General features: G+C 67.2%; 100 protein-coding genes (2 of these 100 cut by a window edge). 56 read left to right on the top strand and 44 right to left on the bottom strand.

Going from position 1 to position 113,954, the window contains the following annotated elements:
• The 3 genes in view from G6032_RS13125 to G6032_RS13115 are tightly spaced (at most 12 nt apart) and all read left to right on the top strand, a layout consistent with a single transcriptional unit that may run on beyond the window.
• Positions 1 to 221, top strand: the 3' end of a protein-coding gene (locus G6032_RS13125; protein WP_165282606.1) for an ABC transporter ATP-binding protein. It extends 709 nt beyond the left edge of the window; the window shows 221 of its 930 coding nt (coding positions 710-930); the start codon falls outside the window, past its left edge; the stop codon is at positions 219 to 221.
• Between the two features lie 12 nt (positions 222 to 233).
• Complete coding sequence (locus tag G6032_RS13120) at positions 234 to 1,007, top strand: ABC transporter permease (RefSeq protein WP_165282605.1); 774 nt, start codon at positions 234 to 236, stop codon at positions 1,005 to 1,007.
• Between the two features lies 1 nt (position 1,008).
• The gene (locus tag G6032_RS13115; RefSeq protein WP_165282604.1) at positions 1,009 to 1,710 is read left to right on the top strand and encodes an SOS response-associated peptidase; all 702 of its coding nucleotides are present in this window, start codon (positions 1,009 to 1,011) and stop codon (positions 1,708 to 1,710) included.
• A 4-nt stretch (positions 1,711 to 1,714) separates the two neighbouring features.
• Here G6032_RS13115 and G6032_RS13110 read toward each other — a convergent pair whose 3' ends face one another.
• The 5 genes from G6032_RS13110 to G6032_RS13090 form a co-directional block, all read right to left on the bottom strand.
• The gene (locus tag G6032_RS13110) at positions 1,715 to 2,518 is read right to left on the bottom strand and encodes a general secretion pathway protein GspB (RefSeq protein ID WP_165282603.1); all 804 of its coding nucleotides are present in this window, start codon (positions 2,516 to 2,518) and stop codon (positions 1,715 to 1,717) included.
• Between the two features lies 1 nt (position 2,519).
• Positions 2,520 to 4,319, bottom strand: a complete 1,800-nt coding sequence (locus G6032_RS13105; protein ID WP_165282602.1) for an ExeA family protein — start codon at positions 4,317 to 4,319, stop codon at positions 2,520 to 2,522.
• Positions 4,320 to 4,393: 74 nt separating this feature from the next.
• Positions 4,394 to 5,710 (bottom strand): DUF4286 family protein, encoded by a 1,317-nt coding sequence (locus G6032_RS13100; RefSeq protein WP_165282601.1) that lies wholly within the window; start codon positions 5,708 to 5,710, stop codon positions 4,394 to 4,396.
• A gap of 24 nt (positions 5,711 to 5,734) precedes the next feature.
• Complete coding sequence (locus G6032_RS13095; RefSeq protein WP_346763820.1) at positions 5,735 to 8,248, bottom strand: acyl-CoA dehydrogenase; 2,514 nt, start codon at positions 8,246 to 8,248, stop codon at positions 5,735 to 5,737.
• A 183-nt stretch (positions 8,249 to 8,431) separates the two neighbouring features.
• Entirely contained in the window at positions 8,432 to 9,409 is a 978-nt protein-coding gene (locus tag G6032_RS13090; protein WP_165282600.1) for a malate dehydrogenase, read from the bottom strand.
• 316 nt (positions 9,410 to 9,725) lie between these two features.
• Between G6032_RS13090 and G6032_RS13085 the strand changes: the two genes are divergently transcribed.
• The 5 genes from G6032_RS13085 (at position 9,726) to G6032_RS13065 (ending at position 13,502) form a co-directional block, all read left to right on the top strand.
• A complete protein-coding gene (locus tag G6032_RS13085; RefSeq protein WP_165282599.1) occupies positions 9,726 to 10,109 on the top strand; it encodes a GntR family transcriptional regulator in 384 nt (127 codons plus the stop codon).
• Positions 10,106 to 10,963, top strand: a complete 858-nt coding sequence (locus G6032_RS13080) for an ABC transporter ATP-binding protein (protein ID WP_165282598.1) — start codon at positions 10,106 to 10,108, stop codon at positions 10,961 to 10,963. Before G6032_RS13085 ends, G6032_RS13080 begins: the two co-directional genes overlap by 4 nt.
• Complete coding sequence (locus G6032_RS13075; RefSeq protein ID WP_165282597.1) at positions 10,960 to 11,883, top strand: ABC-2 transporter permease; 924 nt, start codon at positions 10,960 to 10,962, stop codon at positions 11,881 to 11,883. Before G6032_RS13080 ends, G6032_RS13075 begins: the two co-directional genes overlap by 4 nt.
• 88 nt (positions 11,884 to 11,971) lie before the next feature.
• The gene (locus G6032_RS13070) at positions 11,972 to 12,358 is read left to right on the top strand and encodes a BON domain-containing protein (protein ID WP_165282596.1); all 387 of its coding nucleotides are present in this window, start codon (positions 11,972 to 11,974) and stop codon (positions 12,356 to 12,358) included.
• A gap of 1 nt (position 12,359) precedes the next feature.
• Positions 12,360 to 13,502, top strand: a complete 1,143-nt coding sequence (locus G6032_RS13065; RefSeq protein ID WP_165282595.1) for a DUF4097 family beta strand repeat-containing protein — start codon at positions 12,360 to 12,362, stop codon at positions 13,500 to 13,502.
• 60 nt (positions 13,503 to 13,562) lie between these two features.
• Here the strand turns inward: G6032_RS13065 and purT are convergent, their stop codons facing one another.
• Complete coding sequence (gene purT, locus G6032_RS13060; RefSeq protein WP_165282594.1) at positions 13,563 to 14,744, bottom strand: formate-dependent phosphoribosylglycinamide formyltransferase; 1,182 nt, start codon at positions 14,742 to 14,744, stop codon at positions 13,563 to 13,565.
• Between the two features lie 166 nt (positions 14,745 to 14,910).
• Between purT and G6032_RS13055 the strand changes: the two genes are divergently transcribed.
• The 3 genes from G6032_RS13055 to G6032_RS13045 are packed head-to-tail and all read left to right on the top strand — an operon-like array spanning position 14,911 to position 18,175.
• A complete protein-coding gene (locus G6032_RS13055) occupies positions 14,911 to 15,384 on the top strand; it encodes a type IV pilin protein (RefSeq protein ID WP_165282593.1) in 474 nt (157 codons plus the stop codon).
• 1 nt (position 15,385) lies between these two features.
• Positions 15,386 to 17,482, top strand: coding sequence for a diguanylate cyclase (locus G6032_RS13050; RefSeq protein ID WP_165282592.1), 2,097 nt, complete (start codon positions 15,386 to 15,388; stop codon positions 17,480 to 17,482).
• The gene (locus G6032_RS13045; protein ID WP_346763828.1) at positions 17,483 to 18,175 is read left to right on the top strand and encodes an EAL domain-containing protein; all 693 of its coding nucleotides are present in this window, start codon (positions 17,483 to 17,485) and stop codon (positions 18,173 to 18,175) included.
• Positions 18,176 to 18,184: 9 nt separating this feature from the next.
• Here the strand turns inward: G6032_RS13045 and G6032_RS13040 are convergent, their stop codons facing one another.
• Positions 18,185 to 19,186: a sigma 54-interacting transcriptional regulator gene (locus G6032_RS13040; RefSeq protein ID WP_165282590.1), complete on the bottom strand. Its 1,002-nt coding sequence runs from the start codon at positions 19,184 to 19,186 to the stop codon at positions 18,185 to 18,187.
• A 172-nt stretch (positions 19,187 to 19,358) separates the two neighbouring features.
• Here G6032_RS13040 and pspA point away from each other — a divergent pair, with 172 nt between their 5' ends.
• The 7 genes from pspA to G6032_RS13005 all read left to right on the top strand — a co-directional run bounded on the left by pspA (position 19,359) and on the right by G6032_RS13005 (position 24,602).
• Complete coding sequence (gene pspA, locus G6032_RS13035) at positions 19,359 to 20,036, top strand: phage shock protein PspA (protein WP_165282589.1); 678 nt, start codon at positions 19,359 to 19,361, stop codon at positions 20,034 to 20,036.
• A 48-nt stretch (positions 20,037 to 20,084) separates the two neighbouring features.
• Positions 20,085 to 20,312 carry an envelope stress response membrane protein PspB gene (gene pspB / locus G6032_RS13030; RefSeq protein ID WP_165282588.1) on the top strand — a complete coding sequence of 76 codons (228 nt, stop codon included), beginning with the start codon at positions 20,085 to 20,087 and terminating at the stop codon, positions 20,310 to 20,312.
• Positions 20,309 to 20,596, top strand: coding sequence for a PspC domain-containing protein (locus tag G6032_RS13025; RefSeq protein ID WP_165282587.1), 288 nt, complete (start codon positions 20,309 to 20,311; stop codon positions 20,594 to 20,596). Before pspB ends, G6032_RS13025 begins: the two co-directional genes overlap by 4 nt.
• Positions 20,593 to 20,988 carry an envelope stress response membrane protein PspC gene (pspC, locus tag G6032_RS13020; RefSeq protein ID WP_165282586.1) on the top strand — a complete coding sequence of 132 codons (396 nt, stop codon included), beginning with the start codon at positions 20,593 to 20,595 and terminating at the stop codon, positions 20,986 to 20,988. The genes G6032_RS13025 and pspC overlap by 4 nt, the downstream gene beginning before the upstream one ends.
• A gap of 82 nt (positions 20,989 to 21,070) precedes the next feature.
• Positions 21,071 to 21,286, top strand: coding sequence for a hypothetical protein (locus G6032_RS13015; RefSeq protein ID WP_165282585.1), 216 nt, complete (start codon positions 21,071 to 21,073; stop codon positions 21,284 to 21,286).
• 74 nt (positions 21,287 to 21,360) lie between these two features.
• Complete coding sequence (locus G6032_RS13010; RefSeq protein ID WP_165282584.1) at positions 21,361 to 22,077, top strand: ABC transporter ATP-binding protein; 717 nt, start codon at positions 21,361 to 21,363, stop codon at positions 22,075 to 22,077.
• On the top strand, positions 22,074 to 24,602 hold the full coding sequence (locus G6032_RS13005; protein ID WP_165282583.1) for an FtsX-like permease family protein: 2,529 nt from the start codon (positions 22,074 to 22,076) through the stop codon (positions 24,600 to 24,602). The genes G6032_RS13010 and G6032_RS13005 overlap by 4 nt, the downstream gene beginning before the upstream one ends.
• A gap of 6 nt (positions 24,603 to 24,608) precedes the next feature.
• Here the strand turns inward: G6032_RS13005 and G6032_RS13000 are convergent, their stop codons facing one another.
• Together G6032_RS13000 and G6032_RS12995 are read right to left on the bottom strand one after the other, a co-directional pair.
• Positions 24,609 to 26,492 carry an EAL domain-containing protein gene (locus tag G6032_RS13000; protein ID WP_165282582.1) on the bottom strand — a complete coding sequence of 628 codons (1,884 nt, stop codon included), beginning with the start codon at positions 26,490 to 26,492 and terminating at the stop codon, positions 24,609 to 24,611.
• Positions 26,492 to 26,878, bottom strand: a complete 387-nt coding sequence (locus G6032_RS12995; RefSeq protein ID WP_165282581.1) for a polymer-forming cytoskeletal protein — start codon at positions 26,876 to 26,878, stop codon at positions 26,492 to 26,494. The genes G6032_RS13000 and G6032_RS12995 overlap by 1 nt, the downstream gene beginning before the upstream one ends.
• 158 nt (positions 26,879 to 27,036) lie before the next feature.
• Between G6032_RS12995 and G6032_RS12990 the strand changes: the two genes are divergently transcribed.
• Both G6032_RS12990 and G6032_RS12985 read left to right on the top strand, forming a co-directional pair.
• Entirely contained in the window at positions 27,037 to 28,725 is a 1,689-nt protein-coding gene (locus tag G6032_RS12990; RefSeq protein WP_206211981.1) for an AMP-binding protein, read from the top strand.
• Positions 28,718 to 29,563, top strand: a complete 846-nt coding sequence (locus G6032_RS12985) for a DUF3108 domain-containing protein (RefSeq protein ID WP_165282579.1) — start codon at positions 28,718 to 28,720, stop codon at positions 29,561 to 29,563. Before G6032_RS12990 ends, G6032_RS12985 begins: the two co-directional genes overlap by 8 nt.
• On the opposite strand, the gene G6032_RS12980 is transcribed toward G6032_RS12985, so the two are convergent.
• The 6 genes from G6032_RS12980 to G6032_RS12955 all read right to left on the bottom strand — a co-directional run bounded on the left by G6032_RS12980 (position 29,560) and on the right by G6032_RS12955 (position 34,517).
• The gene (locus tag G6032_RS12980) at positions 29,560 to 29,850 is read right to left on the bottom strand and encodes a hypothetical protein (protein ID WP_165282578.1); all 291 of its coding nucleotides are present in this window, start codon (positions 29,848 to 29,850) and stop codon (positions 29,560 to 29,562) included. The genes G6032_RS12985 and G6032_RS12980 overlap by 4 nt on opposite strands.
• Before the next feature lie 25 nt (positions 29,851 to 29,875).
• Positions 29,876 to 30,640, bottom strand: a complete 765-nt coding sequence (locus tag G6032_RS12975; RefSeq protein WP_165282577.1) for an SDR family oxidoreductase — start codon at positions 30,638 to 30,640, stop codon at positions 29,876 to 29,878.
• A 10-nt stretch (positions 30,641 to 30,650) separates the two neighbouring features.
• Positions 30,651 to 31,733: a phosphotransferase family protein gene (locus tag G6032_RS12970; protein ID WP_346763819.1), complete on the bottom strand. Its 1,083-nt coding sequence runs from the start codon at positions 31,731 to 31,733 to the stop codon at positions 30,651 to 30,653.
• On the bottom strand, positions 31,730 to 32,926 hold the full coding sequence (locus tag G6032_RS12965) for an acyl-CoA dehydrogenase family protein (RefSeq protein WP_165282576.1): 1,197 nt from the start codon (positions 32,924 to 32,926) through the stop codon (positions 31,730 to 31,732). The genes G6032_RS12970 and G6032_RS12965 overlap by 4 nt, the downstream gene beginning before the upstream one ends.
• A gap of 76 nt (positions 32,927 to 33,002) precedes the next feature.
• Positions 33,003 to 33,749: a ZIP family metal transporter gene (locus tag G6032_RS12960; RefSeq protein WP_165282575.1), complete on the bottom strand. Its 747-nt coding sequence runs from the start codon at positions 33,747 to 33,749 to the stop codon at positions 33,003 to 33,005.
• 33 nt (positions 33,750 to 33,782) lie between these two features.
• Positions 33,783 to 34,517, bottom strand: coding sequence for a histidine phosphatase family protein (locus G6032_RS12955; RefSeq protein WP_165282574.1), 735 nt, complete (start codon positions 34,515 to 34,517; stop codon positions 33,783 to 33,785).
• Positions 34,518 to 34,637: 120 nt separating this feature from the next.
• Here G6032_RS12955 and G6032_RS12950 point away from each other — a divergent pair, with 120 nt between their 5' ends.
• The 4 genes from G6032_RS12950 to G6032_RS12935 are packed head-to-tail and all read left to right on the top strand — an operon-like array spanning position 34,638 to position 37,939.
• Positions 34,638 to 35,528 carry an SDR family NAD(P)-dependent oxidoreductase gene (locus G6032_RS12950; protein WP_165282573.1) on the top strand — a complete coding sequence of 297 codons (891 nt, stop codon included), beginning with the start codon at positions 34,638 to 34,640 and terminating at the stop codon, positions 35,526 to 35,528.
• Entirely contained in the window at positions 35,525 to 36,595 is a 1,071-nt protein-coding gene (locus tag G6032_RS12945; protein ID WP_206211980.1) for a saccharopine dehydrogenase NADP-binding domain-containing protein, read from the top strand. The genes G6032_RS12950 and G6032_RS12945 overlap by 4 nt, the downstream gene beginning before the upstream one ends.
• A complete protein-coding gene (locus G6032_RS12940; RefSeq protein ID WP_165282572.1) occupies positions 36,585 to 37,586 on the top strand; it encodes an alpha/beta fold hydrolase in 1,002 nt (333 codons plus the stop codon). Before G6032_RS12945 ends, G6032_RS12940 begins: the two co-directional genes overlap by 11 nt.
• A complete protein-coding gene (locus G6032_RS12935; RefSeq protein WP_165282571.1) occupies positions 37,583 to 37,939 on the top strand; it encodes a hypothetical protein in 357 nt (118 codons plus the stop codon). Before G6032_RS12940 ends, G6032_RS12935 begins: the two co-directional genes overlap by 4 nt.
• A 68-nt stretch (positions 37,940 to 38,007) precedes the next feature.
• Here the strand turns inward: G6032_RS12935 and G6032_RS12930 are convergent, their stop codons facing one another.
• The 3 genes from G6032_RS12930 to G6032_RS12920 are packed head-to-tail and all read right to left on the bottom strand — an operon-like array spanning position 38,008 to position 41,355.
• Complete coding sequence (locus G6032_RS12930; protein ID WP_165282570.1) at positions 38,008 to 39,840, bottom strand: ABC transporter transmembrane domain-containing protein; 1,833 nt, start codon at positions 39,838 to 39,840, stop codon at positions 38,008 to 38,010.
• 46 nt (positions 39,841 to 39,886) lie between these two features.
• Positions 39,887 to 40,669: a glycerophosphodiester phosphodiesterase family protein gene (locus tag G6032_RS12925; RefSeq protein ID WP_165282569.1), complete on the bottom strand. Its 783-nt coding sequence runs from the start codon at positions 40,667 to 40,669 to the stop codon at positions 39,887 to 39,889.
• A gap of 14 nt (positions 40,670 to 40,683) precedes the next feature.
• The gene (locus G6032_RS12920; RefSeq protein ID WP_165282568.1) at positions 40,684 to 41,355 is read right to left on the bottom strand and encodes an SDR family oxidoreductase; all 672 of its coding nucleotides are present in this window, start codon (positions 41,353 to 41,355) and stop codon (positions 40,684 to 40,686) included.
• Between the two features lie 75 nt (positions 41,356 to 41,430).
• Between G6032_RS12920 and G6032_RS12915 the strand changes: the two genes are divergently transcribed.
• Positions 41,431 to 41,955 carry a hypothetical protein gene (locus G6032_RS12915; RefSeq protein ID WP_165282567.1) on the top strand — a complete coding sequence of 175 codons (525 nt, stop codon included), beginning with the start codon at positions 41,431 to 41,433 and terminating at the stop codon, positions 41,953 to 41,955.
• Between the two features lie 35 nt (positions 41,956 to 41,990).
• Positions 41,991 to 42,488 carry a DUF2505 domain-containing protein gene (locus tag G6032_RS12910; RefSeq protein ID WP_165282566.1) on the top strand — a complete coding sequence of 166 codons (498 nt, stop codon included), beginning with the start codon at positions 41,991 to 41,993 and terminating at the stop codon, positions 42,486 to 42,488.
• A 62-nt stretch (positions 42,489 to 42,550) separates the two neighbouring features.
• Here the strand turns inward: G6032_RS12910 and G6032_RS12905 are convergent, their stop codons facing one another.
• On the bottom strand, positions 42,551 to 43,570 hold the full coding sequence (locus tag G6032_RS12905) for a DUF2333 family protein (RefSeq protein ID WP_165282565.1): 1,020 nt from the start codon (positions 43,568 to 43,570) through the stop codon (positions 42,551 to 42,553).
• A 176-nt stretch (positions 43,571 to 43,746) separates the two neighbouring features.
• On the opposite strand from G6032_RS12905, the gene G6032_RS12900 reads away from it, so the two are divergent.
• A complete protein-coding gene (locus G6032_RS12900; protein WP_165282564.1) occupies positions 43,747 to 43,986 on the top strand; it encodes a hypothetical protein in 240 nt (79 codons plus the stop codon).
• Between the two features lie 24 nt (positions 43,987 to 44,010).
• Here the strand turns inward: G6032_RS12900 and G6032_RS12895 are convergent, their stop codons facing one another.
• The gene (locus tag G6032_RS12895; RefSeq protein ID WP_165282563.1) at positions 44,011 to 44,997 is read right to left on the bottom strand and encodes a glutathione S-transferase family protein; all 987 of its coding nucleotides are present in this window, start codon (positions 44,995 to 44,997) and stop codon (positions 44,011 to 44,013) included.
• Between the two features lie 64 nt (positions 44,998 to 45,061).
• Between G6032_RS12895 and G6032_RS12890 the strand changes: the two genes are divergently transcribed.
• The 3 genes from G6032_RS12890 (at position 45,062) to G6032_RS12880 (ending at position 48,021) form a co-directional block, all read left to right on the top strand.
• Positions 45,062 to 45,409, top strand: a complete 348-nt coding sequence (locus G6032_RS12890) for a carboxymuconolactone decarboxylase family protein (protein ID WP_165282562.1) — start codon at positions 45,062 to 45,064, stop codon at positions 45,407 to 45,409.
• Positions 45,410 to 45,499: 90 nt separating this feature from the next.
• Positions 45,500 to 47,068 carry a glutamate--cysteine ligase gene (gene gshA / locus G6032_RS12885; RefSeq protein ID WP_346763818.1) on the top strand — a complete coding sequence of 523 codons (1,569 nt, stop codon included), beginning with the start codon at positions 45,500 to 45,502 and terminating at the stop codon, positions 47,066 to 47,068.
• Positions 47,068 to 48,021: a calcium/sodium antiporter gene (locus G6032_RS12880; RefSeq protein WP_165282560.1), complete on the top strand. Its 954-nt coding sequence runs from the start codon at positions 47,068 to 47,070 to the stop codon at positions 48,019 to 48,021. Before gshA ends, G6032_RS12880 begins: the two co-directional genes overlap by 1 nt.
• Here G6032_RS12880 and G6032_RS12875 read toward each other — a convergent pair.
• Genes G6032_RS12875 through G6032_RS12865 form a run of 3 tightly spaced genes read right to left on the bottom strand, consistent with a single transcriptional unit; the run spans position 48,018 to position 50,697 of the window.
• On the bottom strand, positions 48,018 to 49,013 hold the full coding sequence (locus G6032_RS12875) for an isoaspartyl peptidase/L-asparaginase (protein WP_165282559.1): 996 nt from the start codon (positions 49,011 to 49,013) through the stop codon (positions 48,018 to 48,020). The two genes, G6032_RS12880 and G6032_RS12875, sit on opposite strands and share 4 nt — an antisense overlap.
• Positions 49,010 to 49,918 (bottom strand): protein phosphatase 2C domain-containing protein, encoded by a 909-nt coding sequence (locus G6032_RS12870; protein ID WP_165282558.1) that lies wholly within the window; start codon positions 49,916 to 49,918, stop codon positions 49,010 to 49,012. The genes G6032_RS12875 and G6032_RS12870 overlap by 4 nt, the downstream gene beginning before the upstream one ends.
• A complete protein-coding gene (locus G6032_RS12865) occupies positions 49,915 to 50,697 on the bottom strand; it encodes a serine/threonine-protein kinase (RefSeq protein WP_206211979.1) in 783 nt (260 codons plus the stop codon). The genes G6032_RS12870 and G6032_RS12865 overlap by 4 nt, the downstream gene beginning before the upstream one ends.
• Before the next feature lie 222 nt (positions 50,698 to 50,919).
• On the opposite strand from G6032_RS12865, the gene G6032_RS12860 reads away from it, so the two are divergent.
• Entirely contained in the window at positions 50,920 to 51,132 is a 213-nt protein-coding gene (locus G6032_RS12860; RefSeq protein WP_165282557.1) for a hypothetical protein, read from the top strand.
• 70 nt (positions 51,133 to 51,202) lie between these two features.
• Entirely contained in the window at positions 51,203 to 51,799 is a 597-nt protein-coding gene (locus G6032_RS12855) for a DUF4136 domain-containing protein (protein WP_165282556.1), read from the top strand.
• Positions 51,800 to 51,814: 15 nt separating this feature from the next.
• Here G6032_RS12855 and G6032_RS12850 read toward each other — a convergent pair whose 3' ends face one another.
• The 6 genes from G6032_RS12850 to G6032_RS12825 form a co-directional block, all read right to left on the bottom strand.
• Positions 51,815 to 52,243: a hypothetical protein gene (locus G6032_RS12850; protein ID WP_165282555.1), complete on the bottom strand. Its 429-nt coding sequence runs from the start codon at positions 52,241 to 52,243 to the stop codon at positions 51,815 to 51,817.
• 7 nt (positions 52,244 to 52,250) lie between these two features.
• Positions 52,251 to 53,534, bottom strand: a complete 1,284-nt coding sequence (locus G6032_RS12845; RefSeq protein ID WP_165282554.1) for a thioredoxin family protein — start codon at positions 53,532 to 53,534, stop codon at positions 52,251 to 52,253.
• 156 nt (positions 53,535 to 53,690) lie between these two features.
• A complete protein-coding gene (locus G6032_RS12840) occupies positions 53,691 to 55,118 on the bottom strand; it encodes a NapC/NirT family cytochrome c (RefSeq protein WP_165282553.1) in 1,428 nt (475 codons plus the stop codon).
• Positions 55,119 to 55,233: 115 nt separating this feature from the next.
• Entirely contained in the window at positions 55,234 to 57,198 is a 1,965-nt protein-coding gene (locus G6032_RS12835; RefSeq protein ID WP_165282552.1) for a cytochrome b/b6 domain-containing protein, read from the bottom strand.
• Positions 57,199 to 57,411: 213 nt separating this feature from the next.
• The gene (locus G6032_RS12830) at positions 57,412 to 58,728 is read right to left on the bottom strand and encodes a coproporphyrinogen III oxidase family protein (RefSeq protein WP_240902310.1); all 1,317 of its coding nucleotides are present in this window, start codon (positions 58,726 to 58,728) and stop codon (positions 57,412 to 57,414) included.
• Positions 58,729 to 58,812: 84 nt separating this feature from the next.
• A complete protein-coding gene (locus G6032_RS12825; RefSeq protein ID WP_165282550.1) occupies positions 58,813 to 59,877 on the bottom strand; it encodes an AraC family transcriptional regulator in 1,065 nt (354 codons plus the stop codon).
• A gap of 75 nt (positions 59,878 to 59,952) precedes the next feature.
• Between G6032_RS12825 and G6032_RS12820 the strand changes: the two genes are divergently transcribed.
• From G6032_RS12820 to G6032_RS12805, 4 genes are all read left to right on the top strand, one after another.
• Positions 59,953 to 61,098, top strand: coding sequence for an alkane 1-monooxygenase (locus tag G6032_RS12820; protein ID WP_165282549.1), 1,146 nt, complete (start codon positions 59,953 to 59,955; stop codon positions 61,096 to 61,098).
• A 108-nt stretch (positions 61,099 to 61,206) separates the two neighbouring features.
• Complete coding sequence (locus G6032_RS12815) at positions 61,207 to 72,135, top strand: FG-GAP-like repeat-containing protein (RefSeq protein WP_165282548.1); 10,929 nt, start codon at positions 61,207 to 61,209, stop codon at positions 72,133 to 72,135.
• Positions 72,136 to 72,204: 69 nt separating this feature from the next.
• On the top strand, positions 72,205 to 72,810 hold the full coding sequence (locus G6032_RS12810) for a PEP-CTERM sorting domain-containing protein (protein ID WP_165282547.1): 606 nt from the start codon (positions 72,205 to 72,207) through the stop codon (positions 72,808 to 72,810).
• A 49-nt stretch (positions 72,811 to 72,859) separates the two neighbouring features.
• On the top strand, positions 72,860 to 73,078 hold the full coding sequence (locus tag G6032_RS12805; protein ID WP_165282546.1) for a hypothetical protein: 219 nt from the start codon (positions 72,860 to 72,862) through the stop codon (positions 73,076 to 73,078).
• On the opposite strand, the gene G6032_RS12800 is transcribed toward G6032_RS12805, so the two are convergent.
• Positions 73,034 to 73,258, bottom strand: a complete 225-nt coding sequence (locus G6032_RS12800; RefSeq protein ID WP_165282545.1) for a hypothetical protein — start codon at positions 73,256 to 73,258, stop codon at positions 73,034 to 73,036. The genes G6032_RS12805 and G6032_RS12800 overlap by 45 nt on opposite strands.
• Positions 73,242 to 73,994: a GNAT family N-acetyltransferase gene (locus G6032_RS12795; protein WP_165282544.1), complete on the bottom strand. Its 753-nt coding sequence runs from the start codon at positions 73,992 to 73,994 to the stop codon at positions 73,242 to 73,244. Before G6032_RS12795 ends, G6032_RS12800 begins: the two co-directional genes overlap by 17 nt.
• Positions 73,995 to 74,098: 104 nt before the next feature.
• On the opposite strand from G6032_RS12795, the gene G6032_RS12790 reads away from it, so the two are divergent.
• Positions 74,099 to 74,986 carry a rhomboid family intramembrane serine protease gene (locus G6032_RS12790; RefSeq protein WP_165282543.1) on the top strand — a complete coding sequence of 296 codons (888 nt, stop codon included), beginning with the start codon at positions 74,099 to 74,101 and terminating at the stop codon, positions 74,984 to 74,986.
• A 6-nt stretch (positions 74,987 to 74,992) separates the two neighbouring features.
• Here G6032_RS12790 and putP read toward each other — a convergent pair whose 3' ends face one another.
• Positions 74,993 to 76,459, bottom strand: coding sequence for a sodium/proline symporter PutP (gene putP / locus G6032_RS12785; protein WP_165282542.1), 1,467 nt, complete (start codon positions 76,457 to 76,459; stop codon positions 74,993 to 74,995).
• Between the two features lie 133 nt (positions 76,460 to 76,592).
• On the opposite strand from putP, the gene G6032_RS12780 reads away from it, so the two are divergent.
• The 4 genes from G6032_RS12780 to G6032_RS12765 all read left to right on the top strand — a co-directional run bounded on the left by G6032_RS12780 (position 76,593) and on the right by G6032_RS12765 (position 84,239).
• Entirely contained in the window at positions 76,593 to 77,660 is a 1,068-nt protein-coding gene (locus G6032_RS12780; protein WP_206211978.1) for a patatin-like phospholipase family protein, read from the top strand.
• 73 nt (positions 77,661 to 77,733) lie between these two features.
• The gene (locus G6032_RS12775; RefSeq protein WP_165282541.1) at positions 77,734 to 78,210 is read left to right on the top strand and encodes a YbaK/EbsC family protein; all 477 of its coding nucleotides are present in this window, start codon (positions 77,734 to 77,736) and stop codon (positions 78,208 to 78,210) included.
• A 38-nt stretch (positions 78,211 to 78,248) separates the two neighbouring features.
• Positions 78,249 to 80,084: an SLC13 family permease gene (locus tag G6032_RS12770; protein WP_165282540.1), complete on the top strand. Its 1,836-nt coding sequence runs from the start codon at positions 78,249 to 78,251 to the stop codon at positions 80,082 to 80,084.
• Positions 80,085 to 80,258: 174 nt separating this feature from the next.
• The gene (locus G6032_RS12765) at positions 80,259 to 84,239 is read left to right on the top strand and encodes a NahK/ErcS family hybrid sensor histidine kinase/response regulator (protein ID WP_165282539.1); all 3,981 of its coding nucleotides are present in this window, start codon (positions 80,259 to 80,261) and stop codon (positions 84,237 to 84,239) included.
• Here the strand turns inward: G6032_RS12765 and G6032_RS12760 are convergent.
• Both G6032_RS12760 and acs read right to left on the bottom strand, forming a co-directional pair.
• Entirely contained in the window at positions 84,236 to 84,892 is a 657-nt protein-coding gene (locus G6032_RS12760; protein WP_165282538.1) for a response regulator transcription factor, read from the bottom strand. The two genes, G6032_RS12765 and G6032_RS12760, sit on opposite strands and share 4 nt — an antisense overlap.
• 96 nt (positions 84,893 to 84,988) lie before the next feature.
• Positions 84,989 to 86,938: an acetate--CoA ligase gene (acs, locus tag G6032_RS12755; RefSeq protein ID WP_165282537.1), complete on the bottom strand. Its 1,950-nt coding sequence runs from the start codon at positions 86,936 to 86,938 to the stop codon at positions 84,989 to 84,991.
• 484 nt (positions 86,939 to 87,422) lie between these two features.
• Here acs and G6032_RS12750 point away from each other — a divergent pair, with 484 nt between their 5' ends.
• The 6 genes from G6032_RS12750 (at position 87,423) to phaC (ending at position 93,595) form a co-directional block, all read left to right on the top strand.
• Entirely contained in the window at positions 87,423 to 88,508 is a 1,086-nt protein-coding gene (locus G6032_RS12750; protein ID WP_165282536.1) for a porin, read from the top strand.
• Between the two features lie 165 nt (positions 88,509 to 88,673).
• Positions 88,674 to 89,417, top strand: a complete 744-nt coding sequence (gene phbB, locus G6032_RS12745) for an acetoacetyl-CoA reductase (protein WP_165282535.1) — start codon at positions 88,674 to 88,676, stop codon at positions 89,415 to 89,417.
• A gap of 44 nt (positions 89,418 to 89,461) precedes the next feature.
• A complete protein-coding gene (phaR, locus tag G6032_RS12740; protein WP_165282534.1) occupies positions 89,462 to 89,944 on the top strand; it encodes a polyhydroxyalkanoate synthesis repressor PhaR in 483 nt (160 codons plus the stop codon).
• 128 nt (positions 89,945 to 90,072) lie between these two features.
• Complete coding sequence (gene phaP, locus G6032_RS12735) at positions 90,073 to 90,465, top strand: TIGR01841 family phasin (RefSeq protein ID WP_165282533.1); 393 nt, start codon at positions 90,073 to 90,075, stop codon at positions 90,463 to 90,465.
• A 182-nt stretch (positions 90,466 to 90,647) separates the two neighbouring features.
• Positions 90,648 to 91,841, top strand: coding sequence for an acetyl-CoA C-acyltransferase family protein (locus G6032_RS12730; protein ID WP_165282532.1), 1,194 nt, complete (start codon positions 90,648 to 90,650; stop codon positions 91,839 to 91,841).
• A gap of 14 nt (positions 91,842 to 91,855) precedes the next feature.
• A complete protein-coding gene (phaC, locus tag G6032_RS12725) occupies positions 91,856 to 93,595 on the top strand; it encodes a class I poly(R)-hydroxyalkanoic acid synthase (protein ID WP_165282531.1) in 1,740 nt (579 codons plus the stop codon).
• A gap of 86 nt (positions 93,596 to 93,681) precedes the next feature.
• On the opposite strand, the gene phbB (G6032_RS12720) is transcribed toward phaC, so the two are convergent.
• On the bottom strand, positions 93,682 to 94,407 hold the full coding sequence (gene phbB / locus G6032_RS12720) for an acetoacetyl-CoA reductase (protein ID WP_165282530.1): 726 nt from the start codon (positions 94,405 to 94,407) through the stop codon (positions 93,682 to 93,684).
• Positions 94,408 to 94,535: 128 nt separating this feature from the next.
• Here phbB (G6032_RS12720) and G6032_RS12715 point away from each other — a divergent pair, with 128 nt between their 5' ends.
• The 4 genes from G6032_RS12715 to G6032_RS12700 all read left to right on the top strand — a co-directional run bounded on the left by G6032_RS12715 (position 94,536) and on the right by G6032_RS12700 (position 97,925).
• Positions 94,536 to 95,591: an agmatine deiminase family protein gene (locus tag G6032_RS12715; protein WP_206211977.1), complete on the top strand. Its 1,056-nt coding sequence runs from the start codon at positions 94,536 to 94,538 to the stop codon at positions 95,589 to 95,591.
• Between the two features lie 80 nt (positions 95,592 to 95,671).
• On the top strand, positions 95,672 to 96,061 hold the full coding sequence (locus G6032_RS12710) for a thioredoxin family protein (RefSeq protein WP_165282529.1): 390 nt from the start codon (positions 95,672 to 95,674) through the stop codon (positions 96,059 to 96,061).
• A gap of 31 nt (positions 96,062 to 96,092) precedes the next feature.
• Positions 96,093 to 96,803 carry a cytochrome c biogenesis protein CcdA gene (locus tag G6032_RS12705; RefSeq protein ID WP_165282528.1) on the top strand — a complete coding sequence of 237 codons (711 nt, stop codon included), beginning with the start codon at positions 96,093 to 96,095 and terminating at the stop codon, positions 96,801 to 96,803.
• A gap of 141 nt (positions 96,804 to 96,944) precedes the next feature.
• Complete coding sequence (locus G6032_RS12700) at positions 96,945 to 97,925, top strand: deoxyhypusine synthase family protein (protein WP_165282527.1); 981 nt, start codon at positions 96,945 to 96,947, stop codon at positions 97,923 to 97,925.
• A 509-nt stretch (positions 97,926 to 98,434) separates the two neighbouring features.
• Here the strand turns inward: G6032_RS12700 and G6032_RS12695 are convergent.
• Both G6032_RS12695 and G6032_RS12690 read right to left on the bottom strand, forming a co-directional pair.
• Positions 98,435 to 99,619 (bottom strand): iron-containing alcohol dehydrogenase, encoded by a 1,185-nt coding sequence (locus G6032_RS12695; protein WP_165282526.1) that lies wholly within the window; start codon positions 99,617 to 99,619, stop codon positions 98,435 to 98,437.
• A 1-nt stretch (position 99,620) separates the two neighbouring features.
• Positions 99,621 to 100,145 (bottom strand): hypothetical protein, encoded by a 525-nt coding sequence (locus tag G6032_RS12690; RefSeq protein WP_165282525.1) that lies wholly within the window; start codon positions 100,143 to 100,145, stop codon positions 99,621 to 99,623.
• A 120-nt stretch (positions 100,146 to 100,265) separates the two neighbouring features.
• Here G6032_RS12690 and G6032_RS12685 point away from each other — a divergent pair, with 120 nt between their 5' ends.
• The gene (locus tag G6032_RS12685; protein WP_165282524.1) at positions 100,266 to 100,565 is read left to right on the top strand and encodes a hypothetical protein; all 300 of its coding nucleotides are present in this window, start codon (positions 100,266 to 100,268) and stop codon (positions 100,563 to 100,565) included.
• On the opposite strand, the gene G6032_RS12680 is transcribed toward G6032_RS12685, so the two are convergent.
• The 3 genes from G6032_RS12680 to G6032_RS12670 form a co-directional block, all read right to left on the bottom strand.
• The gene (locus tag G6032_RS12680) at positions 100,562 to 101,224 is read right to left on the bottom strand and encodes a 1-acyl-sn-glycerol-3-phosphate acyltransferase (RefSeq protein WP_165282523.1); all 663 of its coding nucleotides are present in this window, start codon (positions 101,222 to 101,224) and stop codon (positions 100,562 to 100,564) included. The two genes, G6032_RS12685 and G6032_RS12680, sit on opposite strands and share 4 nt — an antisense overlap.
• A 3-nt stretch (positions 101,225 to 101,227) precedes the next feature.
• Positions 101,228 to 103,201 (bottom strand): S9 family peptidase, encoded by a 1,974-nt coding sequence (locus G6032_RS12675; RefSeq protein WP_165282522.1) that lies wholly within the window; start codon positions 103,199 to 103,201, stop codon positions 101,228 to 101,230.
• A gap of 163 nt (positions 103,202 to 103,364) precedes the next feature.
• On the bottom strand, positions 103,365 to 104,663 hold the full coding sequence (locus tag G6032_RS12670) for a hypothetical protein (RefSeq protein ID WP_165282521.1): 1,299 nt from the start codon (positions 104,661 to 104,663) through the stop codon (positions 103,365 to 103,367).
• A gap of 247 nt (positions 104,664 to 104,910) precedes the next feature.
• On the opposite strand from G6032_RS12670, the gene G6032_RS12665 reads away from it, so the two are divergent.
• On the top strand, positions 104,911 to 106,635 hold the full coding sequence (locus tag G6032_RS12665) for an MFS transporter (protein ID WP_165282520.1): 1,725 nt from the start codon (positions 104,911 to 104,913) through the stop codon (positions 106,633 to 106,635).
• A gap of 25 nt (positions 106,636 to 106,660) precedes the next feature.
• Here the strand turns inward: G6032_RS12665 and G6032_RS12660 are convergent, their stop codons facing one another.
• Positions 106,661 to 107,740: a ketoacyl-ACP synthase III gene (locus tag G6032_RS12660; protein WP_206211976.1), complete on the bottom strand. Its 1,080-nt coding sequence runs from the start codon at positions 107,738 to 107,740 to the stop codon at positions 106,661 to 106,663.
• Positions 107,741 to 107,809: 69 nt separating this feature from the next.
• Positions 107,810 to 109,066: a cation:proton antiporter gene (locus G6032_RS12655; protein ID WP_165282518.1), complete on the bottom strand. Its 1,257-nt coding sequence runs from the start codon at positions 109,064 to 109,066 to the stop codon at positions 107,810 to 107,812.
• A gap of 157 nt (positions 109,067 to 109,223) precedes the next feature.
• Here G6032_RS12655 and ppk2 point away from each other — a divergent pair, with 157 nt between their 5' ends.
• Positions 109,224 to 110,099 carry a polyphosphate kinase 2 gene (ppk2, locus tag G6032_RS12650; RefSeq protein ID WP_165282517.1) on the top strand — a complete coding sequence of 292 codons (876 nt, stop codon included), beginning with the start codon at positions 109,224 to 109,226 and terminating at the stop codon, positions 110,097 to 110,099.
• Between the two features lie 27 nt (positions 110,100 to 110,126).
• On the opposite strand, the gene G6032_RS12645 is transcribed toward ppk2, so the two are convergent.
• Positions 110,127 to 110,843, bottom strand: a complete 717-nt coding sequence (locus G6032_RS12645; protein ID WP_165282516.1) for an autotransporter outer membrane beta-barrel domain-containing protein — start codon at positions 110,841 to 110,843, stop codon at positions 110,127 to 110,129.
• 151 nt (positions 110,844 to 110,994) lie between these two features.
• Between G6032_RS12645 and G6032_RS12640 the strand changes: the two genes are divergently transcribed.
• Entirely contained in the window at positions 110,995 to 111,927 is a 933-nt protein-coding gene (locus G6032_RS12640) for a LytTR family DNA-binding domain-containing protein (RefSeq protein ID WP_165282515.1), read from the top strand.
• Positions 111,928 to 112,079: 152 nt separating this feature from the next.
• Entirely contained in the window at positions 112,080 to 113,810 is a 1,731-nt protein-coding gene (locus G6032_RS12635; protein WP_165282514.1) for a TIR domain-containing protein, read from the top strand.
• Positions 113,811 to 113,825: 15 nt separating this feature from the next.
• On the opposite strand, the gene G6032_RS12630 is transcribed toward G6032_RS12635, so the two are convergent.
• On the bottom strand, positions 113,826 to 113,954 hold the 3' portion of the coding sequence (locus G6032_RS12630) for a helix-turn-helix transcriptional regulator (RefSeq protein WP_165282513.1). The gene runs 96 nt beyond the window's last position; only the last 129 of its 225 coding nucleotides appear in the window; its start codon lies off the right edge, out of view; it ends in the stop codon at positions 113,826 to 113,828.

Raw genomic sequence — 113,954 nt, 5'->3', positions numbered from 1 at the left:
CGGAGCTTGCTGCGGCGCCGGAGCTCGACGGATATGCGGCACGACTCCGCGATGCCAACACGCTGGAGGTCGACGTGGCCGCCGGGCAGGACATCAACACGCTGTTTGCCGAACTCAGCGCGGCCGGGCTCCGGATCGCCTCGATGCGTAACAAGACCAATCGCCTCGAGGAACTGTTCATGCGCCTGGTGGACCAGAAGACCGACGGCCGGGCGGCCTGAGGTGACCCGGCGATGAAATTCCGCGAACAGTGGTACGCGCTCTCGACGCTGATCATCAAGGAGTACAACCGCATCGTGCGGATCTGGGTCCAGACCATCGTCCCGCCCGCGATCACGATGACGCTGTATTTCATCATCTTCGGCAGCCTGATCGGGCGGCGCATCGGCCAGATGGACGGCTTCAACTACATGGAGTTCATCGCCCCCGGCCTGATCATGCTGGCGGTGATCACACACTCCTACGGCAACGTCGTCAGCAGTTTCTTCGGCGCGAAGTTCGGCCGCCACATCGAGGAGATGCTCGTCTCGCCGATGCCGAACTCCCTGATCCTGATAGGCCACGTGGCGGGCGGCGTGATCCGCGGCCTGATGGTCGGCGCCATCGTCACCATCGTCGCGCTGTTTTTCACGCGCCTGCAGGTGCAGCATCCGTGGGTGGTGCTTTCGACCGTCGTATTGACGTCCATCGTGTTCTCGCTGGGCGGTTTCATCAACGCCGTGTTCGCCAAGAAGTTCGACGACATCAGCATCGTCCCGACTTTCGTGCTCACGCCGTTGACCTACCTTGGCGGCGTGTTCTATTCGATCTCCCTGTTGCCCGAGTTCTGGCAGGGGGTGTCGCGAGCCAACCCGATCCTCTACATGGTCAACGCCTTTCGCTACGGTGTGCTCGGCACGTCCGACATCCCGATCGGCACCGCCTACGGCATCATCTTCGTCGCCATCGCCCTCTTGTACGGTTTTTCGCTGTACCTGTTGAACAGGGGCACGGGCACCCGCGAGTGACATGTGCGGCCGCTACGCATTCTTCACGCCGACCCAGGCCGTAGCCCGCCTGTTCGGTGCCGTCGAGTCCACGGCGGGTGACTTCGCACCACGCTATAACATCGCCCCCACGCAACGGGTGCCCATCGTGCGCTGGTCCGCGCCGGAGGAAGGCGACACGTCGGCGTCGCCGCTACGGATGTTGTCGACGGCCCGCTGGGGCCTCGTACCCTTCTGGGCGAAGGATCCGGCCATCGGCAACCGCATGATCAATGCCCGCGGCGAGACCGTCAGCGACAAGCCGGCCTTTCGTGCGGCGTTCCGCCGGCGCCGTTGCCTGGTGCCCGCCGACGGCTTTTTCGAATGGCGGAAAAGCGGCTCCGGAAAGCAGCCGTGGTTCATCCGCGCAGCGGACGAACAGCCGCTGGCCCTCGCCGGGCTGTGGGAGACGTGGTCGCCGGACGGGGGCGAACCCTTGCACACCTGCACGATCATCACGACCGCCGCGAATGGCTTCATGCGGCCGCTGCACGACCGGATGCCGGTGATCCTGGATGCCGCGGGCCGCGAGACCTGGCTCGACCGTGCGGCGTCTTCGGACGTGCTGCAGGCCGTGCTCGCGCCCGCGCCGGACGACGCACTGGAGGCCTGGCCCGTGAGCCGGCGCGTGAACCGTCCCGCGAATGACGACGCGGCGTTGCTCGAGCCGGTCCCCCCGGAATAGCCGGTCAGTCCCGGGGCATGAAGAAACGCTGGCCCTGGTGTTCCATGACCACGCCGTCGGTCACGATGCGCTCGACGACGGGGCCTTCCTGCGTTTTCTGCCCCTCGTTGTAACGACGCATGTTGATGAACACGAATCGCTCATCGGCCACGGCGCTGTAGACGTGGATGTCGATATGCATATTGGGGACCGCCAGTTCCCCGCGCACGACGAGATCGGCGAAACGCGGCAGCCGGGCGTCCTCGCCGGCCTGGCGGTCCGTGCCTGGCGAAGTCCTCGCCGGGCCTGACGCGGTCGAGCCGGAGCCGGACGTCTCGGTCGTGTCCGGTCCGCGGGCCACCGAGCCGGACTGCGGAGTCGACGACGCTTCCGGGCGGCGGGGCTCCGCGGAAGCGGCGCTGCTGCGCGGGGCGGTCTCGGTCGTCAGTGAGCGCACCTCGTTGCGGGGTGGCCGTGTCGGCAGCGTTACCGGGGCGCTGCGCAGCGTCGACTCGCCCGCCGGCGGCAGTGAGTTCGCGCCGACAGGTGAAACCGTGCGCGGCCCGGTCGATGCCGTGGGAGCGGCACGCGTGACACCTTGGGCGGGAGCCGCCGGCGGATCCGCGACCACGGGTCCCGCCTCGTCGCCGTCGAAAAGAAAAACCGCCGCGATGACCACGAGGTTGAGCAGCAGCAGGCCGCCGAGCAGCAGCGTCCAGGGACCCGGCCTTCGGGGGGACGTGCTTTCCGGCACGATCGCGAGCCCGGGCCCGCCTTCGCGCTGCCGCTGGTGCTCCGATTTCCGCAGTGCATCGAGGATCAGCGACATGTCAGGTGTCGTCCTGCAGGCGCTCCCGGCCGGGGAGGTCGAGCGCTTCGTTCACCGAGATCAGGGTCATCGCCCCCGCGATGCCGTCTGCTGCGAGCCGCCGGCTGCGCTGGAACTCCCGCACTGCCGCCTCGAGGCCGGGGTCGTAAGTCCGGGAGTCTGCCGGCAGTACCGGCGCACCGCGCAATTCGCCGAGGACCCTTCGCAGCCACAACACGTCGGTGCCGGTGGCGCCGCGCGCCAGGACTCGGCCGTCCCCGGCCTCGGCCCGCCACAGCAGCAGATACTCGCCGAACCACAACGTGAGCAGTTCGCCGAGGGGCACGGTGATCGCCTGCTGTCCGGCGACGAGTTCCGCCATGCCGTCGCTGACCCGGTTGAGCACCAGCTGGTGTTCGCGACCGTCGCGATCGCTGAGCACCAGGATGGCCGGCCGGTTGAGCGCCGCCAGTTCTCCCCAGGTGCCGCGTTGCAGCAGGCACTGCAGTCCCTGGGCCGCCACCTGCTCGCAGGCCGGGCCCGCGGTCGGCCGGTACGTCAGCTGCCAGCGGCCCAGCAGGGCGGTGAAGGCCTGGTCCGTCCCGGTCGCCAGCTCGCCGAGCGCCAGGCGTTCCGCCAGGGGAGGGGCGGACTCGCGTACCGGAACGCTTTCCGCCGCGGGGTTTTGATGCGCCATGGCGGCGGGATCGGGCGTGGCGGGGCCGGCATCGTCGGCGCTGACGGGAGCGATCCCGGCAGCGGATGCGCCGCCGGGCTCATCGTCCCGGGCCGGCTCGGCAAGGCCGAGCGCCGGAACCGGCGCCGCGCCGCTCGCCGGGACCATGGCACGGCTGTTCGCCGCCTCCGGCACCCCGGTGGATTGCACGGTCGATATGCCGGCAGGGCTCGCGAAATGCTCGCGCAGCAGCGCGGTCCCGACCCCGGCGAGAATGGCGAGGGCGATGCCGAGCATCAACAACGCCGCGAGCGGCACCCGCCGGCGGCTTCGCCGTCGGGGTTCGCCGAAGACTTCGCTGGCCGCCTTGCGCGCCATGGCGGGAGAGACGACGGTCTCCTCCCTGGCCCAGGCGCCGAGCAACGCCCGGTCCGCGATCACGTTCACCAGCCGCGGGACGCCGCCGGAATGATGGTGCAGGGCCTTGACCGCACCCGGCGTGAACAGCTCGGCGCGGCTGCCCGCGACTTCGAGGCGATGGCGCACGTAGGCGCGCAGCTCGTCCGCCTCCAGCGGCTCGAGGTGGTAACGGCCGGTGATGCGCTGCGCCAGCTGGCGCAGGTCGCTGCGCGCCAGCACCTCGCGCAGCTCGGGTTGCCCGATCAGGATGATCTGCAGCAACTTCTGCTTGGCCGTTTCCAGGTTGGTCAACAGCCGGATCTGTTCCAGCACGTCCGCGGATAGATTCTGCGCCTCGTCGACGATCAGCACGACGCGGCGCCCCGCGGCATGGGCCTCGAGAAGGTGCCGGTTGAGGGCGTCTACCACGGCCTTCGGGCTGGAACGGTCCGGCACCTCGACATGCAGCTCTTCGCAGATCGTGAGCAGGAACTCCGCCGGCGACAGGCGCGGGTTGAGCACCAGCGCCACTTCCGCGTGTTCGGGCAGTTGCTCGAGCAGGCTGCGGACCACGGTCGTCTTGCCGGTCCCGACCTCGCCGGTCAACTGGATGAAGCCGCCGCTCTCGGTGATGCCGTACAGGAGATGCGCGAGCGCCTCCGCATGCCGGCGCCCGAGGTACAGGTACCGCGGATCGGGCGTGATGGAGAACGGTTTCTCGTTGAGGCCGAAGAAGCTTGCGTACATGGCAACGTGGTCGCGCGTGCGTTTCCGCCGCAGGGTGGACGATGATGCACCGGTGACCGGCCCGGGGCAATCCGCTACAGCGTCACGGCCGTGTAGAGCAGCAGGCCCAGGAAGGTCGTCAGCAACGCCAGGAAGTAGGCGATGGCCAGCAATGTGTACTTGAACGCCGTCAGCCAGAATCCCTGGCCGTAGACCACGCGCATGGCGCGGAACAGGTAGATCGGGATGTAGACGAACGCGCCGGCGATCAGCAGCCCGATCGGCATCTCGAGGAAGGCCGGGAAGAAGTCCCGTTCGCTGACCCGGCGCAGCAGCATCACCGAAAGATTCAGGAGGTAGAAAAACGAGTGGTAATGCACCAGGAACAGCAGGTGCTCGGCGTAATACCGCCCGGACAGCGGATAGGCCAGTTTCATGACCAGCGCCATGAGCGGCAGGAACAGGAACATCATCGCGGGCACGTTGCTCAGCAACGCCTGGGAGAATGAGCGGCCGCGATCCGCCGTGATGCGTTCGCATATGTCCTCGGCGCGCTGCTCGGGCACGAGCCGCACGAGCCAGTCCGGCACATCCGAGTAGTCGACGTTGCAGTCGCCGTCGAAATGGATGCCGCCGACTTCTCCCTCGATATCGGTGCCTTTGTCGGATTCGGTGTCCGGTGCTTCGGTTGCCTCCGGTGTCGCGGGCGTATCGGGACCATCCGCGTCCGGCGCCTCGACCTCGCCGAAACCGTCCTGTGCCTCGTAGACCACGTCCCCCGGACCGAACTCGACCTGGGTGTTCAGCGATGCGACGAAGAAGAACACGATGCTGGTCGCGATGAAGAGGCGGGCGGGCGGCACGTAACTGGCCCGCCGGCCCTGGAGATAGTTCAGCGTCAGGCGGCCCGGACGGAACATCAGGAGGCCGAGGGTGCGCCAGAGACGCGAGTCGAGCGACGCCACCAGGTCGCCGGCGTCCTTGACCAGTTCCCAGAAGGTGATCATGCGCGTGCGTGCACGCTGGCCACAGTTCGCGCAGTACTGGCCCCAGAGGAGCTCGCTGCAATTCGGGCAGGGCCGCGCATCGGTCAGCGCCGCGTCGCGGCCCTCGAACACTATTCGCCGGCTGGCGCGGAACCGTCCGCCGAAGCGCTCGATACCCTGCGCGCGCATCCGGGCGGCGTGTTCCTCCAGGTAACGCTGCAGCGCCGGCCGGTCGAGCAACTCGTAACGGACGACGCGCAACGGGGCGCCCGTGTCCGGGTTTTCCGCCTTGTGAATGGTCGCGCCGGTAAAGCCCGGCAGTTCGAGCATCTCATCGACGTGGTATTCGAGCCACGCCTCGAAGTCCCCCAGGATCTCGGGGTCCGGCTCGAGCGTGACCTCGTAGATGAGGCTGCTGTCTTGCACGGCGCCCCGGTTTTTTGGCCCGGGCTACACGTCGTCCGACACGGTTGACGCGGGTTCCTTGCGCCGTGTCGTCGTGCGACGGCGTTTCGCAGCGGGCTTGGGCGGCTGCACCAAGGGCTTCAAATCTTCCGGCGCGAAATCATCGACATGGATCAGGGCCATGACTTTCTCGTCGGCCTCGCGCAGCCGTGCGGCCTCTTCGGTCGTCAGGATCTCCGCGGCGACCGCCTCGTCCAGCTGGCCGGCGAAATCGAGCGCGGTGATGGCGCCTTCCTTGACGCCCTTGCGGACCCGCTTCTCCAGCGGCGCCACCTCGATCGACAGCTCCATCGCCTCCTGCAGCAGGCCGAGCGGGTTGCCCGGCTCCACTGTGCGGTAGACGCCCTCGCAGAGACGGTCGCGCATCTCGCCGGGGTTGATGACGCCCTCGACGATGCGCCGCGAGAGCCGGTCGCGCGGCGCGCTGAAGCCGCGCCCCCGCGGGAACACGATGAAGCGCAGCAGCCAGGACACGGAACGCACCGGGAAATTCCGCAGGAAACCGTGCAACTGTTCCTGGGCACGGTACAGCAGGAAGCGGCTGGCCCACTCGACCAGCGGCAGGTCCGCCTCGCGACGTCCCTGGTTCTCGAAATGCTTGAGCACCATCGAGGCGAGGTACAGGTTCGACAGGATGTCCCCCAGCCGCGCGGAGAGCATCTCTTTTTTCTTCAGCGCCCCGCCGAGCGTCAGCATGGCGGTATCGGAGACCAGCGCGAAGGCGGCGCTGAAGCGGCCGATGTGCTGGTAATAACGCCGCGTCGGGCCGCGCGTCGGGCTGTCGGCGCCACGCGCCCCCGTCAGGCCGAGCACGAAGGCGCGCGCCGCATTGGAGAAGGCGTAGCCGATGTGGCCGAACAGCGCCTGGTCGAAGGCCTCGAGCCCGGCTTCCCGGTCCGGGTCCTGGGCGGCATGGATTTCCTTCAGCACGAAGGGATGGCAACGGATCGCACCCTGGCCGAAGATCATCAGGCTGCGCGTCAGGATGTTCGCGCCTTCGACCGTGATCATGACCGGGATCGAGTCGTAACCGGTGCCGAGATAGTTGCCCGGCCCCATGCAAATCGCCTTGCCGCCATGAATGTCCATGGCGTCGTTGGCGACCACGCGGGCCATTTCCGTGCAGTGGTACTTCAGAATCGCGGCGGGCACCGCCGGCTTCTCGCCGGCATCCACGGCCGCGATGGTCACGCTGCGGGCCGCGTCGACGATGTAGGCGAGGCCGGCCATGCGTGCAAGCGCTTCCTGCACGCCCTCGAAGCGGCCGATCGGCATGCCGAACTGCTTGCGGATGCGTCCGTAGGCCCCGGTCGCGAACACGCCGGCCTTGGCGCCGCCGTTGGCGTTGGATGGCAGGGAGATGCAGCGGCCCACCGACAGGCACTCCATGAGCATGCGCCAGCCCTGGCCGGCCATCTTCGGTCCGCCGATGATGGCGTCCAGCGGCACGAACACGTCCTTGCCCTCGATCGGGCCGTTCATGAACGGCACGGACAGCGGCAGGTGGCGGCGGCCGATCTCCATGCCGGGCGTCCCTGCGGGGACCAGCGCCAGGGTGATGCCGAGGTCCTTCTCATCGCCCAGCAGCCCTTCGGGATCGAACAGGCGGAACGCCACGCCGACCACGGTAGCGACCGGCGCGAGGGTGATGTAGCGCTTGGAGAAGTTCATGCGGAGGCCGAGGACTTCCTCGCCATCGACAGTTTTCTTGCATACGACGCCGGTATCGGGGATGGAGGCGGCGTCCGAGCCGGCGCGCGGACTGGTGAGGCCGAAGCAGGGAATCTCGGTGCCGTCGGCCAGGCCGGGCAACCAGCGGTTCTTCTGCTCTTCGGTGCCGTACTTGTGCAGCAGCTCGGCGGGGCCGAGGGAGTTGGGCACGGCGACCGTCGAGGCCAGCGTGGCGCTGCGGCTGGCGACTTTCGTCAGCACCTGGCTGTGGGCATAGGCCGAGAACTCGAGCCCGCCGTAGTGCTTGGGGATGATCATGGCGAAAAAGCCGTTCTCGCGCAGGAACTTCCAGGTCTCCGGCGCGAGGTCCTGCAGCGAGTGCGTCACCTGCCACTCGTCGTTCATGCGGCACAGCTCTTCGCACGGGCCGTCGAGGAAGGCCTGCTCTTCTTCCGAGAGCTGCGGGGCGGGGGCGCCGAGCAGCTTGTTCCAGCGCGGCACGCCGGCGAACAGCTCGCCCTCCCACCACACCGTGCCGGCTTCCAGCGCCTCGCGCTCGGTACGCGACATCGAGGGCAGCATCTTGCGGTACATCTTGAGCATCGGGCGGGTCAGCCGCTCGCGCCGGAAGTCCTCGACGTTCAGCGCCACCAGGCCCGCGAACAGCACCCACAACAACAGCGTCCACAACACGCCGCCGCTGCCGAAAATGGTGTAGGCGAGCAGGGCGGCGCCGGCGGAGGCGGTGAACACGCCCAGGCTGACGCGACGATAGGCCAGCGCGATCGCGCCGCCGACGAACAGGAGGAACCAGAACAGAGTCGCCACGATGCATCCCCTCGAGATTGCGGGCCTGTGGCTTCTAGGTCATGAAGCCATACAAGCGTTTGAATATAACCCCCACGCCGGGGGGCCGCAAAGATTTCGGCGGGGGAGGCGCTCCGGTTGCGCCGCGGCGAGCGGCAGGGGAACGAGGCGGGCGCCGCCTGGAGGGCGGCGCCCGCGAATCGGTTACAGGAGGTCCTTCACCCCGTCGCGCTCTTCGAGCAGCTCGGCCTCCGTGGCCTTCATGCGCTCGCGGCTGAAGTCGCTGATCTCCAGCCCCTGCACGATCTCCCAGCGGCCGTTCTTGCAGCGCACCGGGAAGGAATACACGATCCCCTCGGCCACGCCATAGCTGCCGTCCGACGGGACCGCCATGCTGACCCAGTCGTCCTCCGGACTGCCCAGCGCCCAGTCGTGCACGTGGTCGATGGCCGAGGACGCGGCGGAGGCCGCCGACGAGAGTCCGCGCGCCTTGATGATGGCCGCGCCGCGCTGCTGCACGGTGGGAATGAAGTCGTCTTTCACCCAGGCCTCGTCCACCAGCGAAGGCGCCGGCTTGCCGGCCACGGTACAGTGGCTGATGTCCGGGTACTGGGTGGCGGAATGGTTGCCCCAGATGGTCATCTGGCGGATGTCTTTCACCGGCGTGCCGGTTTTCCCGGCCAGCTGGGCGAGCGCGCGGTTGTGGTCGAGCCGGGTCATGGCGGTGAAGCGCGCATGGTCCAGGTCGGGTGCGTTCGAATAGGCGATCAGCGCATTGGTGTTGGCCGGGTTGCCCACGACCAGTACGCGCACCTTGCGGTCGGCGTGGTCGTTCAGCGCCTTGCCCTGGGCGGAGAAGATCTTCGCGTTCTCCATCAGCAGGTCCTTGCGCTCCATCCCCGGACCGCGCGGTTTCGCGCCGACCAGCAGGGCGTAGTTCGCATCACCGAAAGCCTCGGCCGGCTGGTCGGTGGCGACCACGCCGGCGAGCGTCGGGAAAGCGCAGTCGAGCAATTCCATCTCGACGCCCTTGAGCGCACCCAGCGCCGGAGGGATTTCGAGCAGCTGCAGGATGACGGGGGTGTCCGGGCCGAGCAGCTGGCCGGAGGCGATGCGGAAGGCGAGCTGGTAGCCGATCTGGCCGGCGGCGCCCGTGATGGCGACTCGTGTGGGTTGGGTCATGGGTGACTTCCTGTTCTGGGTGTTCTGGGGGCCGGCCGTCTCGCCCGGCGCAGGGCCCGGGGCGAAAGACGGCGCGTACGCGGCATTTTAGCAGCGCGGCACACGGCTCGCGGCGATTGCTATACAGGGGGTTGCAAATTATTTCGGTAGTGTTATAGTCAACTACAACACCGGTTCAGTCAGGTGAAATTCCGCCAGCGAGGTTCGAGATGAAAGCACCGAGAAACAGCGAACAGACGATGCGGATGCTGAGCATTCTCGCCATCGCCTGCCTGACCCTCGCCGCGATGATGGCCTGAGGTTCAGGAGACTGTCCATGGACGGCGAATGGAATGACGCCCAGCCCATCTATCGGCAGCTGCGCGATCGCGTGGTGACGATGATTCTCGAAGGTGTGCTCACCGACGGGGATGCGCTGCCCTCCGTACGAAATGTCGCGGCCGAATACCGGCTGAACCCGCTGACGGTACTGAAGGGTTACCAGGAACTCGTGGACGAAGGTCTCGTGGAAAAACGGCGCGGGCGGGGCATGTATGTCCGCGAGGGCGCCGGCGCCGCGCTGATGAAGGACGAGCGGCAGGCCTTCGTGACCGAGCAGTGGCCCGAGGTGGTCGCGACGATCGCCCGCCTCGAGCTGGATATCGATGAATTGCTGGCGCTGGCCCGCGAACAGCTGGACGAAAAGGAGAATTCCCGGTGACACCCGTGATACGAGCCAAGGGACTTGCGCGGCGCTACGGCAGCACCGTGGCGCTGGACGGCGTCGATTTCGAGATTCCCGCCGGACGCATCGTCGGCCTGATCGGCCCCAACGGCGCCGGCAAGACCACGGCATTGAAAGCCATCCTCGGGCTCGGGCCCTTCGAGGGCCAGCTCGAGGTGCTCGGCCTGGATCCGCGCCGCCAGCGCGCCGAGCTGATGCGCCAGGTTTCTTTCATCGCGGATGTCGCGGTATTGCCCCGGTGGCTGCGGGTCCGCCAGGCGCTCGACATCACGGCGGGCCTGCATCCCCGCTTCAGCCGCGAGCGGGCCGAGGCGTTCCTGGCCCGCACCGAGATCAAGCGCGACAGCAAGATCAGCGCCCTGTCGAAAGGCATGGTCACGCAGTTGCACCTGGCGCTGGTCATGGCCATCGATGCACGTTTGCTGGTGCTGGACGAGCCGACGCTCGGGCTCGACATCATCTACCGGAAGGAATTTTACGCGGCGCTGCTGAACGATTATTTCGACGAAGAGCGCACCATCCTGCTCACGACACACCAGGTCGAGGAGGTCGAACACATTCTCACCGACCTGATGTTCATCAGCCAGGGCCGCATCGTGCTCGACGAGAGCATGGACACGCTGGGCGAGAAGTACCTGGAAGTGGCGACCCGGCCGGATGGGGCCGAGGCGGCGCGCCGTCTCGGGCCCTTGTACGAACGACAGGGCCTCGGGCGGCACCATTTCATTTTCGAAGGCCGCGCACGCAGCGAGCTGGAGCCGCTCGGCGAAATCCGCCTGCCGGGCGTCGCCGACCTGTTCGTCGCCAAGGTCCGGAGGGCTGCGCCATGAACGCGATGATGACCCTGGTTCGCCGCGAACTGATCGAGCACCGCGCGAGCTGGGCCGTGAACTCAGTCTTCGGCGCGCTGTTCGTCGTGGCGGCCCTGCTGGCGGTCGTCGGCCTGGTGCGCGTCGGCGGGATCGGCGACGGCATGACCGTCTTCGATTTCGGCCAGGGAGCCGACGCCGTCGAGATCTCGGCCGCCCTGAAGGTATTGTTCATGCCGATGGCCGCGGTCATGGCCTCCGTGACCGCTTTCGTCGTGTTCTTCTACTTGCTCGACGCGCTCTATGCGGAACGCAAGGACCGCAGCATCCTGTTCTGGAAATCCCTGCCGGTGTCCGATCTCCGGACGGTGGCTTCCAAGTACCTGACGGGCGTCGCCGCGATCCCGTTGCTGACCATCCTCGTGTTCCTGGTCACCGCCATCCTCGTCTGGCTGATCGGCAGCATGACCCTGCTGTGGGCCGGCACGGGGGCGGGGTTCACCAGCGGCCCCGGCGCGCTGGCGCACGTCACGGGCATGCTGGCCTACCTGCTGCTGGTCCAGGCCCTCTGGTTCGTCCCGCTGCACGGTTGGTTGCTGCTGGTGTCCGCGTTCGCGAAGCGTGCCGTGCTGGGCTGGGCCTTGCTGCCGCCGATCCTGGTGGTGGTCGCGGAGCGTACGCTGCTGGGCAGCACCCATTTCGCGAAATGGCTCGGACATCGCTTCAGCGGCGGTTTCGAGCTGGCGTTCCAGGGCGACGGGCAAGGCATGATGATCAACATCGAAGGCGGCCAGGCCGCCGAGGTCATGGTCCCCGCGCTGGGCGAAATGCTGACGCCGGGGCGCCTGCTGGCCGCGCCGTCCCTGTGGGTGGGCATCGCCCTGGGCCTTGCGCTCCTGGCGGGCGCCGTCTGGCTGCGGCGCTGGCGCGACGAGTCCTGAGATAGAGATCGCCCGGACTGTCCGGTCTCCCGGCGAGCAGGAATTTATCAGCAGGAATTTATCAATGAAGACCCAGAGGATGAACCGTATGTACGACAAGAGATCCCTGCGCCGCAGCACCGTGGTCGCGACGCTGACCGCGCTGGCGATGAGCAGCGGTTGCGTGCTGGTGATCGGTAACGAGGCCACGCCGGGGCGCGGCAACGTGGAGTGGTCGCCCCGGACGGATGAAGCTGCCGTGGTAGAGCCGAGCCGCGTCGATTCAACGCTGGCTGGTGAGGTTGCGGCACGCTTCGAGGCCGATTCGGCGCTGGCCGGCGAGGACATCACGGTTGCCTCGAGTGGCGACGTGGTGACCCTCCACGGTCGCGTGAGCGACTTGTTGCGACTCGAAAACGCGCTGCGGATCGCGTCCGAGACGCCGGGCGTCGCACGCGTCGTCTCGCGGGTCACGGTTGAAATGGAGGTGAACTGAGGTGAATACGCGCAAGACGATCCTGGTGATGCTCGCGCTGGCGATGAGTGCCCCTGCGCTGGCCGCCGAACGCATGCTGGAACTGCGCCTCTCAGAGGCCGTCCCGATCGAGGTGCACAACCTGGTCGGTGCCGTGCGCCTGGCGCCGGGCGAGGACGAGTTGGTGATCCGTGCGAGCGTCTCCGCCGACGACCTGGCGATCGCCGACGCGGTCCGCCTCACGACGCGTGAACGGCGCGGCGTACTCGAGGTGGTCGTGGAATATCCCGACGATCTCTCGCGTATTCGCTACGCGGGCGACGAGATCCGGCGGCTCGATGCACGGATCGAGTACCAGGATCGCAAGATCCGGGTGACGACCTCCGGCGGCGACCTGGTGCGCGTGGACCTCGAGATCGCGGTGCCGGCCGACAGTCGTCTCGGCGTTCGCCAGGCCGTCGGCCCGGTCCATGCGGCCGACGTGGCGGCCGATCTCACCCTGGCGACGCGCTACGGTCATGTCAACGTTAGCGACGGCGCCGGCAGGCTGGTGGCCGACACGGGCTCCGGTCACGTCACCGTCGCCAGTTTCCGCGGTGGCGTCCTGGCCGACACGGGCAGTGGCAACGTGAACATCGAGAACGTCCTCGGCGACGTCACGGCGGACACGGGCTCCGGGAAAATCGAGTTGCGCGGTATCGACGGCGAGATCGTTGCAGATACCGGCAGCGGCGGCGTCGCGATCACGGATGCCCGGAGCCGGCGGGTCATGGTGGATACCGGGTCGGGCGGGGTGCGCCTGGTGGATGTCGCCGGCTCCCTGCATGTCGATACGGGCTCGGGTTCGGTGCGCGGCGAGGGTATCGTCCTCGGCCCCGGCCTGCTCGTGGACACGGGCTCCGGCAGCGTCAAGCTCGAGGGCGACCTCGGCGCCGTGCGCGACCTGGAGATCGACACCGGCAGCGGCGGCGTCGAGCTGCGCAGCAATGCGCCGCTTTCGCTGCAGCTTGCGCTGGCCAGCGGCAGCGGCGGCATCCGCGTGGATGTCCCGGCCATCAGCAACGTCGAGACCAGCCGTAACCGTTTTCGCGGCGTGATCGGCGCGGGCGAGGGCAGCGCCACGGTGTCCACCGGCAGCGGCGGCATCAAGATCACTGCCCCCTGAGCGAACGGCAGGCGTGGAACGCGGCATCCCTCGGGGCGCCACGTCCCGCGCATCCCGCGCTCAGTAGCGGATCTGCAGCCGGCCGGCAGCCCGGCGCGCCTTGGCGCGCGCCTCGTCCACGCTCGCAGCACGCGCCAGCGCGACGCCGAGGCGTCGCCGGCCGTGGATCTGGGGCTTGCCGAACAGGCGCAACTCGGTCTCGGGTTCCGCGAGAACGTCGTCCACCGCGGCATAGGAGATACGGGCCGACTCGCCCTCCCCGAGGATGGCGCAGGATGCAGCGGGTCCCCACTGGCGAATCTCGGGAATCGGCAGGCCGAGAATTGCGCGCACATGCAGGGCGAACTGTGACAGCGCCTGGGACGCTAGAGTCACGAGGCCCGTGTCGTGCGGCCGTGGCGAGACCTCGCTGAACAGCACTTCGTCGCCGCGCACGAACAACTCGACGCCGAAAATGCCGCTGCCGCCCAAGTGCCCGGTCACGGCCGCCGCGATCTCGCGCGCGCGCTCCAGGGCCAGCGCGCTCATCGGCTGCGGCTGCCAGGATTCGCGATAGTCGCCATCGACCTGCAGGTGGCCGATCGGCGCGCAGAAACTGGTCTCGCCGCCGTGGCGCACCGTCAGCAGCGTGATCTCGTAATCGAACTCGACGAACCCCTCGACGATGACGCGTCCGGCCCCTGTCCGGCCGCCCTGCTGCGAGTATTGCCAGGCGCGAGCCACGTCCGCCTCGTTGCGCACCGTGGATTGCCCTTTGCCCGACGAGCTCATCACCGGCTTGACGACGCACGGCAGGCCGATCGCGGCGATCGCGTCACGGTAGCCCGCCTCGTCGTCGGCGAAGCGGAAAGGAGATGTGGCCAGGCCGAGCGTTTCCGCCGCCAGCCGCCGGATGCCCTCGCGATCCATGGTCAGGCGCGCGGCGCCGGCCGTCGGGATCACGCGATAGCCTTCGGCCTCCAGCGCCACCAGTTCCGCCGTGGCGATCGCCTCGATCTCGGGAACGATCAAGGCAGGTTTCTCGAGTTCGATCAGGGTGCGCAGCGCCGCGCGGTCGAGCATGTCGACGACGTGGCTGCGGTGCGCGACCTGCATGGCCGGCGCGCCGGCATAACGATCGACCGCGATGACCTCGACGCCCAGGCGCTGCGCCTCGATGGCGACTTCCTTGCCGAGTTCCCCGGCGCCCAGCAGCAGCAGACGAGTGGCAGTGTCGGTTGAAGGGGTGCCGATGATCGTCATGGTGCCTCGCAACACGTCCGTAGGTGAAATTCCGGCGCGCCGGAGCGCGGCCGACCTTGTTTCAGCCGCCCATATCGTACTCCAAAGGCAATGTTGTAGAGCCTTATTCAACTTTTGGCCGGTACGGCCGATACACGGTGAGTCGTAATGGGTCAAAGGATCGTCGATGGCTGATTCGAACAGAGGAAGCGTTCGTGCGGCCGGCGGCTTCACGTTGCTGGAATTGATGATGGCGCTGGTCGTCGTCAGCCTGATTGCGGCGATCGCGATACCTGCTTACCAGGGGGCGGTGAACCGCGCCAGGACCGCGCAGGCCGTCGCCACGCTGACCGAGTTGAGTGCCTTCATAGAGCGCTATCGCTCGGACAATTTCGCGTTCCCGCCGGACCTTGCTGCGCTGGGGCGCACGATTCCGTCGGACCCTTGGGGCAACCCGTACGTTTATCTGAACATCGCGATCGGCGTGCCCCGGGGCATGGTGCGCAAGGATCGTAATCTCAATCCGCTCAACAGCGATTTCGATCTCTACAGCTTGGGGCCGGATGGTGTCAGCAGCCTGGCGCTCACCGCGCGCGCCGCGCGGGATGACATCCTGCGTGCCGGAAACGGAGCGTTTATCGGGTTGGCCGCGGATCACTGACATGCTGGGCGCTTACCTGCAAAGCCGCGTCGCGCGACGACTGTTCGTGCTGTTCCTGGTTGTGGCGCTGGGTCCCTTGCTGTTCTTCGGCGCGTTCTCCTATCTCCACATGCGCGGCCACCTGGTCGAGGTGGGCGAGGCGCAGTTGCGCGCCGAAAGCAAGAATTACGGAATGCTGGTGGTCGGCCGACTGGCGAGCTATGCGCAAACGCTCGCGGCGCTCGAGACAGAGATGATCGATGCCGGCTCGGCCGGCGCATTGTTCAGCCAAGGCTTCTCCCGCGTCGGCTGGCTGACGGATAGCGAGGAAGGAGTCACGCTCGATGCCGCGGAGCGGCAGCACCTGGAACAAGGCGGTTTCGTGCTGCGGATCACGTCCGGTGGGCAGCTCGCCATGTTCATGCTGCGCCCACCCGGGTCGCGCATCGTCCATGCCGAGTTGCGTCCGCTCGCCCTGTGGCGGAACGAAGTGATGGCACGGCCCTACTGTGCACTCAGCCTGGACGGGACGGTCTTGTTCTGCTCCGAGGAGGCTCCGCAGGTACCGCTCGGCCTGGCCCTGAAATCGGATGAACACGCTGGCGTGATCGGCCGGCGAATGGGTGGGCAGGAGTACCTGGTCGCCTATTGGCGTGCCCTTTTGCCTGCGGCTTACGCCAGCCCCGGCTTTTACGCCGTCACGATGCAGCCGCAAGCCGAGGTGCTCGCCGCGCTGGGCCGGTTTCACCGCGTTTTTCCGGTTGTCCTGGCACTGGCATTGGCCGTCGCCATCTGGCTGGCCATGCGGCAGATTCGCCGGCAGTTTCAGCCGCTCGACGACCTGGTCCTGGCCGCAGACCGGCTCGCGGACGGCCGTTTCCACCAGGTGGTGAAGGTGTCCGGTGGCGACGAGTTCGACGACGTGGGGCGCGCCTTCGACGTGATGCGGCGTCGCCTCAAGAACAAGTTCAGCCTGCTGCGACTGCTCGCGGAACTGGATCGCGCAGTCCTGTCCGGCGCACCCATCGATACGCTGTTGAAGACCGTGATGGAGGACACGCCGGCAGCGCTCGATTGCGATCTCGTCGCGGTAGTTCGATTCGACGGCCTGGCATCCGACCCATCGTGGGAACTGCGTTGGCGGCTGGCCCAAGGCCGCCAGCAAGTGTCAGGTGCGAAAGCCCCGGTGGACACGGCTATGCGCGAACTGCTTTCGGGCGCGACGCGCTGGCTCGAGGTCGGGACCGAGCACGCTCGGGGCGAGATGATGGGCCATCTTTTCGCACAGGGTTTGTCTTGTGCCTGGGTGTTCTCGACCCCGCCGGCCGGTGAGCGGCAGGTGGCGCTGATCGCAGGCTACCGGGAATCTCCCGCCCAGCGAGGCGACCTGCAGCAGGCAGGACGCAGCATCGCCGACCGCCTCGCGGTAGCGCAGACCGGGCTGGCCTGGGAAGAAAAGCTCTACCGTAATACGCATTTCGACGGCCTGACGCAGTTGCCTAACCAGGTGGTGTTGCGCGACCGGGTCGAGCAAGCGATCGACAGGGCCGGCAAGAGCGCTTCGGCCGCGGCGGTGCTGCTGCTGGACCTGGATGATTTGAAGGCCGTCAACGACGGCCTGGGGCATGCGCTGGGCGACGAGTTGCTGGTGCAGCTTGCGGGCCGGATGTTGCAACACCTGAAGGAAGGCGAATCCCTGGCGCGGCTGAACGGCGATGCATTCGTCGTCCTCGTGCCAGATGTTTCGTATGACGCAAGAACCACGGTCGCGAGCAACCGCGCGGAGGAACTGCTCGCGGCCCTTGCTCAGCCTGTCTCACTGCAGGGGCATTCGGTGAGCTCCGCGGCCAGCATCGGTATCGCACTCTTTCCGGACAATGGCGCGACCTTCGAGGATCTGCTGAAGGGTGCGGATTCCGCCATGCACGAGGCCAAGGTGAAGAGTCGCGGCAGCTACCGTTTCTACTCGGAGGAAACCAATACCCGGGCCAGGGAGCGTTTCGGCAACGTCCAGCGTCTTCGCTCGGCGCTGGATCGCAACGAGTTCCTGCTTCACTTCCAGCCCAAGGTCGAGATTGCGACAGGGCGGATCACGGGTGCCGAAGCCCTGATCCGCTAGCTGCCGTCCGGTGGCAAGCTGCTCATGCCGGGGGATTTCCTCGGCCTGGCGGACGAGATCGGCATGTCGGATCGTCTTGGTGACTGGGTGATGCGGACCGCTTGCGCGCAGCTCGCCGCGTGGGATCGCGCGGGTCTCCCCCCGATCGCAATGTCAGTGAACGTCGCACCGGCGCAATTCAGCGGGCCGGGATTCGTGGACTCGGTCTCCCGCGTATTGGCGGCCAGCGACCTCGACCCGCGACGCCTGGAGCTGGAGATCCTCGAGCAGACCGCGGTGGACAGGTCGCAGCTCACGGTCCAGGCGCTCGCCCGTCTCAGGGAGATCGGTGTGCAGATCGCGCTCGACGATTTCGGCACGGGATATTCTTCGCTGGTGTACCTCACCCAGCTGCCGGCCAACATACTCAAGCTGGACAGGGCGTTCATTCGTACGCTGGCCACGGACGTCCGACAGGCGGCAATGGTCGGCGCGATCATTTCCCTCGGCAAACGACTGGACATGGCGATCGTCGCCGAAGGCGTGGAGGACGACGCGCAACGGGTGCTGTTGGGTGAGCTCGGCTGCGACCTGATGCAGGGCTACCTGTTCAGTCGTCCGCTGCCGCCGAAGGAATTTGCTGCGCTGTTGTTGCGGGAGGAAGCCGGTTCCGACGGGGGCTGGCACAAGGCGTCGGTCGCCGGGCAGGCCTGAAGACACTTCTCAGGACCGGGCCGGCGGCCGGCCGGCCCGCCCATTGCCGCCGATCCCGTGCTTGCGCAGCAGTCCCCGCAGCTGGTCGTAACTCAGCCCGAGCGATTCTGCGGCGCGGCGCCGGTTGCCGTCGCTGGCAGAGAGGGCCCGGGTCAGCAGCCGTCGTTCGAATTCGCCGACGACTTCACGAAAGTCCAGCGGCAGTGCAGCCGGCGGTGGCGTGGCGCCGGCGGGCCGCTGCGCTTGCGCGAAGGGATCGAAGTGGATTTCGTCGACGGGTGCCTCGGGCTCGGCCGCGCGATAGATCGAGCGCTCGACGGCGTTCTTCAACTCACGCACGTTGCCCGGCCAGGGCCAGGCCAGCAATGCATCGAGGGCCCGGTCGCTGAAACCGGGGAAGAACGGTCGCTTGAGCTCGGCGGTGAACCCCACTGCGAAATGCTGCGCGAGTTCGAGAATGTCCTCGGGACGGGCCCGCAGCGGCGGCACGTTGATCACGTCGAACGCCAGCCGGTCCAGCAGGTCCGCGCGAAACCGTCCCTCATGCGCGAGCAGGGGCAGGTTCTCGTTCGTCGCGCCGACGATGCGCACGTCGCACTGCAGCGTCTCGCTGCCGCCGACGCGCTCGAACTCGCCGTACTCGATGACACGCAGGATCTTCTCCTGCATGCGGGCCGGAAGAGTGCCCAGTTCGTCGAGGAACAGGCTGCCCCCGTCCGCGCGCTCGAAGCGGCCGATGTGGCGCCGGGTCGCGCCGGTGAATGCGCCGGCCTCGTGACCGAACAGCTCGGACTCGAGCAGGCTCTCGGTCAGCGCCGCACAGTTGAGCTTGACGAGGGGCTGTTCCCAGCGCGGCGACAGGTAATGCAGGCGTGCGGCCACGAGTTCCTTGCCGGTGCCGCGCTCGCCGATGATCAGCGCCGGCCGGTCCAGCGGAGCGAGACGCGAGACCTGTTCCAGCATCGCGCCGAATGCAGGCGAGGCGCCGAGCATCGGCGTGTTGTGGTCCATTTCCATTGGTCGTTTATACCGGTTAATGGTGTAACAGGCCAAATAAAAATGGTTATTAACGCCAGGTATTTTTTGAGGCTGAAGGAGTTATCAACGAAAACAGGCACTTACCAGCCAGGCAAAACTGGCACGGTTTCTGCAACGAGGTGTTCAAGACACCGGAGGAACCGCTATGGGCATTTTTTCCCGCTTTTCTGACATCGTGAACTCGAACATCAACGCTCTGCTGGAGAAGGCCGAAGACCCGGAGAAGATGGTCCGGCTGATCATCCAGGAGATGGAAGACACGCTCGTCGAGGTCCGCTCTGCGGCTGCGCGGGCCATCGCGGATCGCAAGCAGCTGGATCGCCGCCTGGGCGATGCGCGCCGCGAGGGAGACGACTGGGCGCGCAAGGCCGAACTGGCGGTGCGCAAGGGGCGCGACGATCTCGCGCGTGCGGCGCTCGCCGAGAAAGCGCATGCCGAGGAACGCATCACCGGCCTCGAGGCGCAAGGACAGCAGGTCGAGACGGTGCTGGCCCAGCTGAACGAAGACATGGCGCGCCTGCAGGAGAAACTGGCGGACGCCAAGACCCGGCAGAAGGCCATGATCCTGCGGCATCGCACCGCCGGCCACCGCCTCGAGATGCGCCGCCAGATCCACGAGACGAAGATCGACGACGCGCTGGTCAGGTTCGAGCAGTTCGAGCGCAAGCTCGAGGATGCCGAGGGCCGTGTGGAGGCCTATGATCTCGGCCAGCGAAAGGATCTCGGCCGCGAGTTCGCCAGCCTGGAGTCGGCGGAATCGGTCGAGGCCGAGCTGGCGGCGCTGAAGCGCCGCGTCGGCGAAGATTCGCGCGGTGAAGCCTGAGGTAAATGTCATGACCGATCATGAAACACGCGACCCGAGGCCACGGCCATGAGCGAGATCTTCGGTGTCTTTATGATCATCCTGGCCGCCGTCGTGCTGCCGCTGATGCTGATTCTTCACTACGTGACCAAGTGGAAGTCCTCGCGCACGCTGTCCGGCGACGAGCAGAGGATGCTGGAGGAGCTGTGGCAGGACGCGCAGCGGATGGAGAGTCGCATCAACGCGCTGGAAACGATCCTGGACGACCAGGTCCCCGACTGGAGGAGAAGGACATGAGGCGGCATCGCCACGCCCCCGCCGGCACCGTGTTTTACCGCGATCCTGCGAACGGGATGATCCTAGGCGTCTGCGCCGGGCTTGCCGACCAGTTCGGTTTCCGTCTCGGCGCCCTGCGCATCGTCGCCGCGCTGTCGCTCCTCCTGTTCACCATGCCGACCCTGCTGGTGTATGTCGTGGCCGGCCTGCTGCTGCCCGGCAAGCCCCTGCGTTATTACGGTGGACGGGACGAACGTGAGCTGTGGCGTTCGCGTCGCGGCGATCGCGGGGAGATGAAGGCATGAAGCGCGAACCCAATCCGGTCAGGTTCTATCGCGATCCGGTGAACGGCAAGTTCGGCGGAGTGTGCGCGGGCCTCGCCGAGTATTTCGGCTTCGACCTGGCGTTGACCCGCATCCTGACGGTCGTCGCGATGTTCTTCTTCCCGGCGATCTTCCTGGTCTACCTGGCGCTCTGGATGGTGTTGCCGACCAAGCCGGTGACGCTCTACCGCGACGAGGACGACCGCGAGTTCTGGCGGGGCTTGCGGGTTTCCCCGGCGGAAACCCTCTCCGAGGTGCGGCACCGGTTTCGGGCCGCCGACGCCAAGCTGCAACGCATGGAGCGTTACGTCACGTCGCGCAGCTTCGGCCTGGACCGGGAGTTCAAGGACCTCGAGCGAAGCGAGGGACGCTAGAATCATCGACTCCGGTCCCGCGGGCCGGCTACGCGCCGCCGCGTGTCGCGGTGTCGCTGGATGGAATTGAGGAGAGTTCGCCGTGAATCCTTTCGAAATGGTCGTCGTCATCGTGTTCCTCGCCATCGCCAGCTCGATGTTCTCGAGCTGGCTTAAACACCGCGCGAAGACGAGTGCGCCGGCCGACGATCGGCGCCTCGTCGATCTCGAAGAGCGCATCCGCGTGCTGGAGCGCATCGTCACGGATTCGGGGTACGATGTGCGCCGACAGTTTCGTGACCTCGAAAGGGATGCCTGACGGCGCCGCAGGCGCACTGGAACCAGTTTCCGGCTCGGGGCGAACACGCGGTCACACCCGCAAGGAAGCCCGCCATGCCGGCGCAAGACCCAGTAATTCACCAGGACCAGGCCATTCACGTCGAGCTCGACGGCGTCTGCAAGGACTATGACGAGCACGGCCAGCCACACCAGGTGCTCGACGGCGTCACCGCTCGCATCGCCCGCGGCGAGCTGATCGTCCTCGTGGGCCGTTCCGGCTCGGGCAAAAGCACCCTGCTGAACATCATCGGCGGCCTCGATCGCCCCAGCCGCGGCGAAGTCCGCATCGGCGGCGAGGCGCTCACGACGCTCTCCGAGGACCGTCTCGCGCGGCTCAGGCGCCGGGGGGTCGGCTTCGTATTCCAGTTTTTCAATCTCGTGCCCACCCTCACTGCGCTCGAGAACCTCTTGTTGCCGCTGGACCTGCTCGGGGTGCCGCGCGATGAAGCCGACGCGCGCGCGCGGCAGTGGCTGGAGACGGTCGGGCTGCCCGGGCGGGGCGATTCCTTCCCGGAGGAGATGTCCGGCGGCGAGCAGCAGCGGATCGCCCTGGCGAGAGCCCTGATCCACCGTCCGGGCCTGGTGATCGCCGACGAGCCCACCGGGAACCTGGACCTCGAGACCGCCCGCCAGGTGCTCGGCCTGCTTGACGATCTTTGCCGCCGCGAGGGGACCACGCTGGTCATGGCCACGCACAGCCCCGAAGTGATCGGCGTGGCGGATCGCGTGTTCACCATCCACGAGGGCCGGCTCGAGATCTCCACGCCGTGAGCCGGCTGCTGTCGCGCTCCGGAAGGCGATTCTTCGCTCGCCATCCCTGGCAGTACGCGCTTGCGGTCGCCGGCGTCGCACTGGGCGTGGCGGTGGTGCTGGGCGTCGACCTCGCCGGCGCAAGCGCCAAGCGTGCTTTCGACGCGAGCATGGACATGGTCATGGGCCGCGCCACGCACCAGGTGCTGCCGCGCTCCGGGCGCCTCGACGAGATGCTCTACGCCGAGTTGCGCGCGGCGATCCACGAACAGCCCGAACCGGTCGCCGCGGCGCCGAGCGTGGAGGGCGCAGTGACGTTCCCCGGCGGGCGCCGTGTCGTGCTGCTTGGACTGGATCCCTTCGTCGAGGCGCCGTTCCGCGACGACCTCGATGTCGCGACCGGCGACGTGGACCTGCTGGCGTTGCTCACGGAGCCCGGAACCGTCGCGCTTCCCGCTCCGCTCGCCGACGAACTGGGTCTCGCGCGCGGCGACACCGTGACGGTCACGACGGCCGAGGGCGAGCGTGCGTTGCGCATCGCGGGGCGCCTGGTCCCCGACCCCGACCGGGCCGCCGCCTCGTCAGGTTATGTCTTCGCCGATATCGCGACGGCCCAGGAGCTGCTCGGCATGGTCGGTGCCCTGAGCCGCATCGACCTGATCGCGTCCGACGAGGCGGCGGCGGCCCTGGCGCGGAGCCTGCCTCCGGAGGTCGAGCTGGTCGCCTCGGCGGCGCGTTCGCAAGCGACCTTCGGCATGACACGGGCCTTCCGGCTCAACCTCACGGCGCTGTCCCTGCTCGCCTTGCTGGTCGGCGCATTCCTCATTTACAGCACCATGAATTTCCTGGTCGTGCGGCGCACCCGGACCATCGGCATCCTGCGCAGCGTGGGCGTGGACAGGCGCGGCCTCGTGCGGAGCATCCTCGTCGAGGCCCTGACGGTGGGCGTACCGGGCGTATTGCTGGGACTGATCGTCGGGGCATTGCTGGGCTCCGGCCTGACCGGGCTGGTCGTGCGCACCATCGACGATCTCTACTTCAGGCTGCGGGTCGATGCGCTTGCGCTGGCCGGCTGGCCTTTCGTCAAGGCCGCGGCGCTGGGCCTGGGAGTGACGCTGCTCGCTGCACTCGGCCCCGCACTGGAAGCGGCCAGCATTCCGCCGCGCGCCGTCCTGTCCCGCGCGTCGATGGAACGCCGCACGCGCCGGCGCCTGCCCTGGCTGCTCGCGGCCGGCGGGGTGGCCCTGGTGCTTGCCGTCATGCTGCTGGCCGCGGGCCGGAATTCCCTGTTCATATCGTTTGCCGGCCTGTTCGGCGTGTTTCTTGCCTTCGCCTTCGCCACGCCGCCGGCGACCGCGGGCTTGATGATGCTCTTCGACCGGTTGCTGCCGCGCCGCGCGCCCGTACCGATGAGAATGGCCATCCGCGGCACGAGCGCCTCGTTGAGTCGCACGGGCGTCTCCGTGGCAGCGCTCACCGTCGCGGTGGCCACGGTGATCGGGGTGGGCCTGATGGTCAGCAGCTTTCGCCTGAGCGTGGACGACTGGTTGCGCCAGACCCTGATTGCGGACTTCTACCTGGCTGTCGATGACGCCTGGTGCCGCGGCGCCGGCGGAATCGGGGAGCTCACGGACGACCTGGCCGCCTTGCCCGGGGTGACGGACGTCGGCTTCTCGCAACGGCGGCGGCTGCAGGTCGGGGGCGAGGAGTGGCGCCTGTGGGCCGTGGATGCAGGCAGGGTGGGCCTGGGCTCGGAAATCCTGCAAGGGGATCCCGAGACGGCCCGGGCGAGATTCAGGACGGGCGAAGCGGTGCTCGTGTCGGAGCCGTGGGCCTTGCGCCGTGGCACACGGGTCGGCGACGAGATCACCCTGCCGACGCCCGCCGGGGAAAAAACCTTCCCGGTCGCCGGCGTGTTCCGCGACTACACGACGGACCGCGGCATCATCGCGCTGCACCGCGAGCGCTATCGGCAGCTCTGGGGGGACGAGTGCGCCGAGGGAATCGGGATAAGTTTCACGGCGGACACGCCACCCGAGGAGGCGCGGGCCGCCATCGAGAGCGTCCTGCCGTCCGGCAGCTCGATCTGGCTGTCGAACAACGCCGAGCTGCGCGCCGCTTCGCTGGCGGTCTTCGACCGGACCTTCACGATCACCCGTGTCTTGCAGGTGCTGGTCGGGCTGGTGGCTTTCCTGGGCATTCTCTCGGCCCTGCAGGCATTGCAGCTCGAGCGCCTGCGAGAGACCGCGGTGCTGCGCGCCGTGGGCTGGCTGCCGCGCCAGCTGCGCGCGCTGGTCGTCGCGCAGACGGGACTGCTGGGTTTCGCCGCCGGGCTGTTCGCGATGCCGCTCGGGATCGCGCTCGCCGGCCTGTTGGTGTTCGTCATCAACCGGCGCGCCTTCGGCTGGACGATGAGTTTCGAGGTCAGCGCGGGGGAACTGGGACAGGGCCTGTTGCTGGCCATGGGGGCCGCCCTGCTCGCCGGTCTCTATCCGGCGTGGCGCACCGGCCGCCGTCCGGTGGCGCAGGATCTGCGGGAGGAGTGAGGGCCGTCAGCGGCGGCCGTATCCCTCGCTCTGGCCGTGATCCTCGACGCGGTTCAGCAGCGCGGCATGCGGTGGGGGGCCCTCCTGCTGGGCCACGAGCATCTCGAGGTAGCGTTCGCCCGTGACCGGCTCGCCGAACAGGTGTCCCTGGCCGAAGGTGCAGCTCACGCGCTGCAGCAGCGCCAGCTGGGCCGTCGTCTCGATGCCTTCCGCGACGACGTCCATGCCGAGACTGCGTCCGAGGCCGACGATGGCCCCGACGATGGCTGCGCTGTTGCGTTCCTGGTCGGCGTCGCAGACGAAGCTCTGGTCGATCTTCAGCGTGCCGATGGGAAAATGCTGCAGGCTCGAGAGCGACGAGTAGCCGGTGCCGAAGTCATCGATCGAGAGATGCAGCCCGAGCTGGTAAAGGCGATCGAGCATGCGCAGGGTCTTCTCGCCGTGATCGATCAGGGTCGATTCCGTGATCTCGAGTTCCACGCAGGAGGGCGCCAGTTCGTGGCGGCGGAAAATCTCTTCGACCCCGGCGACGAAATTGCGTTGGCGCAGCTGCCGGAGGGACAGGTTCACCGCCACGCGGCCGGGCCATGGGACCCGTTTCTGCCAGAGGGAGAAGTCCGTGCAGACCCGGTCGAGCACCCAGTCGCCGATCTCGAAAATCAGCGTGTTTTCTTCCGCAAGCGGGATGAAAATGGCCGGCGGCACGTCGCCGCGCCGGGAATGGCGCCAGCGCAGCAGCGCCTCGCATCCGGCGATCCGGCCGTTGCGCAGGTCCACTTTCGGCTGGTAGACCACCTGGAACTCGTTCCGCCGGATGGCGCTGCGCAGCTCGCTCTTGAGCAGCAGCCGGTCGACGGCATCCCGGTTCATCTCCGGCGAATAGAAGCCGTAGGTATTCCCGCCGTTGTGCTTGGCGTGATACATCGCGGCGTCGGCATTACGGATCATGTCGATGACGTTGTCGGCGTTGTCGGGGAACAGCGCCACGCCGATGCTCGCGGTGAGCACGACCTCGTGGCCCTCGACATGAAATTTTTGTCCGAGCCGATCGAGCAGCATCCGGACGGTCGCGGCGACCGTGGCGCGCGGATCCTCGTCGGGCCGCAGGCCCTCGATCACGATGGCGAACTCGTCACCGCCGAGCCGGCCGATCAGGGTGCCGGACTCGGTGGCCTCGACGAGGCGGCGGGACAGGATTTCCAGGGCGCGGTCGCCGATGGGATGGCCGAGCCGGTCGTTGACGTCCTTGAAGCCGTCGACGTCGAGATAGAGAAGGGCGGCGCGGGTCGTGGACCGTCTCGCCCGCGCGATCGCCTGCTGCAGGCGATGCTGGAATTCCATGCGGTTCGGCACCCTCGTGAGCGCGTCGTAGCGGGCCAGGTAGCGGATGCGTTTCTGGCTGCGGTGCTCGCCGCTGAGGTTGCGGAACACCAGCACCCAGCGACGCACGCCGTCGGCCTCGACCAGCGGACAGCTCGTGAAAGACACGGCGAGTGCGGGGTCGGCCGCGGTCTTCAGCCGGGTGCTGCCCTGGGGCAGCAGGATATCGGTGTCGTCGAACACGCTCGGGGACGCCAGGGTGTGCAGGTCGTCGCCGCCCAGTTCCTCGGCCTTGCGCCCCAGGATCGTCGCAGCGGCCTCGTTGGCCTCCAGGATGCGGCCCTGCTCGTCGCTGACGATCACGCCGTCCTGCACGCGGTCGAGCACCTGCTCGAGGAACTGGTAGGTCCACCGCGCAGCGTCGAGCGATTTTTCGGCGTCGGCCTTTTCCGGGGGCGGCGGCGCAGGACGCGCCTGCCGCATGCGCCGCGTCCCCAGCCATGCGAGCGCCATGCCTGCCGCCAGCATCAGCAGCCCTGCGATCACCAGCGCGATGCCCGTGCCCTCCATCAGTCGCCGCGCCGCTCGTCGAAGCTGACGATCTCGCCCTCGCCGGTCGATTGCAGTTCCGCTTCGACCACGGCCCCGGCGGAAATCGAGATGCCTCCGGCGACCACGCGCCCGCGGATATGCGCCGAGGCGGTGATCTCGACCCGGCCCCGTGCGAGCAGTTCGCCGTCCAGTTCACCGGCCAGGATCACGTCGTCGGCCCGGATCGCGCCACGCCAGTGCCCGCCCGCCGCCAGCGTCAGCGCACCCTCGATGTCCGCATCGCCGATGACGCGTCCGGCGATGAGGAAGTGGCCTTCGCCCTGCAAGGACCCATTCAGTTCGGCGCCGGGGCCGAGAATGGTCGCGGGTGGGCCGACGCGATCCCGCATTCTTCGCTTGCGCATGCAACAACTCTCCGCGAAAAGCGCGACCCGCAGGTGCGCCGTGGACCAAGGGTAACCTATCTGTCATGGAATGCGATGTTTCCGCCGCGTCATGTTGCGGCGCATATAGCTGCCGGACTCCGCTGCTGATTTAATGCTTTTCCCTCGACTCGCTGGAGATGACGAAAGTGGAAAGGCCATGGATTGCAAGTTATCCCGCCGGCACGCCGGCCGATATCGACCTCGGCGACGGTGCCACCCTGGTCAGTATCTTCGAAGCCAGTGCGGCGCGCTTCGCCGCGCGGCCGGCGTTTTCCTGCATGGGGCGAACGCTGAACTACGGCGAGCTGGAACGAATGTCGGCCGAGTTCGCAGCCTGGCTGACCAGCGATCTCGGGCTGGCGCGCGGCACGCGGGTCGCGATCATGTTGCCCAACCTGCTGCAGTACCCCGTGGCGTTGTTCGGCATCCTGCGCGCCGGAATGACGGTGGTGAACGTCAATCCGCTCTACACCGCCCGGGAGCTCAAGCACCAGCTCGAGGATTCCGGCGCCGAGGCCATCCTGATCCTCGAGAATTTCGCCGCGACGCTCGAGAAAGTCATTGGCGAGACGCCGGTAAAACACGTGGTGGTGACGGCCGTCGGCGACCTGTTGCCGGCACCGAAGCGCCAGGTGGTCAATTTCGTCATCCGCAGGGTCAAGAAGATGGTCCCGGCCTACCGGCTCCCGGGCCACCTGCGCCTGTCCGAGGCGCTGGAACGCGGCCGCAGGCACGGCTTCGAGCCCGTGGTCGTCAACCAGGAAGACCTGGCGTTCCTGCAGTACACCGGCGGCACCACCGGCGTGTCCAAGGGGGCGATGCTGACGCACCGGAACATGGTCGCCAACCTGCGCCAGATGCATGCCTGGATCGGCGGCCTGGTCGACGAGGGCCGGGAAGTCGTCATCACGGCGCTGCCGCTGTACCACGTCTTCAGCCTGGTCTGTAACTGCCTGCTGTTCATGTCGGTCGGCGGCGTGAATGTCCTGATCACCAATCCGCGCGACATCCCCGCGTTCGTGAAGGAACTTTCCCGGCTGCCGTTCACGATCATCACCGGGGTCAACACCTTGTTCAACGCCCTGGTGCATGACCCCGGCTTCCGCAGCCTGGATTTCTCCCACCTCAAGTGGGCGGGCGCCGGCGGCATGGCGCTGCAGGCGGCGACCGCCCAGCGCTGGCACGAGATCACGGGCAAGACCGTGCAGGAGGGTTATGGCCTCACCGAGACTTCGCCGGTCGTCACCATGCAGCCCACTTCTTCCGACGAGGTGTTCAGCGGCACGATCGGCTTGCCGCTGCCGTCCACCGAGGTCGCGATTCGCAACGATGACGGCCAGGACGTCGCTCCGGGGGAACCGGGGGAGCTCTGCGTGCGCGGCCCCCAGGTCATGAAAGGCTACTGGCAGCGACCCGAGGCCACGGAGCAGGTCATGTATCCCGACGGCTTCCTGCGAACGGGTGACATCGCGACGATGGATGCGCAAGGCTTCTTCCGCATCGTGGACCGGAAGAAGGACATGATCCTGGTATCCGGTTTCAACGTGTTCCCCAACGAGGTGGAGAATGTCGTCGCACTGCATCCGGAGGTGATCGAAGCCGCCTGCATCGGCGTGGCGGATCCCAAGTCCACCGAGGCGGTGAAGATTTTCGTCGTGCGCCAGGAAGGCTCCAGCCTCGATGCCGCAGGCGTGATAGCGTGGTGCCGTGAAAGCCTTACTGCCTACAAGGTGCCCAAGCATGTCGAGTTCCGCGCGGAGTTGCCGAAGACCAACGTCGGCAAGATCCTGCGCCGGGCGCTGCGCGACGAGGCTGCGGGTGGCTGAAGGCGTCCGCAGCAGGCCGCTCGGCGCCTTGATCGTGGCGGGGCTCGCGGGGTTCACCCTGGCGGCGGTGCTGGCGGCTCCCGTGCTGGCGGGCCCGCCCGCGCCGGCGGAGCAGCCCGCGCCGGCGGAGCAGCCCGAGCAGGCGCATCAAGCGGAGCAGCAGGAACAGGTCACGACCCCGCCGGCCACGGACGAACTGGCCGTACCGCCTCACGAGGCGGTCTACCATGCCACGGCGCGCGGCATCCCGATCCGGGCCAGGCTGAGTCTCGAGGCGCAGGGCGACGAACTCTACATCTATCGTTTCCGCGCCGAACCCCGCGGCCTGCTCGGCTTCATCAACCGCGGGATCTCGGAGACGAGCCTGGTGATGGTCGGCGCAGACGGGACCATCCTGCCCCTGTCCTATCGCAAGCACGACGAGTTTGGCGGGCGCGATACCGACATGCGCTTCGACCTGGGCGAGGGCCGTGTGCATGTCGAGTATCGCGACCGAAAATCGGTCAGCGAGTGGCAACCGGGCATCTATGACCTCATGAGCCTGCGCCTGGTGCTCGCCAACGACCTGGCCCGGGGCGCACTGCAGGAGACCTACCGCTACATCGACGACCGGAGCCGGATCGAGGCCGTCGATGTCACCGTCGCTTGCCGCGAGACCCTGTCGACACCCCTGGGTAAACTCGATACGGTGCGGTTGACGTACCGCAGCGAGCGCAAGGACCGCCGTTTCACGCTCTGGATCGCGCCGGAGATGGATGCGGCCCTGGTCCGCTTCGAGCAGCACGAGGAAGGCAAGCTCAGGGGCAGCCTGGAGATCGTCGAGTACGAGCGCCGCTAGCGGCGCTCCGGGCGGGCCGTGTCGGCGGCCCCCGTCCGTGCGGCGCGGGCCTGGCGCAGGCGCCCGCCGAAGAACTGCCCTGCGAAATAGGCGCCGAGGAACAGGGGCAGCGACGCGAGCCGCCACTCCAGCCCGAGCCAGTGCCGGATGAGAAAGACCAGCGGCACCGGCGCATGCACGGCGACGAACCAGGTCGGCGACAGCTTGGCGAGTCCCGCGCGCCAATAGCCGAACGGCAGGTTGGCGGCACACACCAGGCCGAGCGCGATGAACAGGTCCAGGATCACGATGCCTTGCGGGCGTGGTCGGTCGTCACGCGAGGAAGCCGCCATCCACCGGCAGGCAGGTGCCGGTGACGTAGGAGGCGGCATCGGAGGCGAAGAACAGGATCGCCGGGGCGATTTCCGCGGGCTGCGCGACACGGCCCATCGGGATCAGCGGCAGGATCATGTTCAGCATCCGCTCGTTCTCCAGCAGGGCCGCGGCGAAGCGCGTCTCGGTGAGTCCCGGCAATACGGCGTTGACCCGCACTTTCCACGGCGCGCACTCCTTCGCGAAGGCTTGCGTCATGGAGATCACGGCGGCCTTGGTCACGGAATAGATACCCTGGCCGGGGCCCGGACGCACCCCGTTGATCGAAGAGGTGTTGACGATCGAGCCGCCGCCCTGGTTTTTCATCATCAGCGCCGCCTGCTGCGACATGAGGAAGTAGCCGCGCACGTTGACGTCCACGGTCTTCTCGATCATCGATGCGGGCGTCGAGGTGATATGGCCGAAATGCGGATTGGTGGCCGCGTTGTTGACCAGGATATCCAGCCGTCCGTGCTGCGCCGCGATCTGCTTGAAGGCCGCGTCGATCGACTCGGGCTCGCCGACGTGGCAGGCCAGCGCCGAGGCCTGGCCGCCGGCAGCCCGGATGGCCTCCGCGACGGCATCCACGCTGTCCTGTTTGCGGGAGCTCACGATCACGTGGGCGCCGTGCCGGGCGAGCAGGTGAGCGGTGGCCTCGCCGATGCCGCGCGATGCGCCGGTGACGAGCGCGACGCGGCCGTCGAGATTGAACAGGGAATCGCTCATGCGGGTCTCCTCAGGGCTGGTGCCGGCCGCCCGCCACCGATTCCGCCGTGCGGGACAGCACGGTGCAGAAACGGCCGAAGGGGGCGAAGGCGGGATTCTGCGTCTGGCCGAGCACGAAGCGGTAATAGATCTGCTGCACGATCACCGCCAGGCGGAACAGGCCATAGACATAGTAAAAATCGAAGCGCGCCGGGGCGAGCCCGCTGCGCGCGCAATAGTAGTCGACGAGGGCCCGGCGGGTCATCATGCCCGGCAGGTGGGTAGGCAGCATGCGGATCTGCTGCAGCGGCGCGGGATCGCCCGCCTCGACCCAGTAGGCCAGCGAGGCGCCGAGGTCCATGAGGGGGTCACCGAGCGTGGCCATCTCCCAGTCCAGCACGCCGCTGATGCGCAGCTGCCCGTCGCGACGCTCGAGCACCACGTTGTCGAACTTGTAATCGTTATGGATGATCGCGCTGCGCGCCGCTTCCGCAGGGCGGTTCGCTTCCAGCCAGGCCATCAGCGCCTCGTTATCCGGCACGTCGTCGGTGCGCGCGGCCCGGTAACGGCCCGACCAGCCGCTGACCTGGCGGGCGATGTAGCCCTCCGGGCGGCCCAGCTCCTCGAGGCCGGCCGCGGCCGGCTCGACGGCATGCAACTCGACATGCACGTCCACGAGGTTGCGGCACAACGCCTCCGCCTCTGCGGGTGAGAGCTCGAGACCGGCCGGCAGGTCGCGTCGCAGGATGACGCCGCGCAGTCGTTCCATGAGGTAGAAATCGCCGCCGAGCACGCCCGGATCAGCGCAGAACAGCACGGGGCGGGGCGCATAGGGGAAGGCCTCGTGGATGCGCGACAGGATCCGGTATTCGCGGCCCATGTCGTGTGCGCTGCGCGCCTTGGTACCGAAGGGCGGACGCCGCAACACCCATTCGCGCCCCGCTGCGCGCACGAGATAAGTCAGGTTGGAAGCGCCGCCGGGGAACTGTCCGATCTCGACCGGGCCGGCGACACCGGGCAGCGTTTTCGCGAGGAAAGCCGCCACGGCGACCGGGTCGAGTTCCTCGCCCTTGCGCGGCGCGTGCGCCTCCTCGACCGGCGCCACATGACTCACCGGCCGGCCGCCGATTTCAGCAGCCGGCGCGAGACCGCCATGCGATGTACCTCGTCCGGGCCGTCGTAGATGCGCGCGGCGCGCTCCTCGCGGAAGAAGAACGCGAGGATACGGTCGTCGGTGACGCCCAGGCCGCCGTGGGCCTGCACGGCGCGATCCACCACCCGCTGCATGACGTTGGCGGTGTAGTACTTGATCATCGAGACGCGCTCGCGTGCGGCGCTGAAGCCTTCCTGCTCGATCGTCCAGGCGGTCATGAGGACCAGCGCGCGTGCCGCCTCGATCTCCGCCGCGGATTCCGCGATCCAGTCCTGCACCGTACCCATCGCAGCCAGCGGCATGCCCGGCTTGATCTCGCGCCTGAGGACGTGGGACATCATCTCGTCCATGGCGCGCCGGCAGATGCCCAGCCAGCGCATGCAGTGGTGCACCCGGCCCGGGCCGAGACGCTCCTGGGCCATGGCGAAGCCGGCCCCCGCCTGGCCCAGCAGGTTGGCCGCCGGCACGCGCACGTTCTCCAGGCGGACCTCGCCGTGGCTGAAGAAGCCGTGTCCCGCGTGGCCCATGATCTGGATGTTGCGCACCAGCTGGAAACCCGGCCGGTCGGTCTCGACGAGGATCATGCTGGCGCGCCGATACTTGTCGGCCTCGGGATCGGTGACGGCCATGCAGATGCCGAAACTCGCGCCGTCGGCCGCGGTGGCGAACCACTTGTGGCCGTTGAGCACGAACTCGTCGCCGTCCCGTGCGGCGGTCGTGCCCATCCGGGTCGGGTTGGAGCCCGGGAACTCCGGTTCCGTCATCAGGAAGCAGCTGCGGATGTCGCCCGCGGCCAGCGGCGCGAGCCAGCGCTCGCGCTGCGCTTCGGTGCCGTGCGTGACGAGCAGCTCGGCGTTCCCCGCATCGGGCGCCTGGCAGCCGAACACGACATGCCCCAGGGGGCTGCGGCCCAGCACTTCGGAGATGAGTCCGAGCGCCACGAGCCCGCGGCCGCTGCCGCCTTCCTCGGGCGACAGGTTCGGCGCCCACCAGCCTTCCGCCTTGACCCGCTTCCGGCAGGCCGCGACGCCGGTCTCCACCTCGGTCCATTCGCCGGCGAGGAGATGCGCTTCGAGCGGTTGGACCTCGTCGATCACGAAGCTGCGGATGCGCTCGAGTCTCGCGGCGAGGTCGGCGTCTACGTGGAAATCCATGGTGGTCACCCGGGCTGGGAAGGCGTTGACCGCGCATTGTAAATGCTCCGGTGAACCGGGAGCGAACCCGCCGTTCTCAGAGGTGCAGGACGTAGTGCTGGAATGCCAGCAGGGCGGTGAATGCCAGCGCCACGGTGGCGCCTACGGCGGCGCCCGAGGCGTGCTTCAGGGCGTCCGGCACCAGCTCGGCGAAGATCATCCAGAGCATGGCGCCCGCGGCCAGGCCGAGCCCGACGGGCAGGAACGGCTGGAAGGCGAGTACGAAAAGAAACGCGGGGATGGCCATCAGCGGCTGCGGCAGGCTGCTGAATATGCTCCACCCGGCGGCCTTCCAGGGCGGCGTGCCGCGGGGCACGAGGACGAGGCTGATCGCCAGCCCCTCCGGGATGTTGTGGATCGCGATGGCCACGGCGATGAACAGGCCCAGCCGGTCGCTGTCGCCGAACGCCACGCCGACGCCGACGCCCTCCGCGAAAGAGTGCGCGGTCATGACGCCGAGGATGAGCACGGCTTTGCGCGCGTCGGCTCCGCTCAGCTCGGCCACGTCCAGGTCCTGGTGTCGTCGTAACAGGCGGTTCGCGGCCACGATCAGGACGAGTCCGAGCAGGATGCCGCCGAGGGTGCGGTCCGGTTCGGCGGCAAAGCCTTCGGCGATCAGGCCGTGGCTGGCGGCCAGCATCAGGCCGGCCGCAGCGGCGTTCGCCAGGCCCAGGGCCCGCTCGGGGATGCGGCGGACGAAGAAGAAGGGTAACGCGCCGCAGCCGGTCGCGACGGCCGTGATGGCCGCGGCCAGCAGGACGGTCCAGACATTGACTTCGAGCATGGAGCGACTTTCCGGCTTTCCTGCAAGCTTAGGCTAGCGGAACGTGATCAGCTCGCGGCCGCCTTCGGATTCGAGGTGGGAGACGCTGTTGAAGCCGAGCAGCAGAGCGTCTTCGTGGCGCGCCGAGCGACCGTAATACAGCTGCGTCAGCGAGGCGTTGTAGATGCTCCAGTTGATCGACAGGGTGCGCTTGTTCGAGAGGCCGAGGACCGCACGCAACGCCGCGGCGATCGTGCCGCCCGACGTGACGATCGCCACCCGGGCCTTGGGGCCGTGCAGGGCGAGTACGTCCTCGAGTCCGGTGCTGACCCGGTGGCAGAACTCCCGCCAGGTTTCGAGGGGCGCATGGTCGTGGGCCGTGTTGTCCATCCACGCCTTGATCATGAAACGGAATGCGAACTCGAACAGCTTGTGGTCGCGGAACACGTCGGCTTCCGCGAGCTGTCGGGGCGCGCCGACTTCGGCCATGAAGTGCGGCAGGTAGGCGCGGATGACGCCCTCGTGGTCGTACTCGTTGAAGGCCTCGGCGACATGCACCGCCGGGGCGCGGGCGCCGAAGCTTCCTGCGATCTCCGTCGCGGTGTCCTGCTGGCGCAGCAGCGCCCCGCTGAGCAGCGTGTCGAACGGCGCGCGCGCTCGCAGGTACGCGCCGAGCAGCCCGGCCTGGCGGCGGCCGAGCTCGGACAGGCAGTCGTAATCCTCGCTGCCGAAGGAGGCCTGGCCGTGACGAATCAGGTAAATCACCGCCATGACGGGCCGGGCTCGCATCGGGGGGAATCGGGCGGCGCGGCGGGCCGGAGTGGCGCGGCGGCCGGGCGGAGGTCAACAAAGGTCGCTGGGTCGTGCATCATGTACGTTTTCCGCAGACATCATGTCAGACGAGGCACCATGAAAAAAGAACGGGTTGTCATTACCGGTGCAGGCAGCGGCCTTGGGCGCGCCCTGGCCCTCGAATACGCCCGCGCCGGCGCGCGGGTCGCCGTGCTGGATCGCGACGGGGAGACCGCGGCGGCGGTGGGCGTCGAGGTCGAGGCGGCCGGCGGCAAGGCGCTGGTGCTGGAATGCGACGTCACGGACAACGCCTCTGTGACGGCAGCGGCGACCGCCATCGGTCGCGGCTGGCATGGCCTCGATATCCTGGTGAACAACGCGGGAATCGCGGGCTCGGGCACCGTAGTGGACACCAGCGATGCGGACTGGCGCCGGATTCTCGAGGTGAACCTGTTCGGCGTGGTCGCCGTGACGCGCGCTTTCGTCCCCGCCATGATCCGCGCCGGCGCGGGCCATGTCATCAACATCGCTTCGGCCGCCGGCTTCGCCTCGCCGCCGGGCGTGGCGGCCTACAACGTCTCTAAGGCCGGCGTGATCTCGCTCTCCGAGACCCTGCGCCTCGAGTTGTCGCCGCACGGCGTGGAGGTCAGCGTGGCCTGTCCGTCCTTCTTCAAGACGAACCTCCTGGACGACTTCCGCGGCAGCGAGGAATCCCGGCGCGTGGCACTGAAGCTGATGGAGAAGTCGTCGCTGGACGCCGCGGACGTGGCCCGCCTGATCCGCCGCGGCGCCCGCAAGAAGGACTTCATGATCCTGCCGCACGCGGAGGCGCGCGTCGGACTGTTGCTCAAGCGCGCCGCCCCCGACATGTTCTTCGCGACCCTGAAGAAGAAGGCCAATGCCTTCCTGGGCGGCTCGGCGGCACCGGCAGGCGCGGCGCAGCCGGCGACGGATGACGGCAGGAATGCGGGCAAGGCGCCACGCCGGCGCGGGAGCAAAGTCGCGTGAATTCCGCATGGATGATCTACGGCGCGAACGGTTACACCGGCGAGCTGATCGCGCGCGAGGCCGTGCGCCGCGGTCTCGCGCCCGTGCTGGCCGGGCGCAGCGATGAGAAGGTCGGCGCCCTGGCACGCGAACTCGGGCTCGAACACCGCAGCTTCGGCCTCGAGACGCAGGACGAGGTAGGGGAAGGCATCTCCGGCATGGCCCTGGTGCTGCATTGCGCCGGACCTTTCTCTGCCACCGCGCGACCGATGATGCAGGCGTGCATCGCACGCGGCGCACATTATCTCGACATCACGGGCGAGGTCGCCGTTTTCGAGCTCGCGCACACGCTCGATGACGAGGCGCGGGCCGCCGGCGTCGTGCTGTGCCCGGGCGTGGGCTTCGATGTCGTGCCGACCGATTGCCTGGCCGCCGCCCTCAAGGCGGCCTTGCCCGATGCCACGCGGCTCGCGCTCGGCTTCGATTCCCGCGGCGGCATGAGCCCTGGCACCGCACGGACCTCCGTGGAAGGCCTCGCGCAGGGCGGCAAGGTACGCCGTGACGGGCGCCTGGTGTCCGTGCCGCTGGCTTACAAGACACGGCGGATCGACTTCGGCGACGGCGAGAAGCTGGCGATGACGATTCCCTGGGGGGATGTCTCCACCGCGTACCACGCCACGGGCATCCCCAATATCGAGGTCTACATCCCCGCGTCGCCCAAGCTCGTGGCGCGCCTCAAGCGGATGAACCTGGTCCGGCCTCTGCTGGGGCTGGGCCCCGTGCAGGGCTGGCTGAAGCGCCGGATCGGCAGGACGGTGCGCGGCCCGGGCGAGGCGCAGCGGGCGCGCACGCCGACCTTCGTCTGGGGCGAGGCGAGCAACGCGGCCGGACGCACGGTCCGGGGGCGCGTGCGCGTGGCGAACGGTTACGACGTCACGGTGCATGCCTCGCTGCGCATCGTCGAGCGCGTGCTCGCCATGAGCGGCGTGGCGGGCCATCTCACGCCGGCCGGCCTGGTCGGCGAGGCCTTCGTCGAGGAACTGCCCGGCTCGGAGCCGATCCGGGTCGAGTCGGCCGGTGGCGACTGAGACCGCTCTCGAGTTCGCGCCGCAGGGTCCGATCTCGAACCGCCATCTGCAGTCGATATTGCCCAGTTCCGTCTTCCGGCGCCGCCTCCTGCTGCGTCGCGCTGCGTCCCTGATCGCCGCCAGCGAGCCGTTGCTGCTCGACTGCGGCGACGGGGTGCGGCTGCACAGCTGGTATGCGCCGGCGCCCGCGACGCCGGCCGGACCGTCGCGTGGCGTCGCCGTGCTGATCCATGGCTGGGAAGGCACGGCGGATTCCAGCTACCTGCTCTCAGCCGCCGTGCGCCTGCGCCAGGAGGGCTGGGACGTGGTGCGCCTGCATTTGCGCGACCACGGCCCGAGCCACCACCTCAACCGGGAGCTGTTCCATTCGAACCGGCTGCCCGAGGTCGTCGGCGCCGTGGCGCGGATCGCGGCGCTGTTTCCCGACCGGCCGTTGTGTCTCGGGGGCTTTTCGCTGGGCGGCAATTTCGCGTTGCGCGTGGCGGCGCGTGCGCCCGAGGCCGGCATTCCCCTCGCGCGGGTCATGGCCGTGTGCCCCGTGCTCGATCCGGCCAGCACCCTCGACGCGATGGAGCAGGCCTGGCCTTATGAACGTTATTTCATGGCCAAGTGGCGCCGCTCGCTGGAAATCAAGGCGGGCTTTTTTCCCGAGCTGTACGACTTCGAGCGTCTGCGTCGCTTCCGCGGCCTGCGCGACATGACGGACTACTTCGTGCGCGACTTCAGTGAATACCCGGACCTGCAGAGCTATCTCGCCGGTTACGCGATCGTCGGGGAGGCCCTGGCCGGGCTCGAGATCCCCGCGCTGCTGGTGGCGGCCAGGGACGACCCGGTGATTCCCGCGAAAGACCTGGCGCGTCTCGCCGCCCCCGCCACACTGCAGGTCGTGGCCACGCGCCGCGGCGGGCATTGCGGTTTCCTGCCGTCACTCGCCGGCAGCAGCTGGGTGGACGAGCAGATGGCCCGCTGGTTCGCGGCGGTCGCCGCATGATCCGCCTGCCCGCCGTGCAGTGGGCGACGCTGGCGCTCGCCGCCGCTTTTGCCGCCCGCGCGCTGCTGCGGGTGTTCCAGGCGGATTTCCATGTCCTGCATTTCGCCGTGCTCGGCTGGCCGCCGTGGGCGGTATGGGCGATCTCGCTCGCCGAGCTGGGCGGCGCCGTGCTGCTGCTCCGGCCCGCGACCTTCTTCCCCGGAGCCGTCGTGCTGGCAGGGGTGACCGGCGCATTCGTTGCGGTTTACGTGCGGGCGGACGCGCCCGCAGCCGGGCTGGACATGGCCTGGTTCATGATCGCGCTGTTCATCCTCGCGGCGTTGCGCTGGCGCGGGCGCACGCACGGCGGGTAGGTAGACGCGGGCGCATGCGCGGCGAGTAGGGAGGCGCGGGCGGATCAGCCGGCCGGGTCGCGGGGTCGCTAGCGGGCTCCCGATACCTGCGCCAGCGGCGGCTCGGCGAACTGCAGGCGGGCGAGGCGCGCATAAAGGCCTTCCTGTGCGACCAGCTCATCGTGGCTGCCGGTGGCCACGAGTCGGCCGCCTTCCAGCACCACGATACGGTCGGCCTTGAGCACGGTGGCGAGCCGGTGAGCGATGACGATGGTGGTGCGGTCGGTCATCAGTCGGTCGAGCGCCTGCTGCACCTGCTGCTCGCTCTCGGCATCCAGGGCGCTGGTCGCCTCGTCGAGCAGCAACAGCGGGGGATTCTTCAGGATCGCGCGGGCGATCGCGATGCGCTGGCGCTGGCCGCCGGAGAGGCGCACGCCGCGTTCGCCGAGGTAGGTGTCGTATCCCTCGGGCATGTCGCAGATGAATTCATGGGCCAGGGCGGCGCGTGCCGCCGCCTCGACTTCCGCATCGTCCGCCTCCGGTCGCCCGTAGCGAATGTTCTCGCGGGCGCTGGTCGAAAAGATCACGGTTTCCTGCGGCACCATCGCCATCGCCCCGCGCAGGTCGGCGAGGCTGAGCGTGCCGATGTCCACGCCGTCGAGGCGTATGCAGCCCGACTGCGGGTCGTAGAAGCGCAGCAGCAGCTGGAACACGGTGGTCTTGCCGGCGCCCGAGGGCCCGACCAGCGCCACGGTCTTCCCGGCCGGCACGGTGAAGCTGACATTGTCGAGCGCCTTGCGGTCCGGCCTCGCCGGGTACCAGAAGTCGAGGTTCTCGACGCGCACTTCCCCGCGGGCGGGCACGGCGGCCGCGGCGGGACGGGCCGGATCGCGGATCTCGGGGGTGGTCGTGAGCAGTTCCATGATGCGCTCCATCGCGCCGGCCGCGCGCTGCACCTCGCCCCAGACCTCGGCGAGCGCGGCGAACGAACCGGCCACCAGGACCGCGTAAAGCACGAACTGGCCGAGTTGCCCGCCGGTCATCGTGCCGGCAAGCACCGCCTTCGCGCCGAACCACAGGACGAGCACGATGGCGCCGAAGACGAACAGGATCACGACGGCCGTCAGCAGGGCCCGTGCGCGGATGCGCGCCAGGGCGGCGATGAACGAGTCCTCGACGACGTCGCGAAAACGCGCCGCCTCCCAGGTCTCGCGCACGTAGGCCTGGACGATCCGCATCGCCGTCAGGATCTCCTCGGCCAGCGCGCTCGAGTCCGCCACCCGGTCCTGGTTGCGCCGCGACAGCATGCGTACGCGGCGGCCGAACAGGATCAGTGGCAACAGCATCACCGGGACGAGCACGACGATGAGCCCCGTCAGCTTGGGGCTCGTGATCGCCAGCATGACGAGGCCGCCGGCGAGCAGCAGCACGTTGCGCAGGGCGACGGATGCGCTCGAGCCGACCACCGACTGCAGGATCGTGGTGTCGGTGGTGAGACGGGACAACACTTCGCCGGTGCGCGTGGTCTCGTAGAAAGACTGGCTGAGGCGCAGGATGTGGCGGAACACGGCCTCGCGCACGTCCGCCACCACCCGTTCGCCGAGCCAGCTGACGAAGTAGTACCGCAGCGACGTGGAGATCGCCAGCAGGCTGGCGATGCCGAACATCGCGAGGAAATAGCGGTCCACCTGCGCGGTGTTCTCGGCGGAGAAGCCCTGGTCGATCATGAAGCGCACCGCCACCGGCAGGCTCAGCGTCGCGCCGGCGGCGAGCAGCAGCGCGCCCAGCGCCGCCGCCAACATGCCGCGATAGGGCTTCAAAAAGGGCAGCAGGTCGCGCAGCGGCCGCAGCGTGCGGCTGCGGGCGCGCTCTGCGCCGTCCGTGACGGTCTCGCTACCATCGGGGTTGCGTGTAGTAGCCATGTCGTGGGGCGCGGATTATACGGGGTTCCGGCGCCGCCGCATCCGCCTATCCTGTTTCTTCCGCGGAGCCGTGTTGCGATGCGGCGCCCTCGAGTCCTTTCTGCAGCTCGGTCACCGCCATGGTTTCCAGCCAGCGCGCGCCGCGGGCCAGCATCGCGCGCCCGGTGGCGACATCGCCGATCTCGTAGAGCACCCAGTCCCAGGGACCGGGCGGCAGCGGCCCGGCGGGCAGCCGCTCGTGATTGCAGAACAGCCAGCGCGCCGGCAGGGCCCGGGCCGCGGCGGCGATGGCAGGGTCGAAAACCCGCACGATCCACCCCAGGGCCGGACAGCCGGCGTCCCGCGCGAGGCGCAAGGTGTCGATGTCGAAGGAGATCGGCGCCCAGCGCCCCGTGGCCGGAGCGAGTGCGGCCATGCAGGCCGAGACGACGGTCGCGGCGCCGAAGCGCTCGATGCTCTCCGGCTTGAGTTCGACAAAGGCGTTGATCGCCGGCTGCCTGGACAGCCAGGCGGCGAAGCCCGCCAGGGTCGGGATGCGGGCGTCCGCGTAGCGCGTGCCGAAACGGCCCGGCTCGCCGACCGACAGTCGTGCGAGTTCGGCCGCCGTCAGCTCGAAGACCGTGCGGCTGTCACCGGACACCCGTTCGAGCGTCGGGTCATGCAGCACCATGGGGATGCCGTCCGCGCTCAGCTGGACGTCGATCTCCACCCATCGGGCGCCCGCCGCCGCGGCGGCGTCGAGCGCGGCGAACGTGTTCTCCGGACGACAGGCCGCATAGCCGCGATGCGCGACGATGATCGGGGCCCGGGACGTCTCCTCGGCCGGCATCGGCGGCGCCCGCCCTACCAGGGCAGCGGCTCGCCTTTCGCGTGCCAGAAACGACCGGTGGTCTCGAGCCGCAGTTCGTCCATCCGCGCGATCAGCCCGGCGGCTGCGGTCTCCGGCTCGACGTCGCCGCCGCCGCCGACCATGTCCGTGCGCACGTAGCCCGGATGCAGGATGGCAACGGCAATGCCGCGCTCCTTCAGGTCCATGGCCAGCGATTTGCCGGCCGCGTTCACGGCGGCCTTGCTCATGCGATAGCCGTAGCTGCCGCCGGAGGTGTTGTCCTCGATCGAGCCCATGCGGCTGCTGACGATGCCGATCTTGGCGCCCTTCTGCAGCTTGTCCAGGAGCGCCTGGGTGACGAGCAACGGACCCACGGCGTTGACGCGCAGCTGCAGGTACACACCCTCGAGCGTTTCGCCATGCAGCTTGCCGAGCGCATCGCGGCGCATGACGCCGGCGTTGTTGATCACCCAGTCGAGGCGCTCTCCGGCGAGGTTCTGCGCGAGTCGCTCGATGTCCTCGGGGTCGCCCACGTCGATGCCCTGTTCCACCCGGACGTCCAGGGCGTCGAGTTCCGGCGAGCTGTTGCGGCAGGTGGCGATGACGCGCTCCCCGCGCTCCGCCAGCAGTTTGCACAGCGCCAGTCCGATCCCCCGGTTTCCGCCCGTGACGAGGCAATTGGCCATGGTGTCCTCTCCCTTGAAAAACAACTCAGGCAACAAGTATAGGCAGCCGGGAGGGCGGGGGGCTAAAGTAGCGCCATGAGGGTATCTGCCGTCCTGCCGTTGATCGCGTTGCTGTTCGCCGCGGGCTGCGCGACACCGCGCGCCCCGGCCACGCTCGAGATGCCGGGGAACGACGAGGCGCAGGCCGCCCACCTGCTGGCGGGCTACCTGCTGGCGATGGGCTGGACCGTGCAGGTCTCGCCCGAGGCCGTGGTCGCCGCGGGACGTGACGGCGAGCGCCTGTGGTTGCGTCCGTTGCTGGATGCGCGCGGCATGGACCGGCTGGTCAGCTGGCGGCAATGGCCGGCCGCACCGGAGGCGGACGAAGCGGCGCTCGCCGCGTTCGCCCACGAACTCAATGCGGCGTTGAATGTCGGCCTGTTTCGCGCCGGGCCCGAGGGCCTGGAGTTCCAGGTTTCGCTGCATTTTCTCGACACGCTGGATCCGGCGCTGCTGGCCGCCTTTATCGAGCACACCGCCGAGGTGCGCCGGGCCGTGCTGCGCGTCCAGGACACGCGGCAATTGCTGCGGCCGGTTGAGGACGAGCAGGCCAGCCGTTAATCTTCCGCGATCGTTCGCCCACCCCGGAGCCCGCCATGAGCGTCATCGTCCGCGCCCGCCACGAGTACCCGCACCCGGTCAAGGACGTCTGGGCGCTGTTCAGCGATCCGGCTTTCTACCAGGCGAAGTTCGAAGGTATCGGGCATCGCAACGTAGAGATCGTCTCGAGCGAGGGCGACGCCGACGGCTTCATGGTGGAGGTGAGCCGCGAGGTGCCGCTCGAGGTCCCGGGCTTCCTGCGCGGCATGCTCGGCGACTGGAACACGCTACTGCAGCATGAGCGCTGGAGCCGCACCGGCAAGAACACCTACGCGAACGAGCTGGAAATCGAGGCGCGCGGGGTCCCTGCGGCCATGACCGGGACCATGCAGCTCGCGCCGCAGGGCAAGGGCGCGGTGAACGAGGTCGAGATCACGATCCGGGCCTCGGTGCCCCTGGTCGGCGGCAAGCTCGAGAAGTTCGTCTCCCGCGACACCGAGACGACCCTCGAGGCGGAGTACGAGTTCATCCGCGAGTACCTGGCCGGCCGCTGACGGCGGGACGCAGGGCTTCGAGACGCGCCGCGTCGTCAGCGCCCGGCCGCCCCGCCCCGGCTTCAGCCCCCCGCGAGCAGTTCCCGCAGGTTGGTGATGGCCTGGTTGGCGCGCGAGAGGTAGGACGCCATGACCAGGGAATGGTTGGCGAACAGCCCGTAACCCCCCCCGTTGAGCACGATCGGGCTGCGCATGGGCGCGAGGCTGCCTTCCAGTTCGCGGATGACCTGGCGGAGGCTCACGGTGGCGTTCTTGTCCTCCAGCACGTGACGCATGTCGTACTCGATGGCGCGCAGGAAATGCAGCAGCGCCCAGGCCGTGCCGCGCGCCTCGTAGAACACGTCGTCGATCTGCAGCCACGGGGTCTGCACTTCGACCTCGTCCCTGCGCGGCCCGCCGGCCTCCCCCGCGGGGTCGCCCGCGAGATCGATGTTGACGCGGGCCTGGCCGACGCTCGCCGAGAGTTGTTGTGACAGGTTGCCGAGCCGTTTCTCGACCACGGCCAGCCACTCCCGCAGGTTGTCGGCACGCGCGTAGAAATTGGCGGGCGGCTCCGCTTCGCCGACCAGGCGCGCCCGGTAGCTCTCGAGGTGATCGATGCCGCGCCTGTAACGGCTCTCGCTGGAGGGCAGGATCCAGCTGTTGTTGTCGAAATTGAAGTTCGGCTCGGCCTCGGCGAGGTCCGGGTCCTCGACCGACTGGGTCTGCGAGCGACTGAAGTCGTTGCGCATTACGCGCGCGAGATCGCGCACCTGCACCAGGACGCCGAATTCCCAGTTGGGCATGTTGTCCAGGTACAGCCCCGGGGGCATCACGTCGTTCGTCAGGTAACCGCCGGGCTTGTCCAGCAGCGTCCGCGCGACGCGCAACAGGGTGTCGGTCGTGGCATAGCCGGTCACGGCGGGCTCGCCGTTTCTCTCCCAGTCCACCCAGAAGGTGTCCGGTTCCCGCGACCAGTACCAGCCCAGCAGCAGAACGAACACGGCGAGCACCGCCGCGACGATCCCGGCCGTCCTGGTCAGTACGCGACGACGCTGTCCTGGCGGGCGTGGGCCGCCCCCGGCGAAACGCTTGAAATCCATCGGGTGTCTCCCTGGCTATGGCGCAAGTTTACCTCGCCCGCGTCGGAGAGTGACGCATTGCGTCACCCTGCGGTCGTCGGCCGGTACCCCGAGTTCTCATGTTTTTAGGGCTTGAGCGGCGCTGGCACGATCCCTGCTTGGCTCCGGGCAATGCAGATGACTCGGCAGGTGAGGGGATGGACAAGGAAATCATCGGATTGTTGCCGCCCGACGACCACGTCGATGGCTGGCAGTCTTCCACCGCGCTGGTGCGGTTCGCGGACGGTCGGATGGCCGTGGAAGCGCTCGGCCCGGCCTCGGCGCCACCCCGGCAGGCCCCGGCCCGCTTCCGTCGCTCGAACCCCATCTTCGATCCCGCGACCCGCGAGGTCATCGGCTACGAGATGGTGCAGGTGCTGGTCCCCACGACAGCCTGAGATCGGGCCGCAGGCCGCCCGGGGTCAGTCACCGCCGCGACCATGCGGCGCATCCAGGTCGAGCGCCGGCCCGACAGGCACGATGCCCGTCGGGTTGATCGTGCGATGGCTGAAATAGTAGTGCTCCTTGATGTGCCCCAGGTGCAGCGTGGGCGCGACGCCGGGCACCTGGTACAGCTCACGCGTGTAGCCCGACAGGTGCTCGTAGTCCGCGATGCGGCGCAGGTTGGTCTTGAAGTGGCCGACGTATACCGGGTCGAAGCGCAGCAGCGTGGTGAGCAGCCGCCAGTCGGCCTCGGTGATGCGATCGCCCAGCAGGTAGCGTCGCGTGGAGAGGCGCTCGTCGAGCCAGTCGAGCGCCGCGAACAGCGCCGCGAACGCCCGCTCGTAAGCATCCTGCGTCGTCGCGAAGCCGCAGCGATAGACGCCGTTGTTGACGTCCGTGTAGACGCGTTCGTTCACGGCGTCGATCTCGGCACGCAGCTCGGCCGGGTAGTAATCGGCATCCTCGGTCGTGAAGGCATCGAATGCACTGTTGAGCATGCGGATGATGTCCGCGGACTCGTTGCTGACGATGGTGTTGCGCTCCTTGTCCCAGAGCACGGGCACGGTCACCCGTCCGCTGTAGTCCGGCGCGGCACGCAGGTAGAGCTGGTAAAGATAGTCGTGGCCGAACAGCGGGTCGCCGGCGGTGAACTCGCCGGCCTCGCAATCGCGCAGCTCCCAGCCGTGCTCCATCATGTGGGGGTGGACGACCGAAACGCTGACCAGGTCGCGCAGGCCCTTGAGTGCACGGAAAATGAGCGTGCGATGCGCCCAGGGGCAGGCGAGGGACACGTAAAGGTGGTAGCGTCCGGGCTCCGCCGCGAAGCCCCCGCTGCCGCTGGGGCCCGGCGAGCCGTCGGGCGTCACCCAGTTGCGGAAGGCCGAGTCCTGCCGGACGAACTCGCCGCCCGTCGCATCGGTGTCGTACCACTTGTCGCGCCATGCGCCGTTGACCAGCAGACCCATCTCTATAATCACTCCTGTCGCGGGCGGAAACGTGCCCGCTTTTTTTCAGCCTATGGAGGCCATTATGACTGATCAGGATTACACCACCATGCGCAAGCGGATCACCAAGGCGAATGCCGGGTTGAAGACGGCGCAGCCCGACACCTTGAAAGGCTTCAACATGATCCATGCCCAGGCCATGCAGGCCGGGGCACTCGACCCGAAGACCAAGGAGCTGGTGGCCGTCGCGCTGTCGGTGGGCGCCCGTTGCGACCCCTGCATCGCGTTTCACGTCCCGGCCGCCATCCGCCACGGCGCGACGCGTGACGAACTCATGGAGATCCTCTCCGTGGCCGTGATGATGGGGGGCGGCCCGTCGCTGATGTATGCCGCTCACGTCATCGAAGTGATGGAAGAGACGCTCGCCGCCTGAGCCGGGTGTGTCCTGTGCGGCCGGTCGCATGCGTATAATCGCCGGTCCGCCGCGCTGGCGGGAGCATCCAAGAGGACCGTGATGTACCGGATGGTCGATCAAAGACTGGATCGCCTGGCGAATTTCGACCCGCGCTGCTTGTCCGGCGGGGGGCGCGGGGTCGAGAAAGAGTCCTTGCGGGTGATGCCCGACGGCCGTCTCGCGATGACGCCGCACCCCCGGGCCCTGGGTTCCGCCCTCGCGCATCCGTGGATTACGACGGACTATTCGGAGGCCCTGCTCGAGTTCGTCACGCCCCCGCAGCAAAGCTGCTGGGAGACGCTGCAGTTCCTGTGCGATATCCACCAGTACGTCTATCCCCGGCTGCCGGACGACGAGTTGCTGTGGGCCACCAGCATGCCCTGCGCGGTCCGCGGCGACGCCAGCGTGCCGGTCGCGCGCTACGGCGAATCCAACATCGGCCGCATGAAGCATATCTACCGGCTCGGGCTGGGCTACCGCTACGGCCGCGTCATGCAGACCATTTCCGGCGTGCATTTCAATTACTCCCTGCCCGAGCAGTTCTGGACCGCCCTGCACGAGGTGGAGGGCTGGCGTGGCGACGAGCGCGAGTTCCGCGACCGCATGTACTTCGGCCTGCTGCGGAATTTCCGCCGTTTCGGCTGGATCGTGCTGTACCTGTTCGGGGCGTCCCCCGCGCTCTGCAAGTCCTTCCTCGGTGGGCGCGATCCCGGCCTGCCCGAGTTCGACGACGGCACCTGCTACGGTCCTCACGCAACCTCACTGCGCATGAGCGATCTCGGTTACCGCAACACCAGCCAGGCGAGCATCCAGCTGTCGATGAACTCGCTGGACGAGTACATCGCGGGCCTGGAGCACGCCATCCGGTCGCCGTGGCCGCCGTATGAACGCATCGGCGTCAACCCGGATGGCGAATGGCGCCAGCTGTCGAGCAATGCGCTGCAGATCGAGAACGAGTACTACGGCTACATCCGGCCCAAGCAGCCGATCCGCTCCGGCGAGCGGCCCACGCTCGCATTGCGGCGCGCGGGGGTGGCGTACATGGAGGTGCGCGCGCTGGATGTGAGCCCCTACGATCCGGCCGGTGTGAGCCAGAACGAGTTTCGCTTCCTCGAGGCATTCCTGATTTTCTGCATGCTGCATGACAGCCCGTTGATCGAGGAGGACGAGCTCGAGCGCCTCGACGACAACCATGCACGCGTCGCCATCGCGGGGCGCCGCCCGGACCTCGCCCTGGCCATCTCCGGGGTGGAGCGGCCGCTGGCGGACTGGGGGCGGGAAATCTGTCGCCAGCTGGCGCCGATCTGCCGGCTCCTGGACGGCGACGATCCGGCGGCGTCCTACAGCGCCGCGCTCGAACTGCAGTCCGCCAAGCTCGAGGATCCGTCCCTCACGCCATCGGCACGCATCCTCACCGAGATGCAGCAGGAACGGGAGTCTTTCTTCGAGTTCGCCATGCGGATGTCGCGCCAGCACCGGGAGTATTTCGCGGCCCTGCCGCCGATGTCTGCGGCCCGCCAGGCGGAGTTCGAGGCCGAGACCGCCCGGTCTCTCGAATCGCAGGCCGACCTGGAGGCCGCGGAAACGATTCCCTTCGAGTCTTTCCTCGCAAGCTATTTCGCCGACCTGGAGGCTTGATGCTCCTTTTCATCGGATTCATGTTGCTCGGTTTCGTGTTCCTCTACGCCGGTGGCGAAGCGCTGGTGCGCGGGGCGGGCAACATCGCCCTGCGCAGCGGCATGAGCCCGTTCATCGTGGGCATGACGATCGTCGCCTTCGCGACCAGTTCGCCGGAACTCGCCGTCAGCATGCAAGGCGCCTTCGTGGGGGTCGATGACCTTGCGATCGGCAACGTGGTCGGTTCCAATATCGCCAATATCGGACTGGTCCTCGGCATCTGCGCCCTGATCCGGCCGATGCAGGTGCAGGCGCGAATCCTGCGGCTCGACCTGCCGTGGCTGATTTTCGTGTCCCTGCTGCTCGTGGCCTTCCTGAACGACGGCCGCATCAGCCGGCCCGCCGGACTCGTGTTTCTCGTGGGACTCGGCGTTTTCCTCTTCTGGAACATCCAGGTGGCGCGCCGCGAGATCGAGACCGAGCAGGTCCGTCTCGAGTTCGAGAGCGCGGCCCCCCGCAACGAACGATCTTCCGCGATGGACTGGCTGCTGATTCTCGCCGGCCTGGTCGCGCTGGTGCTCGGGGGGTGGGCTTTCGTGCACGGCGGCGTCGGGCTGGCCACGAGCCTGGGCGTCAGCCCGGCATTGATCGCGCTGACAGTGATCGCGATCGGTACCAGCCTCCCGGAGCTGGCGACGAGCATCGTGGCCGCGATCAAGGGGAACGCGGACATCGCGGTCGGCAACGTGGTCGGCTCCAACTTTTTCAATATCCTCGCCGTGCTGGGGCTCACGGCGGTGTTTCATCCGCTCGATCGCGGCGGCATCACGATGATCGACCTGGTCACCATGCTGCTTTTCGCCATGGTGCTGGTGCCGCTGATCCTGACGCGCAATCGAATCGGCCGATTCGAGGGCTTCGGACTCGTGGTCGGTTATATCGGCTACATGGCCTGGCTCGCGAAGGCGGGCTAGGGCTGTTCCCCCGCCGCGAAGATGGCGACCCGGCGTCCGCCGGCATCGGCCCGGCCGCGGTACATGCCTTCGGTGGTGAACGCGAAACTGGCTCGCCCCGTGCCGTCCAGGACGATCACCCCGCCGAGTCCGCCGAGTTCCCGGATCGCGGCGAGCGTGGTCCATGCCGCTTCTTCGGGGGATTCGCCGGCCAGCGCCATGCGGGCGCACAGGCTGCTTGCCGCGGCGGCGCGAATGAAGTATTCGCCGTCGCCGGTGGCGGAGACGGCACAGCCCCGGTCGGCCCAGGTGCCGGCCCCGATGACCGGCACGTCGCCCAGCCGGCCGTAGCGTTTCGCCGTCGTGCCGCCGGTCGAGGTCGCGGCCGCCAATCGGCCGGCAGCATCCAGCGCGACCGCGCCCACGGTGCCGAAGCGTCCCTCCGACGGGCCCGGCGGCCGCGCGCCCTGCAGCGTGGCGCGCTGCATCTGCTGCCAGCGGCGCTCGGTCCAGAACCACTCGGACGGTTTCAGTTCGAGACCCTGGTCGATAGCGAACGCCAGCGCGCCCTGGCCGGCGAGGAAGACATGGGGTGATGCCTCCATCACCCGGCGCGCCAGCAGCACGGGGTTACGCACCCAGCGCACGCCGCCGATCGCGCCCGCCTCGCGGGTCGCGCCATCCATGATCGAGGCGTCCAGTTCGTTGTGGCCGTCGGCGGTGAACACCGCGCCGCGCCCGGCATTGAACAAGGGCGAGTCTTCCATGGGCAGGATGGCGGCCGTGACGGCGTCGAGGGCGCTGCCCCCGTCGGCCAGTACCTGCCAGCCGGCCTCCAGCGCCGCATGCAGCGCCGCTTCGTAGGCAGCCCGGTCGGCCGCGCTCATGTCGGCGGCCCGCAGGGTCCCGGCACCGCCGTGAATGAGCAGCACGGGCCCCGCGTCCTCTGCCGTTACCGCGCCGGGTGACAGCAGGAGGCAGGCAAGCAGCAGGCGAAACGGCTTCGTGTTCATGGATGCCCCCAGTCGTTCTTTGCAGTGCTTTCGTCCCCCAGCCCGAGCTGGCGCGTCGGCGGCAACCGCCGCGCCAGGGCTCGCCCGGGTCGCCGCCGGAAGGCGATGATCGACAGGTCGTCCGGCTTGCTCGGATGACTGTCCTGCGTCTTCGGGCGGGTCGTCATGCGCATCGTGGCCTGGTCCGCCAGTTTCTCCAGGCGTCGATCCAGCGGGCCACAACGCATGATCGCGGCGATTTCGGCCAGCCGCAGGTTGTCCACGAGGCCGTCGCTGCATACCACGACGGTGTCCAGCGGACGCAGCCGCAGTGCGGAGCCCACCTCGATCCTCATGTCGTGGCTGCCGACGAAGTTCGACACCAGGTGGCGATCGTGGTGATACAGGGCCTGCTCGTGATCCACGAGCCCGGCCTGCAGCGCGAAGCCGACGGGGGAATGCGACAGGGTGCGCAACTTGAGTCCCCCGCGCTGGCCGAACACCATGATTTCCGAATCGCCGACGTTGTATGCGCGAATCCAGCCGCCGGCCAGTTCCGCCACGGCGAGCGTCGTGGCCGAGCCGGTGCCCATCGACAGGACCGCGGCGTTGGCCCGGGATATCCCGTCGAGGATCGCCCCCTGGAGCGAGTTGCCGTCCGCGAGACCCGATTCGACCGTCGTCGCGAGCGCGGTGATCGCCCGGGCCGCCGCGATGCCGCCCTCCGGCAGGCCGCCCATGCCATCCGCTACCGCGAGCACGGCACTGTCCGGGCCGAGCGGCAGCACCAGCAGCGCGTCTTCACTGAGCCCCCCGCCGGGCCGGGGTGCCGCCCAGACCGCGGCTGCGCCCTCGGCCGCCCGCAGCAGCGTGCTGGCCGGACGCGGCTCGGCGCTCAGCATGAGCGCTTCCAGGCCGGCGCTCACGCGCGCCGCCCGGCCGCCGGCTGGCGGATGGCCTCGAAGGCGGCGAGCATGCGCGCGCCGTCCCGGTAGCGGCGGTTCGGCTTGACCTCGATCGCCCGCCGGATCAGCGCCACCATCTCGGGATGCAGCTTCTTGCGCAGCCGCGCCGCCCCGGGGGGCGGCCAGTCGTAGGGCCAGCGAGGCAAGGTGCCCGCGAACAGGCGATACAGCACGAGCCCCGTCGAGAAGACGTCCGATGCCAGCAAGGGCCGGCCCATCGCCTGTTCCGGTGCGACGTAGCCCACGGTGCCGGACCCCGAGGCCTCGATGCGGCGGCGCGCGAGCTTCGAGAAGCCGAAATCGGCGAGGCGCAGCACGTTGCCCGGGAACAGGATGAAGTTATCGGGCTTGATGTCGCAATGGATGATGCCTTCCTCGTGGGCATGGGCGATGGCCGCGAGGATCTGGCCGGTGAAATCCAGGGCTTTCTCGGTGGAAATCCGTCGCTGCAGTCGCCCGCCCAGGGTGTCGATGCCCAGCGGCATGGAGATGACGAAATAGCCGTCGATGAAGCAGGCGTTCTGGATCGGCAGGATGTTGGGATGATCGAGCTTGGCGAGCATCCGGACTTCCTTGCGGAAGTCGGCGAGAAAGTAGTCATCCATCATGCGGCGATGCGGGATCTTCAGCGCGACGCGCAGCCCGTGGATGGTGTCGAAAGCCTGGTAGACGGCCGCCAGCGGACCATCCGCGAGGCGCTTCTCGATCCGGTACTTGCCCAACTTTTGCCTGGCTCTCAACACGGTGCGCAGTTCCCCGCGGACGGACCGGGCGGCCTGCCGTCACCGGGCCGCACCGAAGGGTCGGAATATAGGGCATCCGCTGCTGTGGTGCGAGACATGGAATTTTCCGGCGCCGGCATCATCTAAGCTCAAGACAGGCTCCCGGATAGCCGGCCGGTGGAACCGACCGGCGCCCGGGGCCGAATACGCGGGCAGGAAAGGAATTTTGGAGAGCCGACCATGAAAGCACAGGTACACGAGGATGCCCCGGGCAGCGCCGGCTTCGAGTTCACCGGGGAAGTCGAGCCGATGGACGTCCTGAGCGATATCGGGCAGCGTGAAGCCCGGCGCAGCGGGCCCGGCACGGCGGCGCGGCGGACGCTCGAGGCCCTCGCGGAGAGCCGCCGGCTCAGCCGCGAGCTGGCCGACCTCGACAGTTTCGAAGATCTTTGAGGCAGGCCGGCCGGCTCAGTGCCAGAATAGCAGGCAAGAGGGCCTATGGCCCCGCACAGGAGTTCCGGTTATGAGAATGACGATTGCAACACGCTTAGGATCGCTCGCGGGCGCGCTGGCGCTGGCCGGCTGCGCCGCACTGGGCCCCGAGATCACGACCGATTACGACGCCACGGCGGATTTTTCCCAGTACCAGACCTTCGCATTCATGGATCGAGCGGAACGCGGCGAGACGCGGACGTACGACACGCTCGGCGACCAGCGCGTCATCAGGTCCGTGACGCGGGAACTGGAGGCACGTGGCTATCGCCGCGTCGCGGAGGATCCGGACCTGCTGGTGAATTTCGCCATGACCACCGAGAAGGTCCAGGACGTGCGGACCGTGCCGTCCATGCCGCCACCCTGGTACGGCTGGCGCGGCAGCTACTACTACCCCTGGCCGGCCTACAGCTACGAGACACGCGTCGATACGTATCAGCGCGGCACGTTGTTCATCGATCTCATCGATGCGGAGCGTCGGCAGCTCGTCTGGGAAGCCACCGCGACGGATCGAGTGACGCAGGCGACCCGGGAAGACCCGGCCGGCGCGCTGGATGATGCGGTGGCGCAGGTCTTCGAGCGTTATCCCTTCCGTGCCGGGAGCGGCGCGGCGAGCCAGTCGCAGTAACGCGCGGCGTGCGCCCTACGGGGCGCGCCGCTGCGCGCGGTCACGCGGTACGATATCGCAGGCGGCGCCCTCATGGCGCACCGCGGCGACCCGGCCGTCCCTGAGTTCGAAGAACAGGGTGCACTCGCCGCCGCCGCCCGGCATTCGGGCCGTCCGCAACCGGTCGGGGTCCAGCATCCGGGCCGGTTCTGCCAGGGTTTCCATCCGGTAATCGAGTTCGCGCGAGCTTTCGTAGACCAGCACCGTGGTGTCGTCCGCGTCGGTCAACGTCCGCACCGGGGGGCCCCAGGCATCGACAAGTTCCGAGGCACTGGCACCGCGCCAGGCTTCCAGGTCGTCCTGCCACCACGCCCGGGACCCGGCGCAGGCGGTCAATGCAAGCGCCACGGCGGCGAGCAGGGCGATCCGTGGCCAGCCGGGAAGGGGTATCGAATCCGGGGTCATGCCCCGATCATATCAGCCCGCGTTTCCTGCTGATGGCATGAATCATCCACGTCACCAGGATCGCGCCGAACAGCAGTCCGATCGCCACGCCGGCGTTGTTCAACGCGGTCGGCGCCACGAGCATCACGCCCCCGAGACCGAACATCATCATGCCCGACATGAGTTTCAGCAGCCGCCCTTCGCTCTCACTGAGCTTGCGCGAGCCGAAGCGCATCACGAACAGTCCCACGATGATGAGCAGGGGTATCACGTAGATGATGTTGTAGAGCACCAGGTACATGTAATAGACGAAGGTGTCGGCCTCGCGCAGCGTCAGGATGCGCGTGTAGACCATCGGCAGGCCGGCGGTGCACAGCAGCTCGTAGCTGTTGACCGCGACCGCCAGCACCACCGTACCGGCGAGCATCGCCGGCAGGCTCTTGGCGGAGACGAGGTTGCGCATCCGCTCGTACATGCCGGGTTTCTTCGATTCGGGGATGGACAGCGAGGGGCCGCCCGCGTCGAACCAGAAATAATCCTTGATATTGATCACGGCGAGCGTCACCGCGATCAACCCGGCCACCAGCGTCACCACGCGCAGTTCCCCGATCAGCAGGAACACGTTGAGCCAGGCGGCCATGAAGATGAAATAGATGACGCCGGAAATGATGATGAAGGTACCGCCCACCATCATCATCCGCGCGCGGCTGCGTGCGTGCACCATGAGGCTGAGCAGGAACAGCAGGACGAAAAAAGCGCAGGGGTTGAAGGCGTCGAGGCCGGCGATCACGACGGTCAGGATGGGCAGGCCCCAGTCGCTGGGATTGACGAAGCCCATCAGCGGCACCTGGACGCCCATCACTTCGCCGGGCGTGGGGCCGAGCTCCGTCGCCGCGTCGATCACGCCCGCGGGGTTGGCATGGCAGTACTCCATGCGGGCGAGCAGCACGGCGCCGGTCGTCTCGGCCGTGTCATACCCCGTCTGCATCGAGCCGCAGAAAATAAAGGCGGGAACGCTGCGGGCCTGCTCGCCGATCGCGGCGGCCGTGTCGCGGTAAAGCAGGGCATTGTCGCGGTTCTTGCTGACCTCGTAGCTGCGCAGGTCGATCCAGTCGTGCTCGTCGAGGGAGGCGACGAAGGGCTTGGCCTCGATGCAGTGCGGACAGGTGTCCGAGTAGAAGTAGTAAACGACGATCCGCGTTTCGCCGCCGGGTCCGTCGCTGAGCCACTCGGGATCCGCTGCCGCGACGGCCGTGGCCGCGAACAGCAACAGGGCCGCCGTCAGGGATTGGAAAAAGCGGGAGCGCAGCATGGGATCTCCGGGGTCTCCGAAGCGCAGCACTCTACCCAGCGGGCAGGGCGCAGGCAATCGTGGTAAGTCCTTGGGAACTTTCGCGGCCCTGCCGGCTACACGGCACGAAACAGGGCACGGCTCCGGAGAACCGTGCCCTGGTCAGGCACCCCGGCTTCAGGGATTCAGCACTTTCAGGATCTCGGAGTCCTCTTCTTCCTGTGCCAGGATCGTGTGGCAGAGATCGCAGCTGCGCGAAATCCGTTCGCCGTCCGCGGTCTGGTGCTGCCGGTTATGGCAGCGGAAGCAGCCCGGCGCGTCCTGGCGGGCGCGCACCGGCGGATGCCCGCTGTGGTCCGGGTAAGTGTCCCAGCGGACGTTCATGTGGGGAAACACGTTCCAGCTGTAGATGTCGCCGAGGGCGTCCGCCGCACCCATGATGGCGCCGGCATTTTCCGCGTAGACCTCGGGATAATTCTCCTGGTAGAAGGACTGCAGGGAGGCGGTGATGCCGATGCGCGCCTCTTCGTGCGACTCGTAGTCCGCTTCCTCGATGATGCGCACGCCCTCGCGTTTCATGAAGGGCAGGCTGGTGTCGATGCGCCCTCCGGCCATCAGCTGGTCGATCTCGGCGCCGGGCGGGCGATAGATGTGCGTGGGGCGGTTATGACAATCCACGCAGTCCATCACGCGCCAGTCGCCGGCATCCGCCGGCGTCTCGCCGGCGAGGAACAACTTGACGGTGCCGTCCGCCTGCGTCATCTCGATGTCGTAGATCTCCATGCGGCTCTCGTCTGAGCGATAGCGGATCTGGATGTCGGGATCGACATGCCAGTGGATCCCCGAAGACTCGCGCCCCTGCAGGCCGCCGATCTTCATCAGCCGGGCGCTGCGCAGTTCCGTATTGGCCTCGTCCTCCGCGTAGATCGTTTCCACCTTCAGCTTGTCGCCCAGGAACTTGGTCGGCCAGTGGCACTGCTCGCAGGTGTCTCGCGCCGGACGCAGGTCGTGCAGCGGCGTCTCGATGGGGCGCGGATAGATGTCCAGCGTCACCGCCACCATCTGCCAGGCCCCGTCGAGTTTGGACTTCACGAACCAGTCGGCACCGGGTCCGATGTGGCAATCGACGCAGTGCACGCGGGAATGCGGCGAGCGCTGATGGGCCGTGTGTTCGGGCTGCATGACGGAGTGGCAGGCGAGGCCGCAGAAGGCGTTGGAGTCCATGACTTCCACGCCTTTGTAGGTAGCGCCGGCAAGCACGATGATGTTCAACAGCGTCAGCGCCATGAAGATCACCACGGACTTGCGGGTGGTGTCCTTGTTCAGGTCGATGACCGGGAACAGCGGCGGCGCCTCGCCGCGCTCCGCCATTCTCGCAGCCTTCTTGCGTTGCCGGACGATGCCGATCGGGATCAGCAAAAGTCCGGCGACGAAGAATACCGGCAGCACGAGGAACGTCAGGATGCCCAGGTACGGGCCGCCTTCGAAGCCCAGCATCTGGACGATGAACAGCGAGATGATGAGGGTCAGGGCGGCGACGGCGAGCGCCGTGCCGACAAGGCTGACGGGGTTCTGCGTCAACGCAGCGAAGAATTTTCTGGCCATGTTTTTTTCCTTATGGGCTACGCACAAAGCCCCGCCGATTGCTCGACGGGGCCCCGCGCCATTCCCTGGTTGATCAACAGGGCGGCCATCCCGGCCGCCCTGTTGGCATTTTTCCTCAATAGATCAGCAGGGCCGTGAAGATCCCGACCGCGAGGGCCAGGCCGATCGCCACGAAGAAGAAGCCCCAGAAATGGATCTTCCGCATCTGTGCGTCGGTCGGTGCCGGCACCAGGTGATCTTCCAGCGTGCCTTCGTCCACCATGCGCTGGTACTCCAGCGGGCGCTCGTCCTTGAAGCGCTCGATGGGCTGGGCGCCGGTGAAGATCACCGGATCCAGCGGGAAGCTTTCCGGGCGCAGGTGCGTGTGGAAGAAGTGGAACACGAAGATGAAGCCCGTGGCCAGCAGCGCTTCTTCGCTGTGCACCACGTAGGCGGCATTGAGCACCCAGCCCGGCAGCGGCAGGATCTCCGTGAAGAAGTTCGGGAACCAGAGCATCAGGCCGGAGCCGCCGATGATCATCATGCCCCAGAACACCGCCAGGTAGTCGAACTTCTCCCAGTAGGTCCAGCGGTCGCCGGCCGGCCGCGGGCCCATGTAGAGGAAGTACTTGAACATGGCGACGATGTCCTTGCCGTCCTTCAGCTGCGGGGTCATCGAGTTCGGGCCCCAGAACAAGCCCTTCTCCTTCTTGATGAAGAAGCGCTGCACGAGGATGCCAAGGTGCCACACGAAGTAGGCGAAGGTGCCGATCGCGGCCAGGCGATGCAGCAGCATCGTGTTCTCGACGCCGCCGAACAGATCGACCAGCGGCTGCGCCCAGGGCGCGTAGCTGAACTTCAGCGGCAGGCCGGTGGCCGCCAGCAACAGGAAGGTCACGATGATCAGGATGTGCATCTTGATGTCGCGATCCTTGAAGCGGCGGACGTACTTGCCGCTGGCGCTGTGGTGCCCGATGAACTCGCCGCGCATGTGGCCGACGATACCGCGCTGCAGCCAGAGGATCGCGTGGATGCCGAAGAAGCCGAACACGCCGATCACCAGCGCATGCATCGCCATCGCGATCAGGTAAACGTAGAAGTTGGACGTCGGATCGCTCGGATCGACATGCGGGTTGAACGACGCGAAGCCGGGCGTCACGTCGCCGTGGCAGTCGCCGCAGGTCTGCTGCAGGTTGTCGGGGTGGATGCTGGAGCGCGGATCATCCTTGCCCAGCGTGCTATGCGGAGAGTGGCAGTCGGAGCAGGTCGCGGACACGACGAGGCCCAGGTTCGTGGCCTTGCCGTGGAAGTCGCCCCGGTAGGTATTCAGGAAACTGCCATGGCAGTCGCCGCATTCGTTGACGATGTCGAGCCGGTCGCCGCCGATGGTGGGCTCGCCGATGGCGTGCGAGGCGTGGCAGTCGGTGCAGGTCGCCGTTTCCGTATTGCCGGCCTTGAAGGCCACGCCATGGGCGCTGACATTCAGCCATTCGTCGTAGATGTAGGCATGGCAGTCGCCGCACATCTCGGCCGAGTTCTCGAATGAGGTCGGCGAGCGTTCGTGGTCCACTGCAAAGACCTGGTGACCGCCGTGGCAGGTGCTGCAGGTCGGCGAGTTGACGAGTCCGGAGCGCAGCAGGCCGCGGCCGTGCACGCTGTCCACGAACGCATCGATCATGCCCTCCTGTCCCTCGAGGCCCGAGTGGCAGTCGCCGCAGACCCGGACCTGGCCGACCGGCGACATGGGCGCGGTCAGTTCGTCGTTGCGCATGATGTCGTGCGCTTCGCCGTGGCAGTCGAGGCAGCTCACCTTGTCGGCGTGGATGCTGCGCCCGACGACGCGTTCGGCCACGGTGTGGCACTGCGCGCACATCGCGTCGCCTGCGAGGTCCGCGAGGTCTTCCGCCTTGTGGCGCGGACTCGTCACGTTGGTGTGGCAGTCCTTGCAGGCCAGCTCGGTGTGCGCGGTCGATTCGTGCTGCACGTCCCTGTGGCAGGCGGTGCAGTTGATCTCGCGCTGCTGGGCGTCCACCGCCGTCGCCGTAAGCGACAACGCGAGTAAGGCGAGCAGCCCGAGCAGGATAGGAGTGATTCTGGCCATGTCTGTATTCCCGGTTTTTGTCGATCCGTGGATCGCGGATCGCGCCGAAGGCGGAAGATCCTGTTTAGTGTCCGGCTGCCCCAAACTCAGCCGAGCCGTCGCTCAATCGGGCCCGGTGAAGCATGGTCACCGGACGCAGGGGCTCAGGCAGGTGCAATTTTGCGCCGCATGACGCCCGCCGTAATCAGGGTCAATGCGTACCCGGGGTAAGGATCAATACGTGCCGGGAGGGCGCAGATCCGGGGTGGGAAGGCGGGTTTCGAGCGGGCCGAAGGCATCCAGCTCGTCGCGGATGCTATGCCGCATCAGGTCGCGGAAATCGGATACGGCCATGAAGAATTCGCGCATGATCAGGATCCATATGCGCATACCGTACCGGGTCAACACGAGGCGATCGCCCTCATCCCGCACGGCCCCGAGGAGTTTCAGGCCGGCGATCTCCGGGGCGAGCTTCCAGAAGAAGCCCGGGTAGCGGGCCTCCGCCGTGCGCTTGTCCAGCGACAGGCCGAACAGGTTCATCAGCATGAAATAGCGCAGCCGGTCGCGACGGGTGAGCGGCTGTCGCCGGCTGATGCCGAAGCGACCCGCGGCAATCTGGCGATTGTAGTGGTTCAGCGAGAAGGTGCTGGAATAAAGGATGCCGTCCAGGTAGCTCATCGACCCGCTGCCGAGGCCGAGATACTCCTCGTTCTCGATGATGTATTCGTCCACCGTGCCGCTTTCGCGGTTGAAGCACCAGGCGGAGGAAGGGTGATAGGCGTCCGGCAGCGAGTCGAGGATCAGGCGGTACATCCGGCCTTCGCGATCGAAATCCACCTCGCCCATGGTCCTGAGCATCTTGCGCATGGTGCTTTCCGCGCTCATCAGCGGGTAGAACGTCGCCTGGCTGACCTCGATATCCCGCGTGAGCAGGTCGATGTCCTTCAGCAGGGAATTCTCGTCCTGGTGCGGCAGGTTGAAGATCATGTCCGCATTAAGGGTCTCGAAGAAGCCGCGGGCCCCTTCGAGGCGCTTCATGACCTGGGCCGAAGAACCGTATTTCTCGTAGCGGTCCATCTGCTTCAGCAATTCGTCGTCGAGGCTCTGGATGCCCACCGAGACGCGGGTCACGCCGGCGTCGCGCATCTGCGACATCACGCCCGGCGTCAGGTCGTCGGGGTTGGTCTCGATGGAGATGCTCTGGATGGGACTGAGCCTGCGCAACAGCTCCAGGGTCTTCGCCATTTCGCCGGGCATCACGGTGGGCGTGCCGCCGCCGACATACAGGTCGGAAAAGCTGTAGCCGGCCTCGTGGGCCATGCGGATTTCCTGGCGCAGGCTCTCGAAGTAGCGGACGGTCTTCTGTTCCTCGAAGCAGACCCGGTGGAAGGAGCAGAACGGGCAGAGCACGGTGCAGAAAGGAATATGCAGGTAAAGCATATACTTGCGCGCCGGGTCGGGCGGCGGCAGGGTCTCGCTGGGCTGCGGGCGGGCGAAACGGGTCAGGCGGCGACTGTTGTGCCGAAATCCCGCCGTCAGCAGGCTGTCCATTATGCTCAAGGCTCGAGGCTCCGTCCGTGTCCCGTTTTCGGGCACAATCCAGTCATGATATCGCAAATGCGTGTCAGTCCGGATTCACTTGTCCGCGTCGGGCTGCGACGCATGGCCGGGCCGGCGGCCCGCCCGCCAGGTGCCCGGCGTCGTGCCGGTCCAGCGGCGGAAGGCATGAGACAGGTTGGCGGCGTCGCTGAAACCGGTGCGCGCCGCGATCTCGTCCAGCGCGAGGCCGGTGTTCTCCAGGTAGCCGGCCACGAGACCGAAGCGGACCTCGTCCGCCAGCGCCCTGAAACTGGTGCCTTCTTCGGCCAGCCTGCGCCGCAGGCTGCGCCGCGACAGCCCGAGGTGACGCGCGGTCTCGTCCTGGGTCGGCAGTCGGCCGGGATGATCGAGGAGGTGACGGCGCAGGCGGGTGGCGAGGCCGCCGGCGGGTGACAGGCCTTCCAGAAGGCGGTGGCACTGGGCCTCGGCGGCGGCGGCCATGACCGGATCGCCGCCGGGCAGCGGTTGCTCCAGCATCGCGGCGCTGAGCCGCAATGCGTGCCTCCCTGCCCCGAAGGTCGGGCGACAACCGAACACCGTGTCGTAACGAGCCGCCCGGGCGGGGGCGGGATAGGCGAACTCTGCGCCCGCCAGTCCGCCCCGCCGGCCCGTGAGGTCCTCCAGCAGCGTGGCGGCGGCCGCGGCGTCGCGCTCCACGAGAAAGGTCTCGAGCTCGCCCAGCGGTGCACCGGCCTGCATGACCAGGGCAGCCTCCGGCCCGCCACGCTCGAAACGCCAGCGCAGGAACGTATGCGTCAGGTCCACGTATTGCAGCCCGAGCCGGATGGCGCTGGCCAGCGTCGGGCTGGCCGCCAGCGCCAGGCCCCAGAAACCGAATACGGGAAATCGATGCCCGCGGCCGGCCAGGAGCCCCAGGTCGGACCGGCCGGAGCGCTCGAGCGCGAGGCGGATGAAGGCGATCTCGCGCTCGACCGGGACGGCCTGCCCGGCGCCGGCGATCTCCGGCGGCAGGCCGCAGCGCGCCAGCAATGGCTGCGGGTCCACCTCGAGGTCCTGCAGGACGCCGGCCAGCACGGCGACACCGGCGGCCGGGTGATGCAGGCCGCGCGGAACGATCGGGAGGAGGGTAGGTAACGCCATATTGGCCGAAAATAACAAAAGAATTGACGGAGAGGAACAATGCGCAGGGCCGATTGCCCCGCCATGATGAGGCGCATGGCAAGTTCTCCCGCTGAAGTTTTCTCCTGGACCGATCGCCGCCGTCGCTGGTGGATGGTCTCGCTGTTCATGCCCATGCTGCCCCTGGCGAGCATCGGCCTGTGGGTGGCCGGCGGCGGCGAAGCCTGGCTCTGGCTGACGACGGCCGTGCTCTACGGCGTGGTGCCCCTGCTCGACCAGCTGTTGGGCGCGGACGAGAACAACCCGCCTGAGGCGCGGGTGCCGGAGCTGGAGGCCGACCGCTGGTATCGCTGGCTGACCTGGCTCGCGGTCCCGGCGGTGTGGCTGACCGTCGTCGTCGCGGCCTGGGTCGCGGTCGAAGGCGGGCTGGGGTGGGTCGGCTGGCTGGGCCTGGCCTTCTCGGCCGGCTGGAGCAGCGCTGCGGGAATCAACGCCGGTCACGAACTCGGCCACAAGAAAGACCCGCTGGAGATCTGGCTCGGCCGCGCCGCGCTGGCACCGTCCTGTTACGGCCACTTCATCGTCGAGCATGTCCGCGGTCACCACCGCGATGTCGCCACGCCGGAGGATCCCGCCTCCGCACGCCTGGGTGAGAGCTACTACCGCTTCATGACGCGCGAGATCCCCGGCGCTTTCTGCCGCGCCTGGCAGCTCGAGCGCGAGCGTCTGTCGGCCCAGGGCCGCGGTCCCTGGCATCCGGCCAATCACAACCTGCAGGCCTGGGCGCTGAGCGTGGTGTTCTGGGGCGCACTGCTGGCCTGGCTCGGGCCGGCCCTCCTGCCGTTCCTCCTGCTCCAGGCCGTCCTCGCCTACAGCCTCCTGTCCGCGGCCAACTACGTCGAGCACTACGGCCTCAAGAGACTGCGCGATCCCGACGGCCGCTACGAGCGCTGCGCCCCCCGCCACAGCTGGAACTCGAACCACGTGATCTCCAACCTGCTGCTCTACCAGCTGCAGCGTCACTCCGACCACCACGCCTGGCCGGCGCGGCGTTACCAGAGCCTCAGGCATTTCGACGAGGCGCCGCAGCTGCCCGCCGGCTATTACGGCATGTTCCTGCTGGCGATGATCCCGCCGCTGTGGCGCCGGGTCATGGATCCGAAGGTGCTGGCGCACGCCGGCGGCGACGCACGGAAAATCAATAGCATGCCGTCACAGAGCCCCTCTGCGAGTTTGACATAACCGCAAATCTCGACGTGAACGAGCCAGTTCGCGTCAATTTTCCGCCATTACTGACATAGAGCCGCGTGGACCGGTGCCGCGCGCGACCGATCATCCCCGGGGGGAAAGATGATGTCAGTTTTCGGCCGCCATCGATTGGCGGGGTCCAGGCCCCGCGCTTTCATCAACGCCACCAGCCTGTTGCTCGGGCTGGCGCTTTTTCTCCCCGGCGTCACCCCGCGGGCCGATGTCTCGGACCTCGCGGTGGTCGAGTATGAATTCGTCGGGCAAAGCCGCGTCGGTCGAATGGACTTCGACTACACGTACCGCATCACGATCAGAAATGACGGTGAGGCGCTCGCCAACGTCAGGGCCGTCGCCACGAGTACCTCACGGAACACCTCCATACGGGACGGCGACGTCGATGCGGGCGCGATCCCGGCCGGCGCGATGGTCACGCCGGACGACACCTTCACGTTCCGGCAGAACCGCCGCTTCAGGTTCAATCCGTCGAGCATCGTCTGGAATTTCACCGCGGACCCGGGGGAACCGGCCAACACACCCCCGGTCGCCGAAGCGGGCCCCGACCAGGCGCTCCAGTCAGGCAACCGGGTGCAACTCGACGGCAGCGGCTCGACGGACGCGGAGGGCGATCCGCTCAGCTATGCATGGCAGCTCACGGAGCTGCCCGCCGGAAGCACGGCCGAGCTCGATGACCCGACCTCGGTCATGCCGGGATTCGTCGCGGACCGCCCGGGCAACTACGTGGTCCGCCTCGTCGTCAACGACGGCGAGTTCGACAGCGCGGCCGATCTTGTCGTGGTGTCGAGCCAGAACACCCCGCCCGTTGCGGATGCCGGGCTCGACCAGACGGTGCCGGTCGGCGGGACTGCGCAGTTCTTCGGCGCCGGTTCCTTCGACGCCAACGGCGACGCGTTGACCTACAGGTGGAGACTGGCCGCACGGCCGGCTGAAAGCAGCGCCGCGCTGGATTCGACCTCCGGCGAGAACACCAGCTTTGTCGTGGACGTGGCGGGCGAATACGCTGTCGAACTCGTGGTCAACGACGGCTATGTCGACAGTGCACCGGACACGGCTCTCGTCACGACCTCGAACTCGCCGCCCGTGGCGGATGCCGGGGACGACCAGGAAGTGGAAGCCGGCGAGACGGTCACACTCGACGGAGAGTTTTCTTTCGATGTAGACGACGATCCGCTGGAGTTCTTCTGGTCGTTGTTGTCCCGGCCCGCGGGAAGTGCGGCCGAACTCGCGACCCCGCTGGGCCCCTCCGTGCAGTTCATGACTGACGTCGCCGGCCTCTATGTCGCGCAGCTGATCGTCAACGACGGGAGCGTGGACAGCGCACCCGACACGGCCGTGATCACGGCCGTCGCCGCCAACCAGGCGCCGCTGGCGGCCGCCACGGCAAGCCCGTCGCAGCCGGCGCCGGGGGACACCATCCAGCTCGACGGCAGCCCGTCCAGCGACCCCGATGGCGACGAACTGACTTACCTCTGGACGCTGCTCCGGCCCGCCGGCAGCGGCGCGACCCTGAGTTCCGCGACGGCCGTTTCGCCGAGCTTCGTCGCCGACGTGGAAGGCACTTACACGGCGAGCCTGGTCGTCAACGACGGCGAGCTCGACAGTGCACCGGCGGCCGTGATTGTCACGGCCGCTACGGACAACAACCCGCCGGCGCTGGTGGCTGTGGGCGACCGCGTGACCTTCGTCGGCGCGTCGCTCGCGTTTCGCATCTTTGCCGTCGATCCGGATGCCGGTGACACGCTTGCCTTCAGTCTGGTGTCGGCGCCTGCGGGCGCGAGCATCGACCCGGCCAGCGGGGATTTCCTCTACAACGCCGGCGGGAGCCCGGCGCTGGTGCCGGTGACGGTGCGGGTGACCGACAGCGGCGGACTGAGCGACTCCTACACCTTCAGCATCGACGTGCGCAGCGCGCCGTTCACACCGACCGACAATGAGCCGCCCACACTCGCGCCGATCGGGTCGCGCACGGTCGTAATTGGACAATCCCTGTCCATCCAGACGGACGCCAGCGATCCGGATGCCGGCGATATCCTCAGCTACGCGCTGCCCGCTGCACCTTCCGGCATGACGCTTTCGCCGTCCGGACTGATCGAGTGGACGCCGGCGGCCGCGCAGGTCGGCGCCCATGACGTCACCGTGGAAGTCACGGATGCCGCCGGTGCCGCCGCGCTGCAGAGCGCCATCGTGAATGTCGTGGCGCCAAACCGCGCGCCCGTAGCCATCGACGACCTGTACGAAGCGCGTATCGGTGAAACGGCTTCCGTGGCCGCCCCGGGCGTGCTGGCGAACGACAGCGACCCCGACGGAGACCCGCTGTCGGCGTCCCTGGTCACCACCACTGCCAACGGCACACTCGACTTCAGGGCGGACGGGTCTTTCGATTACACGCCCGGACTGCCCGAGACGATCGGGCCGGTGGAACTCGAGCTGCAATGCGAATTGCCGATCTCGGCGGGAGGCTTCCAGCACAACGGCACCATCGCCGTCGGTGACGTCGACAACGACGGCGAGACCGAACTCGTCGGCTACAACTTCATCACCAGCGCCGGCCGCGCCGAGCTCTGGGTCCTGAACGCGGCCGATTGCACGCCCGAGCTCCCGACCAGCCCCGCGGTCGTTGCGGCCGGCGGCCTGTCGCAGGGTTCGCATCCGGGCCTGCTCGATATCGACGGTGACGGCGATCTCGAGATCATCGCGCCGCGCGAAGCCCTGCCGCAGGACCAGGGCGGATACTTCGACAGCCGCCACCTGCTGGCGGTGCACCACGACGGCACGCTCGCGTGGCCGGGCGACGGCGGCAGCGAGACCAGCCCGATCCTCGGCTTCCCGACGGCCGGCTCCAGCAGCGGTTCCTATCGCTACACCGGCCCGACCTTCGCCGACTTAGACGCGGATGGCGTGGTGGAGATCGTCATGCCGTGGCGGATTATCGGCAGCACCTCGGCCTATGGACAAAGTGGCGTCACCGTTTACGACAGCCGCGACGGCAGCATCGAGTGGGAGTTCACGGGCCCCGACCAGTTCGGCGACGCCGACTACAAGCCGCCGGTCGTCGCCGACCTCGACCGCGACGGCACGATGGAGATCATCCTCCACACCCAGGTCGTCGACCACCTCGGTGGTCTCGAGTTCGAATTACCCGTCGAAGGCTATCTCGGTGGCTCCTCGAGAATCACCACCAATCTCTACAGCGCCGTGGCCGACTTCGATGGCGATACCTTCGCCGAGATCGTCGCCTACGACCAGCAGAACGTCTATCTCTTCGAACAGAACGGCACCTTGATCTGGCAGCAGCCGTTCGCCAACAACGGCCAGAGCCAGCTCACCGTGGCGGATCTCGACGGTGACGGAGAGGTCGAGTTCGCTTTCCTCGCCGGCACCGGCAACAGCCCCGGGTACATGGTCGCCTTCGACACCGACGGGCAGCAGCTGTGGAGCCATGCCGGCAATTCGGCGTTGTCCCCGCCGGCGATCAACCGCTTCACGGGCCCGAACATCACGGCCTGGGATGCCAATGCCGACGGCGCCGCGGACCTCGTGGTTCACTACGACAACGGCGTGCCCGCCGACACCGGCATCTACATTTTCGACGGCCGTGACGGCTCGGTGCTCGAGTTCGTCACGATCGATTCCTATTTCACCGAGCAGCGTTTCATCACCATCGCGGACATCGACGACGATGGCACCGCTGAGCTGATCAGTTCCTTCAATACCGGTGGCACCGGCACGACGCGCGTGTGGCGCGGCACCAGTGCGAACCCGCTGCCACCGGCGCCGGGCGTGCGCAACCAGTGGATCTTTGACCAGACGCGTATCGACGACGCAGCGAACGTGCTCGCCGAGCCCGAACCCGCGTGGCTGCAGCCGGGCCGCAACGGTTACAACCTGGTGTCCGACCCGCAGCGCGTCTACACACAGACCCAGTGTGAGTTGCCCTTCTCCCCCGACCGCCTCGGAACCAATGGCACGCTGGCCGTCGGCGACGTCGACAACGACGGTGACACCGAGATCGTCGGCATGTCCTGGATCACGCGCAGCTTCACTGGTGAGTTCTTCATCCTCAATGCCGAGGACTGTTCCGTCCAACTCGGAAGCAGCCCGCTGGTGCAGGCCGTCGATGTCGGCGGCGTGCGCGTGGGCTCCCACCTCGGCCTGCTCGACATCGACGGCGACGGTGATCTCGAAATGATCGCGCATCGTCTCCGGCAGCCGAACGGCGGCTTCGATCCGACGCCCTCACTGATTGCGGCGCACCACGACGGTACGCTGGCCTGGCCGGGGAACGGCGGTTCCGAGCCCACCGGTCGGACCTACCTCGGATACTCTGAGTCGACCTCTGGTCCGACATTCGCCGATCTCGACGGCGATGGGGCTGTCGAGATCCTGGTGTCGTGGAATGTTTTCGGCTGCGGCCCGAGTGTTTCGTGTGCCGGTGTCACGGTCTTCAACAGTGCGGACGGCTCCCTGAAGTGGGAATACGAGGCAGAGCCGCAGCGTAACCGGGAACTCAACCAGCCAGTGGCCGTCGTCGATCTCGACCTGGACGGCACCATGGAAGTCATCGTCCACAACCACGTCGTCAGTCACGACGGCGAATTCGAGTTCCGGCTGCCGATTCGCGATGCCTTCACGACGACGCCCGGCCAGGGCCTGTACCTGCATACGGCCGTCGCGAACTTCGACGACGATCCTTATCCCGAGATCATCGGCCGCAGCAGGGACTGGACCTACCTGTTCGAACACGACGGCACGCTGGCCTGGGAAATCGCGCGGGAGACACCCTCCACCAGCGCGATTGCCGTGGCCGACTTCGACGGCGACGGCCAGGTCGAGTTCGGCTGGATGGATGGCGATTACAGTATCTTCAGCTCGGGCCTGCCGCGCTACCTGGCGGTGTTCGATACCGATGGCACGCCGCTCTGGAGTCACGCGGATCGCGACCGGTTCCAGGAGCCCTCGGGTTTTGCCGGCGGCGCGCTCCAGGGCGTGGTCGCATTCGACGCCAACGCCGATGGCGCCTACGACATGGTGGTTCATCTCAATGCCGCCAACGGCAACGGGCTTTACATCTTCAGCGGCCGCGATGGCAGCCTGCTCGAGTTCATTCCGGTGGACCGGTATGCGCCGTTCCATCGCTTCCCGACCATCGCCGACGTCGACGGGGACGGCGCGGCGGAGATTGTCACGTCGTTCAACGGTGGTCTGAACGGCACAGTGCGCGTGATCGGGGGCATCGAATCGAAGCCGCTGCCCCCGGCGCCGCCGGTCCGCACGCAATGGATCTTCCACGAGGGCTACGTCGACGCTGACGGCAAGGTACTGACCAACCCGACGCCGCACTGGCTGAGGCCGGAGCTGAACGGCTGGAACCTGATCAGGCGGGCGCCGGACCCGCTGGCCGGCACGACCGATGCCTTCACCTACCAGGTCTCGGACGGGCAGAGCACCTCGAACGTCGCCACGGTGACCTTCGACGTGCAGCCGGCCGGCACGCCGCCGGCGTTCCTGAGCAAGCCGGATACCCTGACCACCATCGGCTTCCCATACCAGTATGGCGCCCGCGTGGTCGATCTCGACCCGGGCGACTCGGTGACGCTGACCTTGGCCGCCGCGCCGCCGGGGATGACGCTGTCCTCGACCGGACGACTGAACTGGTCGCCCGATGCGGCCGGAGAATACGCCGTGAGCCTCCTCGCGAGCGACACGATCGGCTTCACCACTGTGCAATCATTCACCCTCGTCGTCGGCGAACCGGTGACCGTGCCTGACGTGGTCGGCAGCCCGCAGACTGCGGCCGAGGATGCCCTGGCCGCCGCCAACCTGCTCGTGGGCTCGGTTCGCGAGGCCACGCACCCGACCGTGCCCGCCGGCTCCGTCGCCGAGCAGTCGCCTCCGGGCGGGGCCGTGGCCGAGTTCGGCGGCGAAGTCGACCTGGTCGTGTCCCGTGGCCCCGGTCCCGAGGATATCGATGCGGACGGCGACGGATTCACACCGAACCAGGGCGATTGCGACGACGGCGATGGCTCCATTTTCCCCGGCGGGGTGGATGATCCTGCCGACGGCATCGATGCCAACTGCGATGGCATCGACGGCGATCTCGATCTCGAGAGCCTGGTCGTCGCTCCCGCAAGCTCCACGGTGCTGGCCGGCCAGCCAGTGAACCTGACCGCAACAGGCGTGTTCGCGGACGGTACCAGCCAGAACCTGACCGGCGTTGTTGCATGGACCAACGGTCCGAGCTTCAGCACACCGACGCCCGGCAGCTACACCGCGACGGCGACACGCGACGGCGTCTCCGGCTCGGCGACGATCGAGGTCGTGGCGCGTATTGCCGGCGACCAGGTGCCGCCCTCTGTGACGATCTCGGCGCCAGCTGCGGATGCGACGGTGACCGAGCCGGTCGACGTGACCGGCACGGCAACCGACGACAACTTCCTGAAGTACGAGCTGGCGTACGCGCTGGCGGGCGAGACCGTGTTCACGCCGATCGTGACGTCCACGTCGCCGGTCACGAACGGCGTGCTCGGCCGGTTCGATCCGACACTGCTGATCAACGACCTGTACACATTGCGCCTGACGGTGTTCGACCGGGGCGGCAACCAGACCGTTGACGAGGTCACGGTGCAGGTCGACGGGGGCATGAAGGTAGGCCATTTCTCACTGGCTTATGTCGATCTCGAAGTGCCGCTGGCGGGTTTGCCAATCAGGGTCAGCCGGACCTACGACAGTCGGGACAAGACGAACAGCGATTTTGGCGTCGGCTGGAGTGTTGGGGTCCAGTCCCTGCGAATCCGCGCCAACCGCACGGCCGGCGAGGGTTGGCGGGTGGATCGCCAGGGACTCGTGTTCGCGCTTCGTCCGACCGCGGGAACCGTTGTCAGCCTGCGTCTGCCCGACGGACGAGTCGAGTCGTTCGATATGGTCGTGACGCCTGCCACCTCGCCGCTCGTCCCGTTCCCGCCGTCGCGGCTTTCGGCAAGCTTCGCGCCTCGGCCGGGAACACGCGGCCAGCTCGAGGTGCTCGATAACACAATCCTGTCCATCCTGGATCCGCAGCCCGGCGCGGTAGAGCTCGTCGATGACGTGTCAGGTCGAGTTTTCGATCCCGACCGTTTTCGGTATACCGCGCCCAATGGCACGCAGTACGTCATCAGTCGAAGCGATGGCGTCGAAAGCGTGGTCGACCGGAACGGAAACACTCTTTATTTCGAGGCGGACGGGATTTTCCATTCTAGCGGTGCCAGCATCGCGTTCGACCGGGATGACCTGGGCCGCATCACGGCGATCACCGATCCTGCCGGCAACGTGCAGCGCTATGTCTACGATGGCAATGGCGACCTGCGCAGCCACGTCGACCGTAACGGAAATACGACGCGCTACGCATACGATCGCAAACACAATGTCCTGGAGATCCTCGGCGGTGACGCCGGAAGCGTCGTGCGAAACGAATACGACGCGGATGGCCGGCTGGTCCGTACCGTGGATGGCGAGGGCCAGGCGGTGCACTTCGAGCGCGATATTGAGCAGCAGACGGAAACTGTCATCGAGGCCAATGGCGCGGTGACCGAGCTGAGCTATGACGACGCCGGTAACGTCACGCGACGTGTCGATGCGCTCGGGAACGCGACGCTGTATACCTACGATACCGAGGGCAACCAGCTTTCGAGGACCAACAGTCTCGGCGAGACCTGGCAGTACGCGTACGACGACGCCGGTCGGATCACGGAAACACTGGATCCACTCGGTAACCGGCGGTCGATAGAGTACGACGCCACGGGTCGCGTACTTCGCTTCACCGACGAGAACGGCGCGACGCACGCGTACGAGTACGACTCCCGCGGCAATCGTATTGCCGAGATCGATCCGCTCGGCAACCGTTCTACCTTCGCTTACGATCTCGACGGCAACCTGATCGCGGAAACCGATCCCACGGGACGCACGACACGCTATGCCTATGACGCGCTTGGCCGGCAGATAAGCCGGACTGATGCAGAAGGAAATGTTCAACAGTCGATTCTCAATACGCTGGGCGACGTTGTTGAAGAACGAACCACATTGCGTTCCTCAACGGGATCGACCAGCCTGAGCTGGGCGTACGGCTACGATTCCAACCAGAACCTCATCGCTGAGCAACGCCCCGGGGACCCGGCCCCGAGCACCGCCGCCTACGACGCGAACGACCAGCTGGTTGGGGCGACCAATCCGTTGGGTCTCGGCTGGTCTGCACAACGTAACCTGCGCGGTGATGTCGATGCCGTCGAGCGTGGCGATGTATCCGTGTTCGCCGGCACCTACGACGCCAATGGCCGCCTGGTCCGCGTCGGGGCGGACGACCATGGTGGCGTCGAGTTCGTCCATGACCTGGTCGGCAATCAGACGGAGATCCGTCCGGCGGACCTCGGGGCGTTCCAGAGGGAATACGATGCCGCCGGCCAGCTCGTCGTGGAACGAAACGCCCAGGGAGGTGAGACTCGCCATGCCTACGACGTGCTGGGCAGACGGGTATCCACGACCCGACCCGACGGTGGCCAGCGCAGTATCGAGTATGACGACGCCGGGCGAATCATTCGCCAGACCGACAGTTTCGGCATGGATGTTCGCTACGAGTACGATGCTGCGAACCGGCTTGTCGCGCTGACCGGATCCGACGGCGTCCGGCGCGAGACCCGGTACGATTCGGCGGGCCGCCCCACCGATGTCGATCTGGATCTCGGTGAGCGCTGGAACTACGAATACGACGCGGTCGGTCGCCTCGCGAGATCTACCGATGGCTCGGGCTCGACCTTCGAGTTCGCGTACGACTCGCTGGGGTCTGTCGAAACCATGACCATGCCGGAAGGGCAGGTCCTCCGATTCGAGCATGACGGGCTTGGCCGGCTGACGTCTCACGCCCTGCCGTTAGGGCAACAGCGGATGCTCCAATACGATGCGAGCGGTCGTGTAATCCAGTCCACCAAGTTCGATGGCACGGTAATCGGTCTCCAGTATGACGACGATGCACGCACGCTGACGCGCACGGTGGATGGCGGCAGTGAAATCTACCAGTACGATGCGCGCGGTCGAATCGTCGCCTACGACGGGCCGGCACTCGCGGAGCGCATGGCGTACGACGGACTCGGACGCCTGACTCAATGGCAGAGCGGGGCGAATATCGCCACGCTGTACACGCGGGACGACACCGGCCGCGTTACGCGCATCGCAACTCCGAGCGGGGAGACCGAGCGAGACTACGATGTCGCCAGTCGAGTCGAAACACTCCGCTACAGGGGTGTGGCTTCAAGCGTCGATCGCAACGCGCTGGGGATTCCCGTCGGTTTCACGCTGGCCGGCGTGTTGGAAGGCGAGCATGACTACGATGGCAAGGGGCGGGCGCTATCTCTCTCCTTCCGGTCGGGAGCGGACATCGTCGCGTTCTATGATTACTCGTTCGATGATGCGGGCAGAATTTCTCGCGTGTCCCGCCATGACGGTGTCGATACCGACTACAGCTACGACGCCGGCGGGCGCCTCATCGCCGAGACGGTCTCAAACGGTGCCGTGGTCCTGAGAGAGGCGACGTATACGTTTGATGGCAACGGCAACATCGCCGCAGTAAGCCGCGACGGCCAGACGACGTCCAGGACATACGATGACAACGACCGACTCTTGCAGTCCGGCGGCGTAGAGTTTGGTTGGGATCCCAACGGGAACCTCATTTCACGTTCGGATGGGTCGGTCGCCGAGCGGTACACCTACGACTCCCAGGATCGGCTCGTCGTTTACGAACGCACTGGCCCTGAGTCCGTGACCGTCGCGTACGGATATCACACGGACGGGCTGCTACGTTACCGGCGCGTCGGGAGCGAAACACGCTACTTCACCTGGGACCGGAGCATTCCGGCCATGCCCATGCTCCTCGAAGTGACTGACGGAAGCGGGGACCAGATACGACGCTATCTCCATGACGGCGTGTTCGTCACTCACTCGATCGATTCGGCGGGCATCCCCACTGCCTACGTCCGCGACCATCTCGGTTCGGTAACGGCACGGGTCAGGGCCGGCGAGGTGACTCAGATCGACTACGACGCCTACGGGCGCGTGCTGTCCGGCGGACCCGAAACGCTGGAACTGGGTTATGCGAACTCGCTGACCGATCCCGAGACGGGCCTGGTGTTCATGCGCAGTCGATGGTATGACCCGCGAGAAGGTCGCTTCGTCACGGCGGACTCCGCGTCCCCCGACCCGCTACGGCCACGCACCATCAATCGCTACGCTTATGTCGGTGGCGATCCGATTAATCGCACCGATCCGAGCGGCCAGACGGAGTTCCGACTGGCGAGCGTCATTGTGCAGCTGTCCATCGCGAGCACGCTCTTTGCGGTGGGCGACATCCTGTATCGAACCGGGCCGGAAGAGTTCGTCGCGGGAGGCCTAGGCGTGCGACGGATCTTGAATTCAGAGGCCCGTGGACCCGATGCCAGGTTCGTGCCTTTCGGTGTCTTCAGCGCGAATCTCAATGCTTGGGGAATCGGTTTCACAGGCGGCCTCGAGCGCCTCCAGTTCAATAGCCCTGAAAGCAAGGAGCGGGCTAACTACCTGTTCTTCGGTCCCTCGCTTTCCATTCCCGCCACGCTGCCGGATGCGAGTGTCGTGGGCGGCGGCGTTACGGTCGCGATTGTTGGTCGATCCGCGATCTATAACACGCCGAAGCCCGAACACTACCAGGGCTATTTCGTGGCAGCGTCCTACGGTGGATCGGTGACCGGGCAATTGACCAGTAAGGTCGGGGTCGCCGGAGGTGGAGCCGGAGCGCTCTCCGGGTTCTGGTCGCCGGTGCCGACCTACTTCACCGATGGAGCCGGAGGCATTTTCGACGGCGCTGATGACTGTACGAGCTGTGAGAGCCGGTACAGCTTTGGTTACCGTGCCGGCATCGCTGCGACGGCGGGGCGTGGCACGGGCGGCAGGAATCGGGCGTTCAGCTTCGCCATTTCGTACTACTGGCTGCTCGATTCCTGGGATGTAGCCGACTGAGACTGAAGCGGACGCGGAGCCGGTCCCCCCTACCAAAAGACAAACGACATTGTGAAACTGGAGATTGAAATGAAGATGTTTACCGCACTGATCGGCGCGACACTTATGTTGGTCCCGCCGCTGGCGAGCGCCAACCCGATCTTCTACGAGGTCGAGAACATCAGCGGCGATCAATGGCAGTACACATACACGGTCGGCAACGAGACGGATGCCTCGATCGACTGGTTCACCATCTGGTTCGACCCGGCCTTGTACGCGTTCGATACCGTGGGCACCGGCGACGACGTGGAAGTGGACCCGGACGCCTTCGCGGGGCCGGACTTATGGAGCGTGCTGGTGGCTGCGCCGGATCCGTTGTTCGATCCCCCGCCCACGGACGATCAGTTCGGTTTCTATGACGCCTGCGTGGGGGGTATTTTCTGCGACCAAGGGAACGAAGGAGCCGTCGCTCCGGGCTCGCGAGTCTCGGGCTTCACTATGCTCTTTACCTGGCGTGGCACAGGTACGCCGGGCAGCCAGCCTTTCACGCTCGGCGGCGACTGGCTGCCGACGGACTTGGTCACTGAGCCCCTGGTGGCTGGGCCCGTGCCCGTGCCCGAACCGGGAACGCTGGGTCTGCTCGGGATGTCATTCGCATTGCTCGGTTTCGCCCGGAGGACGCCGGCAGGACGCTGAGCCCACTGCAAGTCGGGTGGCGTACGCTGGTTTCTCATGGAGGTGAGCAATGGAGCCAGGGCTGACGGACAGGGATGCCGAGCTCGAGAAACAAATGCTGGCGATCTGCGACGAGGTGCTGGCGTTGCCGAGCGCTGAGCGGGACGACTACCTTGCCGCCCGGTGTGCAGGCCGGCCGGCACTCCGCGCCGGCGTCGAATCCTTGCTGCAGGCCATCGACGACTCAGGCCATTTCCTGAAGCTCGAGGTGGACGAGCAAGAGCTCTAGCCGTCGTCGTATCTCGAGGTTGGACTCGACGGGCCGCAGGTCAGCGCTGAAGGCGGCTTTCGAGGGATAGCGCCGTTCCGGTTCGCGGTCCAGCGCCTTCATCAGGATATTGTCCAGGTCGCCGGTCAGCAGCTGGTAGGTAAGCACCCCGAGCGAGTAGGCGTCACTCGCGGCCGCCACCCGGCTTGCCGCTCGCGCCCTTGCGCTCCTGGCGCAGCAGCGTCTTCATCAAGGCCCTGGGGCGGACCAGGGGCACCTGTTTCTCCGTCAGCGATTCCGCCAGCGCCCGCGGCAATCCGACCCCGCCCTCGGCCATCAGCTGGAACATGTTCGCCACGGCAGCTGCGTTGCGCGCCAGCTGGGCCATCAACGGGTGGTCCGGGGGCGGCACGGGGAAACGGAACACGAGGGTGGCGTCTTCCCGCCGGAAGCCGTCGTGCGGCACGTAAGGCTCCAGCAGGTGGCGCATGGCCTTGTTCTCCACCTGCAAACGTCCGTCTGCGTAGGGGATACCGCGTTCGCTGACCATCGCGAGCAGGCGGTGCAGGAGAATCCGCCCGATGCCCAGTCCCTGCCAGTCATCGACGATCGTGATCGCGATCTCGGCGGCATCCGGGCTGTCCTTGCTCCGCACGAAGCGGGCCATGCCGATACCGTTCTTCTCCGTGCCGTCCGGTCCGAGCTCGATGGCGGTGATGGCGCCATGATCATCGTCGCAGGGCGCGACAAGCTCATCGATTTCCTGCGGGTTCAGCTGCATCTTGGGATAGAACCAGCGCATCACGCGAGTTTCCATGGACAGCTGGTTGAACGCGGCGATGATGCCGTCCCGGTCGTCCGGGCGCACCAGCCGCAGTCGCATCACGCCGCCGTCGGGCAACGTGATGTCCTCGCGATAACGGTCATCGAATCTCATCGATCACCCTGCTCCAACCCATGTCGGCCGCCGGAATGGCTTCTGATGCAATGCAGCATAGCATCCGATTGAGTCCGGTGCCCGGAACACGGAGGATAGCGGAGATGGATGTCGATCCCGAGTCGCAGGAAATCGTGTTTCGCGCCCGCCGGCGCGGGCCCTGCGGCGAAGTGGCCCTCCTGCTCGAGGCGGTGGGCCTGCGGCCGGTCGTGCACGAGTACGGCAGCGATTGCATCGTCCTGGTGGGAGCGGCCGACGCGGCCCGGGCGCGGCGAGAGATCGAGGCCTGGCGTGCGGAGAACCTGCAGCGCCCGGCGGACCCGGCCCCGCGCGAGCCCCTGGCGGGAGGTCGCCGCGGCGTCGCCGGCTACATCGCGGTCATGATCTTCGTGGCCCTGGCCGTCACCAATTTCGCCTTCGACCGAGACTGGCTGGCGGCGGGCCGGATCGACGGCGCCGCCATGCTCGCCGGGGAGTGGTGGCGGGCCGTCACGGCGCTGACCCTGCACGCCGATCTCGCCCACATCGCCGCGAACCTGTTTTTCGGCGGGGTGTTCGGGTGGTTCGCGGGCCGTTACCTCGGCTCGGGGATCGCCTGGTTCCTGATTCTGCTGGCCGGCATCGTCGGCAATATCCTCAACGTATGGATCATGGGTCCGGGCCACAGGGCCATCGGCGCGTCCACCGCCGTATTCGCGGCGCTCGGCCTGCTCGGCTCGCTGGGCTGGACGGGCCGGCGCGGCAGCCTGCGGGGATGGCTTTATCGCCTGGCGCCGGTGATCGCCGCGGTCGCGGTGCTCGCCTACACCGGCGCCGGCGGCGAGCGGACCGACATCGGTGCGCATATCTGGGGCTTCGTCGCGGGCCTCGGTGCCGGCCTCCTGGCGGCGCGCGTCCCGCGCGAGATACTGCTCCGGGGCAGCGTGCAGGCGGCGGCCGGGTTCGCCGTGGTCGCGTTGCTGTCGGGCGCCTGGACGATCGCGCTCGGCTGAGCGCCCTCAGCTCCGCGCGAAGGCCGCCGGCATGGTCGCCGGGGGGCCGAGCCGGCCGAAAACGGCCACCGCAAGCGCCGACAGCAGGAATCCCGGCACCAGTTCATAGAGATCGAAGATCCCGCCCGAGGCGGCGCCCCACGTGACCACCGTGAACCCGCCCACGAGGATGCCTGCGTAGGCGCCGGCCAGGCTCATGCGCCGCCAGTAGAGCGAGGCGAGGATGGTCGGGCCGAACGAGGCGCCGAATCCCGCCCAGGCATAGGCCACGAGGTCCAGCACCTTGCTGTCGGGATCGAGCGCGAGGACGAACGCACCGACGGCGATCACGATCACGGCGAGGCGACCGACCCACAACAGCTCGCCCGGTCCGGCTCCGGGACGCAGCAGGTCCCGGTAGAGGTCCTCGGAGACGGCCGAGGAGGCGACCAGCAGCTGCGAGTCGGCGGTGCTCATCACGGCGGCGAGTATTCCGGCGAGACAGATGCCGGCCACCACGGGATGCAGGAGGAGAGCCGCCAGCGCCATGAAGGCCTTTTCGCTGTCGGCGCCCTCCAGCGCGGGGTCGAGCAAGGCCGCCGCCGCGAGGCCGACCAGGGTCGCAGTGCCCAGCCCGATGGCCGCCCAGCTCACCCCGATGCGGCGTGCCGCCACGAGTTCATCCGCCGAACGCACCGCCATGAAGCGCGCAAGAATGTGCGGCTGGCCGAAATATCCCAGCCCCCAGCCGAGCAGCGAGGCGGCGGCGAGCCAGCTGATCGGGGTCCCCGTGACATCGGTGAAGGCGTCGAGCAGTGCAGGGTTGGTGGCCTCCAGGCTGGCGCCGAGGCCGCCGAAGCCGCCCGCGGCCGCGACGCCGAAAGACGACACGAGCACCAGCGCCACGAGCATCAGCACGCCCTGCAGCGTGTCGGTCCAGCTGACGGCGAGGAAGCCGCCGATAAAGGTGTAGGCGAGCACCGCGCCGGCCCCCGCGCTCACGGCCCACAGGTAGGGCAGGCCGAAGACCGCCTCGAACAGCTTGCCGCCGGCCACCAGGCCGGAGGCGGTGTAAAAGGTGAAAAACACCAGCACGACCACCGCGCCGAGCAGGCGCAGCAGGCCATGGGGGTCGCTGAATCGTCGTTGCAGGTACTCCGGCAGGGTCAACGCGTCGCCGTAGACCTCGGTCGCGACCCGCAGCCGGCGGGCCGTGAAGCGCCAGTTCAGCCAGGTGCCGGCCAGCAGGCCGACGACCAGCCAGCCAGCCTCGAGGCCCGCGAGGTAGGCGTAGCCCGGCAAGCCGAGCAGCAGCCAGCCGCTCATGTCCGAGGCCTGCGCCGAGAGGGCGGTGGTCCACGGGCCCAGGCGGCGCCCGCCGAGGATGTAATCGCGCAGGTCTGCGGTGCGCCGCCAGGCGATGACGCCGATCGCCAGCACGACGGCCAGGTAGACGACAAAAGTCAGCGTGACGGCGGGGCCGGTCTCGATCATGAGCCTGTCCTTCTCGTGCGCGCGAACGATGATGGTACCCCAGGCGGCGGTTTCGCCGGGGCCGGGGCGGCTCGCCGGCCCTGCCGGATTTTGTCGCAGCGCGGTATGCTTGGCCCCGATGGGTGCTCCTGCATTGCGAATCCTGGCCGGGCCGACCGCCCTCGAGCGCCTCCGCAAGGACGGCTTCGACCCGGACGCGTTCACGGTCATGGCCGGAGCGTCCGGCGGTGCCAAGTGGCTGGTGCTGGGCGGTCTCGACCGGGCCCTGGCGCGCCATGTCATCGCGCCGCGGCGGCGCAAGCTGTTCCTGCTCGGCACCTCGATCGGCGCCTGGCGGGCCTGCTGTCATGCCCAGGCCGACCCGCTGGCGGCCTTCGATCGCTTCGAGCAGGCCTACCTGGAACAGCGCTACAGCGTCCGCCCCTCGGCGGCGGAGGTGAGCCGGGTCACGGCGGGCATCCTCGAGCGCCTCCTCGGTGAGCACGGTGCGGCGGAGATCCTGTCCCATCCGACGCTGCGAATGAACGTGGCCGCGGTGCGGGCGCGCCACCTGGCCGCGAGCGAGACGCCCTGGATGCAGAAGCTGGCCCTGGGCCTCGCGGCCATCGGGAACCTGGCCTCGCCGCGGACCCTGCAGGCGTTTTTCGAGCGCGTGCTGTTCTACGATCCGCGTGATTCGGCCCCCTTCATGGCGCCCGGCGTGTTCCCGGCCACCCGGGTCCCGCTCGACACCGCCAACCTGGCGCCCGCGGTCATGGCCACCGGCGCCGTGCCGCTGGTGCTGGCCGGGGTGCCGTCGATCCCCGGGGCCCCGGCGGGACTTTACCGGGACGGCGGGATCATCGATTACCACTTCGACTGCGCCATGGCCGGAGACGGGGACGGCCTGGTGCTCTATCCGCATTTCTACCCCCACCTGGTGCCCGGCTGGTTCGACAAGGCGCTGCCGTGGCGCGACGCGAGTCCCGAGGCCCTCGACCGCACCGTGATCCTGTGCCCGTCGGCGGATTTCGTGGCGGCGCTGCCCGGCGGCAAGATCCCGGATCGTAAGGATTTCTGGGCCTTCGACGACGCCGAGCGCCTGCGCCGCTGGACTCTCGCAGTGCGCGCGTCGCGGCGGCTGGGAGAGGAGTTCTCGGCCCTCTTCACCGACGGCGGACTGGTCGCCCGCGCCGAACCGCTGCGACCCCGGCGCGGGTGACTCTGGACGCATTCCAGCCGATCCCCGGTCTTGCCGCTATAATTCAAGCCGGTCCACTGGCGTGAGCAATCCCATGAGCCTGGCAAAAACGGTCAATTACGCGCTGGCTCTGACGCGCGTCGATTTCGAGATTCTTCGCCATCACCACTCCAGCACGTCGCTCGAGGCGGCCCGGACCGCCCATGTCGATCCGGCGTCGCTCGCCAAGGCGGTCGTGCTCAAGGACGCCATCGGGCCCCTGCTCGCAGTGGTGTCCGCGAGCCGGAAGCTGGACCTGGAGCGGCTGCGCGCGGCCCTGCGCCGGCCGCAGCTGGACTTCATTCCCGAGGACCAGCTCGACCAGTTGTTCTACGACTGCGAGAAGGGCGCGATCCCGCCGCTCGGCCCGGATTACCGCGTGCCGACCGTGGTGGACGTCCGCCTGCGCGACACCGACGAGGTGTATTTCGAGGCCGGCGATCACGAGGACCTGGTCCACGTGGACCAGACGAGCTTCCGTGCGCTCATGCGCGGCGCGGAATATCTCGACATCGTCACCGACAGCGACTGATTCTTCCGCCGCGCGTCGCCCGACGAGCCTGGCCTTAAATGCCCGCCGCGCCGGATCCCCATGGCATCGCCGTAATGCTGCTCGCGGTCACGGCGCTGTTCCTGTTCAGCCGCGACCGGATCCCGATGGAAACCTCGGCGCTGGTGGTGCTCGGCGTGCTGATCGTCGGCTTCGAGCTGTTCCCCTACACGGCGCCCTCCGGGCAGATCGTGAGCACCGCCACCTTCCTGGCGGGCTTCGGCAACATGGCCCTGATCACCATCATGGCGCTCCTGATGTGCACGCGCAGCCTGGAGGCTACCGGCGCCCTGCAGCCGGTGGCCGATCGCCTCGCGAAGATGTGGTTGCGCAGTCCCACCACGGCCCTGCTGGCCGCCTTGTTGCTCGCCGGCACCCTGAGCATGTTTCTCAACAACACGCCGGTGGTGGCGATGCTGTTGCCCATTCTCGTCAGCGTGGCGCTGCGCACCGGCACGCCGGCCTCCTCGGTGCTCATGCCGGTGGGCTACGCGACCATCGTCGGCGGGGTCTGCACCACGATCGGTACGTCCACCAACCTGCTGGTGGTGCAGATCTCGGCCGAGATGGGCCTGGCCCCGATGGGCATGTTCCATTTCACCGGCGTTGCCGTGCCGGCGGCGCTGCTCGCCATTTTTTACCTGTGGCTGGTCGCACCGCGCCTCGTGCCGGACCGGACGCCCCCCCTGCCCGACACCTCGCCGCGCGTCTTCGAGGCGATTCTCCACGTCGATGAGCAAAGCGCGGCCGCCGGCTGCACGATTCCGGAGCTGGTGACGCGCACCGAGGGGGCGCTGCGCCTCGGCGGCATCGAGCGCGGTCCCGGACTGTTCGTCGCGCGCCTCCCCTCGGTGAAGATCCGACCCGGCGACCGGCTTCATGTGCGCGACACCCCGGAAAGGCTGAAGCGTTTCGAGCACCAGCTGGGCGTCAAGCTCTACGATGCGCTCGATCCCTCGCATGCACTCGCGGCCGACGAGGCGCCCAGGGCAGGCGACCAGCGCATGGCGGAGATCGTCGTGACCCGGGGCTCTCCGCTTCATCGGCGTACCCTGAAGAGCGTGCCTTTTTTCGCGCACCATGGCTTGCTGCCGGTCGCCGTGCACCGGCCGCGATCCCGCGGGGCCGAGGTCAGCGATATCGGCGACGTGTTCCTGCGCGCCGGCGATATCGTGCTGGTCCAGGGCTCGGCCGCGTCGCTGGATGCCGTGAAGCGGACCGGCAACGTGCTGGTGGTGGACGGTTCGCTCGGCCTGCCGCACACGAGCAAGGCGCCGGTGGCGGCGTCGATCATGGTCGCGGTGGTGCTGGCCGCCGCCTTCGGCGTGCTGTCGATCACGGTCGCCGCCTTGCTCGGCGTGCTGGCGATGCTGGTGACAAACTGCCTGAACTGGCGGACCGCCCTGGGGGCGCTCGATCGCCGCCTGATCATCGTCATCGTCGCCAGCCTTGCGCTGGGCCGCGCCCTGACGGTGACCGGGGGGATGGAATATATCGCCAGCCTGTTCGTCATGGCGGCCGAGCCCTGGCCGACCGTGGTGGCGCTGGCCGGGCTGATGCTGGTCATCGCGCTGCTGACCGAGGTCGTCACCAACAATGCCGCCGCGGTGCTCGGGACGCCGGTGGCCGTGTTCGTCGCCGAGCGTCTCGGGGTGCCGGCCGAGCCGTTCGTTCTCGCGGTGTTGTTCGGCGCGAACATGAGTTACCTGACGCCCATCGGCTACCAGACGAACCTGATGGTGCTGTCCGCCGGCGGCTATCGCTTCACGGATTTCTTCCGCGTCGGCCTGCCGCTGCAGCAGATCATGTGGTGGTCGTTGACGATCCTGCTGGCGTTCCGTTACGACCTGTTCTGAGCCGGGAGCGCGGTCGCCGCGCCGGGCGGTCTTTCCTCGGACCCTGGTCGCGGCCCGCGGCCTGGCCCGCTGCGGCACGATGCTTTCTCGCCACGCCCGGAATGGTTAGCATCAGCGGGACCGGACCGGCCAGACCGGATAACCACATTGCCGGCCGGACGGGGAGGAGTGCGGATGCTGCAGACCTGGGTTCCCCCGGTCGTTGCGCTGGCTTACGTCGGATTGCTGTTCCTGGTCGCCTCCTTGGGCGACCGGCTGCATCGGCGCGGGGTCTACGTGCCCACGCCCGTCATATACAGCCTGGCGCTCGGCGTCTATTGCACTTCCTGGACCTTCTTCGGTGCGGTGGGTCGCGCGGCGTCCAGTGGCTGGGACTACATCGCGATCTATCTCGGCCCCATGATCGTGTTCCTGCTCATGACCCGCCTCCCGGCCCGGATCGTGGCGGTCAGCAAGCAGCAGAGCATCACCTCGGTCGCCGATTTCATCGCCTCGCGCTACGGCAAGGCCCAGGGGATCGCGGCGCTCGCCTCCGTCATGGCCCTGGCGACGGTCCTGCCCTATATCGCACTGCAGCTGAAAGCCGTGTCCGGCAGTTACAGCCTGATCACCGGCGGGCCCGGTATGGCGGTCGTCCCGCCCGTGTCGGAGGACACGGGCCTGGTGGTGGCGCTGGTGCTGGCGGTGTTCACGATCCTCTTCGGCACCCGCCAGGTGGACTCCACGGAAAGCCATCGGGGCGTGATGCTGGCCGTGGCCTTCGAGTCGGCGGTCAAGCTCGTCGCCTTCGGGGCGGTGGGCCTCTGGGTTCTCTACGGCCTGTTCGACGGGCCCGGCGCCCTGCTGGCCGCCTCGCAGGCCGACGCGGCCGTGATGCGGCTGTATTCCTCGGTGACGATCGATCACGGCTTTCTCGTCATGACGATCATTTCGATGCTGGCGATCCTGTGCCTGCCGCGGCAGTTTCATGTCGCGGTGGTGGAAAACACCGGGCCGCGCGACCTGGCGCTGGCCCGCTGGGCCTTCCCCGCCTATCTCGCGGTGTTCTCCGTGCTGGTGGTGCCGATCGCGGCGGCCGGGCTGATCACGCAGGGGGACGGGGCGGCGGCCGACGGATTCCTCCTCAGCCTGCCGCTGGCAGGGGGGCAACCGGGCCTCGCGCTGCTTGCCTTCCTCGGCGGCTTTTCGGCCGCGACCGGGATGGTGATCGTCGCCACCATCGCGTGCAGCACCATGCTGTGCAACGAGGTCGTCATGCCGGCGCTGGTCAAGCTGCGCGGCGAGGAAGTCTCGCGCCGCCCCGATCTCGCACGCCTGCTGCTGCAGATCCGCCGCGTGCTGATAGTCGGCATTCTTGCGCTCGCCTGGCTGGCTTACCGCGTGATCGGCATGTATGGCACGCTGGCGTCCATCGGACTGTTGTCCTTCGCTCTTGCTGCGCAGTTCGGTCCGGCGATGATCGGCGGTCTTTACTGGCGCCGCGCGACCCGGGCCGGCGCGATCGCGGGGATGTGGGCGGGTTTCCTGCTCTGGTCCTGGACGTTGCTGCTGCCGGCTTTCGCGCAGACCGGCTGGCTGCCGATCGGGCTCGTCCAGGCCGGCCCCTTCGGTATCGAGTGGCTCCGCCCCTACGGCATGTTCGGCCTGACCGGCCTGGATGCCGTGACGCATGGGGTCGTCTGGAGTCTCGGGGCCAACATCCTGTTTTACGTGGGCGTGTCGCTGTATACGGCGCCGCGCATGATGGAGCGTCGCCAGGCCGCGGCTTTCGTCGGTCCGGAAGATCGTGCGCCGCATGGCCCGGACGGCCTCGTGGTGCCGGTCACCGATCGTATCCGGGGTTCAGCGAAAGTCGGCGACCTGCGGATTCTCGCGGAACGCTTCATCGGCCGGGAAAAGGCCACTGCCGCATTCGAGCTGCACCTCGGAGAGCGCGGCCTGCCTTTCGTCGACGGTCTGCGCGCTGATACGCAGCTGCTGAACCTGACCGAGCGGCTGCTTTCGGGAGCGATGGGCGCATCTGCCGCACGCACGGTGCTCGTGTCCGCGCTGAAAGGCGCCGAGCTGCAGATCGAGGACGTGGCCAGCATCGTCGGCGAAGCATCGCAGGTCTCGCGCTTCAATCGCGACCTGCTGGAAACCACCCTCGAGAATGTCGCGGAAGGCATCAGCGTGATCGACGCGGATTCGCGCCTGGTGGCATGGAACCGCCGTTACGCCGAGTTGTTCGACTATCCCGACACCTTGTTGCGCATCGGCACGCCCATCGAGACGCTGATCCGCTACAACGCGGGTCTCGGCCGTTGCGGGCCGGGCGACGTCGAGGCGCATGTCGCCAAGCGGCTTGCCTATTTCGAGCGCGGCGAGCCGCACGTGTTCGAGCGCACGCGTGACGACGGATCTGTGATCGAGATGCGGGTGAACCCTCTGCCGGGCGGCGGCTATGTCGCCAGCTTCAGCGACATCACGGAGCACAAGCGCACGGAACGTGCGCTGCGCGAAAGCGAGGCGAATATCCGCATCTACACGGACAACGTGCCCGTGCTGATCGCCTACCTCGATAGCGAGCTGGTGTACCGCTTCGTCAACAAGGCCTACGAGCGCTCGATCGGCCTGCATCGCGACGCCATCTGCGGCCGGCGCGTGCACGAGGTGCTCGGCCGGGAACGCTTTCTCGAGCGGGAGGCGCACATGGAGAGCGCGCTCGCCGGCCTGCGGCAGAGCTTCGAGGTTTCCACCATCGACGGCGAGGGCCAGCCGCGCTACGCGGAAGCGACCTATATCCCGCAGTTCGATGCGACGGGCCGCGTGCAGGGTTTCTTCGCCCTGTTCCACGACATCACCGAGCGGCGCCGCGCCCAGCAGGGCCTGCGGGAGGCCTACGAGACCCTGGAGCAGCGCGTCCGTGACCGCACCCGCGAACTGTCCGAGGTCAACCAGAGGCTGCGCAGCGAGATCGAGCTGCGCAAACGCATCGAGCGGGCCCTGCGCGAGGCGAAGAAAGACGCGGAAGCCGCCAATCTCTCGAAGACACGCTTCCTGGCGGCCGCCAGCCACGATCTCTTGCAGCCGCTCAACGCGGCGCGACTGTTCACCTCGGCGCTCGGCCAGGGTGAGCATGAGGCACGGACGCTGCGCGCGGTGGACCGGATCGACAGTTCCCTGCGTGCCGCCGAGGAGCTGTTGACCGCGCTGCTCGACATTTCCAAGCTGGACGCCGGAGCGCTCGAGCCGCGCCATTCCGATTTCCGCGTCGACGACATCCTCGCGGCCCTCGGCGTGGAGTTCGGCGTCATCGCCCGCACCCGCGGCATCGATTTCCGCGCGCTGCCCTGCCGTCTCCTGGTACACAGCGATCGCCAGTTCCTGCGCCGCATCCTGCAGAACTTCCTCTCGAACGCGCTGCGCTACACCAAGGAGGGACGCGTGGTGCTCGGTTGCCGTCGCCGCGGCGATTTCCTGTCCATCCAGGTCTGCGACACCGGGCCGGGCATCCCTGCGGAGCACCTCGAGGACGACATCTACGAGGAGTTCCGGCGCTTCCAGCCGCGCGACGAAATGGGCGCCAAGGGCATGGGCCTCGGCCTCGCCATCGTGCGCCGCATGGCGCGGGCGCTGGGTCACGAGATCCGGGTGCGCTCGGAACTCGGGCGTGGCTCGGTGTTCTCTGTCGAGGTGCCGCTGGCCGCGAGCCAGGTGCAGGTCGCCGCACCGGTCGTGGTCAGCGGCCCGGCGGCCCGGCTCGACGAGGCCCTGGTGCTGTGCGTGGACAACGAGGCCAATATCCTCGAGGGCATGGCGCAGTTGCTGGAAGGCTGGTCCTGCGAGATCGTCACCGCCACCGACACGGCCAGCGGACTCGCGGCGCTGGAAACGGCGGGCCGGCCGCCGGACCTGGTGCTGGCGGACTTCCATCTTGATGGGGCCGACACCGGCCTGCATACCATCACCGCGGTCCGCGCGCGGTGGGGCGAAGTCCCGGCGGTGGTGATCACTGCGGACTACGGCGAGGAAGCCCGTGAGCGCGTCCGCGATGCCGGTTTCGCCATCATGCGCAAGCCGGTGAAGCCGGCCGCACTGCGCGCCATCATGAGCCAGTTGCTGCTGGCGCGGCGCCAGTCCGTGGCGGCTGCGGCCCGCGCCGCCGCGGGTTAATCGGGTCGGGCTGAGGTCTCGAGCCGGCGCGCCGCGACGGCCGCCTGGGTGCGGCTGCGCACGCCGAGCTTGCGGAAAATCGCGGTCACGTGGGCCTTGATGGTGGCCTCCGAGACCTGCAGCTCGGCGGCGATCTGCTTGTTCAGCAGCCCCTCCGCCAGCATGTCCAGCACCCGGAACTGCTGCGGCGTGAGGCTCGCGACGCGCCGGGCCAGTTCCTCGTGTTCCGAGAGCGTCGAGTCGTCCAGCGCCAGCGCCGCCTCGGGCAGCCAGATCTCGCCCTCGAGCACCGCGGCGATGGCCTCGGAAATGGTTTCCGCGGGAGACGATTTCGGGATGAAGCCGGAGGCGCCGAAATCCACCGCGCGGCGCATGACCCCGGCGTCGCTGGTCGCCGACACCAGCACCACCGGCAGCGCGGGGTATTGCGTGCGCAGCCAGGCGAGCACCGAGAAACCCTGCGCACCCGGCATTTCCAGGTCGAGCAGCACCAGGTCCGCATCCTCGCAATCGCCCACGGCCGCCTGCAGGGACTCGAAGGATTCCGCCTCGATGAAGCTTACGCCGGGCATCATCGGGGCGAGCGCCTGCTGCAACGCCTCACGGAACAGCGGGTGGTCGTCTGCGACGATAATGCGCGCACTCTCGCCCATGATTGTTTCCCGGTATTCCCGCGGCGGGCCCTTGCGGGCGCCGCCACGGGGATTGTTCGGCCTGGCAGCCTCGCCCGCGGCGAGATCCCGCCGATCTCAGGTGATTTTCTTGCGATTCTCGATCAGGTCGTCCACGACGCCGGGATCCGCCAGCGTCGAGGTGTCGCCGAGGTTGCCGTACTCGTGGGCCGCCACCTTGCGCAGGATGCGGCGCATGATCTTGCCGGAACGCGTCTTCGGCAGGCCCGGCGCGAACTGGATCACGTCCGGTGTCGCGATCGGCCCGATCTCGGTGCGTACCCAGGTCCGCAGTTCCTTGTTCAGCTCCGGGGTCGGCTCTTCGCCGGCCTGCAGCGTCACGTAGCAATAGACGCCCTGGCCCTTGATGTCGTGCGGGAAGCCCACGACAGCCGCTTCCGCGACCTTCGGATGGGCCACGAGGGCGCTCTCGATCTCCGCCGTGCCCATTCGGTGGCCGGAGACGTTGAGCACGTCGTCCACGCGCCCGGTGATCCAGTAATAGCCGTCCTCGTCGCGGCGCGCGCCGTCGCCCGTGAAGTAGCGGCCCTCGAACGTGGAGAAATAGGTCTGCACGAAGCGATCGTGATCGCCGAACACCGTGCGCATCTGGCCCGGCCAGCTGTCGAGCAGCACCAGGTTACCCTCGGTGGCGCCCTCCAGGGTGTTGCCCTCGTTGTCCACGATGGCCGGCTGCACGCCGAAGAATGGCAGGGTCGCCGAGCCGGGTTTCAGGTCGGTGGCACCGGGCAGCGGCGTGATCAGGATGCCGCCGGTCTCGGTCTGCCACCAGGTGTCGACGATCGGGCAACGATCGTCGCCGACGACGTGGTAGTACCACTCCCAGGCTTCCGGGTTGATCGGTTCGCCCACCGAGCCGAGCACGCGCAGGCTCTTGCGGCTGGTCTTCCTGACCGGTTCCTCGCCTTCGCGCATCAGGGCGCGGATGGCGGTCGGCGCCGTGTAGAAAATGTTGACCTGGTGTTTGTCCACCACCTGCCAGAAGCGCGAGCTGTCCGGGTAGTTCGGCACGCCCTCGAACATCAGCGTCGTGGCGCCGTTCGCGAGCGGGCCGTAGACGATGTAGCTGTGGCCCGTGACCCAGCCGACGTCGGCCGTGCACCAGTAGATCTCGCCGGGCTGGTAGTCGAAGACGTACTCGTGCGTCATCGAGGCATACACCATGTAGCCGCCGGTAGTGTGCAGCACGCCCTTGGGCTGGCCCGTGGAACCCGAGGTGTAGAGGATGAACAGCGTGTCTTCCGCGTTCATTTCCTCGACCGGGCACTCGGCCGGCTGGTCGGCGACCAGCGACTCGTACCAGACATCGCGGCCCTCGGTCCACGCGACCTTGCCGCCGGTGCGCTTGACGACCACCACGTTGGCGACGCTGTCGAGCTTGTGCTGCTCGAGGGCGCGGTCCACGTTGGCTTTCAGCGGCACCTTGCGGCCCCCGCGCAGGCCCTCGTCGGCGGTGATGATCAGCTTCGAGTTGCAGTCCTGGACGCGTCCGGCCACCGACTCGGGAGAGAAACCGCCGAACACGATGGAATGCGGTGCGCCGATGCGGGCGCAGGCCAGCATCGCGACCGCGGCTTCCGGGATCATCGGCATGTAGATCGTGACCATGTCGCCCTTGCCGATGCCCAGCGACTTCAGGCCGTTGGCCAGGCGGCAGACCTGCTCGTAAAGGTCGCGATAGCTGATGTGCTTCGACTCGTCCGGGTCGTCGCCCTCCCAGATGATGGCCGTCTGGTCGCCGCGTTCTGCGAGGTGCCGATCGAGGCAGTTCGCGCTCGCGTTCAGCGTGCCGTCCTCGAACCAGCGGATATGCAGGTGATGGCGGTCGAAGGAGACGTCCTTCACTTTCGAGTACGGCCTTATCCAGTCGATCCGTTTACCGTGTTCCGCCCAGAAGGCTTCGGGGTCCGCGATGGACGCCGCGTACATTTCCGCGTATTTCTCGCTGTCGCAGTGCGCTGCCCGGGCAAACTCGGCTTGCACCGGATAGACCTTGGATCCGGTCATCGATTCCTCCTCCTTGTAACGGGTCCCGCGCGTGACCGCGCGAGCCGTATTTTTCATCATGTGAGTCTTGGGTTCGCGCCTTGGCGCGTACATTAGACCTTCGTCGCAGCGGCGCCTTGGGCCTGTGCCGAAGCTTAACGCAACTCGGCGGCGGGCCCGCATTCTCCCGGCGTGCACGACAGCGCCGCAGGATTGTGGTTTTTTTACAACGCAATGCGTGAGCGATGTTTCGGTTTTCCCTGATCAATGTTACTTTCAGGTAGCAGAAACTTAGACTTTCAGCTAATACCAATAACGTGCCGCCATGCGTGATGATGCGCGGTGCGAGTTGCCTCCAGACGACAACCAGCAGGGGAGATGACGGCAAGGCGTGCCTCGATGGGTCGGGAAATTCGTCGCGAGAACGAATCCCCCGGTCGCGACGTGTCCAGGGTCCGGACGCCGTATCCCCGCTACAGACGAGTTCTACACAAGGAGAATAACGATGAGATTGAACAAGCCTCTCTCCAGCGGCCTGCTGGCGGCAGCCGTGCTCGCGATGGTGCCGCATACGGCAAGCGCATGGAGTCCGAAGCTCGAGGTGAACGAGAACGCCTGGGTCCAGCTGGGCTATCTGCACCAGTTCTGGTACGAGTCCGTCGACGACAAGAACGCCGGCGATCGCTCCAACGATTTCTTCACCCGCCGCAACCGCATCATGTTGCTCGGCCAGGCTGCAGAGAAGGTGCACTTCTTCGTCAACTACGACGCCGCCTCCGGCAGCGCCGCCGGCGGCCGCCAGGATCCGGTGCTCACCGACGCGTTCATCGACTACCGGATCGCTCCGGAATTCAACGTGATGGTCGGCCGCATGCTGGTGCCGTTCACGATCGACAACCAGTCGTCCGCCGTGTCGCTGACCGCGCTCGATTATCCGACCCGCACCCTGGCCAACCAGCCCACCACCCCCAGCGGCGCCTTCTGGCGCGACGACGGCATCATGGCCCGCGGCCTGCTCGGCGGCGGCATGGTCGGCTATCGCGTGGGTTACTTCCGCGGCGATCGCGACGCGACGCGCAATGACGGGGGCGACGGCCGCATCACGGGTATGGTCACGATTAACCTGGCCTCACCGCAGGGCGGCTGGTTCTTCAACCAGAACAGCCTCGGCGCGCTCGACGTGCTGACCTTCGGCGCAGGTTACGACAGCATGGGTCGCGCCAGCACTGGCTTCGACGACCACGAGGCCTGGAGCCTGTTCTTCACGGCGGAGCAGGGCATCGGGGCAGGTCACCTGTCGCTGAACGGCACCTACATCGACTGGGACGGCGTCATCGGCGGCTTTGGCGATGGCAAGAGCTTCAGCCTGCAGGCCGCGTTCCTGCCCACGGGCAGCAAGTGGCAGCCGGTGGTTCGCTGGCAGCAGCAGGACCCGGATGCCGGTGAGTCGCTCGACACCATCGGGCTGGGCCTGAGCTACTACATCAGCGGTCACCGCGCCAACATCAAGGCCGAGTACTCGATCGACGACCAGTTCGTCGGCGGCGAAAAGACCGACGCCTTCCGCGTCGGTGCTCAGGTGTTCTTCTAGGCCGACCCAGGCCGACAGGATCCGGCCACGTTGCCGGCAGGACGGGCGGCCCTCGGGCCGCCCGTCCTCGTTTGTGCGTCCGCAACAATATTTTGCATTGCACAATAAAAACGCGTTATGCTCCGCGCCCATCGACAAAGATCCAATAACAATCAGGAGAAGGGTATGAGCGGACGAAACGCGCTGGTCACCGGGGGCACGGGCTGCATCGGCAGGGTCATCTGCGAGGTCCTGCTCGAGGCGGGTTACCAGGTGGCGGCCAACTGTCATCCCGGCGACGCGGAGAACGCGGCCAAATGGCAGCAGGAACTCGCCGCGCGCGGCTTGCAGATCCACATACAGCCCTTCGACGCCAGCGATTACGAGGCGACCCGCGCCGGCGTGGCAGCCGTCGAGGCCGAGCTCGGTCCCGTGGACCTGCTGGTGAATGCCGCCGGAATCACCCGCGACGGCCGCCTCGCCAAGCTGGCGCCGGCCGACTGGCAGGCGGTACTGCGTACCAACCTCGACAGCGTCTACAACGCCACGAAGTCGGTCATCGAGGGGATGATCGAGCGCAAGTTCGGGCGCGTCGTCAACATCTCCTCGGTGAACGGGCAGCGCGGCCAGTTCGGCCAGGCGAACTACTCGGCCGCCAAGGCCGGGGTGCACGGCTTCACGATGGCCGTCGCGCGCGAAGTGGCCCGCAAGGGCATCACCGTGAACACGGTCTCGCCGGGCTACATCGAGTCGCCCCTGATCATGAACGTCCCGGAGCCCATCCGCGAGGGCATCCGCGAGCAGATCCCGGTCGGCCGCTTCGGCAAGCCCGCCGAAATCGCACGCGCCGTGCTGTTTCTCGCCTCCGACGACGCCGCTTACATCACGGGGACGGACCTGTCGGTGAACGGCGGATACCACATGGACTGAGGCCGGCACTTCACGGCGGGCGCCCGGGGCTGCATTATGAGCCCATGAAAGAACGCGTCATCCGGAAATATGCCAATCGCCGCCTCTACGACCCGTCGGAGAGTCGCCACCTCACGCTGGACGAGGTCCGCGAGCTAGTAGTCGCGGGCGAGAAGGTGCGGGTCGAGGACGCCAAGACCGGCGAAGACCTCACCCGCAGCATCCTCCTGCAGATCATCGTCGAACGGGAAGAGGCGGGACGGCCGCTGCTGTCCGCCGAGTTGCTGGAGCAGCTGATCCGCTTCTACGGCGGCGCGATGCAGGACTTTCTCTCGACCTACCTCGAGCGCAGCGTCGGCGCTTTCGTGGATCAGCAGCAGAGCTTCCAGGAACAGGTCCTGACGATGATGAAGGATACGCCGCTGTCCACCGTCAGCCAGCTGGCCGAGCAGAACCTCGCCACCTGGAAGGAGCTCCAGCAGCGCATGTTCGGCATGTCGGATACGCAGTCGCAAAATAAAAAACCCGGCGCCAATAAGCCTAAGTAGTTGTTTTTAAGGGTACGTATAATCCACAGAAGAAATCTTTTTGCAATGCAAAAAGATTTCTGCTAGCTTGTGTCCCCGGGATGGCAAACCGCCATCGAGCAGTTACGGAACAACCTGAGGACCCAGCCATGACGTACGACGACCTTTACACCCAGGCCCAGAAGGCCGGCGCACCCCTTGCCGAGATGACGGAATTCGGTTTCGAGAGCTTCGAGAAGGGTTTCCAGATGCAGGCCGACCTGCTGGGCGACGCGATCGATCTCGCCGTCGAGCAGATGAAAGTCGCCGCTTCGACGACCAGTCCGACCGAGTACTTCCAGGCCCAGACGAAGCTGGCCGAGGAATATGTCGCGCGGGTACAGAAGCGCGCGGAGAGCCTGATGGAAACCGCCACCGAGGCGCAGGGCAAGCTGGCCGCGTGGGCGGAACAGGGCATCAAGCAGGCCCAGTCGAATTTCGGCGAGACCATGGCCGCCGCGCAGGCCGCCGCGCCGAAGCCGGCAGGCAAGAAGGGCGCCTGAAGCAGGACGGGAACGGGCGGGGCGGCGACGTCCCGCCCGTTTTTTTTGCGTCCGGCAGGCCCCCGGGCTTGCCCGGGGTATCTGCGGATGCCACCCGCGGCCACCCTTGCGACAATCCGCGACTGGTGGCAAGTTCAATGGCCGATACAAGGCCGTGACCAACAACAAAGGATTCCAGCGCCATGAGTGAGCAGCATCGCGAAGTCGTCGTCGTGTCCGCCGTCCGCACCGCCATCGGTACCTACGGAGGCGCCCTCGCCGGCAGCCCGCCCGCCGACCTCGCAGCGCTGGTCGTGCGCGAGTCCGTCAACCGGGCGGGACTCGAGCCGGCCGACATCGGCCATTGCGTGTTCGGCAACGTCATCCACACCGAGGCGCGGGACATGTATCTTGCGCGGGCGGCCGCCGTGAACGGGGGCCTCCCCGTCGAAACGCCGGCCGTCACCGTCAACCGGCTGTGCGGCAGCGGCCTGCAGGCCATCGTGTCCGCAGCCCAGCTGATCCTCCAGGGCGACACCCCGGCCGCGGTGGCCGGCGGCGCCGAGTGCATGAGCCGCGCGCAGTACTGGCTGCCCGGCATGCGCTTCGGCCAGCGCCTCGGCGACGGCCAGGTGATCGACGCCATGGTCGGCGCGCTGAGCGACCCCTTCGATTCCTGTCACATGGGCATCACTGCCGAGAACGTGGCGGAGCGCTGGAAGGTCAGTCGCGAGGACCAGGACGCAATCGCGCTCGAAAGCCAGGTGCGGGCCGCGCGTGCCATCGACGAGGGCCGCTTCAAGGGACAGATCGTGCCCGTCGAAGTGAAGGTCAAGCGCGAAAAGAAATTGTTCGACACCGACGAGCACGTGCGTCGCGAGACGAGTCTCGAGAGCCTGGCCAAGCTGCGTCCCGCCTTCAAGGGCGACGGCAGTGTCACGGCCGGCAACGCCTCGGGCCTGAACGACGGCGCCGGGGCGGTGGTGCTGATGGAGCGCGCCGCCGCCGAGGCGAAGGGGCTGACGCCGATGGCGCGCCTGGTGGGTTACAGCTTCGCGGGCGTCGAGCCGAAGTACATGGGCATCGGCCCGGTGCCGGCCACGCGGGCCTTGCTCGAGAAGACCGGCCTGAAGGTCTCCGACATCGACGTGTTCGAAGTGAACGAGGCCTTCGCGGCCCAGGCGCTCGCGGTCTGCCGCGACCTCGACCTGCCGCCCGACCTGGTCAACCCGAACGGCAGCGGCATTTCGCTGGGTCATCCCATCGGCGCCACGGGCTGCATCATCACCGTGAAAGCGTTGCACGAACTGGAACGCTGTAACGGGCGCTACGCTCTCGTCACCATGTGTATCGGCGGCGGGCAGGGCATTGCCGCCATCTTCGAGCGGCTCTCTTGAGCGGAGTGAACACGATGTCAGTTTTGAAGCATCTCAAGCCGGAAAACCTGAAAGCGCAGTACCAGATGGCGCGCGTCATGACCGGCCTTTCCGCCGACCTGGGCAAGGCGTACGCGCAGTGGGTCGCAGCCCTCGCGACGCATCCCGGCTTCGTCATGAAACACTCGGTCTCGCTGACCGGGGATTACCTCGGCATCGGCGGCGAACTGCTGCGCCAGGCCGTCGGCACCCCGGTCAACGGCACCGCCGCGAACGGCATCAACGGCGACCGCCGCTTCAGCGGCGCCACCTGGCAGAAGCGCCCGTTGTTCAACGCGGTGCGTCGCACCTGGGAGGCCACCACCCGGACCACGCTGTCGCTGGCCGACGGCACCCCCGGGCTCGACCAGGACACGGCGCGCAAGCTGCGCTTCTTCACCGGGCAGTTCCTCGACGCCGTGGCGCCCAGCAATTTCGCGCTCAGCAATCCCGAGGTGCTGGCGGCGACGAAGTCGAGCAAGGGCCGCAACCTCGTCGAGGGTGTGCGTAATTTCTGGTCCGACCTGGATATCGAGCACGGCCGGCTGAAAGTCAGCATGTCCGACATGGGGGCGTTCAAGGTCGGCCGCGACCTGGCGGTCACGCCGGGCAAGGTGGTCTACCAGAACGAGTTGATGCAACTCATCCAGTACACCCCCACGACGGCCAAGGTGGCGCGCCGCCCGCTGCTGATCATCCCGCCGTGGCTGAACAAGTTCTACGTGCTGGACATGCAGCCGTCCAATTCGCTGGTGCGCTGGGCGGTAGACCAGGGGCACACGGTGTTCCTCATCTCCTGGGTGAATCCCAACGGCGAGACCCGGGACAAGACCTTCGACGACTACATGACCGAAGGCCCGCTGACGGCGCTCGACGTCATCAAGGATCTGACCGGCCAGGACGAGGTCAACGCCATGGGCTACTGCCTCGGCGGCATCCTGTTGACCGTAATGCTGGCCTGGCTGGAAAAGAAGGGCCGCAAGCCGATCAAGTCGGCGACCTTCCTCACGACGCTCGTCGATTACAGCGACGTGGGCGACATCAAGGTGTTCGTCAACGAGGAGCTGGTGGACAGGCTGGAGGCGGTCGGCCGCGCCAAGGGATTCATCCCGGGAGACAACGTCTCGTGGGGCTTCCGCATGCTGCGCGCGCCCGATTTGATCTGGTCGTTCATCATCAACCACTACCTGCTCGGCAAGCCGCGCATCCCCTTCGACCTGCTGTACTGGAACGAGGACGCGACCAACATGCCGGCGGCCTGCCACACCTGGTTCATGCGCAACATGTACCTGAAGAACCTGCTGCGCGAGCCTGGCGGGATCGAGGTCGCGGGCGAGCCGATCGACGTCACCCGGGTGACCACGCCGAGCTACGTCCTGGCCACGCGCGACGATCACATCGCGCCCTGGAAGACCTGCTACGAGACCACGCAGCTGTTCTCCGGTCCGAACCGTTTCGTGCTCGGAAACTCGGGCCACATCGCCGGCGCGATCAATCCGCCGACCAAGGTGAAGTATGGTTTCCGGGCCGGCGACAAGCCGCCGGCCAACCCCGACACCTGGTTCTCATCGACCGAGGAGACCCCGGGGAGCTGGTGGCTGGACTGGGGCAAGTGGCTGAAAAAGCACGCCGGGGGCCAGGTCAACGCCCGCCAGCCCGGCCTGCACAAGGACTATCCGGTCATCGAGGACGCGCCGGGCTCCTACGTGCGGCGCACGCTGGACGAGACCCGCTGAGGCAAGAAACGGGCTGAGGCCGTCACGCGCGCCGGTCCGGTCGATTCCGGGCCGGCGCGCCGCTTTCCGGCGGGCGGAAAGCCCGCTCAGTACATGTGCTGCCCGCCGTTCACGGACATGGTCGAGCCGGTCATGAAGTCCGCGTCGTCGGCGACCAGGAACAGCACGGCGCGGACGATGTCGTCCGTCTCGCCGAGGCGACCCACCGGAATGCGGGCAATGATCTTCTCCAGCACTTTGTCCGGGACCGCGCGCACCATCTCGGTGTTGACGTAACCCGGCGCCACGGCGTTTACCGTGACGTTCACTTTCGCGCCTTCCTGGGCGAGCGCCTTGGTGAAGCCGTGAATACCGGATTTCGCCGCCGCATAATTGACCTGCCCGTACTGGCCCGCCTGGCCGTTGACCGAACCGATGTTCACGATGCGGCCGAACTTGCGGTCCCGCATGCCCTCGATCACGTGGCGGCACATGTTGAAGCAGCTGGTGAGGTTGGTGCGGATGACCTCGTCCCAGTTCTCGAAGCTCATCTTGTGCAGCGTGCCGTCGCGCGTAATGCCGGCGTTGTTGACGAGCACTTCCACCGGGCCGAGTTCCTGCTCGATGCGCTTCACGCCCTCGCGGCTGGCCTCGAAATCGCCCACGTCGAAGCGGAAGGTCGCTATGCCCGTGCGCTCCTGGAACGACTTCGCCCGGTCCGTGCTGCCGACGTAATTCGCAGCCACCTGGTAGCCGTTTTTCGCCAGCGCCTCGGAGATGGCGCCGCCGATTCCTCGTGTTCCGCCGGTCACAACCGCCACGCGTCCTGTCATCGCTCCTCTCCCCTCTCGTGCTTGTCGGAAGCGCCAAATATGAACGCTCGGGCCGCGCGACGCCACCCGCCCTTCGTCTAAGGCGCGTTGTGCCGCTAAACTTGGCGCCCCTTGTCCGAGACCTGGCAATGAAAGCGATGACCCGGCCGGCTCCCGCAGAGCTCGGCTTCAGCATGCCCGCAGAGTGGGCGCCTCACGAGGCGACCTGGATTTCCTGGCCGCACAACCCCGAGACCTGGCCGGGCGTGCTGGGTGCCGCCGAGGCTGCGATGGCGCAGGCCGTGACGGCGCTGGCGGAAGGCGAGACGGTGCGCATCAACGTGCTTGATGCAGCGCACGAACGCCATGTGCGGAGCCTGCTCGGCGAGGTCGCGGCCACGCCCGCCGTCGTGTTTCACCGCTTCCCCACCAACGATGCCTGGTGCCGCGACCATGGCGCCATTTTTGTGCGCGATGCAACATCGCGCCTCGCGGCGCTCGATTGCGGTTTCAACGCCTGGGGCGGCAAGTACCCGCCATGGGACCTGGACGATGCCATTCCCGCACAGATGGCGGAGGCGCTCGGCGTGCCGCTGTTCGACGGCGGGATGATTCTCGAGGGCGGCTCCATCGACGTGAACGGCGCGGGTGCGGTCCTGACCACCGAGCAGTGCCTGCTCAACCCGAACCGCAACCCGACCCTGTCGCGCGCCGAGATCGAAGCCCGCCTGGCGCTGCTGCTCGGCATCGACCAGGTGTTTTGGCTGGGTGACGGGATCGTCGGCGACGACACCGACGGCCACATCGACGACATAACCCGCTTCGTCGCGGAGGACGCGGTCGTGACCGTCGTGGAACCCGACCGGGCCGACCCGAACCATGCGCCGCTGGCGGAGAACCTGTCACGCCTGCAAGCCCTGCGCCTGGCCGATGGCAGGCCGCTGCGCATCGTCGAATTGCCGATGCCGGCCCCGGTCGAGCGCGATGGCGAGCGCCTGCCGGCCAGCTACGGCAATTTCTATATCGGCAACCGGGTGGTATTGCTGCCGGTTTTCGACCAGCCGACGGACGCGGTGGCCGGCCGGATCCTGGCGGACTGCTTCCCGGATCGGCGCGTCGTGCCGATTCGCGCCACCGAGCTGGTCGTCGGGCTTGGCGCGTTCCATTGCCTGACGCAGCAGGTCCCCGTCGGCATTCGCTTGTAATATTTTCCCTCCGGCAGGTTTCTTGTGGGTACAGGGCGGCACGGGGCCGCTCGTCGTTCGGTACCCCCAGGAGACTTTTCATGAAGCAGTTATTCGTGGCCCTCGTGCTGGCCTTGTCCCTTTCGACCGCGTTCGCTCTCGAGAAAGAGCCGTTCGACCCGGCCCGGTTCGCCGAGCTGCAGCAGGCCGGCGAGGTCGTGCTGGTCGACGTCTATGCCGACTGGTGCTCCACCTGCAAGAAGCAGCAGGCTGCGCTCGCGGCCTATCGCGAGGCGAATCCCGACAAGGTCTTCCACATCCTTTCCGTGGACTTCGACACCGAAAAGGAGTGGGTGCGCCACTTCCGCGCGCCGCGCCAGTCCACCCTGCTGATCTATGCAGGCGAGTCGCAGTTCTGGTACAGCGTCGCCGAGTCCCGGCCCGAGGTGATCGCCGCGGAGCTCGACAAGGCGATCAAGGCGACGATGTAAGCGTGGCGCGGGCAGCAGCAGGATCAATCCGATGACACTGGAACTCGCCTCGATTCCGCTGGCCATGCTCGCCGGCGTCCTGAGCATCCTCTCCCCCTGCGTCTGGCCGCTGGTCCCGGTGGTGATGTCCTCCGCCGCGACCAGCGGCCGCAGCGGCCCCCTGTTCCTGGCGCTGGGGTTGTCGACGGCCTTCGCGGTCTCGGGCACGATCCTGACCCTGCTGCTGCTCACGCTCGGTTTCAATCCGGATGGTTTCCGCTACGTGGCTGCGGCCATGTTGATCATCGTGGCGGCATTCCTGCTGTCGAAGCCGCTCGGCGAATGGGCGGCCGTGAAACTGTCCGGTCTGACCAGCCGCTTCGACGTGGCTTCCGGCGGGACGGGCGGGGCGGTCAGCCAGTTCGGGGTCGGGGCCCTGCTGGGCCTGGTCTGGCTGCCCTGCGTCGGCCCGACCCTCGGGGCGGCGATCGCGCTCGCATCGCTCGGCCAGCAGATGGGCACGGCGTTCGTCGTCATGTTCGCCTTCGGCATCGGCACCGCCTCTGCATTGCTCCTCGCGGGCGTGGTGTCCGGGCAGCTGCTCAATCGCTGGCGCCCGGGCATGCTGCAGGGCGCGGCGCGCGGCAAGCAGTGGCTCGGGGCCCTGTTGCTGGTGCTCGGCCTGATGGTGTTCACCGGGCTGGACAAGCGGCTGGAGGCCGTGGCCCTGGGAATTCTCCCGGACTGGGCGGTCTCGCTCTGAGTTACCACCGGGCGCCGCAGGATGCTCGAGGTCGAAGCCCCCCATCGAAGCCCGACGTGTTCCGCTGCCCTTGCTGCGGCCAGCGGCGTGCCCTAACCTTGGCGCCCTTCGATTCGCCCATCCTGGAAGGAGGCCGCACGCATGGCCGACGCCCCTGTCTCGAGTTTCGTCCGGCATCACTTCCGGCACTTCAACGGCGCCGCGCTGGTGGATGCCACGGACGGATACATTGCCCATCTCGACAACGGCGGAGGGATGATGGTGACGCTCGCCGGCGCGATGAGCACGGCCGAACTGGGGTTGTCGCTGGCCGAGATGATCCGCCGCGACAAGGTGCACGCGATCACCTGCACGGGCGCGAATCTCGAGGAAGACGTCTTCAATCTCGTGGCCCATGACCATTACGTTCGCATCCCCGGTTACCGCGACCTGACGGGTGCCGACGAAGAGGCGCTGCTCGCGCGCCACCTGAACCGCGTGACCGATACCTGTATTCCGGAGGAAGAGGCCATCAGGCGCATCGAGCGCGTCGTGCTCGATCACTGGCTCGCGGCCGACGCCGCGGGCGAACGCTACTTCCCGCACGAGTTCATGTACCAGGTCCTGCGCAGCGGGCGCCTGGAAGAGCATTACCAGATCCATCCGAAAGACAGCTGGCTCCTCGCCGCGGCCGAGAAGGACCTGCCGATCATCGTGCCTGGCTGGGAGGACTCCACGCTCGGCAACATCTACGCCAGCCATTGCATCACGGGCGAGATCAAGAACGTCCACACCGTGCGCAGCGGCATCGAGTACATGGGGTACCTCGCCGAGTGGTACCAGGGCCAGGTGAAAGCCGGCCGTTCGATCGGTTTCTACCAGATCGGGGGCGGCATCGCGGGCGATTTCCCGATCTGTGTCGTGCCGATGCTCGAACAGGACCTGCAGATGACCGACATCCCGCGCTGGGGTTATTTCTGCCAGATCAGCGACTCGACCACCAGCTACGGTTCCTACTCGGGCGCGGTCCCGAACGAGAAGATCACCTGGGGCAAGCTTTCGGCGGACACGCCCAAGTTCATCATCGAGTCCGATGCGACGATTGTCGCGCCGCTGATGTTCGCGCTCATCCTCGGCTGGTAGCCGCATCACCGCCGAAGCCGGCCGTCACAGGCGCTGCCCGGTTCCCTTCGGGACAGGCCAGGCGACCGATGCGGCGCCGTCCAGTTCCCTTCGGGACAGACCCGGCGACAGCGCGCCGTCACAGGCGGCCCGGGCTCGGACAAGGAAAAACTCGCGCGGGCCGCCTGTAACGTCCCACTGCCGCCCCCCGGATCCAGCGCGAACGTCGCCTGCCGATCGCCCTTGCCATCGTGCCATAGCCACGGCTGCGGCCACGGCTGCGGCCAGTGGCATGGTTACGGCTACCGCTATGGCTCAGGCCTCCGAAGCGATCGCCGGCGGACAGCCTCGAGGTCCGAAACGGGGCTCGGCAGCGGGGTCGGGACGTGCAGGGCTCACCGAGCGATATAAAGATTTCTTGAGCGAGGGGAGCCCTGCGCGGTCCGGCCGCGCGATCGCGATCGTCACGTTCGTCAGGAGCCCTGCGCGGTCCGGCCGCGCGATCGTGACGGTGCGGTCCGGCCCGTCCGTTACCAGGACTTCCGCAGCACCGCGAGCGCCTCCTCGCGATCGACCTCGACGGGGTTGAAGATGATCGAGCCGTCGTCCAGCGACATCTCGGCGATCTCCTCGAGCTGTGACTGTTCGACCTTGCCGGTCTCGGAGAGAGTGCGAGGCAGGCCGCAGCGTGCATGGATCTCGTCCTTGAGCCAGCGCAGCCGGGCGATGGCCTTTTCGGCGCGTTCCGACGCGGGCGTGGAAGCATAGATATCGGCCCCCGCCAGCGGCAGCAGCAGTTCGCCGATTACGTCGCGGCGGGCCTCGAGGTTGTACTCCAGGACGGCCGGCAACAGGATGCTCATGCAGGTGCCGTGGTGCACATGACACATCGCGCCCACCGAGTGGCCGAGCGCATGCACGAGGCCGACCATGGAATTCGAGAAGGCGATGCCGGCCATCGCGGCGCCTTGGGCCAACGCAAGCCGGCCCTGCTCGTCGCCGGGGCGGTCGAGCACCTGCAGCAGGTTCTCGCTGACGGCACGCACCGCGGCGGCGGCGTAGGCGTCGCTCATCGGATTTTTCGCCAGGCAGATGAAGGCCTCGCAGGCATGGGTCATCGCATCCATGGCCGTCGCCGCGGTGATCTGCGCCGGCAGACCGAGGGTCATCCGCGGGTCCAGCACCGCGGCATGCGGCATCAGGAACGGCGAGGCGAAAGGCACCTTTACGCCGCGCTCCTCGTCCTTGACGATGGAGACGTAGGTCACTTCGGAGCCGGTGCCCGCGGTCGTCGGGATCACCAGCAGGGGATTCAACGGCCTGGGCAGGTTGCCGACGCCGGAGTATTTTGCGGGATCATCGGTCTGGTAGGACGCCAGGATGTTGGCCGCCTTGGCGGTGTCGATCGGCGAGCCGCCGCCGAGCGCGATCAGCGAGTCGCAACCGCGGTCCCGGTAGATCGCGGCGATCGCCCTGACGGCCGTCAGCGACGAGTCCGGCGGCACCTCGTCGTACACGGCGGCGATCTCGAGCCCGCCGGTGGAGAGAATCTCGCGCAGCGTATCGACCAGCCCCGCGGCGGCGACGCCCCTGTCCGTCACAAGCAGCGGCTTTTTCGCGCCGATGGCGCCGAGTTCGAAGGGGATGTTCTCGAGCGCCCGGGCGCCGACGATCAGCTTCACGGAACAGGAGAACTCATAATAGGTTTCTTTCACGTCAGCTCCTCGTCACCAGGTCGAGCGCGATACGGCCGTAGATCCTTGCATTCAATCCGAGCTTGTCGCCGAGGCCGAGGTCGGCCGGATAGCGTTTCACTCCCCGTACGGCGATGAAGCGCGGCATCAACACGCTTTCCAGGCGGTACATGCAGCGCACCAGGCGGATCCCTGCAGGCAGGTCCCCGTCCACGACCATCCGGGCCCGCGCGAACGCCGTGGGGGTGCTCTCGATGAAAGCGAACACCCGGAATGCGTAGTCCAGGTGCTTGAAGCGGATGCTCAACCCGGTGTCGGCGGGCAGGGTGCCGCCGAGATAGCGTAACCCGCCGCCGGGGATTTTCTGCAGCACCATGGCCGGTCCGTCCGGGAGGGTGGTCATGGCGATCACCATGCCGTCGGGAAAGCCGGCCGCTTCCGCCCGTACCACCGGGTCGACGCGGCTCATCGCCCGCAGCCCCCAGCCGACGATGCGCATCATCACGACGACGTAGATGCGCTTGAGGCGCTGGCGGAAGCTGCTCATGGATTCGGCTCTCCGGATGATTCGCGGCCTAGCAGCATAGTGTAACGTCCGATCGATGCGCAGTGCAGCTTCTGGCGGCCCTTGATGGGGAGGCTAGAATGGCGCCCAGGGAGGTGAACCATGCCCGGAGATGCTCTCAATTGCTGGCGCTGCGGTACCGAGGTCGCGGACGAGCCGTTGCCCTTGTCCCGCACGGCCGAATGCCGTCACTGCCGCGCGGAACTCCACGTCTGCCGGATGTGCGAATTCTATGACCCGGGCAAGGCCAACGCGTGCCGGGAGCCCGTGGCGGAGCCCGTGTCGGACAAGACACGCGCGAACTTCTGCGGCTGGTTCCGCGCGCGTCCGGGGCTTACGGCGGGGGGTGCCGACCCGGCCGCCGAGGCGGCGCGGCGACAGCTCGACGACTTGTTCGGCTAGTCGCGCGGCACCTGATCGGTCGGCACCTGATCGGTCGGTCCCGGATCGGTCCTTCCCGCGACCTTGCCGCGAAACAGGATCTCGCTGGCGTTGGGCGGAAACTTGCCGACCTTGTCGGCATAGAAGCCTCGGAGCATCTCGATGTCCTGTTCGACGTTCCCGCTGAAGCGCACGAAGGTCTCGAAGCCGATGGTCTTGTCGGCATAGTTGATGAACGCCAGGGCGCAGGGAATGTCTGCGCCGAGGGCGATCTGGTAGAAGCCCGATTTCAGGTGGTCGGTGTGTTTGCGCGTGCCTTCCGGCGCCAGCGCAAGCCACATCCAATCGCTGGTCTCGTATTGCTTCAGCGCCGCGCCGATGAACCCGCTGGCGGCACGCCGGTTGACCGGCACGCCGCCCATGCGGAGAAACAGTCCCCGCACCGGCCAGCGAAAGATCGTGTCCTTGCCCATCCAGTTGGCGCGCAGGCCCGTGCCGAAGCGGTACAGCAGGCCGAGCGGAAAGTCCCAGTTCGACGTGTGCGGGTAGACGATGATGATGCCCTTGGGTCCGGGCAGCGGCGCGGCCAGTACCCGCCAGCCGAACAGCCGCAGCAGGCCCAGGCAGATGCGCTGGACGAGGGTGCGTTTAGCCGGCGGGGCTGGCGGCGCGCCGCGCAAATACTACTCCGCTGACTCTGCGCCGATGTGCTTGTCGAAGAACGCCAGCATCGCCTCGTAGAGGTCCACGCGGTTGTCGACCTGGTAGAAGCCGTGGCCTTCCTTTTCCTTGATCATCCACTCGTATTCCATGCCGGCTGCATCGAGCGCGTCACGCAGGCGGTAGGCATGGCCGACCGGGACGCGCACGTCGTCCTCGCCATGCACGATGAACAGGTCGGCCTTGATGCGATCGACATGGAGGACGGGCGACACGGGGCGCAGTGATTCGGGTGTTTCGCCCACCGCCGAACTCATGAAGCGCTCGAAATTCTCGCGGGAGTCGCGGTCCCTCCGGCGGGAGAAGTCCGAGCCGTCCCCATTGCGGAACCACTCGAGGTCGTACACGCCGACATAACCGACGCCGCACTGGTACAGGTCCGGTTCCTTGATGACGCCCATCAGCGTGGCATAGCCGCCGTAGCTGCCGCCGTAGATGCAGATCCGTTCCGGGTCGGCAATGCCCTGCTCGATGGCCCACCGGGTGGCGTCGGTGACGTCGTCCTGCATCTTGCCGCCCCACTCGCGCCAGCCGGCCTGCTGGAAGTCCTGCCCCCGATTGCCGGAACCGCGGAAATTGACCTGCAGCGTGGCATAGCCGTGCTGGGCGAAGTACTGCGCTTCCGGGTTGAAGTCCCAGCTGTCATAAGGACCGAACGGGCCGCCATGCACGTTGAGGATCAGGGGCAGGTTCTTCTTGGCATCCTTCGGGCGGGTGAGAAACGCGTTCAGCACCAGTCCGTCGCGTGCCTCGATGCGCACCGGCTCCATCGGCACCAGCTTGGACTTGTCGAGGTCCGGGAACGAGGCGGCCTGGAAGCGCATCTGCACCTCTTTGCCGTCGAACAGATAGAAGTCCCCCGGGTTCTGGTCGCCGGAGACGGAAATGATCGACTTGGTTCCATCCCGCGTCGACGAGGTGACGAACACGTCGTCCTCCGGGAAGGCGTTCAGCAGCCCTGCCAGGAGGCGGGCCTGGTCGGGCAGCGCCTCGACCTGGTCATCGAAAAAAGCGTAGTCGGCCGGGCCGAAGGTGGCCCAGGCGCCCAGCACGTTCCCCGACGGGGTGCGCAGCAGGCCGCGGGCATCGACATGCTCGTGGCGATACATGAGATCCACTTCGCCGGTCTCGAAATCGTAGCGGAACACGCCCATGCGGTCGTTGCTCGGCATGTCGTGGTTGGACCTGAAGTAGGCCTGCTGGTTGTCGGCCGAGAAGCCGAGGAAATCGACCTGGGGAGAGCGCCGCTCGCTGGGCAGATCGACGGTCCTCCAGTCATCGCCGTGCTTGGCGTAGATGCGGAACTCGATGTCGTCGAGGGTGTCGCCGACGCGCACGGCGATGGCGGCCCGCAGCTCGCCGTCATTATCGGCGACGAGGGCAGCCATGTCCGAATCCACCGGCTGGTCGTCCAGGTAGGACAGCCTTCCCGTGGTGACGTCGAGCAGGTTGCCCTTGGGCACGCCCTCATCGGCCCAGTGATAACGGGCGACCAGGATGTTGCGCGGATCGTCGGGCAGGGGGTGCAGCACCTGGACAAAGGAGGTGGTGGTGCTGAATATCTCCCGCCTGTTGCTGCCGTCGACATCGGCGGCGTACAGGGACTGTGGCCTCCCCAGGTTGTCGAGGTTGCCGGTGACTTCGCCGACCGACATCACGACCCGCTCGTCGCTGGCCCACCAGAAATTCAGCACGTGCATGTTTTCGCCGAATTCGAAGCGGCTGAGATAGGCCTGGTCATCGAGCCGGATCACGGCCAGCTTGACCTCGGTATCCTCTTCGAAGGTCAGCGCCACGTGCGCCCCGTCCGGCGAGATCTTCATCGTGCGGACCAGGGACTTGCCGAACAGGTCCTCCGCGGGCAAGGGGGCCGCAGAGAGCGGGCCATGGGCGATGAACAGGGCGATCGCGAGGACGAGGGCAGAGAGCTTTGACATGGAGCCATCCTTTTCGCAAGAGAATGCCCCCTACCGGGGCGCCAGTAGGGGGCATTCTAGGCGATCTTCGCCGACCGCGGTCAATGGCCCGTGATAAGTAAAAAACGTTTAACTTCTACCATTCGCCGGTTCGGGGCTGGCTGGATTCGCTAAGTCGGAGACCTCAATAGGCGGCATCGAAACCCAGCAGGATGTAGTTTTCCTTGCTCTGGTGACCCACGAACGGCGGGCCGTCGCGTTCCTCGCTGAGCAGGTCGACGTTCATCTCCAGCACCCCCTTCAGGTTCCGCATGAAGTAGTAGGAGACGCCGAAAGTCAGGGAGTTGATATCGATTCCTTCATAGATGGTCGCCGTGTCATCGAAATCGCTGGCGTCCGCATAGTTGTACAAAGCGGAGAACACCCAGCGGTCACTGGCGATATAGTCGATGCCGGCGAAACCGCCGAACCAGTCGAAGTCCGCGGTCGGATCGGCATCCAGGAACTCGTCCCACTGGTTCCAGAGAACTTGCGCGAACCAGTGCGCCTTGCTGCCCGCCGTGCCGGAAACATCCAGGCCGTAGATCGTCTTGTCGGTATCGCGACCGCCTCGCTCCGTGCCAGCGAATCCGGCGGCGCTGCGCTGTTCTCCTACCAGGCCGAACAGCCCGATATTGACGCCGCCGAGTTCCCCCCCGATGCGGCCGAAGAAATTCTTCTGGGTATCGTTGTCGAAGAGCCTGTCGGGACGCCGGTAGCCGGGGCTGTTGATGCTCGCGTTGCTCTCGATGCCATTGCCGTTGGTCAGGCCGATGGCGACGTCCAGCGGGCCAACACCTCGATCGAGGATGATGCCGCGATCGTACGTGATCCCTGCCGCGCGATACGCGTAGAAGTCCTGGAATGTCAGGCGGACTTCGCGCGGGAACATGAGATCCGACACCTGGAACTGGCCCAGCATGCCGCTCACGCCGCTGCCGGCGATATCGGCATAGCTGAACCAGGCATCCTCGATGATGACTTCACCGTTGCCGCCCTTCTCGGCGAATATTCCATAGAAGTAATAGCTCACGTTCTCCGACAGCGGTGCGCTGGACAACAACTTGACGAGATAGGGCGCCTGCACGTCGAAACTCGAGTCGGCCTCGGCCAGTCCCGTCTCCAGGTCGATGGCCTCGGCATCGCGGCCCTGCACGAATGCCTGCGCACGGATCGCCAGCGGCAGGCTGCCAGGCAAAGCCAGCTGGTTGTCACCCAGGTCCCGCGTCGTCTCGCGCCACTGGGGCAGGCGCATGTTGTTCCCTGCGAAGTACTCACCGAAGGCATTCAAGCGGGGAAACGCGCTGTGGCACATCACGCAGCTGATGTCGTATTGACGGGCGAAAGCGGGCATGGCGGGGGTGGAATTGGACCACGCCAGGATCGCCGTGGCCGCGACGGTGCACAGGATACCGAGCAGGCAGGCACGTAGTTGACAGTTCATTTCGAGACTCCCCGTGGACGCATCGAGCCCGGGCTGGGCTCGTTACTTGCAGTAAAGCTGATATATGGCGCGCCGGGATTGATGTGGGTCAACGAATCGCTGCGGATTGTTCGGTGCCCTTCAGCCCATGCATTCCGCCTCCCGCCGCTCAACAGGTGATATCTTCGCGTGCATGCCGATGCAGGCTGCCCGTGGGGTGGCTGCTTGCGGGACAGGCGCCGAGTCTCCGGAAAGAAAAAGGATAGTCATGGCCGCGACCCTGGTTCTCGCCGACAGCAGCCGCGTGCGCTTCCTGTCATCTTCGTCGATGTACTTTGCGCAGGGCATTCCGCAGGGTTTTTTGAGCATCGCCATCCCGGCCTGGCTCGCCAGCCTGGGCGTCAGCGCAGGCGACATCGCTTCCTACCTGGCCGTGATCGTGCTGCCCTGGGCCTTCAAGCTGGTGGCGGGGCCTTTCATGGACCGCTTCGAATTCCTGCCGATGGGCCGACGCCGGCCGTGGGTGCTGGGGGCGCAGCTGGGACTCACGTTGTCATTCCTGGCGCTCACGCTGGTGCGCCAGCCGGACGAGCAGATGGGCCTGCTGATGTTGATCGGGGTGCTGATCAACAGCTTCGCCGCCACCCAGGACGTGGCCGTGGACGGGATGGCGATCGATCTCACGCCGGTGAACGAACAGGGGCGCCTGAACGCCTTCATGAGTTTCGGCAAGGCGATCGGCTGGGCGGGCACGGCGGCCGTCTCCGGCGTGCTGCTCGCAACAGCGGGCATGGCCGTCACCGCGCTGGTGGCCTCGGCGGTGTCGGGCGTGTTGTTGCTGGCTTTCGTCTTCGTGCTGGAGCGCCCGGGCGAGCGGGTGCTGCCCTGGAGCGCCGGCAAGGCCGGGTCCCGGCACCAGCCAGGCAACTCCTTCCGCGCGGTGTTCGCCGGGCTCAACGCGGTTCTGTGGACGCGCGCGAGCGTGGTGGTGATGGCCATCATGCTGTTCGACGGACTGGTCTCCGGTTACGGCCATGCGCTGATGCCCGTGGCCGCGGTGAACCTGTTCGGCTACACGGCGCCGCAGTGGTCGCAACTGGTGGCGATCATGGGCCTGGTCGGTGCCGTGGCCGCATTGAGCCTGGGACCGATGATCGACCGCTTCGGCGTGAAGCGCATGTTGATCCTGACCACCGCCGTGGTGGGCGTACACGCCTTCATGCTCGCGCAGACGCAGTTCATGTGGGAAAACAGCGCCTACATCCGCGTGATGTTGTCCGCCTGGGTGCTGATGTCGCCCGTGGTGATGGTCTGCGTGATCGCGCTGGCGATGACGGTATGTTCCAGCGCCGCGTCGGCGACGCAGTTTGCGATCTACATGTCGACCGCGAACCTGGGCGCGGCGGCGGGCTCGAAGCTGTTCGGGCTGCTCTCCGAACGCTCCGATTACGCCGAAATCTACATGCTGCTGGGCGCACTCATCGTCGTGTTGCTGTTCATCATGCTGTTGCATCGCGCCGACGGTGGCGGGGAGAAGGAGCGCAAGGGTCCCCGGCGCTACACGGTCGGTTCGGTCGGCGCCGAGGCGGGTATTTTCTGGTCGGGCGCGATGCGTTGCCCGAAGTGCAGGTCGGACATGCAGCCGGTCAACTACGAAGGCGTGGAGCTCGATCGCTGCAACTCCTGCCGCGGTCTCTGGTTCGACGCCGGCGAGGTCGAGGCGCTGGCCGGCACCCAGGCGGCCGCGGCGATCGACATCGGCGACGCGCGCGCCGGCAAGCGGCTCAATGCCGTCGACGACTATCGTTGTCCGCGTTGCGGCGGCGCGATGGCGCGCCGGGTGGATCCGCAGCAGCGCCATATCTGGTACGAGAGTTGCATCGCCTGCGAGGGATCGTTCTTCGATGCCGGCGAGTTCCGCGACCTGGCGCAGCTGACGATTGCGGATTTCTTCAAGCGACTCGTGACGCCGCGGCGCAAGAACACCGGCTGATCCGGGGGGCAGGCGCCCGCGAAGCTTACTCGCGGCTGCCGTGTTTCGCCGCGAGATAGCCCTGCACCATCTCCAGCCCGCTGCGCTCGCAAGGCGGCAGGGTCGCGTCAGACTCGCCCAGCGGCGTGACGCGTTCGCCCCAGCGAAGCATCTGCGCCGCCCAGCTCAGGCCGCCGCCGAAACCGGTGAGCAACAGGTTGGCGTGCGGCTTGATGCGTCCCTCCTCGAGGGCCTCGACGAGCGCGACCGGCACGGTGGCGGCCGACATGTTCCCGTAGCGGTGCACGTTGACGAAGCACCGGTCCATGGACACGCCGGCGCGTTTCACCACGGCCTCGATGATGCGCAGGTTCGCCTGGTGCGGCACCACGAGATCGACGTCGTCCGGCCCCATGCCGCAGTCGTCGAGCACGGTCTGGCAGGCCTGGCTCATGCCGACCACCGCGCGCTTGAAGATCTCCTGGCCCTCGAACACCCACTGCGTGTCGCCGTTGACCCAGCCGCGGTTGGCGTAGCGCTGGCCCATGCCGTGCACCAGCAGGATTTCGCGCACCTCGCCGTAGCAGCCCAGCTTGCTGGCCCTGAGCCCTTCGTCCTTGTCCGTCGCCTGCAGCACCGTGGCGGCGCAGCCGTCGCCGAACAGCACCGCGACGCCGCGATCGGTCCAGTCCATCAGCGGCGAGATCAGTTCGCCGCCGATGACCAGCGCGTTGTTCACCACGCCCTGGGAGATCATCGCGGCGGCCGTGGTCAGCCCATAGAGGTAGCTCGTGCACGCCGTGTTCACGTCCATGGCGCCGGCATTCACGGCGCCGATGCGCTTCTGCACGCCGGAGGCGGTGTTCGGCACCTGCTGGTCGAAGCTGCAGGTGCCGAAGACGATCAGGTCGAGTCGTTCGGCGTCGAGTCCCGCGCAGGCCAGGGCACGCTGCGCAGCGACGGTGCCCATGGTCTCCAGCGAGACGTGTGAGATGCGCCGCTCGCGGATCCCGGTGCGACTGGTGATCCATTCATCGTCGGTGTCGAGGAAATTGGCGATGTCTGCGTTGCTCAGCACGGCCGGCGGCATGCACTTGCCCCAGCCTGTAATTGTTGCGTTTCTCACCCCGGCCATCCTGCAGCAAATTTCGCCGATTCTATCCCAGAACTTCCGGGCGGAAAGCGCGACCCGTCCTCAGTCCACGCTCGGTGTAACCTTTTCTATGGCCGGGCGCGCTGCGAGGCCGTGGATGACGACCGAAATGACGACCGTGGCGAGCATCAACGCCCAGACCGTTCCTGCGTCCGGGAAATCCGCGTGGAACACCGCGTAGGCCAGGTAATAGATCGAGCCGATACCTCGAATGCCGAGAAAAGCGATGGCCCAGCGCTTTTCCCACGGCAGTCGCGTGCCGGCGAGGCCGACGAGTCCGGCCGCGGGGCGGACCACGAATAACGTGGCCAGCACCACGAGCCACATGGCCGGGGTGAGCAGGGCGAGGCCTCCGCTGACCGCGTAGGCGCCGATCAGGAACATCAAGACGGCGACGAACACGCGCTCGATTTCCTCCGAGAAGTTGTGCAGCTTGACCTGGAAGTCGTGATCCGCCTCGTACTGGCGAAAAGTACAGGCGGCGACGAACACCGCGATGAAACCGTAACTGGAGACGAGTTCCGCGGCGCCGTAAGGTATCAGCGTGAGGCTCAGGGAGGGTACGCCGGTCATGGTCCGGGCCATCTTGCGGGTTGCCGGCGTGCCGATGATGATTTTCGCCAGCAGGTATCCGGCGCCCAGCCCCACCAGGGTCCCGGCGACCACCTTGTATGCCACGTCGACGAGCAACCAGTCGGCCAGCCAGCCGGCCGGCGCGAGTCCGGCCAGCGCCACGGCGATCGCCAGGTTGGTGAACGGGAACGCCAGGCCGTCGTTGAGGCCCGCTTCGGTGGTCAGCGCCAGGCGGGCCTGTGAGTCGTCGGGTTCCCCGGGCGGGGTGGTTTGTACGTCGGAGGCCAATACGGGGTCGGTCGGCGCGATGACGGCGCCGAGCAACAACGCGGATGCGGGCAACAGGCCGGCCGCCCACCAGCCCAGCGCCGCCGTCGCGGCGATCGTCAGGGGCATGGTCACGGCAAGCAGCCGCCAGCTGATCCGCCACGTTTCCCACGCGAACGGCCGGTTCAGTTTCAGGCCGGCGGAAGTGAGCGCGACGATCACCCCGAGTTCGGTCAGGCGCATGGGCCACCATGCATTGTCCACCAGGTTCGGCAACTCCGGGGTCCCGGGCAAAAGGAAAACCACCGCGCCCGCCGCCATGTACAGCAGTGGCGCGGTGATGCGACGCTGGCGCGACAGCAACCGCGGCAGGATCGCCGCCGCGAGGATGATCGCCCCGACCAGTAACAGGCCGACTTCGTACTGCTGAAGTAAGAACACGCGGCTCTGGTCGTTCATCGCTCGGTCCTGCCCGTCCTGTGTGCGCCGTGGACGCGGGCATGCGCAGTTGGAATACCGACGCGGGGCCCGCGTCGCCGGCTGACTTTGTTTCGCATCAAACAAAAGGTAGCCTCGATGTTTTGCGAGGGCCATCTGTCCGGCCCGGAGGTGGCCGATGTTCGAGAAACCTTTCGACGGCGCGATCAGCCGCTATCTCGAAGAAGAGGCGCCCGAGGCCGTGCGCACCGCGATCGAGGACGGCGGCAAGCGGGATATTCTCGACGAGAGTTATCCCTACGATCGCTGGCTCAAGAAGTCGGACTACGAAGACGAGCTGGACGAGCTGCAGATCGAGCTCGTGAAGTGCCAGCGGTGGGTGCGGGACAGCGGCGCCCGGCTCGTGGCGATATTCGAGGGCCGCGACAGCGCGGGGAAGGGCGGCGCCATCAAGCGCGTGACCCTGAACCTCAACCCGCGTGTCGCCCGCGTCGTCGCGCTGTCGACGCCCACCGAGCGCGAGCGCAGCCAGTGGTACTTCCAGCGCTACGTAGCCGATCTCCCGGCGGCCGGCGAGATCACCCTGTTCGATCGCAGCTGGTACAACCGCGGCGTCATCGAGAAGGTGTTCGGCTTTTGCACGCCGGAGGAGCGGGCGCGTTTCTTCTCGCAGCTGCCGGCCTTCGAGAGCACGCTGGTGAGCGAGGGCATCGTGCTGGTGAAACTGTGGCTCAATGTCGGTCGTGCGGAACAGCTGCGCCGGCTGCTGGCGCGGGAGAGCGATCCGCTGAAGCACTGGAAGCTCAGCAAGATCGATGTGCAGGGGCTGTCGCGGTGGGACGAGTACTCGCAGGCCATCGATGAGACTTTCCAGCGCAGCCACACGCCCGTCGCGCCCTGGACCGTGATCCGCGCCGACGACAAGTACCGTGCACGCCTGGCGGCGATTCGCGCCGTGCTGGGGGCGGTCGATTATGCCGGCAAGAACCACGAACTGGTGGACGAAAATGATCCGGCCATCTGCGGCGGGCCGGAGCTGTGGCGGCCGGCCTGAGCAGGCCGGCCGCGGCATTTACTTGGTTCAGAAGCGATAGCGGAACACGACGGACCAGGTGTCTATGTCCTGCAGCTCGTAGTCCGCACCGAGACTGAGCGAGTCGGTGAAGTTGTACACCACGCGCGCGCCACCGCCGAAGTCATTGTCGAACTCCAGGGCATCGCCCTTACTAACAAGCTCGCCCACCGAGGTGTAGCGACCCCAGGCGTCCAGTTCCCACTGGCCGGTCACCCACTGGGCGCCTACGGTGGCGCCCACACCGCTGTCGTCCTTGTCGTCGATTACGACAGTGCCGAAACCATCCAGCTCGAATTCGTCGAAATCGCCAAACTCGACAAGATCCCAGGTCAGCCTGGCATAGATCGAGCTGTTGTTGGCCGTCGCCCAGCGGTAACCGGCGCCGAGCGAGACACGGTCGAGGTCGAAGTCGGATTCAACCCTGGCCGGCGTAGCGCCCCCGGCGTCGCGTCCGGTCACGTCCAGGGAAGTATTCGAAGTGCCCCATTCGCCGTAAAGGTGCCAGCGCAACGCGATCACCCATGCGCCGCGGATGCCCCAGCCGAGGCCGGTATCGAGCTCGGAGTCCAAAACACTACCCTGGCCGTCGGTTTCGCTGAAGGTGCCCCCACCTGAGGTGCCCAGGAGGCGGACGTCCAAATAGCTGCGCTCCGTGGCGGCCGGGGCGGGGAGGGCTACGAGGAAAAGAAGCGCGGCCAGGCCGCGGTTGAGATGATTTCGCATACGAAAATGTCTCCGGTTGATTCAGGATTCCAGGTCTCGCCGCAGCCGCTCGGGCTACGCCACGTGGCGGGTTTTCGGCACAATACCGGGGTCGATTCAGTGCGCACCGACTTGATGCACGAGCGGCGGGCTTTTTTCACGAACGGCATGCATGACACTGTGGAGCGATTCGATGGCGGGCCTCCCGGCCAGTCCCCACTTGCCGCCAGGCATTCTTAATGCGGGCTTCCTCAAGCTGGTCAGCGTGGCCTTCCTGCTTCTGGGAGTGATTTTCGGCCTGATGCAGCCCGTCGGTTCAGTGGGGCTGGGCAGGGCCGGCGCCGTCGTGTTCTGGGTCCTGCATGCCGTGGCTGCCATTCCCTGCCTGGCCGTCGCGGTCTGGTTGCTCGCCAGGCTTCGGATCCGCCTGTCTCCCTGGGCATTCGTCGTCACGTCGGGCTTCATCGCCACCGTCGGCTTTTCGTTGGCGGCACTCGGGCTGGAGGTCCTGTTCGCGGTGCAGGACAATTACCTGGGCGACATGACAGCATCGGGATTCCCGGTACTCTGGCTGGATGAGTTCGGCGGTGTTGCCCCACCCTTCATGCTGGCCTGGGTGCTCGTCAATCTCCCGCGATTGATGCGGCTGGGAGTCGGCGCCGCCGCGGCTCCGGCCCCGCCCGGTCAGGAGCCTTCAGCAGAAGCCCGCCCGGCCGTATCCGGCGAAGCGCCGCGAGAGATTCCCCGGTCGGTTGTCGAGGGCCCGCCTGGCGGGTTGCTGGGGCAGTTACCGGAGTCCCTCGGTACCGACGTGGTGCTGCTGAGCTCGGACTTGCATTACCTTTACGTCGAAACTCCTCGGGGCCGCACCATGCTGCTGTACAACCTTTCGGACGCTGAGCGCGAACTGGGTGCGCGCGGGATCCGGGTGCACCGCGGCCATTGGGTGGCCGACCGTCATGTTCTCGGACTGCGCCGCAAGGGGAGCCAGCTCGTCTGCCAGCTGAGCGGAGGTCTCGAAGTGCCGGTCAGCCGGCGGCGGCAGGCCGCGGTCGTGGCGCGCTACGGGCGGGACACCCGTTACCATCCGCCCAAACAGCGCTAGACCGGCAGCATGGCGAGCGACGTAAAGAGTTCCTTCCTGGAGCGTCCGTTGACCCCCGTCGAAGCGGGCGACTATGCTGCTGAACCGACGATTGCGTCGTAGCCGTGTTGCCGATGCGGTTTCGGGCGCATACAGGCTGACTGGAGAGCCGCTTGGCCGATATTTTTATTTCCTACTCCCGGCAGGATCGTGCCCGCGTCACGCCGCTGGTCGCGGCGCTCGAGGCCGAGGGATGGTCGGTGTGGTGGGATCCGGAGATCTCGCCCGGTGAGGAGTTCGATTCCCTGATTTCGCGCGAGCTCGACGGGGCGAAGACGCTCATCGTGGTCTGGACGCCGAAGTCGGTCGATTCGCGCTGGGTGCGCGGCGAAGCGCGCGACGCCGCCGACCGTGGCGTGCTCTTCCCCGTGCGCTTCGACAACGCCAGGCTGCCGATCGATTTTCGGGCGGTGCACACCACCGACCTGGACGACTGGGCGGAGGACCCACAGAGCGCCGCGTTCAGGAGCCTGTGTAAGGCGCTCGAAGTCAAGCTCGGCGCACCTGCGCGCCCGGTCGCCGCCCAGGAAAAGGACTCGCGCGTCACCGTGTGCGTGCTGCCCTTCGCCAACATGAGCGGAGACCCGGAGCAGGAGTACTTTTCGGACGGCATCACCGAAGACATCATCACCGATCTCGGCAAGGTGTCGGCCCTGTCGATCGTGTCCCGCAACATGGCGTTCTCCTTCAAGGGCGCGACCGGCGGCGTGGGCGAAATCGGCCGCCAGACCAAGGCGTCGCACGTGCTCGTCGGCAGCGTGAGGAAGGCGGGGGAGCGGGTGCGCATCACGGCGCAGCTGATCGACGCGACCAACGACGCGCAGGTCTGGGGAGAGCGTTACGACCGCGACCTCAAGGACATCTTCGCGCTGCAGGACGAGATCTCGAAGGCGATCGTGGCCGCACTCAAGCTGACGCTGTTGCCGGAGGAGCAGCATGCGCTCGAACAGCGCTCCACCAGCAACCCGGAGGCCTACAAGCTCTACCTGATGGCGCGCCAGTTCTGGTTGCTCGACAACGAGCGGAACAACGAAATCGTGATCCGCATCTGCAAGCACGTGGTCGAGCTGGACCCCGACTATGCGCAGGCCTGGGCGACGATGGCGCTGGCGCAATGGAACCTGTTCACGCACAAGGACCTGCCGATCGACGATGTCCAGCATCCGGCGCGGCGCGCGCTGGCGCTGGGCCCGAACCTGGCTGACGCGCATGCCGCGGTCGCGGCCGCCCACCGCAGCGCGGGCAACTTCGTCGACGGCCTGGCGGCGGCCCACCGGGCCATCGAGCTGGACCCCGGCTCTTATGTGGCCAACAGGATGGCCGGGCTTTGTTGCATGGGCATGCGTGAGTACGACGAGGCGATCCGCTATTTCGAGATTGCCGCGGACCTGATGGAATCAGATTTCACGGCGGCGATGTTCGTTGTCCAGTCATACATGGCCAAGAACGACAGGGCGCGTGCCAAAGATGCGGCGGCCAAGGCCATGACCCGGATCGAGAAGATTGTTGCCGCCGAGCCCGGTCACAGCAGGGCGATCGGCATGGGCGTCTATGCATTGTCGGTGCTGGGACGCAGGGAGCGGGCGGTGGAGTGGGCCACTCGCGCGCGACTGATCGATCCCGACAACTCCAACCTGCACTACAACCTGGCCTGCGCCATGTGCTCGCTGGACGAGCATGATCGCGCCTTGACGATCCTGGAAGGGGTCGCCGAAAAAGCGTCCCAGGGCATGCTGAGCTGGATCGAGGCGGATTCAGACCTGGATCCGATCCGCAGCGACCCGCGTTTCGACGCCATGACCGCGCGGGCCAGGGAACGGCTGATGCAGAAAGTGGAAGGCTGAATCGCCGTCCAGGCCTCACTTTCCCGTCCGGGCTTCCCACTGGAACACCTCGTCCAGCGGCACTTCGAACACCGCGGCGATACGGAACGCAGCCTCGAGGGACGGGGAGTACTTGCCGGCCTCGATGGCGGCAATGGTCTGGCG

It is taken from the genome of Wenzhouxiangella sp. XN24 (assembly GCF_011064545.1).
GTDB lineage: Bacteria > Pseudomonadota > Gammaproteobacteria > Steroidobacterales > XN24 > XN24.
This window is presented reverse-complemented; position numbering and strand designations above follow the sequence as displayed.

What these genes read in the sequence shown, in the direction of transcription:
- G6032_RS12765 (WP_165282539.1), top strand. Translation starts at nt 80,259, where the DNA reads ATGCTGCAGACCTGGGTTCCCCCGGTCGTTGCGCTGGCTTACGTCGGA.
- G6032_RS12825 (WP_165282550.1), bottom strand. Translation starts at nt 59,877, where the DNA reads ATGGCGTTACCTACCCTCCTCCCGATCGTTCCGCGCGGCCTGCATCAC.
- G6032_RS13105 (WP_165282602.1), bottom strand. Translation starts at nt 4,319, where the DNA reads ATGTACGCAAGCTTCTTCGGCCTCAACGAGAAACCGTTCTCCATCACG.
- G6032_RS12835 (WP_165282552.1), bottom strand. Translation starts at nt 57,198, where the DNA reads ATGGCCAGAATCACTCCTATCCTGCTCGGGCTGCTCGCCTTACTCGCG.
- G6032_RS12715 (WP_206211977.1), top strand. Translation starts at nt 94,536, where the DNA reads ATGAAAGCGATGACCCGGCCGGCTCCCGCAGAGCTCGGCTTCAGCATG.
- G6032_RS12960 (WP_165282575.1), bottom strand. Translation starts at nt 33,749, where the DNA reads ATGCTCGAAGTCAATGTCTGGACCGTCCTGCTGGCCGCGGCCATCACG.
- G6032_RS12920 (WP_165282568.1), bottom strand. Translation starts at nt 41,355, where the DNA reads ATGGCCAATTGCCTCGTCACGGGCGGAAACCGGGGGATCGGACTGGCG.
- G6032_RS12705 (WP_165282528.1), top strand. Translation starts at nt 96,093, where the DNA reads ATGACACTGGAACTCGCCTCGATTCCGCTGGCCATGCTCGCCGGCGTC.
- G6032_RS12925 (WP_165282569.1), bottom strand. Translation starts at nt 40,669, where the DNA reads ATGCCGGCCGAGGAGACGTCCCGGGCCCCGATCATCGTCGCGCATCGC.
- G6032_RS13090 (WP_165282600.1), bottom strand. Translation starts at nt 9,409, where the DNA reads ATGACCCAACCCACACGAGTCGCCATCACGGGCGCCGCCGGCCAGATC.
- G6032_RS12905 (WP_165282565.1), bottom strand. Translation starts at nt 43,570, where the DNA reads ATGGATTTCAAGCGTTTCGCCGGGGGCGGCCCACGCCCGCCAGGACAG.
- G6032_RS12935 (WP_165282571.1), top strand. Translation starts at nt 37,583, where the DNA reads ATGATCCGCCTGCCCGCCGTGCAGTGGGCGACGCTGGCGCTCGCCGCC.
- G6032_RS12845 (WP_165282554.1), bottom strand. Translation starts at nt 53,534, where the DNA reads ATGCTGCGCTCCCGCTTTTTCCAATCCCTGACGGCGGCCCTGTTGCTG.
- gshA (WP_346763818.1), top strand. Translation starts at nt 45,500, where the DNA reads ATGGTCGATCAAAGACTGGATCGCCTGGCGAATTTCGACCCGCGCTGC.
- G6032_RS12880 (WP_165282560.1), top strand. Translation starts at nt 47,068, where the DNA reads ATGCTCCTTTTCATCGGATTCATGTTGCTCGGTTTCGTGTTCCTCTAC.
- G6032_RS12665 (WP_165282520.1), top strand. Translation starts at nt 104,911, where the DNA reads ATGGCCGCGACCCTGGTTCTCGCCGACAGCAGCCGCGTGCGCTTCCTG.
- G6032_RS12750 (WP_165282536.1), top strand. Translation starts at nt 87,423, where the DNA reads ATGAGATTGAACAAGCCTCTCTCCAGCGGCCTGCTGGCGGCAGCCGTG.
- G6032_RS13120 (WP_165282605.1), top strand. Translation starts at nt 234, where the DNA reads ATGAAATTCCGCGAACAGTGGTACGCGCTCTCGACGCTGATCATCAAG.
- G6032_RS12850 (WP_165282555.1), bottom strand. Translation starts at nt 52,243, where the DNA reads ATGACCCCGGATTCGATACCCCTTCCCGGCTGGCCACGGATCGCCCTG.
- G6032_RS12910 (WP_165282566.1), top strand. Translation starts at nt 41,991, where the DNA reads ATGAGCGTCATCGTCCGCGCCCGCCACGAGTACCCGCACCCGGTCAAG.
- G6032_RS12965 (WP_165282576.1), bottom strand. Translation starts at nt 32,926, where the DNA reads ATGGATTTCCACGTAGACGCCGACCTCGCCGCGAGACTCGAGCGCATC.
- G6032_RS12975 (WP_165282577.1), bottom strand. Translation starts at nt 30,640, where the DNA reads ATGAGCGATTCCCTGTTCAATCTCGACGGCCGCGTCGCGCTCGTCACC.
- pspB (WP_165282588.1), top strand. Translation starts at nt 20,085, where the DNA reads ATGAGCGAGATCTTCGGTGTCTTTATGATCATCCTGGCCGCCGTCGTG.
- G6032_RS12795 (WP_165282544.1), bottom strand. Translation starts at nt 73,994, where the DNA reads ATGAGATTCGATGACCGTTATCGCGAGGACATCACGTTGCCCGACGGC.
- G6032_RS12690 (WP_165282525.1), bottom strand. Translation starts at nt 100,145, where the DNA reads ATGAGCAGCTTCCGCCAGCGCCTCAAGCGCATCTACGTCGTCGTGATG.
- G6032_RS12900 (WP_165282564.1), top strand. Translation starts at nt 43,747, where the DNA reads ATGGACAAGGAAATCATCGGATTGTTGCCGCCCGACGACCACGTCGAT.
- G6032_RS13110 (WP_165282603.1), bottom strand. Translation starts at nt 2,518, where the DNA reads ATGTCGCTGATCCTCGATGCACTGCGGAAATCGGAGCACCAGCGGCAG.
- G6032_RS13010 (WP_165282584.1), top strand. Translation starts at nt 21,361, where the DNA reads ATGCCGGCGCAAGACCCAGTAATTCACCAGGACCAGGCCATTCACGTC.
- G6032_RS13050 (WP_165282592.1), top strand. Translation starts at nt 15,386, where the DNA reads ATGCTGGGCGCTTACCTGCAAAGCCGCGTCGCGCGACGACTGTTCGTG.
- G6032_RS13115 (WP_165282604.1), top strand. Translation starts at nt 1,009, where the DNA reads ATGTGCGGCCGCTACGCATTCTTCACGCCGACCCAGGCCGTAGCCCGC.
- G6032_RS12675 (WP_165282522.1), bottom strand. Translation starts at nt 103,201, where the DNA reads ATGTCAAAGCTCTCTGCCCTCGTCCTCGCGATCGCCCTGTTCATCGCC.
- G6032_RS12890 (WP_165282562.1), top strand. Translation starts at nt 45,062, where the DNA reads ATGACTGATCAGGATTACACCACCATGCGCAAGCGGATCACCAAGGCG.
- G6032_RS12820 (WP_165282549.1), top strand. Translation starts at nt 59,953, where the DNA reads ATGGCAAGTTCTCCCGCTGAAGTTTTCTCCTGGACCGATCGCCGCCGT.
- G6032_RS12955 (WP_165282574.1), bottom strand. Translation starts at nt 34,517, where the DNA reads ATGCGAGCCCGGCCCGTCATGGCGGTGATTTACCTGATTCGTCACGGC.
- G6032_RS13025 (WP_165282587.1), top strand. Translation starts at nt 20,309, where the DNA reads ATGAGGCGGCATCGCCACGCCCCCGCCGGCACCGTGTTTTACCGCGAT.
- G6032_RS12990 (WP_206211981.1), top strand. Translation starts at nt 27,037, where the DNA reads ATGACGAAAGTGGAAAGGCCATGGATTGCAAGTTATCCCGCCGGCACG.
- G6032_RS13040 (WP_165282590.1), bottom strand. Translation starts at nt 19,186, where the DNA reads ATGGACCACAACACGCCGATGCTCGGCGCCTCGCCTGCATTCGGCGCG.
- G6032_RS12700 (WP_165282527.1), top strand. Translation starts at nt 96,945, where the DNA reads ATGGCCGACGCCCCTGTCTCGAGTTTCGTCCGGCATCACTTCCGGCAC.
- G6032_RS12710 (WP_165282529.1), top strand. Translation starts at nt 95,672, where the DNA reads ATGAAGCAGTTATTCGTGGCCCTCGTGCTGGCCTTGTCCCTTTCGACC.
- G6032_RS12790 (WP_165282543.1), top strand. Translation starts at nt 74,099, where the DNA reads ATGGATGTCGATCCCGAGTCGCAGGAAATCGTGTTTCGCGCCCGCCGG.
- G6032_RS12730 (WP_165282532.1), top strand. Translation starts at nt 90,648, where the DNA reads ATGAGTGAGCAGCATCGCGAAGTCGTCGTCGTGTCCGCCGTCCGCACC.
- pspC (WP_165282586.1), top strand. Translation starts at nt 20,593, where the DNA reads ATGAAGCGCGAACCCAATCCGGTCAGGTTCTATCGCGATCCGGTGAAC.
- phbB (WP_165282535.1), top strand. Translation starts at nt 88,674, where the DNA reads ATGAGCGGACGAAACGCGCTGGTCACCGGGGGCACGGGCTGCATCGGC.
- G6032_RS12810 (WP_165282547.1), top strand. Translation starts at nt 72,205, where the DNA reads ATGAAGATGTTTACCGCACTGATCGGCGCGACACTTATGTTGGTCCCG.
- G6032_RS12930 (WP_165282570.1), bottom strand. Translation starts at nt 39,840, where the DNA reads ATGGCTACTACACGCAACCCCGATGGTAGCGAGACCGTCACGGACGGC.
- G6032_RS12685 (WP_165282524.1), top strand. Translation starts at nt 100,266, where the DNA reads ATGCCCGGAGATGCTCTCAATTGCTGGCGCTGCGGTACCGAGGTCGCG.
- G6032_RS12995 (WP_165282581.1), bottom strand. Translation starts at nt 26,878, where the DNA reads ATGCGCAAGCGAAGAATGCGGGATCGCGTCGGCCCACCCGCGACCATT.
- G6032_RS12840 (WP_165282553.1), bottom strand. Translation starts at nt 55,118, where the DNA reads ATGGCCAGAAAATTCTTCGCTGCGTTGACGCAGAACCCCGTCAGCCTT.
- G6032_RS12895 (WP_165282563.1), bottom strand. Translation starts at nt 44,997, where the DNA reads ATGGGTCTGCTGGTCAACGGCGCATGGCGCGACAAGTGGTACGACACC.
- acs (WP_165282537.1), bottom strand. Translation starts at nt 86,938, where the DNA reads ATGACCGGATCCAAGGTCTATCCGGTGCAAGCCGAGTTTGCCCGGGCA.
- G6032_RS13000 (WP_165282582.1), bottom strand. Translation starts at nt 26,492, where the DNA reads ATGGAGGGCACGGGCATCGCGCTGGTGATCGCAGGGCTGCTGATGCTG.
- purT (WP_165282594.1), bottom strand. Translation starts at nt 14,744, where the DNA reads ATGACGATCATCGGCACCCCTTCAACCGACACTGCCACTCGTCTGCTG.
- G6032_RS12640 (WP_165282515.1), top strand. Translation starts at nt 110,995, where the DNA reads ATGACACTGTGGAGCGATTCGATGGCGGGCCTCCCGGCCAGTCCCCAC.
- G6032_RS12655 (WP_165282518.1), bottom strand. Translation starts at nt 109,066, where the DNA reads ATGAACGACCAGAGCCGCGTGTTCTTACTTCAGCAGTACGAAGTCGGC.
- pspA (WP_165282589.1), top strand. Translation starts at nt 19,359, where the DNA reads ATGGGCATTTTTTCCCGCTTTTCTGACATCGTGAACTCGAACATCAAC.
- G6032_RS12760 (WP_165282538.1), bottom strand. Translation starts at nt 84,892, where the DNA reads ATGGGCGAGAGTGCGCGCATTATCGTCGCAGACGACCACCCGCTGTTC.
- G6032_RS12830 (WP_240902310.1), bottom strand. Translation starts at nt 58,728, where the DNA reads ATGGACAGCCTGCTGACGGCGGGATTTCGGCACAACAGTCGCCGCCTG.
- G6032_RS12860 (WP_165282557.1), top strand. Translation starts at nt 50,920, where the DNA reads ATGAAAGCACAGGTACACGAGGATGCCCCGGGCAGCGCCGGCTTCGAG.
- G6032_RS12855 (WP_165282556.1), top strand. Translation starts at nt 51,203, where the DNA reads ATGAGAATGACGATTGCAACACGCTTAGGATCGCTCGCGGGCGCGCTG.
- G6032_RS12805 (WP_165282546.1), top strand. Translation starts at nt 72,860, where the DNA reads ATGGAGCCAGGGCTGACGGACAGGGATGCCGAGCTCGAGAAACAAATG.
- G6032_RS13055 (WP_165282593.1), top strand. Translation starts at nt 14,911, where the DNA reads ATGGCTGATTCGAACAGAGGAAGCGTTCGTGCGGCCGGCGGCTTCACG.
- G6032_RS12875 (WP_165282559.1), bottom strand. Translation starts at nt 49,013, where the DNA reads ATGAACACGAAGCCGTTTCGCCTGCTGCTTGCCTGCCTCCTGCTGTCA.
- phbB (WP_165282530.1), bottom strand. Translation starts at nt 94,407, where the DNA reads ATGACAGGACGCGTGGCGGTTGTGACCGGCGGAACACGAGGAATCGGC.
- phaC (WP_165282531.1), top strand. Translation starts at nt 91,856, where the DNA reads ATGTCAGTTTTGAAGCATCTCAAGCCGGAAAACCTGAAAGCGCAGTAC.
- G6032_RS12915 (WP_165282567.1), top strand. Translation starts at nt 41,431, where the DNA reads ATGAGGGTATCTGCCGTCCTGCCGTTGATCGCGTTGCTGTTCGCCGCG.
- G6032_RS12670 (WP_165282521.1), bottom strand. Translation starts at nt 104,663, where the DNA reads ATGAACTGTCAACTACGTGCCTGCCTGCTCGGTATCCTGTGCACCGTC.
- G6032_RS13070 (WP_165282596.1), top strand. Translation starts at nt 11,972, where the DNA reads ATGTACGACAAGAGATCCCTGCGCCGCAGCACCGTGGTCGCGACGCTG.
- phaP (WP_165282533.1), top strand. Translation starts at nt 90,073, where the DNA reads ATGACGTACGACGACCTTTACACCCAGGCCCAGAAGGCCGGCGCACCC.
- G6032_RS12770 (WP_165282540.1), top strand. Translation starts at nt 78,249, where the DNA reads ATGCCCGCCGCGCCGGATCCCCATGGCATCGCCGTAATGCTGCTCGCG.
- ppk2 (WP_165282517.1), top strand. Translation starts at nt 109,224, where the DNA reads ATGTTCGAGAAACCTTTCGACGGCGCGATCAGCCGCTATCTCGAAGAA.
- G6032_RS12645 (WP_165282516.1), bottom strand. Translation starts at nt 110,843, where the DNA reads ATGCGAAATCATCTCAACCGCGGCCTGGCCGCGCTTCTTTTCCTCGTA.
- G6032_RS12950 (WP_165282573.1), top strand. Translation starts at nt 34,638, where the DNA reads ATGAAAAAAGAACGGGTTGTCATTACCGGTGCAGGCAGCGGCCTTGGG.
- G6032_RS13085 (WP_165282599.1), top strand. Translation starts at nt 9,726, where the DNA reads ATGGACGGCGAATGGAATGACGCCCAGCCCATCTATCGGCAGCTGCGC.
- phaR (WP_165282534.1), top strand. Translation starts at nt 89,462, where the DNA reads ATGAAAGAACGCGTCATCCGGAAATATGCCAATCGCCGCCTCTACGAC.
- putP (WP_165282542.1), bottom strand. Translation starts at nt 76,459, where the DNA reads ATGATCGAGACCGGCCCCGCCGTCACGCTGACTTTTGTCGTCTACCTG.
- G6032_RS12815 (WP_165282548.1), top strand. Translation starts at nt 61,207, where the DNA reads ATGATGTCAGTTTTCGGCCGCCATCGATTGGCGGGGTCCAGGCCCCGC.
- G6032_RS13075 (WP_165282597.1), top strand. Translation starts at nt 10,960, where the DNA reads ATGAACGCGATGATGACCCTGGTTCGCCGCGAACTGATCGAGCACCGC.
- G6032_RS12775 (WP_165282541.1), top strand. Translation starts at nt 77,734, where the DNA reads ATGAGCCTGGCAAAAACGGTCAATTACGCGCTGGCTCTGACGCGCGTC.